General features: G+C 65.0%; 113 protein-coding genes (1 of these 113 only partly in view). 29 read left to right on the top strand and 84 right to left on the bottom strand.

From position 1 onward, the window contains the following. Positions 1-184 precede the first annotated feature (184 nt). Complete coding sequence (locus tag N5A93_RS06565) at positions 185-703, top strand: HNH endonuclease (RefSeq protein ID WP_268954282.1); 519 nt, start codon at positions 185-187, stop codon at positions 701-703. A 5-nt stretch (positions 704-708) separates the two neighbouring features. Here the strand turns inward: N5A93_RS06565 and N5A93_RS06570 are convergent, their stop codons facing one another. Beyond that, complete coding sequence (locus N5A93_RS06570) at positions 709-954, bottom strand: hypothetical protein (protein WP_268954283.1); 246 nt, start codon at positions 952-954, stop codon at positions 709-711. On the opposite strand from N5A93_RS06570, the gene N5A93_RS06575 reads away from it, so the two are divergent. The 3 genes from N5A93_RS06575 to N5A93_RS06585 all read left to right on the top strand — a co-directional run bounded on the left by N5A93_RS06575 (position 941) and on the right by N5A93_RS06585 (position 2823). Continuing rightward, positions 941-1399, top strand: coding sequence for a DUF2852 domain-containing protein (locus tag N5A93_RS06575; RefSeq protein WP_268954284.1), 459 nt, complete (start codon positions 941-943; stop codon positions 1397-1399). The genes N5A93_RS06570 and N5A93_RS06575 overlap by 14 nt on opposite strands. 63 nt (positions 1400-1462) lie before the next feature. Next, positions 1463-1912 carry an RDD family protein gene (locus N5A93_RS06580; RefSeq protein WP_268954285.1) on the top strand — a complete coding sequence of 150 codons (450 nt, stop codon included), beginning with the start codon at positions 1463-1465 and terminating at the stop codon, positions 1910-1912. Positions 1913-1992: 80 nt separating this feature from the next. After that, the gene (locus tag N5A93_RS06585) at positions 1993-2823 is read left to right on the top strand and encodes an arginyltransferase (protein ID WP_268954286.1); all 831 of its coding nucleotides are present in this window, start codon (positions 1993-1995) and stop codon (positions 2821-2823) included. A gap of 18 nt (positions 2824-2841) precedes the next feature. On the opposite strand, the gene N5A93_RS06590 is transcribed toward N5A93_RS06585, so the two are convergent. From N5A93_RS06590 to N5A93_RS06600, 3 genes are all read right to left on the bottom strand, one after another. Next, on the bottom strand, positions 2842-4215 hold the full coding sequence (locus N5A93_RS06590; protein ID WP_268954287.1) for an SLC5/6 family protein: 1374 nt from the start codon (positions 4213-4215) through the stop codon (positions 2842-2844). A gap of 146 nt (positions 4216-4361) precedes the next feature. After that, positions 4362-4988: a LysE family translocator gene (locus N5A93_RS06595; RefSeq protein ID WP_268954288.1), complete on the bottom strand. Its 627-nt coding sequence runs from the start codon at positions 4986-4988 to the stop codon at positions 4362-4364. A gap of 98 nt (positions 4989-5086) precedes the next feature. Beyond that, positions 5087-5866: an SDR family oxidoreductase gene (locus N5A93_RS06600; protein ID WP_268954289.1), complete on the bottom strand. Its 780-nt coding sequence runs from the start codon at positions 5864-5866 to the stop codon at positions 5087-5089. Positions 5867-6055: 189 nt separating this feature from the next. Between N5A93_RS06600 and N5A93_RS06605 the strand changes: the two genes are divergently transcribed. From N5A93_RS06605 to N5A93_RS06625, 5 genes are all read left to right on the top strand, one after another. Then, the gene (locus tag N5A93_RS06605) at positions 6056-7069 is read left to right on the top strand and encodes a Hint domain-containing protein (RefSeq protein ID WP_268954290.1); all 1014 of its coding nucleotides are present in this window, start codon (positions 6056-6058) and stop codon (positions 7067-7069) included. Positions 7070-7521: 452 nt separating this feature from the next. After that, positions 7522-9129: a peptide chain release factor 3 gene (locus N5A93_RS06610; RefSeq protein ID WP_268954291.1), complete on the top strand. Its 1608-nt coding sequence runs from the start codon at positions 7522-7524 to the stop codon at positions 9127-9129. A gap of 139 nt (positions 9130-9268) precedes the next feature. Further along, complete coding sequence (locus tag N5A93_RS06615; protein WP_268954292.1) at positions 9269-10228, top strand: glycosyltransferase family 2 protein; 960 nt, start codon at positions 9269-9271, stop codon at positions 10226-10228. Positions 10229-10421: 193 nt separating this feature from the next. Beyond that, positions 10422-11993 carry a DEAD/DEAH box helicase gene (locus N5A93_RS06620; RefSeq protein WP_268954293.1) on the top strand — a complete coding sequence of 524 codons (1572 nt, stop codon included), beginning with the start codon at positions 10422-10424 and terminating at the stop codon, positions 11991-11993. A gap of 139 nt (positions 11994-12132) precedes the next feature. Beyond that, positions 12133-12699, top strand: a complete 567-nt coding sequence (locus N5A93_RS06625) for an HD domain-containing protein (RefSeq protein WP_268954294.1) — start codon at positions 12133-12135, stop codon at positions 12697-12699. Between the two features lie 94 nt (positions 12700-12793). On the opposite strand, the gene N5A93_RS06630 is transcribed toward N5A93_RS06625, so the two are convergent. The 31 genes from N5A93_RS06630 to N5A93_RS06780 form a co-directional block, all read right to left on the bottom strand. Continuing rightward, positions 12794-14464, bottom strand: a complete 1671-nt coding sequence (locus N5A93_RS06630; RefSeq protein WP_268954295.1) for a ribonuclease J — start codon at positions 14462-14464, stop codon at positions 12794-12796. After that, positions 14461-15240, bottom strand: a complete 780-nt coding sequence (locus tag N5A93_RS06635; RefSeq protein ID WP_268954296.1) for a type III pantothenate kinase — start codon at positions 15238-15240, stop codon at positions 14461-14463. The genes N5A93_RS06630 and N5A93_RS06635 overlap by 4 nt, the downstream gene beginning before the upstream one ends. Before the next feature lie 11 nt (positions 15241-15251). Then, the gene (locus tag N5A93_RS06640; protein WP_268954297.1) at positions 15252-16001 is read right to left on the bottom strand and encodes a biotin--[acetyl-CoA-carboxylase] ligase; all 750 of its coding nucleotides are present in this window, start codon (positions 15999-16001) and stop codon (positions 15252-15254) included. Between the two features lie 99 nt (positions 16002-16100). Further along, positions 16101-17534 (bottom strand): NADH-quinone oxidoreductase subunit NuoN, encoded by a 1434-nt coding sequence (nuoN, locus tag N5A93_RS06645; protein ID WP_268954298.1) that lies wholly within the window; start codon positions 17532-17534, stop codon positions 16101-16103. 15 nt (positions 17535-17549) lie between these two features. Next, positions 17550-19097, bottom strand: coding sequence for an NADH-quinone oxidoreductase subunit M (locus N5A93_RS06650; protein WP_268954299.1), 1548 nt, complete (start codon positions 19095-19097; stop codon positions 17550-17552). After that, complete coding sequence (gene nuoL, locus N5A93_RS06655) at positions 19097-21175, bottom strand: NADH-quinone oxidoreductase subunit L (RefSeq protein ID WP_268954494.1); 2079 nt, start codon at positions 21173-21175, stop codon at positions 19097-19099. Before nuoL ends, N5A93_RS06650 begins: the two co-directional genes overlap by 1 nt. A gap of 7 nt (positions 21176-21182) precedes the next feature. Next, positions 21183-21488 carry an NADH-quinone oxidoreductase subunit NuoK gene (gene nuoK / locus N5A93_RS06660; RefSeq protein WP_268954300.1) on the bottom strand — a complete coding sequence of 102 codons (306 nt, stop codon included), beginning with the start codon at positions 21486-21488 and terminating at the stop codon, positions 21183-21185. Positions 21489-21587: 99 nt separating this feature from the next. Continuing rightward, on the bottom strand, positions 21588-22196 hold the full coding sequence (locus tag N5A93_RS06665; RefSeq protein WP_268954301.1) for an NADH-quinone oxidoreductase subunit J: 609 nt from the start codon (positions 22194-22196) through the stop codon (positions 21588-21590). Beyond that, positions 22193-22606: a carboxymuconolactone decarboxylase family protein gene (locus N5A93_RS06670; protein ID WP_268954302.1), complete on the bottom strand. Its 414-nt coding sequence runs from the start codon at positions 22604-22606 to the stop codon at positions 22193-22195. The genes N5A93_RS06665 and N5A93_RS06670 overlap by 4 nt, the downstream gene beginning before the upstream one ends. After that, positions 22603-23097, bottom strand: coding sequence for an NADH-quinone oxidoreductase subunit NuoI (gene nuoI / locus N5A93_RS06675; protein ID WP_268954303.1), 495 nt, complete (start codon positions 23095-23097; stop codon positions 22603-22605). Before nuoI ends, N5A93_RS06670 begins: the two co-directional genes overlap by 4 nt. 3 nt (positions 23098-23100) lie before the next feature. Beyond that, positions 23101-24138, bottom strand: coding sequence for an NADH-quinone oxidoreductase subunit NuoH (gene nuoH, locus N5A93_RS06680; protein WP_268954304.1), 1038 nt, complete (start codon positions 24136-24138; stop codon positions 23101-23103). Positions 24139-24145: 7 nt separating this feature from the next. Further along, the gene (locus tag N5A93_RS06685) at positions 24146-24547 is read right to left on the bottom strand and encodes a YNQ4 family lipoprotein (RefSeq protein WP_268954305.1); all 402 of its coding nucleotides are present in this window, start codon (positions 24545-24547) and stop codon (positions 24146-24148) included. Further along, positions 24547-26535 (bottom strand): NADH-quinone oxidoreductase subunit NuoG, encoded by a 1989-nt coding sequence (gene nuoG, locus N5A93_RS06690; protein WP_268954306.1) that lies wholly within the window; start codon positions 26533-26535, stop codon positions 24547-24549. Before nuoG ends, N5A93_RS06685 begins: the two co-directional genes overlap by 1 nt. A 6-nt stretch (positions 26536-26541) precedes the next feature. Beyond that, on the bottom strand, positions 26542-26958 hold the full coding sequence (locus tag N5A93_RS06695) for a DUF5333 domain-containing protein (protein ID WP_268954307.1): 417 nt from the start codon (positions 26956-26958) through the stop codon (positions 26542-26544). A gap of 127 nt (positions 26959-27085) precedes the next feature. Then, on the bottom strand, positions 27086-27415 hold the full coding sequence (locus N5A93_RS06700) for a hypothetical protein (protein WP_268954308.1): 330 nt from the start codon (positions 27413-27415) through the stop codon (positions 27086-27088). 4 nt (positions 27416-27419) lie between these two features. Further along, on the bottom strand, positions 27420-28715 hold the full coding sequence (gene nuoF, locus N5A93_RS06705) for an NADH-quinone oxidoreductase subunit NuoF (protein ID WP_268954309.1): 1296 nt from the start codon (positions 28713-28715) through the stop codon (positions 27420-27422). 6 nt (positions 28716-28721) lie between these two features. Continuing rightward, positions 28722-28952, bottom strand: a complete 231-nt coding sequence (locus N5A93_RS06710; RefSeq protein WP_268954310.1) for a DUF5337 domain-containing protein — start codon at positions 28950-28952, stop codon at positions 28722-28724. A 13-nt stretch (positions 28953-28965) separates the two neighbouring features. Beyond that, positions 28966-29832 (bottom strand): helix-hairpin-helix domain-containing protein, encoded by an 867-nt coding sequence (locus N5A93_RS06715; protein WP_268954311.1) that lies wholly within the window; start codon positions 29830-29832, stop codon positions 28966-28968. A gap of 36 nt (positions 29833-29868) precedes the next feature. Then, positions 29869-31092: an NADH-quinone oxidoreductase subunit E gene (locus N5A93_RS06720; protein ID WP_268954312.1), complete on the bottom strand. Its 1224-nt coding sequence runs from the start codon at positions 31090-31092 to the stop codon at positions 29869-29871. Position 31093: 1 nt separating this feature from the next. Further along, a complete protein-coding gene (locus N5A93_RS06725; RefSeq protein ID WP_268954313.1) occupies positions 31094-31378 on the bottom strand; it encodes a hypothetical protein in 285 nt (94 codons plus the stop codon). Beyond that, positions 31378-32595: an NADH-quinone oxidoreductase subunit D gene (locus tag N5A93_RS06730; RefSeq protein ID WP_268954495.1), complete on the bottom strand. Its 1218-nt coding sequence runs from the start codon at positions 32593-32595 to the stop codon at positions 31378-31380. The genes N5A93_RS06725 and N5A93_RS06730 overlap by 1 nt, the downstream gene beginning before the upstream one ends. Then, positions 32595-32780, bottom strand: a complete 186-nt coding sequence (locus tag N5A93_RS06735; RefSeq protein WP_268954314.1) for a hypothetical protein — start codon at positions 32778-32780, stop codon at positions 32595-32597. The genes N5A93_RS06730 and N5A93_RS06735 overlap by 1 nt, the downstream gene beginning before the upstream one ends. After that, positions 32780-33388, bottom strand: coding sequence for an NADH-quinone oxidoreductase subunit C (locus N5A93_RS06740; RefSeq protein WP_268954315.1), 609 nt, complete (start codon positions 33386-33388; stop codon positions 32780-32782). Before N5A93_RS06740 ends, N5A93_RS06735 begins: the two co-directional genes overlap by 1 nt. Before the next feature lie 54 nt (positions 33389-33442). Then, positions 33443-33976 carry a NuoB/complex I 20 kDa subunit family protein gene (locus N5A93_RS06745; protein ID WP_268954316.1) on the bottom strand — a complete coding sequence of 178 codons (534 nt, stop codon included), beginning with the start codon at positions 33974-33976 and terminating at the stop codon, positions 33443-33445. Further along, a complete protein-coding gene (locus N5A93_RS06750) occupies positions 33967-34332 on the bottom strand; it encodes an NADH-quinone oxidoreductase subunit A (RefSeq protein ID WP_268954317.1) in 366 nt (121 codons plus the stop codon). The genes N5A93_RS06745 and N5A93_RS06750 overlap by 10 nt, the downstream gene beginning before the upstream one ends. Before the next feature lie 280 nt (positions 34333-34612). Beyond that, on the bottom strand, positions 34613-35395 hold the full coding sequence (locus N5A93_RS06755; RefSeq protein ID WP_268954318.1) for a crotonase/enoyl-CoA hydratase family protein: 783 nt from the start codon (positions 35393-35395) through the stop codon (positions 34613-34615). A gap of 35 nt (positions 35396-35430) precedes the next feature. Further along, on the bottom strand, positions 35431-36285 hold the full coding sequence (locus tag N5A93_RS06760; RefSeq protein WP_268954319.1) for a hydroxymethylglutaryl-CoA lyase: 855 nt from the start codon (positions 36283-36285) through the stop codon (positions 35431-35433). A 39-nt stretch (positions 36286-36324) separates the two neighbouring features. Next, positions 36325-36993: a glutathione S-transferase family protein gene (locus tag N5A93_RS06765; RefSeq protein WP_268954320.1), complete on the bottom strand. Its 669-nt coding sequence runs from the start codon at positions 36991-36993 to the stop codon at positions 36325-36327. Continuing rightward, a complete protein-coding gene (locus N5A93_RS06770) occupies positions 36990-38942 on the bottom strand; it encodes an acetyl/propionyl/methylcrotonyl-CoA carboxylase subunit alpha (protein ID WP_268954321.1) in 1953 nt (650 codons plus the stop codon). Before N5A93_RS06770 ends, N5A93_RS06765 begins: the two co-directional genes overlap by 4 nt. Positions 38943-39054: 112 nt before the next feature. After that, positions 39055-40020, bottom strand: coding sequence for an NAD(P)H-dependent flavin oxidoreductase (locus N5A93_RS06775; RefSeq protein WP_268954322.1), 966 nt, complete (start codon positions 40018-40020; stop codon positions 39055-39057). A gap of 27 nt (positions 40021-40047) precedes the next feature. Beyond that, complete coding sequence (locus N5A93_RS06780) at positions 40048-41652, bottom strand: carboxyl transferase domain-containing protein (RefSeq protein WP_268954323.1); 1605 nt, start codon at positions 41650-41652, stop codon at positions 40048-40050. Between the two features lie 158 nt (positions 41653-41810). Between N5A93_RS06780 and N5A93_RS06785 the strand changes: the two genes are divergently transcribed. After that, on the top strand, positions 41811-42422 hold the full coding sequence (locus tag N5A93_RS06785) for an OmpW/AlkL family protein (RefSeq protein ID WP_268954324.1): 612 nt from the start codon (positions 41811-41813) through the stop codon (positions 42420-42422). Between the two features lie 71 nt (positions 42423-42493). Here the strand turns inward: N5A93_RS06785 and N5A93_RS06790 are convergent, their stop codons facing one another. The 5 genes from N5A93_RS06790 to N5A93_RS06810 all read right to left on the bottom strand — a co-directional run bounded on the left by N5A93_RS06790 (position 42494) and on the right by N5A93_RS06810 (position 47973). Then, positions 42494-44077: an AMP-binding protein gene (locus tag N5A93_RS06790; protein ID WP_268954325.1), complete on the bottom strand. Its 1584-nt coding sequence runs from the start codon at positions 44075-44077 to the stop codon at positions 42494-42496. After that, positions 44074-44547 carry a lysozyme inhibitor LprI family protein gene (locus N5A93_RS06795; RefSeq protein WP_268954326.1) on the bottom strand — a complete coding sequence of 158 codons (474 nt, stop codon included), beginning with the start codon at positions 44545-44547 and terminating at the stop codon, positions 44074-44076. Before N5A93_RS06795 ends, N5A93_RS06790 begins: the two co-directional genes overlap by 4 nt. Further along, a complete protein-coding gene (locus N5A93_RS06800) occupies positions 44544-45707 on the bottom strand; it encodes an acyl-CoA dehydrogenase family protein (protein WP_268954327.1) in 1164 nt (387 codons plus the stop codon). The genes N5A93_RS06795 and N5A93_RS06800 overlap by 4 nt, the downstream gene beginning before the upstream one ends. Before the next feature lie 283 nt (positions 45708-45990). Beyond that, entirely contained in the window at positions 45991-47193 is a 1203-nt protein-coding gene (locus N5A93_RS06805) for a DegT/DnrJ/EryC1/StrS family aminotransferase (RefSeq protein ID WP_268954328.1), read from the bottom strand. A 114-nt stretch (positions 47194-47307) separates the two neighbouring features. Next, positions 47308-47973: an HAD-IIIA family hydrolase gene (locus tag N5A93_RS06810; protein ID WP_268954329.1), complete on the bottom strand. Its 666-nt coding sequence runs from the start codon at positions 47971-47973 to the stop codon at positions 47308-47310. 141 nt (positions 47974-48114) lie between these two features. Here N5A93_RS06810 and glmU point away from each other — a divergent pair, with 141 nt between their 5' ends. Further along, positions 48115-49470 carry a bifunctional UDP-N-acetylglucosamine diphosphorylase/glucosamine-1-phosphate N-acetyltransferase GlmU gene (glmU, locus tag N5A93_RS06815; RefSeq protein WP_268954330.1) on the top strand — a complete coding sequence of 452 codons (1356 nt, stop codon included), beginning with the start codon at positions 48115-48117 and terminating at the stop codon, positions 49468-49470. After that, positions 49470-51293, top strand: a complete 1824-nt coding sequence (gene glmS / locus N5A93_RS06820; protein WP_268954331.1) for a glutamine--fructose-6-phosphate transaminase (isomerizing) — start codon at positions 49470-49472, stop codon at positions 51291-51293. The genes glmU and glmS overlap by 1 nt, the downstream gene beginning before the upstream one ends. A gap of 90 nt (positions 51294-51383) precedes the next feature. Here glmS and N5A93_RS06825 read toward each other — a convergent pair whose 3' ends face one another. Beyond that, a complete protein-coding gene (locus N5A93_RS06825; RefSeq protein ID WP_268954332.1) occupies positions 51384-51893 on the bottom strand; it encodes a hypothetical protein in 510 nt (169 codons plus the stop codon). Between the two features lie 85 nt (positions 51894-51978). Between N5A93_RS06825 and moaA the strand changes: the two genes are divergently transcribed. The 3 genes from moaA to N5A93_RS06840 are packed head-to-tail and all read left to right on the top strand — an operon-like array spanning position 51979 to position 55356. Next, positions 51979-52986 carry a GTP 3',8-cyclase MoaA gene (moaA, locus tag N5A93_RS06830; protein ID WP_268954333.1) on the top strand — a complete coding sequence of 336 codons (1008 nt, stop codon included), beginning with the start codon at positions 51979-51981 and terminating at the stop codon, positions 52984-52986. A gap of 7 nt (positions 52987-52993) precedes the next feature. Beyond that, entirely contained in the window at positions 52994-54274 is a 1281-nt protein-coding gene (locus N5A93_RS06835) for a 3-deoxy-D-manno-octulosonic acid transferase (protein ID WP_268954334.1), read from the top strand. Positions 54275-54309: 35 nt separating this feature from the next. Continuing rightward, the gene (locus tag N5A93_RS06840) at positions 54310-55356 is read left to right on the top strand and encodes a glycosyltransferase family 4 protein (RefSeq protein WP_268954335.1); all 1047 of its coding nucleotides are present in this window, start codon (positions 54310-54312) and stop codon (positions 55354-55356) included. Between the two features lie 69 nt (positions 55357-55425). Here the strand turns inward: N5A93_RS06840 and N5A93_RS06845 are convergent, their stop codons facing one another. Together N5A93_RS06845 and N5A93_RS06850 are read right to left on the bottom strand one after the other, a co-directional pair. Then, on the bottom strand, positions 55426-56589 hold the full coding sequence (locus N5A93_RS06845; RefSeq protein WP_268954336.1) for a M20 aminoacylase family protein: 1164 nt from the start codon (positions 56587-56589) through the stop codon (positions 55426-55428). 28 nt (positions 56590-56617) lie between these two features. Further along, positions 56618-57871, bottom strand: a complete 1254-nt coding sequence (locus N5A93_RS06850) for an aminotransferase class V-fold PLP-dependent enzyme (protein WP_268954337.1) — start codon at positions 57869-57871, stop codon at positions 56618-56620. Positions 57872-58173: 302 nt separating this feature from the next. On the opposite strand from N5A93_RS06850, the gene N5A93_RS06855 reads away from it, so the two are divergent. The 3 genes from N5A93_RS06855 to N5A93_RS06865 all read left to right on the top strand — a co-directional run bounded on the left by N5A93_RS06855 (position 58174) and on the right by N5A93_RS06865 (position 60705). Then, positions 58174-59217, top strand: coding sequence for a YeeE/YedE family protein (locus N5A93_RS06855; protein ID WP_268954338.1), 1044 nt, complete (start codon positions 58174-58176; stop codon positions 59215-59217). A gap of 125 nt (positions 59218-59342) precedes the next feature. Next, positions 59343-59747: a DUF4177 domain-containing protein gene (locus N5A93_RS06860; RefSeq protein WP_268954339.1), complete on the top strand. Its 405-nt coding sequence runs from the start codon at positions 59343-59345 to the stop codon at positions 59745-59747. Positions 59748-60081: 334 nt separating this feature from the next. Then, positions 60082-60705, top strand: coding sequence for a J domain-containing protein (locus N5A93_RS06865; protein WP_268954340.1), 624 nt, complete (start codon positions 60082-60084; stop codon positions 60703-60705). Between the two features lie 55 nt (positions 60706-60760). Here N5A93_RS06865 and msrB read toward each other — a convergent pair whose 3' ends face one another. The 4 genes from msrB to N5A93_RS06885 all read right to left on the bottom strand — a co-directional run bounded on the left by msrB (position 60761) and on the right by N5A93_RS06885 (position 63254). Further along, the gene (gene msrB, locus N5A93_RS06870; protein ID WP_268954341.1) at positions 60761-61234 is read right to left on the bottom strand and encodes a peptide-methionine (R)-S-oxide reductase MsrB; all 474 of its coding nucleotides are present in this window, start codon (positions 61232-61234) and stop codon (positions 60761-60763) included. Positions 61235-61330: 96 nt separating this feature from the next. Beyond that, the gene (locus tag N5A93_RS06875) at positions 61331-61900 is read right to left on the bottom strand and encodes a fasciclin domain-containing protein (RefSeq protein ID WP_268954342.1); all 570 of its coding nucleotides are present in this window, start codon (positions 61898-61900) and stop codon (positions 61331-61333) included. A gap of 89 nt (positions 61901-61989) precedes the next feature. Further along, the gene (locus N5A93_RS06880; protein ID WP_268954343.1) at positions 61990-62703 is read right to left on the bottom strand and encodes an anti-sigma factor; all 714 of its coding nucleotides are present in this window, start codon (positions 62701-62703) and stop codon (positions 61990-61992) included. Next, a complete protein-coding gene (locus N5A93_RS06885; protein WP_268954344.1) occupies positions 62700-63254 on the bottom strand; it encodes a sigma-70 family RNA polymerase sigma factor in 555 nt (184 codons plus the stop codon). The genes N5A93_RS06880 and N5A93_RS06885 overlap by 4 nt, the downstream gene beginning before the upstream one ends. Before the next feature lie 145 nt (positions 63255-63399). On the opposite strand from N5A93_RS06885, the gene cobS reads away from it, so the two are divergent. From cobS to N5A93_RS06910, 5 genes are all read left to right on the top strand, one after another. After that, entirely contained in the window at positions 63400-64386 is a 987-nt protein-coding gene (cobS, locus tag N5A93_RS06890) for a cobaltochelatase subunit CobS (RefSeq protein WP_268954345.1), read from the top strand. Between the two features lie 136 nt (positions 64387-64522). Next, positions 64523-66400, top strand: coding sequence for a cobaltochelatase subunit CobT (gene cobT, locus N5A93_RS06895; protein ID WP_268954346.1), 1878 nt, complete (start codon positions 64523-64525; stop codon positions 66398-66400). Positions 66401-66517: 117 nt separating this feature from the next. Continuing rightward, positions 66518-68329, top strand: coding sequence for an aminopeptidase P family protein (locus N5A93_RS06900; RefSeq protein ID WP_268954347.1), 1812 nt, complete (start codon positions 66518-66520; stop codon positions 68327-68329). Between the two features lie 63 nt (positions 68330-68392). Then, the gene (locus N5A93_RS06905) at positions 68393-68734 is read left to right on the top strand and encodes a DUF427 domain-containing protein (RefSeq protein ID WP_268954348.1); all 342 of its coding nucleotides are present in this window, start codon (positions 68393-68395) and stop codon (positions 68732-68734) included. Positions 68735-68893: 159 nt separating this feature from the next. After that, positions 68894-70279 carry a hypothetical protein gene (locus tag N5A93_RS06910; protein WP_268954349.1) on the top strand — a complete coding sequence of 462 codons (1386 nt, stop codon included), beginning with the start codon at positions 68894-68896 and terminating at the stop codon, positions 70277-70279. A 21-nt stretch (positions 70280-70300) separates the two neighbouring features. Here N5A93_RS06910 and N5A93_RS06915 read toward each other — a convergent pair whose 3' ends face one another. After that, a complete protein-coding gene (locus tag N5A93_RS06915) occupies positions 70301-71989 on the bottom strand; it encodes a chloride channel protein (RefSeq protein WP_268954350.1) in 1689 nt (562 codons plus the stop codon). 86 nt (positions 71990-72075) lie between these two features. Between N5A93_RS06915 and N5A93_RS06920 the strand changes: the two genes are divergently transcribed. Further along, the gene (locus tag N5A93_RS06920; protein WP_268954351.1) at positions 72076-73458 is read left to right on the top strand and encodes an FAD-binding oxidoreductase; all 1383 of its coding nucleotides are present in this window, start codon (positions 72076-72078) and stop codon (positions 73456-73458) included. 99 nt (positions 73459-73557) lie between these two features. On the opposite strand, the gene recN is transcribed toward N5A93_RS06920, so the two are convergent. The 14 genes from recN to ftsW form a co-directional block, all read right to left on the bottom strand. After that, positions 73558-75207, bottom strand: a complete 1650-nt coding sequence (gene recN / locus N5A93_RS06925; protein WP_268954352.1) for a DNA repair protein RecN — start codon at positions 75205-75207, stop codon at positions 73558-73560. A gap of 39 nt (positions 75208-75246) precedes the next feature. Then, positions 75247-76095, bottom strand: a complete 849-nt coding sequence (locus N5A93_RS06930; protein WP_268954353.1) for an outer membrane protein assembly factor BamD — start codon at positions 76093-76095, stop codon at positions 75247-75249. A gap of 111 nt (positions 76096-76206) precedes the next feature. Continuing rightward, entirely contained in the window at positions 76207-77127 is a 921-nt protein-coding gene (lpxC, locus tag N5A93_RS06935; protein WP_268954496.1) for a UDP-3-O-acyl-N-acetylglucosamine deacetylase, read from the bottom strand. Positions 77128-77350: 223 nt separating this feature from the next. Continuing rightward, positions 77351-78973 (bottom strand): cell division protein FtsZ, encoded by a 1623-nt coding sequence (gene ftsZ / locus N5A93_RS06940; RefSeq protein WP_268954354.1) that lies wholly within the window; start codon positions 78971-78973, stop codon positions 77351-77353. 180 nt (positions 78974-79153) lie between these two features. Continuing rightward, positions 79154-80488, bottom strand: a complete 1335-nt coding sequence (ftsA, locus tag N5A93_RS06945) for a cell division protein FtsA (RefSeq protein WP_268954355.1) — start codon at positions 80486-80488, stop codon at positions 79154-79156. A 4-nt stretch (positions 80489-80492) separates the two neighbouring features. Further along, positions 80493-81359, bottom strand: a complete 867-nt coding sequence (locus N5A93_RS06950) for a cell division protein FtsQ/DivIB (RefSeq protein ID WP_268954356.1) — start codon at positions 81357-81359, stop codon at positions 80493-80495. Continuing rightward, positions 81347-82225, bottom strand: a complete 879-nt coding sequence (locus tag N5A93_RS06955) for a D-alanine--D-alanine ligase (protein ID WP_268954357.1) — start codon at positions 82223-82225, stop codon at positions 81347-81349. Before N5A93_RS06955 ends, N5A93_RS06950 begins: the two co-directional genes overlap by 13 nt. A 106-nt stretch (positions 82226-82331) precedes the next feature. Beyond that, positions 82332-83252: a UDP-N-acetylmuramate dehydrogenase gene (gene murB, locus N5A93_RS06960; protein ID WP_268954358.1), complete on the bottom strand. Its 921-nt coding sequence runs from the start codon at positions 83250-83252 to the stop codon at positions 82332-82334. Between the two features lie 9 nt (positions 83253-83261). Continuing rightward, entirely contained in the window at positions 83262-83504 is a 243-nt protein-coding gene (locus N5A93_RS06965) for a DUF2484 family protein (protein ID WP_268954359.1), read from the bottom strand. Next, positions 83501-84688, bottom strand: a complete 1188-nt coding sequence (locus tag N5A93_RS06970; protein WP_268954360.1) for an APC family permease — start codon at positions 84686-84688, stop codon at positions 83501-83503. The genes N5A93_RS06965 and N5A93_RS06970 overlap by 4 nt, the downstream gene beginning before the upstream one ends. Positions 84689-84812: 124 nt before the next feature. Then, the gene (locus N5A93_RS06975; protein ID WP_268954361.1) at positions 84813-85334 is read right to left on the bottom strand and encodes a hypothetical protein; all 522 of its coding nucleotides are present in this window, start codon (positions 85332-85334) and stop codon (positions 84813-84815) included. 4 nt (positions 85335-85338) lie between these two features. Continuing rightward, entirely contained in the window at positions 85339-86736 is a 1398-nt protein-coding gene (murC, locus tag N5A93_RS06980) for a UDP-N-acetylmuramate--L-alanine ligase (protein ID WP_268954362.1), read from the bottom strand. Positions 86737-86765: 29 nt separating this feature from the next. Beyond that, complete coding sequence (murG, locus tag N5A93_RS06985) at positions 86766-87884, bottom strand: undecaprenyldiphospho-muramoylpentapeptide beta-N-acetylglucosaminyltransferase (protein WP_268954363.1); 1119 nt, start codon at positions 87882-87884, stop codon at positions 86766-86768. A gap of 31 nt (positions 87885-87915) precedes the next feature. Continuing rightward, positions 87916-89082, bottom strand: a complete 1167-nt coding sequence (ftsW, locus tag N5A93_RS06990; RefSeq protein WP_268954364.1) for a putative lipid II flippase FtsW — start codon at positions 89080-89082, stop codon at positions 87916-87918. A 153-nt stretch (positions 89083-89235) separates the two neighbouring features. On the opposite strand from ftsW, the gene N5A93_RS06995 reads away from it, so the two are divergent. Beyond that, complete coding sequence (locus N5A93_RS06995) at positions 89236-90420, top strand: BaiN/RdsA family NAD(P)/FAD-dependent oxidoreductase (protein WP_268954497.1); 1185 nt, start codon at positions 89236-89238, stop codon at positions 90418-90420. A 96-nt stretch (positions 90421-90516) separates the two neighbouring features. Here the strand turns inward: N5A93_RS06995 and murD are convergent, their stop codons facing one another. From murD to N5A93_RS07065, 15 genes are all read right to left on the bottom strand, one after another. Continuing rightward, the gene (gene murD, locus N5A93_RS07000; RefSeq protein ID WP_268954365.1) at positions 90517-91914 is read right to left on the bottom strand and encodes a UDP-N-acetylmuramoyl-L-alanine--D-glutamate ligase; all 1398 of its coding nucleotides are present in this window, start codon (positions 91912-91914) and stop codon (positions 90517-90519) included. Positions 91915-92136: 222 nt separating this feature from the next. Continuing rightward, complete coding sequence (mraY, locus tag N5A93_RS07005; RefSeq protein ID WP_268954366.1) at positions 92137-93219, bottom strand: phospho-N-acetylmuramoyl-pentapeptide-transferase; 1083 nt, start codon at positions 93217-93219, stop codon at positions 92137-92139. Between the two features lies 1 nt (position 93220). Beyond that, complete coding sequence (locus N5A93_RS07010; protein ID WP_268954367.1) at positions 93221-94666, bottom strand: UDP-N-acetylmuramoyl-tripeptide--D-alanyl-D-alanine ligase; 1446 nt, start codon at positions 94664-94666, stop codon at positions 93221-93223. Continuing rightward, on the bottom strand, positions 94663-96168 hold the full coding sequence (locus N5A93_RS07015; RefSeq protein WP_268954368.1) for a UDP-N-acetylmuramoyl-L-alanyl-D-glutamate--2,6-diaminopimelate ligase: 1506 nt from the start codon (positions 96166-96168) through the stop codon (positions 94663-94665). Before N5A93_RS07015 ends, N5A93_RS07010 begins: the two co-directional genes overlap by 4 nt. 17 nt (positions 96169-96185) lie before the next feature. Next, positions 96186-97970, bottom strand: a complete 1785-nt coding sequence (locus tag N5A93_RS07020; protein WP_268954369.1) for a peptidoglycan D,D-transpeptidase FtsI family protein — start codon at positions 97968-97970, stop codon at positions 96186-96188. Further along, on the bottom strand, positions 97967-98317 hold the full coding sequence (ftsL, locus tag N5A93_RS07025; protein ID WP_268954370.1) for a cell division protein FtsL: 351 nt from the start codon (positions 98315-98317) through the stop codon (positions 97967-97969). The genes N5A93_RS07020 and ftsL overlap by 4 nt, the downstream gene beginning before the upstream one ends. Further along, entirely contained in the window at positions 98317-99309 is a 993-nt protein-coding gene (gene rsmH / locus N5A93_RS07030) for a 16S rRNA (cytosine(1402)-N(4))-methyltransferase RsmH (RefSeq protein ID WP_268954371.1), read from the bottom strand. Before rsmH ends, ftsL begins: the two co-directional genes overlap by 1 nt. Positions 99310-99312: 3 nt before the next feature. After that, positions 99313-99816 carry a division/cell wall cluster transcriptional repressor MraZ gene (gene mraZ / locus N5A93_RS07035; protein ID WP_268954372.1) on the bottom strand — a complete coding sequence of 168 codons (504 nt, stop codon included), beginning with the start codon at positions 99814-99816 and terminating at the stop codon, positions 99313-99315. Positions 99817-100473: 657 nt separating this feature from the next. Next, positions 100474-100992, bottom strand: a complete 519-nt coding sequence (locus N5A93_RS07040; RefSeq protein WP_268954373.1) for a GNAT family N-acetyltransferase — start codon at positions 100990-100992, stop codon at positions 100474-100476. Between the two features lie 132 nt (positions 100993-101124). After that, on the bottom strand, positions 101125-101541 hold the full coding sequence (locus N5A93_RS07045) for a universal stress protein (protein WP_268954374.1): 417 nt from the start codon (positions 101539-101541) through the stop codon (positions 101125-101127). 198 nt (positions 101542-101739) lie between these two features. Further along, on the bottom strand, positions 101740-102735 hold the full coding sequence (acuI, locus tag N5A93_RS07050) for an acryloyl-CoA reductase (protein ID WP_268954375.1): 996 nt from the start codon (positions 102733-102735) through the stop codon (positions 101740-101742). 100 nt (positions 102736-102835) lie between these two features. Next, positions 102836-103174 (bottom strand): DinB family protein, encoded by a 339-nt coding sequence (locus N5A93_RS07055; protein WP_328405634.1) that lies wholly within the window; start codon positions 103172-103174, stop codon positions 102836-102838. Next, positions 103171-103347, bottom strand: a complete 177-nt coding sequence (locus N5A93_RS19505; RefSeq protein ID WP_328405636.1) for a DinB family protein — start codon at positions 103345-103347, stop codon at positions 103171-103173. The genes N5A93_RS07055 and N5A93_RS19505 overlap by 4 nt, the downstream gene beginning before the upstream one ends. Beyond that, positions 103347-103976, bottom strand: a complete 630-nt coding sequence (locus N5A93_RS07060; RefSeq protein WP_268954376.1) for a DUF1326 domain-containing protein — start codon at positions 103974-103976, stop codon at positions 103347-103349. The genes N5A93_RS19505 and N5A93_RS07060 overlap by 1 nt, the downstream gene beginning before the upstream one ends. Before the next feature lie 28 nt (positions 103977-104004). After that, positions 104005-104739, bottom strand: a complete 735-nt coding sequence (locus tag N5A93_RS07065; RefSeq protein ID WP_372921646.1) for a DUF2182 domain-containing protein — start codon at positions 104737-104739, stop codon at positions 104005-104007. A gap of 84 nt (positions 104740-104823) precedes the next feature. On the opposite strand from N5A93_RS07065, the gene N5A93_RS07070 reads away from it, so the two are divergent. After that, a complete protein-coding gene (locus N5A93_RS07070; RefSeq protein ID WP_268954377.1) occupies positions 104824-105582 on the top strand; it encodes a FadR/GntR family transcriptional regulator in 759 nt (252 codons plus the stop codon). A 60-nt stretch (positions 105583-105642) separates the two neighbouring features. Here the strand turns inward: N5A93_RS07070 and N5A93_RS07075 are convergent, their stop codons facing one another. The 5 genes from N5A93_RS07075 to N5A93_RS07095 form a co-directional block, all read right to left on the bottom strand. Further along, the gene (locus tag N5A93_RS07075; RefSeq protein WP_268954378.1) at positions 105643-105831 is read right to left on the bottom strand and encodes a Trm112 family protein; all 189 of its coding nucleotides are present in this window, start codon (positions 105829-105831) and stop codon (positions 105643-105645) included. Beyond that, positions 105828-106472, bottom strand: coding sequence for an LON peptidase substrate-binding domain-containing protein (locus N5A93_RS07080; RefSeq protein ID WP_268954379.1), 645 nt, complete (start codon positions 106470-106472; stop codon positions 105828-105830). Before N5A93_RS07080 ends, N5A93_RS07075 begins: the two co-directional genes overlap by 4 nt. A gap of 26 nt (positions 106473-106498) precedes the next feature. Further along, on the bottom strand, positions 106499-107416 hold the full coding sequence (gene trxA / locus N5A93_RS07085; RefSeq protein WP_268954499.1) for a thioredoxin: 918 nt from the start codon (positions 107414-107416) through the stop codon (positions 106499-106501). A gap of 306 nt (positions 107417-107722) precedes the next feature. Further along, entirely contained in the window at positions 107723-108511 is a 789-nt protein-coding gene (locus tag N5A93_RS07090) for an exodeoxyribonuclease III (RefSeq protein WP_268954380.1), read from the bottom strand. Positions 108512-108812: 301 nt separating this feature from the next. Next, positions 108813-109499: a response regulator transcription factor gene (locus N5A93_RS07095; protein WP_268954381.1), complete on the bottom strand. Its 687-nt coding sequence runs from the start codon at positions 109497-109499 to the stop codon at positions 108813-108815. A 159-nt stretch (positions 109500-109658) separates the two neighbouring features. Here N5A93_RS07095 and ribA point away from each other — a divergent pair, with 159 nt between their 5' ends. Beyond that, the gene (ribA, locus tag N5A93_RS07100; RefSeq protein ID WP_268954382.1) at positions 109659-110750 is read left to right on the top strand and encodes a GTP cyclohydrolase II; all 1092 of its coding nucleotides are present in this window, start codon (positions 109659-109661) and stop codon (positions 110748-110750) included. 70 nt (positions 110751-110820) lie between these two features. Here the strand turns inward: ribA and N5A93_RS07105 are convergent, their stop codons facing one another. Beyond that, positions 110821-111057 (bottom strand): DUF2842 domain-containing protein, encoded by a 237-nt coding sequence (locus N5A93_RS07105; protein WP_268954383.1) that lies wholly within the window; start codon positions 111055-111057, stop codon positions 110821-110823. A gap of 13 nt (positions 111058-111070) precedes the next feature. Beyond that, entirely contained in the window at positions 111071-112366 is a 1296-nt protein-coding gene (locus N5A93_RS07110; RefSeq protein WP_268954384.1) for an adenylosuccinate synthase, read from the bottom strand. Between the two features lie 207 nt (positions 112367-112573). Between N5A93_RS07110 and secG the strand changes: the two genes are divergently transcribed. Next, positions 112574-112942, top strand: coding sequence for a preprotein translocase subunit SecG (gene secG / locus N5A93_RS07115; RefSeq protein ID WP_268954385.1), 369 nt, complete (start codon positions 112574-112576; stop codon positions 112940-112942). 171 nt (positions 112943-113113) lie between these two features. Beyond that, positions 113114-113967 carry the 5' portion of a CTP synthase gene (gene pyrG / locus N5A93_RS07120; protein WP_268954386.1) on the top strand. Its footprint extends 790 nt past the window's final position, so 854 of the gene's 1644 nt are visible here — the first part of the coding sequence; it begins with the start codon at positions 113114-113116; the stop codon falls past the right edge of the window.

Consider the following 113967-nt stretch of genomic DNA (forward strand, 5'->3'; position numbering starts at 1 on the left):
TGCGCCACGAAACTGAAACCGCATAATCTCAATCAAGGATGGGCCAGAGCCTCCAATCCGAAAACCGCTCAAGCGTCCCAAATTATCTGACGACGTACAATATATTCAGATACACCTCCTGCGCCAGGGTTCGCCTGAATATGAAAAACTCAACAACCAGATCGGAACATCAAGATGGGGTCCGGTGGATCCTGAAAATCCCCCTGTATCACTGACTCAGATAGAAGACGCGGAGCGCTATCTGAACGCAACTGCAGATGAGCCGCCCACTGTTTTCGGAGGACCGCGCCCTACATCAGAGACGCGAACAGTCCGGAAAGCCCGCGACAGAGCGTTCCGCAACAAAGTGCTGGCGCAATATCAGTTCCGTTGTGCGTTCACAGGCCGCAGGTTTGTGTCTCCATTATCCTGCAAGACCGTTGGCCTCGATGCAGCACATGTGATTCCGGTGCATGCAAATGGCTCGGATCACCCTGCAAACGGTCTTCCACTTACCAAAGAGTTGCACTGGGCTTTTGACAGAGGGTTACTCGGAGTAAATACTGATCGGACCATTCTGGTGCCTGAGAGTGTCGCCGCTCTGGGTGGGAACGAGTTTTTGAAGAACCTGAATGGTGTTGCCATTCGTGAGGCTGACAATCCTTCACTGAGAGTCCATGAGGAAGCTTTCAACTGGCACAGGCTGAACGTGCTTGTGAATTAACAACATCAAAGACCCCCACAGCCATCCGCACCGACGCGATACCGATATGATACCAACGCGGTGCAGATCGCGTTTTTCATTTCTTGCCAGATACTTGCAAGCTCGGTGGCGGGATTTTCGCCGCCGTGATGTAAAAACTTTTCACATTCCCCCTTGCGAAACCGCCCGGCAATCCCGATCTTGGCAATGTGAAAGGCATTCACATCAACACAACCGCAACCGAAAGGGACATCCTCAATGAGTACCGCCACCTCTACCTCCTGCACCGCCGGGCGTGGCCCGCTCGGGTGGCTCGCCAGTGCCGAGGCCTGGCTTGACGACAAGGGGAAAGCCGCCTGGATCACCGTCATGGTGCTGGGTTTCATCTTCGTCTGGCCGGTTGGCCTGGCCCTTCTCGCATTCATGATCTGGAGTGGAAAATTGGCCTGCAAAGACAAGCACCTGAAACGCGGCCGCAGCGCGATGCGCGCCGGGCGCGGCACCGGCAATTCCGCCTTTGACGCCTATCGCGCCGACACGATCGCGCGGCTCGAACAGGAACAGGCGGATTTCGAATCCTTCCTTCAGCGCCTGCGCGATGCCCGTGACAAGGCCGAGTTCGACGAGTTCATGCAAGACCGCGCCCGCGCCGCCGCGCAGACCGGCGACAGCCCTGAAGCGGACGCAGACCCCGCCAGCCCCCGTGCCGGCGCCTGATCGTCACAATGCGCCCGGACCGGGGGTTTCCCGGACCGGGCACCGCCCTTATATGCAAAGCGCATGAGCGAATATAACTGGCATATCCCCGACCCGGTCACGCAGCCCGAATTCTACCGTGACATTCCCTCCAAGCGGCTTTTCGCATGGCTGGTGGATACGGTGCTGATCGTGCTGATCTGCCTGTTGATTCTGCCCTTCACGGCCTTTACCGGGCTGCTCTTCTTTCCGTTCCTCATGCTCGTCGTGGGCTTTGCCTACCGCGTCGTCACCATCGCGCGCGGCTCGGCCACCTGGGGGATGCGGCTGGTGGCGATCGAGTTCCGCCGCCTCGACGGCCAGCGCTTCGACCTCTCCCTGGCCTTTCTGCACACGCTCGCCTTCACCATATCCGTCGCGCTGCCCGTGCTTCAGGTGATCTCGATCGTGCTGATGCTGACCACCGGGCGCGCCCAGGGGCTTGGCGATCACGTCCTCGGCACCGTCGCCCTGAACCGCCGCGCCATGACCTGACGGCGCAGGCATTGAGCACTTGGCGCGCCCGCCCAAGATTGCTACGCTGGGCGCAACAAAGACAAGACGGTCCTTCCCTCATGCGCCACACGCTGCCCATCGCGCCCCAATTCTACGTGACGGCCCCGCAGAGCTGTCCCTATCTCGACGGCAGAAAAGAGCGCAAGCTGTTCACCGCCCTTCAGGGCGAAGGCGCGCAGCGGCTCAATGACAGCCTCTCCAAACAGGGCTTCCGCCGCTCGCAGAATGTGCTCTACCGTCCGGCCTGCGCGGAATGCTCGGCCTGTCTCTCGGCGCGCATAAATATCGACGATTTCACGATGACCCGCAGCCAGCGCAAGACGCTCAAGCGCAATGCCGGGCTTGAACGGCGCGCCACCTCGCCCTGGGCGACCGAGGAACAATACGCGCTGTTTCGCCGCTATCTCGAACATCGCCACGCCGATGGCGGCATGGCCGACATGGACACGTTCGAATTCGCCGCCATGATCGAGGAAACCCCGATCCGCACCCGCGTCGTCGAATATACCGATTGCGAGACCGGCGATCTGGTGGCGGTGTGCCTGACGGACGTGCTCGATGACGGGGTCAGCATGGTCTATTCCTTCTACGACCCCGACCGGCCGCGCGATTCCCTTGGCACCTATATCATTCTCGACCATATCGAGATCGCCCGCGAAAACCGCCTGCCCCATGTTTACCTGGGCTATTGGGTGCCCGGCAGCGCCAAGATGGGCTACAAGGCCGCCTTTTCGGGGCTTGAGGTCTATGTGAACGGCGGCTGGGAAAAGAAGCGCGACAGCAGCGCATACAGCGCGCAGCTTCATCCCCTGTCGAACGATCCCATTTCCGAACAGGTCGCCAATATCGCCCTGCCCGATGGCCGCCCGCTCAGCCCCCGCAAACCCTGACGCCTCGGCCTGACGCGGCTATCTTTCCCGCCGCGCCATGCCCGCCAGAACGACCGCGAATCCCACCGCCAGAACCACGACGCAGATGATCAGAAGCTGCTCGTATTTGTGCCCGTCGGGCAGGATCGCGCGCATCACAGCGCTTTCGCGTGCGAAATAGCCAAGCGCCCCCAGCATCGCCACGCCGAAACTTGCGCCATAGGCCCAGCGCGCCACCGGCCGCCCCATGAACAGCCCGACCACCAGAACCGGCGTCAGGAACATGCTGGCGGTGCCGCTCACCGCCACCGCATCGAACAGCGTCTGGTTGCCCCAAAGCGTCAGCACCGCGCCCAGCGCCATGAACACCACCATCGCCAGCCGTCCCCCGGCCAGGCTGCGCGGCGCCAGACGCAGCTCGTCCACCACCAGCCGCGCCGCCGAGGCCAGCGCCGAATCAAGCGTGCTGAGCGCGCTGATCAGCAGCGACACCATCAGCGCCCCGAACAGCCAGGGCGGAAACATCCCCGCCCATGTGCCCAAGAGCTCGCCCTCATATTCCGCCCCCAGCAGCCCCGCCTGGACCCCGAAAAGGCCGAAGGCGATGATGCACAGGGTCGAAATCCAGAACGCATGGCGAAACGCCGCCCGTGTCACCGACCGCTCGGCGATGAACCCGCGATCCATCATCACCGGGTCATGCACCGGGTACGAGAACACCTGCAGGAACGCCACCAGCAGCAACACCTGCCCGTTCCAGGCGCCGCTGGTGCCCGGCGCGCTCAGCACCGCGCCAAACTCGAAACCGGGGCTGGCCAGCAGGGCGACAAAGGCGGCGGCGAAAACCGCAAGGAAGATCAGCATCTGCAACACATCCGTGCGCAGCGATGCGCTGAGCCCGCCCCAGGCGCTGTAGGCCAGCCCCAAAAGCGCGACCACCAGGATCGCAGCACCACCCGCCGCCGGCATACCCGGCAGCACCGCGCCGAATATCAGCCCCACCACCAGCAGGTTGGCGAAAACCTCCGATAGCAGCCGCAGTGCGACGACAAGGTTGTAACACCCCACCCCCGCCGCGCCGAACCGCGCCACCAGCCAATCCTGCACCGATCCCGCGCCGCTGGCGCGCAGCCGGTCCACGATCAGCCCCCCGGTCAGGAACGAGCCGTAATAACCCGCATAGGCCAGCACACCCCAGATCCCATAGAAATATCCAAGGATCGCCGCATTCATCAGGGAACGTGCGAAAATCCATGTGGTCACCTGGCTCAGCACCAGCACCCAAAACCCCGGCGCACGCCCATGCGCATCGGCGCCGCCAAAGAACCCCGCGACACTGGCGCGACGCGGCGCCACCGCAAGACTGGCAAGGATCACAAGGCCGAACACGGCCATCAGCGTCACGGGATGCATGGGAATTTCCTTTGCAATGCGGGATCACACAAGCCCAGCCATAGCCCGCCGCCAACTTCCCGCACCAGCCCGCCGCGCCCCTCTCCACGCGAACGTGATCCGGCGCGAGCGTCCGGCGCTCAGGCCGCAGGCCGCAGGCCGCAGGCTCAGGAGCGCCGGATCGCAGCGGTCGCAACACCCATCGCCACAAGGGCACCGCCGCCAAGCCGGGTCAGGAATGGCAGCACCTGGGGGCGCGCAATCTTCTGGCGCAGCTTGTCCGCCAGAATCGCATAGCCAAGCGCGTTGATCGCCGCGAAGCCGACGAAGGTCGCGACAAGCACCCCGAATTGCGGTGCCAGGGCCGCATTCGTGTTGATGAACTGCGGCACGAAGGCGATGAAGAATACGATAGACTTGGGATTGAGCGCCGTTACCGCGGCGGAATGCGCAAAGACTGTCCCGGGCATCGCTGCCGGGGCATCATCCAGAACGCCCAGCGAAGCGGCAGGAGCGCTGCGAAACAGCTTGATGCCAAGGTAGACAAGGTAGATTGCTCCAACCCATTTTAGCACAAGGAAAAGCTTGGCCGACGCCAGAACCAGGGCTCCCAGCCCCGCCAGGGATGCCGACATGGCAATCAGATCGCCCAGTGCGACACCCGCGACCGTCGCCAGCGCGACCCGCCGCCCCTGGCTGATGGCATAGCTCAGGACCAGAAGAACGGTCGGCCCCGGAATGAGAAGAAGGGCAATCGAAGCCGACGCGAATGCAAGCCAGACATGAAGTTCCATCAAATGAGCCTCCCGGTCAGTGATCTTGCGCCGGTCCAGTGACGGTTTGCCCGACTTGCAAAGCCCCTCCGGCCCCGATCGTTCCGCCGGATGCCCCCCTAAAGCGTGGCGTTCACCGCGCCGCCATCCAGCAGGATGTTCTGCCCGATGATGAAGCCGGAATGCTGGCTGCACAGGAATGCGCAGGCGGCGCCGAATTCCTCCTTGGTGCCATAGCGCCCCGCCGGGATGGTGGCGCAGCGCTTCGCCTTGGCCTCCGCCATCGACACGCCCTCCTTGTCGGCGACACCCTTGTCCAGCGCCTCGGCGCGGTCGGTGGCGTGGATGCCGGGCAACAGGTTGTTGATCGTCACCCCCTTGCCCGCCACCTGGCGCGACGTGCCCGCCACATAGCCGGTCAGCCCCGCGCGCGCCGAATTCGACAGGCCCAGCACCGCGATCGGCGCCTTCACCGATTGCGAGGTGATATTCACCACCCGGCCCCAGCCGCGCTCCATCATGCCCGGCACCAGCGCCTTGATCAGCGCGATCGGGGTCAGCATGTTGGCATCGAGCGCCTTGATGAAATCGTCGCGCTCCCAGTCCGTCCACATGCCCGGCGGCGGCCCGCCGGCATTGTTGACAAGGATATCAACCTCGCCCGCCGCCTTCAGCAGCTCGGCCTGTCCCTCGGCGCTGGTCACGTCGCAGGCGACCGTCGTGACATTCACGCCGAAATCGTCGCGGATCGCCTGTGCCGACGCCTCCAGCGCCTCGGCGCCGCGCGCGTTCATCACCAGATCGACGCCCGCCTCGGCCAGTGCCCGTGCACAGCCCAGCCCCAGCCCCTTCGAGGATGCGCAGACCAATGCGCGCTTGCCCTTGATACCCAGATCCATGTTCGGCCTCCCTTTGATGCCTGTTCGCCAATTGCCCCTGCATATCACCCGGTCGCCCGAAGATGCCAGAGCAACGCGCCGCCGTTGACCACGCCCCCTCGCGCGCCTAGTGTGACGCGATTAACCATGCATGCGCTCTTTGGTGATCCGGTCTGGCACCTGCGCGGCTTGACGAGTATGACTTTTACGATGACCCAGGACGCCGCGAAACCCGCACAATCGATTCCCGTATTCCGGGCCACCGACTTCAGGGTGGTCAATGGCGCGAATCTGGGCGACCCCATCTCTTTCGCGGGCGATCTTGAACTCGACGACACCTACGAGCTTGGCAAATCGGCCGCCCGGCACCGGATTTCCGTCCATGCCGACGAATCCGGGCGCTTCACCATCGCGCCCGACACCTCGATCGGCAGCCCCGGCGCGGCGCTGCATCTCGATTGCGTTGCGACATTCATGTCCACCTCCGGTCAGACCACCGAAATCCTCGTGCTGGTCGAAACCGACGCTCAGGGCAACGCCGCCGATGTCTATGCCCTGCCGCTGGCGCCGCTCGAGCCGCGCATCGGCTACGCGCTTGTGGGCGTCGACACCGAGAACCCCGACCGCAAATTCGCCGAAGTCGCCTGCGTCGCCTTTTCGCGCGGAACGCATATCACCATGGCCTCGGGCGCGCAGACCCCGATCGAGCAGCTTCGCGTCGGCGACATGATCCTGACGCGCGACGAAGGCCCCCAGCAGGTGCGCTGGATCGGCCAGTCGACAGTGCGCGCCGTGGGCGAATTCGCACCGATCCGCATCAAGGCGGGCACGCTGCACAATGAAAACGATCTGCTGGTCAGTCCCGACCACCGGCTGTTCATCTATCAGCGCTCGGATGCGCTTGGCGCGGGGCGGGCCGAATTGCTGGTGCGCGCGCGTTACCTCGTCAACGGCGACAGCGTGCAGCGCCAGGATGGCGGCTTCGTCGATTACTTCCAGCTTCTCTTCGACAGCCACCAGATCATCTATGCCGAAGGCATCGCCGCCGAGACCCTGCTGGTCGACACCCGCACCCGCCCCGCACTCCCCGAAGAGCTGCGCGAGGCGCTGGCCCAGTCACTCTCGGGCCATGGCAACAGCGCGCATCTGGATTTCGAGGTCAGCGAGAAACTTCTCGATCATCCCGACGCCGCCGCGATCCTGCGCCGCGCCTCGACCCGCTAGTCTTCACCACTTGGCAAAAGGTTCGCGGTTTGCCCTGCAATCGCCACCGGTTGCATGGAGGAAAGCCTGAGCGTCGGCAATGCGGACGAAGCGGAAATTGCAATAGACGCGCGTCGGCGGGCCGCGGTGCGGCGATCCAACGATTGGTCAATGGCCCTTTATCCCTGCCAAATCCGCAAAATCTTTGACTGCGGCACCCAGCTTTGCCAAATCGCCGTGCCGGGGGCGGCCCGGCGATGCGCGGCGGCCTTCGGCCTTGAGTCCGCGCAGGACCTTCGGGATCTAATGTCACAAGAGGGCTCCAAGCCGGCATCTTTCCGTTTCGCTCAAGGATGGTGGAAAATGTCCGCTACTCTGCATCCATCGGGTATCTTATGTCAGGTGCCAAACACCAGGATGCGGGCCGCACAGGCATGTTGCACCGCCCCGCGCGCGCCTCTATATGCGCCATCATGCTGGATGTGACCCCCAACCGCCCCGATCTGCCGCCCGAAATCGCGCGGCGCCGTACATTCGCGATCATTTCGCACCCCGACGCGGGCAAGACCACACTGACGGAAAAGTTCCTGCTTTACGGCGGCGCCATCCAGATGGCCGGACAGGTGCGCGCCAAGGGCGAGGCGCGCCGCACGCGCTCGGATTTCATGCAGATGGAAAAGGATCGCGGCATCTCGGTCTCGGCCTCGGCCATGTCCTTCGATTTCGGCAAGTTCCGCTTCAACCTCGTGGACACGCCCGGCCACTCGGATTTCTCCGAAGACACCTACCGCACATTGACCGCGGTCGATGCGGCGGTGATGGTGATCGACGGCGCCAAGGGCGTGGAATCCCAGACCCGCAAACTGTTCGAGGTCTGCCGCCTGCGCGACCTGCCGATCCTGACCTTCTGCAACAAGATGGACCGCGAAAGCCGCGACACCTTCGACATCATCGACGAAATTCAGGAAAACCTGGCCATCGACGTGACCCCGGCCAGCTGGCCCATCGGCAAGGGGCGCGATTTCATCGGCTGCTATGACATGCTCAATGACCGGCTGGAACTGATGGACCGCGCGGACCGCAACAAGGTGGCCGAGTCGATCCAGATCAACGGGCTCGACGATCCCGCGCTGGCCGAACATGTCCCCGCCGAACTGGTCGAACAATTGCGCGAAGAACTTGAAATGGCGCGCGAATTGCTGCCCGAACTCAACCCGAAATCGGTTCTGGAAGGGCACATGACCCCGATCTGGTTCGGCTCGGCGATCAACTCCTTCGGGGTGCGCGAGCTGATGGAGGGGATCGGCACCTACGGCCCCGAACCCCAGCCCCAATCCGCCCTGCCCCGCCAGATCGCCCCCGACGAGGACAAGGTCACCGGCTTCGTCTTCAAGGTGCAGGCCAATATGGACCCCAAGCACCGCGACCGCGTGGCGTTCCTTCGCATGGCCTCGGGCCATTTCCGGCGCGGCATGAAACTCACGCATGTGCGCTCCAAAAAGCCGATGACCATTTCGGCCCCGGTGCTGTTCCTGGCCTCGGATCGCGAACTGGCCGAAGAGGCATGGGCCGGCGACATCATCGGCATTCCCAATCACGGCCAGCTGCGCATCGGCGACACCCTGACCGAGGGCGAGGCCCTGCGCGTCACCGGCATCCCCTCCTTCGCACCCGAATTGCTGCAATCATGCCGCGCGGGCGACCCGATGAAGGCCAAGCACCTTGAAAAGGCGCTGATGCAATTCGCCGAGGAAGGCGCCGCCAAGGTGTTCAAGCCCGCCTTCGGCTCGGGCTTCATCGTCGGCGTCGTGGGGGCGCTGCAATTCGAGGTGCTGGGCAGCCGGATCGAACTGGAATACGGCCTGCCGGTGCGCTTTGAGGCGTCGCAGTTCACCTCGGCCCGCTGGGTCACGGGACCGCGCGACAAGGTCGACGCTTTCGCCGCGGCCAACAAGGCGCATATCGCCCATGACCACGACGGCGACATCGTGTATCTCACGCGGATGCAATGGGATATCGACCGCGTCGAGCGCGACTACCCCGATGTGACGCTCAGCGCGATCAAGGAAATGATGGTCTGATCCGCGCTGGCGGTCAGGGGGCGCTGCCCCCGCCGCGCCAGAGGCGCGACTCCCCCGGAGTATTGCCGGCAAGATGAAGCAGGCGGGCCCGCGGCACTTGGCGCTTGCACAAGAGCGCGCCACTTCGCATTCTGCGTGCATGAGCCAGCCCAGATGGGGCCTTGTCGCCACGATCAAGGCCGAGACCGCCGATATCCTGAATTTCGCCGCCCATCACCTGGAGCTGGGCGCGCATCGCCTGCATATCTATCTCGATGCCGACAACCCCGGTGCCTTCGCCGCATTGAAGGCGCATCCCAAATGCCGCGTCACGCTATGTGACGACGCCTATTGGAAACGCCGCGGCAAGCGCCCCGACACCCACCAGCCGCGCCAGTCGGTCAACGCAACCCATTGCCTGCAGCGCCGCCCGCAGGTCGACTGGCTGGCGCATATCGACGTGGACGAATTCCTCTGGCCAGGCGCGCCCCTGGAACGTCAGCTCGCCGCCCTGCCCGACACGACCCTGAGCGCGCGCATCCGCCCCATCGAGGCGATGGCCCCCGACCCGGCCGCCCCGCCGCCGCCGGGGATCACCTGGTTCAAGGCCTGTTCGCGCTTTCCCGGCACACGGCGCAAGCAGACCGCGCGCATCTATCCCACTTACGGCGCGCATCTCAATGGCGGGTTCCTCAGCCACGTGGCGGGCAAGGTCTTTGTGCGCACCGGCCTGCCCGATACCGGGCTGCGCATCCACAACGCCTTTCGCGGCAAGGAAAAAGACCCCGACCCCGCGCATCTTGACGCGGTCGAGCTTTGCCATCTTCACGCACCCGACTGGCCAAGCTGGCAGCGCGCCTATCGCTTCCGGCTGGCGCAGGGCTCTTACCGCGAGGGGCTCAGGCCCCCGCCGGGCGCGATGGGCGAGGCGCTGCCGATGCATGACCTCTTTTCGATGCTCGAATCCGAGCGCGGCGAAGCGGCGCTCGCGGCGTTCTTTCACGAGGTCTGCACCGCCACGCCCGAGCTGCGCGCGCGCCTTGCCGCCGAAGGACTCTTGCGCGAAATCGCGCTTGATCTGGATGCCAAGCGCGCCCGGCATTTCCCCGATCACGCGTGATTGTTGCCATATCGGCAACATTCCCCCGGTCAGCCACCATATTGACCAAGAACCCACCCGATCCATTGACCCGCCCCCCCTTCATCCGGTAAACGAAGCCCAGGGTCAGAAACGTGACGATCCACGGGGCCGGACGGGCCCGACCCTGATATGACGTGCGGGCCAGGCAAGTGTCCGCAAACCACGGACACACATGACAAAATTCTCCGAACTCAACCTGAACCCCAAGGTCCTCAAAGCTGTAGAAGAGGCCGGTTACACCGAGCCAACACCGATCCAGGCCGGCGCGATTCCCCCTGCCCTTGCCGGGCGCGATATCCTCGGGATCGCCCAGACCGGCACCGGCAAGACCGCCAGCTTCACGCTGCCGATGCTCTCGCTGCTGGCGCGCGGCCGCGCGCGCGCCCGGATGCCGCGCAGCCTCGTGCTCTGCCCGACGCGTGAACTGGCCGCCCAGGTGGCTGAAAACTTCGACACCTATTCCAAGCACCTGAAACTGACCAAGGCGCTGCTGATCGGCGGTGTCAGCTTCAAGGAGCAGGACAAGCTGATCGACAAGGGCGTCGACGTTCTGATCGCGACCCCGGGCCGCCTTCTGGACCATTTCGAGCGCGGCAAGCTGTTGCTGACCGGCGTTCAGATCATGGTCGTCGACGAGGCCGACCGGATGCTCGACATGGGCTTCATCCCCGATATCGAACGCATCTTCAGCCTGACGCCCTTCACCCGCCAGACATTCTTTTTCTCGGCCACCATGGCGCCCGAGATCGAACGCATCACCAACACCTTCCTGCAGAACCCCGAACGTATCGAAGTCGCCCGCCAGGCCACCGCCTCGGAGACCATCGAACAGGGCGTGGTGATGTTCAAACCCTCGCGCCGCGACCGCGCCGACAGCGAAAAGCGCAACCTCCTGCGCGCGCTGATCGACGCCGAAGGCGAGACATGCACCAATGCCATCGTGTTCTGCAATCGCAAGGTCGATGTGGACGTGGTCGCCAAGTCGCTCAAGAAATACGGCTATGACGCCGCGCCCATTCACGGCGACCTCGACCAGAGCCAGCGCACCCGCACGCTTGACGGCTTCCGCGCCGGGGATCTCAAGATTCTCGTCGCCTCGGATGTGGCCGCGCGCGGACTCGACGTGCCCTCGGTCAGCCATGTGCTGAACTACGACGTGCCCAGCCATGCCGAGGATTACATCCACCGCATCGGGCGCACCGGCCGGGCGGGCCGCGCAGGCAAGACGATGATGATCTGCGCCCCGCGCGACGAAAAGAACCTCGAGGATATCGAGCGCCTGATCCAGAAACCCGTGCCGCGCATTCCCGATCCCACCGCACGCGGCGGCGCCACGGCCGAGGCACAGCCCGCGCCCGAGACCGCGCCAGAGACCCCGGCCGAAGCCAAACCCGGGCCCAAATCCGACGACAAGCCCGCAAGCCGCTCGCGCAGCCGCAGCCGCTCGTCGGAAAAGCCCCGGAACGCAGCGGCCAAAGAGGCAGGCGAACCCGCCACCCGGGCAGACGCCCCCGCAGCCGATAAACCTGCTGCCGACAAAACCGGAGACGAAAAACCCGCAGCCGACAAAATCGCGGGCGATACGGACAAGGACAAGTCCGAAACGCAACCGCGTGGCCGTCAAAGCGGCAGTCGCGGTGGTGGCAACCAAAGCAACAACCGCGGCGGCAAACCCGTTGTCGGCATGGGCGATCACATGCCCAGCTTCATCGCCCTCAGCTTCGAGGATCGGCGCACCGGCTGAACGCCAGCGCCATGACGCCGCGCCTTGCGCGGCGTGACGTTCCCCCGATCAAATTCCCCGTAAACACCGGTCATGGCTTTGCTATGGCCGCTGGAGGGGCGGGCCGTTTTTCGTTCTTGCAACATAAAGGAGCATTCACATGCTGACACCGCGTTTCGACGGTGCGCTGCGCCACGCCGCGCGACTTCACCGCAGCCAGACACGCAAGGGCACGACCACGCCCTATATCTCGCATCTGATGGCGGTCTCGGCGCTCGTGCTGGAACATGGCGGCGACGAGGAACAGGCGATCGCCGGACTTCTTCATGACGCGATCGAGGATGCCGGCGAAACCACCGGCTCGCTGCAACAGGTTTACGGCACGCGCGTTGCGCAGATCGTGACCGAGTGTTCGGATTTCGACGGCAGCAACCCGCGCCCCGACTGGACCACCCGCAAGCGCGGCTATATCGACGCGCTCCCCGGAAAGTCCGATGACGCGATCCTCGTGACCAGCTGCGACAAGCTCCACAACGCCGAGTCGATCCTCGAGGATCTTCACGCCATCGGCCCCGCCGTGTTCGATCGCTTCACCGCCGGGCGCGACGGCACGCTCTGGTATTACGACACGCTCGCCACCGCTCTCGCGCAGCGCGCACCGACGATTCTTGGCGCGCGGCTGCGGCGCATCGTCAGCGCCCTTCTCGACGCCGCCGGAACCGCCTGAGCGGGCTTTTTGTACGAACCTGCGCGCAAGGCGCCGGAATTCGGTACGAAACCGGCGTACAAAACGGACGTTTCGTACGCATGGTCGCGCGGCTCTAGTCGCTCAAGCGGCTGATGATCACGGTCACTTCCGGGCGCTTGCCGATCTCGTTTTGCGCCGATTGCCGGGTCAGCTTGCGCAACCCGTCCTCCAGCTTGTCGTCATCGGCCAGGGTCTTGCGTCCGGCACGGCCCATGAACTGGCTCAGATCCTCCTCCAGCACCTCGACAAGCGGCGCGCGGCTGTTGCCTTCTTCTGGCAAGCCCTTGATTTCACACCAGGGTTCGCCAAGCGCCTCGTCGGCTTCGTCCAGGATCACATTGACCGTGACATGCCCGTTCAGGGCCATGCGGATACGGTCGCGCACGATCCCGTCCAGCGCACCGATCTTGACGCTGCCATCCAGATAGGTGCGCCCGGTCTCGACATATTCGCAGACCTGCGCGCGCGGGCCGGTCAGGTCGATCATCGTGCCATTCACCGCAAGAACCCCCTGTATCTTCTTGGAATTGGCCAGTTTTACATGTTCACGCAGATGCCGGTGCTCGCCATGCATGGGCACCAGAACCTCGGGTTTAAGCAGGCTGTGCAGCTCTTCCAGGTCAGGCCGGTTGGCATGACCCGATACATGGTAAAGCCCGCCGGAATCATCCACGACTTCGACGCCCAACTCGCTGAATTGGTTCATGATTTTGATGACACCGCGTTCGTTTCCGGGGATCGTCTTGGACGAGAACAGGAACGTATCCCCCTCCTTCATCTTCAGCCCCAGATAGCTGCCCTGCGCCAGTTGCGCGCTCGCCGCGCGGCGTTCGCCCTGACTGCCGGTGACGATCAGCATCAGGTTCTCGCGCGGAATTTCCTTTGCTTCTTCGGGGCTTACGGTTTTCGGAAAGGATGTCAGAACACCCGTTTCCACTGCTGCCTCGATCATCCGCCGCATCGCCCGCCCCAGCAGGCAGACCGACCGCCCCGCGCCATGCGCAGCCTCGGCCAGTGTCTTGACCCGTGCGACATTGCTGGCAAAGGTCGTCGAGACGACCATGCCCTTGGCCCCCTTGATCAGCGCGCCGATTTCGGGCGCAAGGGTACTTTCAGAACGCCCCGCATGTGTATTGAAAACATTGGTTGAATCGCACATCAGCGCCTTGACGCCCGGCTCCGCCAGACTGGCCCAGAGATCGGGTTCGAAGGGTTCCCCGACCACCGGGTCGACGTCGATCTTGAAGTCACCCGAATGCACGATGCGCCCGGCGGGTGTGTCGATGACAAGCCCGGAACTCTCTGGAATCGAATGGGAAATCGGCACGAACCCGACCTTGAACGGCCCCGCCTCGGTGATCTCGGGCCAGGGCGACACCGTGCGCACCGATTTTTCGGAATAGCCGAACTCCTCCATCTTGCGGCGCGCGATATTGGCGGTGAAGGCCCGCGCATAGATCGGCGCGCCCAGCTGCTCATGGTAATGCGCGACGGCGCCCACATGATCCTCGTGGGCATGGGTGATAAAGATCGCCTCCAGCTGGTCACGACGCTCTGCAAGCCATTGAATATCCGGGAAAATAAGGTTCACACCGGGGGATGTGTCCATGTCGGGAAAGGTCACGCCGAGGTCGACCAGGATCAGCCGCTCCTTGCCCGGCTTGCCATAGCCGTAGACATAGGCGTTCATGCCGATTTCCCCCGCGCCCCCGAGGGGCAGGTAGATCAATCTTTCGCTGCTCATACGTTCTCTGCTTTCTTGTTGTAGTCATGAATCACGGCCAGACCGTGCATTGTCAGATCATCTTCTATGCTGTCGAACAGCATCTCGCCCTGCGCGAAGAGCGGCGCAAGCCCGCCCGTCCCGATGATGCGCATGGGCCGTTCATATTCGGCGCGGATGCGATTGCAGATACCGGTCACAAGCCCCACATAGCCCCAGAAAACGCCCGACTGCATACAGTCTACCGTGTTGGTTCCAATGACTTTTTGCGGCATGGTCACATCCACATGCGGCAGCGCCGCCGCCGCCGTGTGCAGCGCCTCGAGGCTCAGGTTGACCCCCGGCGCGATCACGCCCCCGACATAGGCGCCGTCATGGGCCACCACGTCGAATGTGGTCGCCGTGCCGAAATCCACCACGATAAGGTCGCCGCCATTCCGGTCATAGGCACCCGCCGTATTGACCAGCCGGTCCGGCCCCACCTGCGTTCCCGGATCGACACGTGGCGCCTGGGGCAGCAGGCATTCGGGCTTGCCCACCACCATCGGGCGGCAGCCAAAAAACCTGTCGGCAAATACCCTGAGGTTGAACACCACCCGCGGCACCGTCGACGAGATGATGACATCGGTGATGTCGGTTTCGATCCCGTAATGTTTCACCAGCGTCGAGAACCATGTAAAATAGGCATCTGCCGTGCGTGCATGATGGGTCGACGTGCGCAGCGTGCAAAGGAATGTCGTGCCGTCCCAGATCGAGAAGACGGTATTTGTATTGCCACAGTCGATCGCCAGAAGCATCATCCGCCCCCTCAGAAAAAGACCTCGGCCGCCGGAATGGCGTGCCGGGATTTCGCTGTTGTTAGAACAAGATTGCCCGCCTCGTCCACCGTCTCGAAGGTTCCGGTCATCTCGTTGCGGGTGGTGCGCGCGGTGATGACCTCGCCCAGTTTCGCAGCCCGGTCCAGCCATGCCGCCCTGATGGGTGCGAAACCATATGTGATGAACTGCGCCTCATGGCGCGCATAGGCAGGCGCCAGAAGGTCAAGGAATTCCTCGGGCGTGACCCTTACGCCGGTCTCCGACAACAGCGAGACCGGGCGCAATGCGCCGGGCTCGACCTGCTCTGCGGTCGGGGCGGAAACAAGGTTCACGCCGATCCCGATGGCGAAATAGGACATACCCCCGCCGCTGCCCGCGCTTTCCAGCAGGATTCCGGCCAGCTTGCCACCGTTCAACAGCACGTCATTGGGCCATTTGAGCGTAAACCCCTCGCTGCGTCCTGTCGCGCCCACGAAGGCATCGAACAGCGCCAGCGAGGCCACGAAGGAGCGCAGCGCGACCTTGTCCGGACTCTCGGTGGGGCGCATCGCAAGCGTGGCGGCGAAATTGCCATCAGGGTTCGCCCAGGGCCGCCCGCGCCGCCCGCGCGCTGCGTTCTGGCGCAACGCAAGAATCCATTCGGGGCCGCTCAGCGTGCCCGCGATGCGCGCGGCCTCGGCATTGGTGCTGTCGACCTCCTCGAGCACCCGGCGCCCGACGCCCTCGGGCCAGCCGGTCATCGCACCACCCGCGTCGCAACCCCGGCGCAAGCACATTCCGAAACGAAGCGGCGCGCCCGCGGCGCGCCACCTTTCGCTGCGATATGATGCGTCAGCCGTTCAGTTGACAAGGGTCGCCGCCGCGGCCTGTGCCAGCGTCTCGACACCGAACATGTTGATGATCCCCACCACCATCAGCGCAGCGGATACCATCAGGAATCCCCATTGCACCGGCGAGCGCGCGGTTTCGAGCGGCTCGCGCTCTTCGCCGAAATACATGTAATAGACGATGCGCAGATAATAGAATGCCCCGATGACCGAGGCCACCACGCCCGCAACCGCCAGCCATGCCAGCCCGCCATCATAGGCGGCGCGCAGCACGTAGAGCTTACCGAAAAAACCCAGAAGCGGCGGCACGCCGGCCAGGCTGAACAGCAGGATCATCATCGCCAGCGCCCGGCCCGGATGCGCGCGCGAATACATGTTGAGGCTCTCAATCTCGGTGATCGGCTGCCCGTCACGCTCCATCGACAGGATAAAGGCGAATGTGCCGATATTCATCGTGACGTAGATCGCCATGTAGATCAGCATCGCCTGCACGCCAAAGGCATTGCCCGCCGCCAGACCCATCAGCGCATAGCCCATATGCGCGATCGAGGAATAGGCCATCAGCCGCTTGATGTCGGTCTGCCCGATCGCCGCGATCGCACCGAGGAACATGGACAGCAGGCTCAAGACCGCGATCACCTGTTGCCAGTCGCCCACGACGCCGCCAAAGGCGTCATGCACGACGCGCGCCAGAAGCGCCATCGCGGCGACCTTGGGCGCGGTGGCGAAGAAGGCGGTTATCGGGGTCGGCGATCCCTCGTAGACATCGGGGGTCCACATGTGGAAGGGCACTGCCGACACCTTGAAGGCCAGCCCCGCAAGAACGAAGACCAGGCCGATCAGCAACCCCACGGGCGCCTGCCCGTCAGCCGCCGCGATGATGCCCGAGAACAGTGTCGTCCCCGCATAGCCATAGGTCAGCGAGGCCCCGTAAAGCAGCAAACCCGAGCTGAGCGCGCCAAGCACGAAATACTTGAGCCCGGCCTCGGTCGATTTGGCGCTGTCACGGCGAAGCGCGGCCACCACGTAAAGCGCCAGCGATTGCAGCTCGAGCCCCATGTAAAGCGCCATCAAATCCCCGGCACTGACCATCAGCATCATGCCAACGGCAGCCAGCGCGATCAGTACAGGATATTCAAAGCGCAGGATCTTGCGCCGCATCATGTATTCCTGCCCCATCACCATGACGGCGGCGGCGCTCAGCAGGATCGTGACCTTGGCGAAGCGGGCGAAGGCGTCATCGTTGAACATGCCGTCGAACGCGGTGCGCGTGCCCTGCCCGGTCGTGCCGATCCACAGCGCCATCACCGTGAACAGCGCCGCCGTCAGCCAAAGCAGCATGCCCGCCATCCGGTCGCGCCCGGTATAGGCCGTGAACAGAAGCGCCGCGATCGCATAGACCGAGATCACGATCTCGGGCAGAATGACATTCAGATCAGCCTGCATTTCTCAGGGCCTCCGTTAATGCTGCGCCGCGGCCAGCTGATTGGCGGAATGCGCCTCAGCCAGGGCCGTGTCGTAGTTTGAAATCAGGGCTTCGACCGCGGGGCCGGTGATATCGGTCACGAGGCTGGGATAGACGCCCAGCAGAAGGGTCATCACCACCAGCGGCGCAAAGATCGCGCGCTCGCGCCCGGTCATGTCGGTGATCGACTTGAGGCTTTCCTTGATCAGGTCGCCCAGGACCACCCGGCGATAGAGCCAGAGCGCATAGGCCGCGCTCAGGATCACACCCACCGTGGCCACCGCCGCGACCCAGGTGTTGACCTGGAAGACCCCGACCAGCGTCAGGAACTCGCCGATGAAGCCGCTGGTGCCCGGCAGACCAACATTGGCCATGGTGAACAGCATGAAGATCAGCGCATAGGCCGGCATCCGGTTGACCAGCCCGCCATAGGCGTCGATCTCGCGCGTGTGCATCCGGTCATAGATCACCCCAACGCAGAGGAACAGCGCCCCCGAGATGAAGCCGTGGCTGATCATCTGGAAGATCGCACCGTCGATCCCCTGCTGGTTGGCGGCGAAAATCCCCATGGTGACATAACCCATATGCGCCACCGAGGAATAGGCGATCAGCTTCTTCATGTCCTCCTGCGCCAGCGCCACCAGCGAGGTATAGACGATAGCGATGGCCGACATCCACAGGATCAGCGGCGTCAGCACCTCGGCCCCCACCGGGAACATCGGCAGGCTGAAGCGCAGGAAACCGTAACCGCCCATCTTCAGCAGGATCGCCGCCAGCACCACCGATCCGGCGGTCGGCGCCTGAACGTGCGCATCCGGCAGCCAGGTATGCACCGGCCACATCGGCATCTTGACCGCGAAACTGGCGAAGAAAGCGATGAACATCAGCGTCTGCATCCCGCCGACAATGTGAATCCCGAGGATGCTGAAGCTTTCCGATCCGAACTGGTGATTGAGGAGCGTCACGATATCCGTGGTGCCCGCATCCGAGAACATGGCCACCATCGCCACCAGCATCAGCACCGAGCCAAGGAAGGTATAGAGGAAGAACTTGAAGCTCGCGTAGATCCGCTCTTTGCCGCCCCAGATGCCGATGATCAGGAACATCGGGATGAGACCGGCCTCGAAGAACAGGTAGAACAGCACGAGGTCCAGCGCCATGAACACGCCCAGCATGAGCGTTTCAAGGACCAGGAAAGCGATCATGTATTCCTTGACCCGCTTGGTCACACCCCAGGACGCGGCGATGGTCAGCGGCATGATGAAGGTCGTCAGCATCACGAAGAGCACGCTGATCCCGTCCACGCCCATCTTGTATTTCAAGCCCAGAAGCCACTGGCGCTCCTCGACGAACTGAAAGCCCGTGTCGTTGGGATCAAAGCCCACGAGGATGAAGATCGAGACGACGAAGGTCAGCGAGGTCGCGATCAGCGCCACCCACTTGGCGCTGCGCTGCGCCGCCGCATCCTCGCCGCGCAGGAAGATCGCCAGGATCGCCGCCGCGATCGCGGGGATGAACGTGGTGATGGAAAGCAGGTTATCCATTATTCAGCCCCCCCGATGAAGGTCATCCATGTCACGAGGACCGCGATCCCGATCACCATCGCAAAGGCATAGGTGAAGATGTAGCCCGATTGCGCCCGCCCCGCGAGCCGTGTGAAGAAGGGCACGATCCCCATCGCCACGCCGTTGATCGACCCGTCGATCACATCGCCGTCGCCGCGCCGCCAAAGCAGCCTGCCCAGCGATTTGGCGGGCTGCACGATGAGGAAGTCGTAGATCTCGTCGAAATACCACTTGTTGAGCAGGAAAAGGTAAAGCGGCCGCTGGTTCTCGGCCAGGCGTCGCGGCATGGCCGGATCCCAGACATAGAACCACAGCGCGACGACCAGACCGATCAGCATGGCCACGAAGGGGCTGACCTTGACCCATGCGGGCACGTCATGCGCCGCGTCAAGAACGGTGTTCTCGGGACCGACATGGATGGCGCCTTCACCCGGCTGACCGGAAAAGACATAGTGATGATAGTCCGCTGATGAGGCCCCGTCACTCTCGCCGCCCTCTGCGGCCTCGCCATGTTCCGACGCCTCGGCATAGGGCACGCCGAAGAACTTCGCGACCTGGTCGGTATGGCCGAAAAAGCTGCTATACCACAGCATCCCCGAGAAAACCGCCCCGAGCGCCAGCACCCCGAGCGGCACCAGCATGACAGTCGGACTTTCATGCGCGTGCTCATGGGTGTGCTTGTCGCCGCGTGGCTTGCCCCAGAAAGTCATGAACATCAGCCGCCAGCTGTAGAAACTGGTAAACAGCGCCGCGACCACCAGCATCCAGAAGGCATAGCCCCCCATTGAGCCGGCATAGGCCACCTCGATCACCGCGTCCTTGCTGAGGAACCCGGCAAAACCGATATGGGTCAGCGGAATGCCAACGCCGGTGATCGCCAGCGTGCCGATCAGCATCGCCCAGAACGTATAGGGCAGCTTCTTGCGCAGGCCGCCATAGTTGCGCATGTCCTGCTCGTGATGCATCCCGTGGATGACCGAGCCTGCCCCCAGGAACAGCATCGCCTTGAAGAAGGCATGGGTCAGCAGGTGGAACATCGCCACGCTGTAGACACCCAGACCCGCGGCCACGAACATGTAGCCAAGCTGCGAACAGGTCGAATAGGCGATCACGCGCTTGATATCGTTCTGCACCAGGCCCACGGTCGCCGCGAAGAACGCGGTTGATGCGCCGATGAAGGTGACGAAGGCCATCGCCTCGGGGGCGTATTCCATGATCGGCGACATCCGGCAGACCAGGAAAACACCCGCCGTCACCATCGTCGCGGCGTGGATCAGCGCCGACACCGGGGTCGGGCCTTCCATCGCGTCGGGCAGCCATGTGTGCAGGAAGAGTTGCGCCGATTTGCCCATGGCCCCGACGAACAGAAGGAATGCGATCAGGTTGGCCGCGTTCCATTCGGTCCACAGGAAGGTCAGTTGCGTTTCGGCCAGTTCCGGCCCGGCGGCGAAGATATCCTCGAAGCGGATCGAATCGGTCAGGAAATAGATCGCCATGATGCCAAGCGCGAAGCCGAAATCGCCGACCCGGTTCACCACGAAGGCCTTGATCGACGCCGCATTGGCGCTTGGCTTGCGGAAGTAAAAGCCGATCAGCAGATACGAGGCGAGGCCCACGCCCTCCCAGCCAAAGAACATCTGCGCCAGGTTGTCCGCGGTGACCAGCATCAGCATGGCGAAGGTGAAGAAGGACAGATACGCGAAGAAACGCGGGCGATAGCTTTCGTTTTCGCTGAAATTCTCGTCATGGGCCATGTAACCCATCGAATAGAGATGCACGAGCGCCGACACCGTCGTCACCACGATCAGCATGATCGCCGTCAGACGATCGAGCCGGATCGACCACTCGCTGCTCAGCGTGCCCGACTGGATCCAGTCGAGAATATGGATGATATGCGTCTCGCCGTCATGACCCAGGAACACGACCCAGGACAGGATGCAGGACAGGAACAGAAGGCCCGTGGTCAGCCATTGCGCGCCCATGTCCCCGATGACGCGCCAGCCGAAGCCCGCGATGATCGCCCCGATGAGAGGCGCGAAGAGGATCGTTTGCTCAATCATCGGATCAGCCTTTCATCACGTTGACATCTTCCACGGCAATTGTGCCGCGATTGCGGAAGAAGCAGACGAGGATGGCCAGCCCGATCGCCGCCTCGGCCGCCGCGACCGTCAGCACGAAGAGGGTAAAGACCTGCCCCACCAGATCGCCCAGATGGGCGGAAAAGGCCACGAGGTTGATATTGACCGACAGCAGCATCAGTTCGATCGACATCAAGAGGATGATGACGTTCTTCCGGTTGAGGAAGAGGCCGAAGATCCCGATGACGAACAGCGCCGCCGCGACCGTCAGGTAATGTTCAAGTCCAATCATTCGTGTCCCTCCGGGCCGCGCCCGTCCGTCTTTGTCTTTGCGTTGGTTCGCGCCTTTGCTTGCGGCCCGAACCGGTCGTCCTGTCCGGCGTGCCCGCGCCTAGAGGCCCTGCCCCGGCTTCACGTCCTTCAGTTCCATCGCCTTGGCCGGATCGCGATACATCTGCGCCAGAACGTCCTGGCGCTTGATGTCGGTGCGGTGGCGCAAGGTCAGCACGATCGCCCCGATCATTGCGACCAGCAGGATCAGGCCCGAGGTCTGGAACAGAAGGAAATACTTGTCATAGATCAGCAGGCCCAGGGCGGCGGTGTTCTCGACCCCCTCGGGCGTCACCGCCGCGCGCGCTGCCTCGGCACCCTCGGCCATCTGCCAGCTGCCATAGGCCAGGCCGAACTGCATCAGCAGGATCACCCCGATCAGCAGCGCCAGCGGCATGTATTTCGCCATCTCCGCCTTCAACTCGGCGAAATCCACATCCAGCATCATCACCACGAACAGGAACAGCACCGCGACCGCGCCGACATAGACGATGATCAGAAGCATCGCCACGAACTCGGCCCCCAGCAGAACGAAAAACCCCGCCGCGCTGATGAAGGCCAGGATAAGCCAGAGCACCGAATGCACCGGGTTTCGGCTGATCACGGTGAACAACCCTCCCACCAGCGCCGATACCGCGAAAAGATAGAATGACAGCACCGCGATGCTCATGTCTCGTTATCCTTTTCCTCGTTCTCGTCCAGAACCTCGCGGGCAAAATCCATCGCCCGGTTCATCGACGGGATGCCGGCAAAGACCGCCATCTGGGCGATCGTCTCGGCGATTTCGTCCGCGGTGGCGCCCGCAGCCAGAGCGTGGCGCACGGTCATGCGGATCTGCGTGTCGTTCTGCGCGCCCAGCATCGTCAGCCCCGCCAGCGTCAGCAAAAGCCGCGTTTTCGCGTCCAGCCCGTCACTGCTGATGCCCTTGCCGAACGTCACCTCCATAAGCTCCTTGGGCATCGTCGGCCAGAGCTTCTCCATCCCCTTGGGCGTGAAGGACTCGAGCGCGGGATTCATGGCTTTCGCCATCTCCTGCGCCTGCGCCATCATCGCTTCGAAGGGATTCTTGGGATCACTCATCTGTAAGGCGCGTCCAGTTCGAGGTTGCGGGCGATCTCGGCTTCCCAGCGGTCGCCGTTGTCCAGCAGCTTCTGCTTGTCGTAAAACAGCTCTTCCCGGGTCTCGGTGGCGAATTCGAAATTCGGCCCCTCGACGATGGCATCCACCGGGCAGGCCTCCTGGCAAAAGCCGCAATAGATGCATTTCGTCATATCGATGTCATACCGCGTGGTGCGCCGGCTGCCATCGTCACGCGGCTCGGCGTCGATGGTGATCGCCTGCGCCGGGCAGATCGCCTCGCACAGCTTGCAGGCGATGCAGCGCTCCTCGCCGTTGGGATAACGGCGCAAGGCATGCTCGCCGCGAAACCGCGGGCTGAGCGGGCCTTTTTCATGCGGATAGTTCAGCGTCGCCTTGGGCGCGAAAAAATATTTCAGGCCCAGCCGGAAACCGTTGAAGAAATCCTTGAGCAGGAAATAGCCCGCCGCGCGTCCGTAATCTATGTTCGCCATGGCTCAGCCTCCAATCGCCCAGCGGGCCCACATGCCGCCAAGCACTTCGAATTTTGCAAGAAACGCCACGATCACCACCCATCCCAGCGACAGCGGCAGGAACACCTTCCAGCCGATCCGCATGAGCTGATCATAGCGGTAACGCGGGGTGATCGCCTTGACCATCGCGAAGATGAAGAAGAAGAACGCCATCTTTCCGATCATCCACAGCGCGCCATCCGGCAGGCCCGGAATGGGCGACAGCCAGCCGCCGAAGAACAACAGCGACGTCAGCGCGCACATCAGGAAGATCGCGATATATTCCCCCGCCATGAACAACAGGAAGGGCGTTGCCGAATATTCCACCTGATAGCCCGCGACCAGTTCGGACTCCGCCTCGGGCAGGTCAAAGGGCGGCCGGTTGGTCTCGGCCAGCGCCGAGATGAAGAACAGGAACACCATCGGCAGATGCGGTAGCCAGTACCAGCCGAAAAAGCCGTATGCCGTGTCCTGCGCCGCGACGATCGAACCGAAATTCATCGACCCGGTCGAAATGATCACCCCGATGATGATCAACCCGATACTGACTTCGTAGGAAATCATCTGCGCCGCCGAGCGCAGCGAGCCAAGGAACGGGTATTTCGAGTTCGACGCCCAACCGCCCATGATCACGCCGTAAACCTCCAGCGAGGACACCGCGAAAACGAACAGGATGGCGACATTGATGTCGCTCAGAACCCAACCCTCGTTGAACGGGATCACCGCCCAGGCCAGGATCGCCAGCACGAAACTGGTCATCGGCGCCAGCATGAACACCGCCTTGTCGGCGCCCGCCGGAACGACCACCTCCTTGACCACGTATTTCAACGCGTCCGCAACCGATTGCAGGATCCCGAAGACACCCACCACGTTCGGCCCCCGGCGCATCTGGACGGCGGCCCAGATCTTGCGGTCCCCGTAAACCAGGAACAACAGCGAGATCATCACGAAACCCACCACGGCAAGACATTGCGCCACGATGATCACCGCGATCCCGAACGGGGTTGTAAAGAAGTCAGCCATCAGGTCCTCACACCATCGGTATTCCGTTTTCCGCGCAATCGGCGGCGACGACTTCCGCGTCCATCGTCTTCAATCCCCGGGGCAGCGCAGACGAGATCGTATAAACCGCATCGCCGTGCCAGATACCACCCGCTTCATCGATATTCGTGCGCAAATGCCGGGCAAATCCATAACCCCGGATCAGCGTGTACTGCGCCGCGGCGCAATCTGCATAGCGGCTCACATCCCCGCGATCGCGCGCGCCGGTCATGGTCACCTTGAAACTGACCAGATCGTCGCCCAGCAGACGGGTCTCGACGCCCCGGTAATCGGGGCTGAAATCCACGCGCGACGCATCCACCGTCTCGCATCCCGAGACGGCCCCGGCGCATAGCAGCCAGAACGCGGATATGAGCGCCGCGCGCGCCATCACTCGGCAGCCACCGGCGCCTGGTGGCGGGCCTTGGCATTGGCGCTCAGCTCGGCCATCAGTTCACTGGCGCGGGCAATCGGGTTGGTCAGATAGAAATCCCGGATGACAGGGCGGAAATCGGCCTTGCCCAGCTTGCCCTTGGGCAGCGGCTGCCATTCATTTTCCACGACCTGATCGACCTTCGCCAGATGCGGCACCTCGGCCACCAGCCCCTTGCGCAGCTGGATCAGCGAATCATAGGGCAGCGCCTGCCCCATCTCGCCCGAGAGCGCGCGCAGGATCGCCCAGTTCTCCTTGGCCTCGCCCGGCGGGAAACTGGCGCGCAACGCCAGTTGCGGGCGACCCTCGGTATTGACGAACAGGCCCTGTTCCTCGGGATAGGCGGCGCCAGGCAGGATCACATCGGCCCGATGCGCCCCGCGGTCACCATGGCTCCCCTGATAGATGACAAAGGGACCATCCTGAATGTCGATCTCGTCGGCCCCGAGGTTGTAGATCACGTCCGCCCCGTCGATGGCGGCCTCCATGCCGCCCTCGGTCGTGCAGCCGGCATCCATCGCACCGACCCGCCCGGCGGCGCTGTGCAGCACCAGAACCCGGCCCGAAATCGCCTGTGCGGCGGCCAGAACGGCCGCGCCATCGGCCTCGTTCAGGGCACCCTGCCCGACGATCACGATGGCATCCTCGCCCGCCTTGACCTTCGAGAGCGCGTCGCGCCCGGTCCCTGCATGGCTGTGCTCATAGGTCAGGTCAGCCGCCTGACCGATCAGCGTGACATTCGCACCGTTGATCCAGGCCTTGCGAATACGCGCGTTCAGCACCGGGGCCTCGATCGCCGGATTGGTGCCGATCAGAACGAATTCCTTTGCAGTATCAAGCTCTTCGATGGCGACATTGCCCACGTAACCCGAACGGTTGCCCGCCGGAAGGCGCGCGCCATCGGTGCGGCATTCCACGTTGCCGCCCTGCCCCTCGACTAGTTGCTTGAGGGCAAAGGCCGCCTCGACCGGGGCCAGATCGCCCACCAGACCGGCCAGCTTGTCCGCGCCCTTGATCTTCTGCGCCGCCTTTTCCAGCGCCTCGCCCCATGTGGCGGCGCGCAGCTTGCCGTTCTCGCGGATATAGGGGCGGTCAAGCCGCTGGCGGCGCAGCCCGTCCCAGACAAAGCGCGTCTTGTCGGAAATCCATTCCTCGTTCACGCCGTCATGGTTGCGCGGCAGGATGCGCATGACTTCGCGCCCCTTGGTGTCCACCCGGATGCTGGAACCAAGCGCGTCCATCACGTCGATGGTCTCGGTCTTGCTCAGCTCCCAGGGCCGTGCCGTGAAGGCATAGGGTTTCGAGACCAGCGCCCCCACCGGACAGAGGTCGATGATGTTGCCCTGCAGATTGCTGTCCAGCGTCTCGCCCAGATACGAGGTGATCTCGGCATCCTCGCCCCGGCCGGTCTGCCCCATCTGGGCGATCCCGGCCACCTCGGTGGTGAAACGCACGCAGCGCGTGCAGGAAATGCAGCGCGTCATATGGGTTTCGACCAGCGGGCCGAGGTCCAGATCATCCACCGCGCGCTTGGGCTCGCGATAGCGGCTGAAATCCACGCCATAGGCCATCGCCTGATCCTGCAGGTCGCATTCGCCGCCCTGATCGCAGATCGGGCAATCCAGCGGATGGTTGATCAACAGGAATTCCATCACCCCCTCGCGGGCCTTCTTGACCATGGGCGAGTTGGTCTTGACCACCGGCGGCTGGCCTTCCGGGCCGGGGCGCAGGTCGCGCACCTGCATTGCGCAGGAGGCAGCGGGCTTGGGCGGCCCGCCGACCACTTCGACCAGGCACATGCGGCAATTGCCCGCGATCGACAGGCGCTCGTGATAGCAGAAGCGCGGGATCTCGATGCCGGCCTGCTCACAGGCCTGGATCAGCGTCATCGCGCCTTCCGCTTCCACTTCCTGATCGTCGATGATGATCTTGCGCAGGTCAGACATGGTTTCTCACTTCGCTCTCAGCAGCAGGCCGATCTGGCTCTGCTTTTGTATTTCGGCGCGACCAAGGTCACAGAGGCTGGCCGGGTCGTAATTGCTGGCGCCGCGCGCCTTGAAATATTCGTTGCGCTTCTCGCGCATCCGCGCCTTTTCGATGTCGTCATTGATATACGCGTCGATCTCGGCTTCGCTGTAGCCCCGCTCGACCGCCATCTCCTTGAGCGAACTGACATAGGAACGCGCGGTAAAGAACCTGGCCGAGATATCGCCACAGGCGCGGCGGATCTTGTCGGCCACGGCGACCGTCAACAATCCGGCATTGATATCCGCCTCTCCGGGCAAACCCGTCTGCTGGGTCGAAGCCTGCCCCATGGCGGCGGTGGCGCTCATGGCGGCGATCAGGACATATGGTTTGAGGTTGATCATGCGGTGTCTCCTTTCGTTAGCAGGGCAGGACGCACTGATTGCGCCGCCCCATCTGCACCGCAGATGGGTGTGAAGCCGCGCGCTATGCAATAACACGCGAGCCATCCCCCCGATATGAAAGCGGTCTTCACCATATGACGCAGCGTCCCGCCACCACCAGATTGCCGTTCGCCAGCTGCAAACGCCCGTCTTCGGCATCCGGGCTCTGGCTCCATTCGATGCCGGACGTGCCGAAATTCGTCAGGCAATAGCGAGTCGCCTCATAGCGCCCGGCCTCGCGCGCGCCGGTCAGACCCTGATCGGTGCGCCGCACGGTCACGACGAAGTCCTGCCTGTCATCGGACGCCTTGGTCGCCTTGGTCGGGTAATAGTTCCCGTTGAAATAGACCCGCTTGGCGCGATCGCCGCAGGCCGCCAGTGCCACGCACGCCGTCAGGATCAGGATAAGTCCGCGCATCTGCCTACTCCGCTGCGACCGCGCTCACGCGGCCTGTTTTCTGTGCCTTGATGCGATCCTCGATCTCATCGCGAAAGTTACGGATCAAGCCCTGTATCGGCCAGGCCGCCGCGTCGCCGAGGGCACAGATCGTGTGGCCCTCGACCTGTTTGGTCACGTCGAACAGCATGTCGATCTCCTCGACATCCGCCTCGCCGCGCACCAGCCGGTCCATCACCCGCATCATCCAGCCCGTGCCCTCGCGGCAGGGCGTACATTGCCCGCAGCTTTCGTGCTTGTAGAATTTGGACAGCCGCCAGATCGCCTTGATGATGTCGGTGGACTGGTCCATCACGATCACCGCCGCCGTGCCCAGCGACGAGCCCTTTTCCTTCAGCGCGTCGAAATCCATCACCGCGTCGCGCATGTTCTCGCCGCGCACGCAGGGCACCGACGAGCCGCCGGGGATCACCGCCTTGAGATTGTCCCAGCCGCCCCGGATGCCGCCGCAATGGCGCTCGATCAGCTCCTCGAACGAGATCGACATGGAGTCCTCGACCACGCAGGGCGTGTTCACATGGCCCGAGACCGCGAAAATCTTGGTGCCCGCGTTGTTGGCACGCCCGAAACCGGCGAACCATTCGGGGCCGCGGCGCAGGATCGTGGGCGCGACGGCGATGGATTCCACGTTGTTCACCGTGGTCGGGCAGCCATAGACCCCCGCCATCGCCGGGAATGGGGGCTTCATGCGCGGCATGCCCTTCTTGCCCTCGAGGCTTTCCAGCAACGCGGTTTCCTCGCCACAGATATAGGCACCGGCCCCGTGATGCAGGTAAAGGTCGAAATCGTAACCCGACTTGCAGGCGTTGCGCCCGATCAAACCGGCCTCGTAAGCCTCGTCGATGGCCGCCTGCAGCGCCTCGCGCTCGCGGATATATTCGCCACGAATATAGATGTAACACACATGCGCCTGCATCGCGTAGGACGCGATCAGACAGCCCTCGATCAGCGTATGCGGATCATGGCGCATGATCTCGCGGTCCTTGCAGGTGCCGGGCTCGGACTCATCGGCATTGACCACCAGATACGAGGGCCGCCCGTCGCTCTCCTTGGGCATGAAGGACCATTTGAGGCCGGTCGGGAAACCCGCGCCGCCCCGGCCACGCAACCCGCTGGCTTTCATCTGGGCGATGATCCAGTCGCGGCCGTTCTGCAGGATTCTCGCCGTGCCGTCCCAATGCCCGCGCGCGATCGCCCCCTTCAGGGAACGGTCATGCATCCCGTAGAGATTGGTAAAGATACGGTCTTCGTCCTTGAGCATCCGATATCACCCTCGGTTGTCCCGGCGCGCGCGCCAGATTTGATAGGTCACCACCAGCGCCCAGATCAGGGCGGCGATGGCGGCGAAGTCGAACAGAAAAGCATAGCGCGACGACCAGCCCATCTGCCCTCCCAGCCATTGAGCCCCCATCCACAAGAGCATCGTGACCGCAATGACCACACCCACGGTGCGGCCCTTGCGTGCCAGTTGCATCTCTTGGGAACGGTCGCTCGTCATGTGTCGTTATCCCTCAGTACACGTCGCCGTCGTCTACGCGCTTTGAGAATTCCGTCTCGCCGCCCGAGGCCAGGACCTTGGCCTGTTCGACCCAGTTGTCACGGCTCACACGGCCCTTGAAGCCCTTGATATTGCCATCCACCCAGGCCACCTCATCCGGTCCCCAGCTGGCGATCTGGTCGAAATGGTAAAAGCCCATCTCGTTCAGCAGAGTTTCCAGTTTCGGGCCGACGCCCTTGATTTCCTTGAGGTTGTCAGCCTTTCCGCCCTTCGGGGCCGACAGCGCCTCGGGGCGGGTTCCGCCACCCTCTGTGGCTTCGGCGGGTTTGGCAGCGGGTTCCGCAGTCGGCTTCGCCGCCGCTGTCGCGGCTTTCTCACCGGCGTCGTCCTCAGCCTTGGCAGCAGTCTCGCCATCAGCACCGGCTCCGGCCTTGGCCGCTACATCATCCGCCGTCTCCTTGGCCTTGGCGCCCGTATCCTCGGCAGTCTCCTTGGCCTTGGCACCCGCCTCCGCGGCGGTCTCCTTGGCCTTGGCACCTGCATCGGCAGCCACCTCCTTGGCCTTGGCGCCCGCCTCCGCGGCGGTCTCCTTGGCCTTGGCACCCGCATCCGCGGCCGCCCGGCTTGTCGCCTGCGCCGCATCGGCCGCGCTTTCCTTGGCAGCTTCCGCAGTCGGGACCATTGCAGCACCCGCGCCCTGCTTCATGCAGAACAGCCGTGTCAGCACCAATCCGATAAACACCGCCAGCGCGGCGCCGGCCATCACCGCCGCGATGAACCCGACGGACCCGATAATACCCCTGATCACCAGGATACCCACCACGGCGGCAAGCACCCAGCTTATGATCCGGCACATGTTCCAGCCTTCACGTTGCGACATCACCCATACTCCCTTTCGTTAACAGAACCGACGCCTCTAGTAGACGTCACCTTTCCCGACCTTGGAAGAGAACTCCGTCTCCATGCCCTCGGCCAGCAGTTTCGCCTGTTCAACCCAGTCGTCACGCGTAACGCGCCCCTTGAAGCCCTCTAGGTTCTGATCGACCCACTGCACTTCATCTTCGCTCCAATTCGCCACCTGGTCGAAATGGAAGACCCCGAGCCGGTGAAGCAGCTGCTCCAGTTTCGGCCCGACACCCTTGATCTTCTTCAGATCATCCGCGCCCGTATCGCGCGGCGCATCCATCATCTGCGGCTTGCTGCCCTCGCCCTGCTCCTCGCCGGGCGCGACCTTGGCCGGTTTCTGCGTGGGCTTGGCGGCCGGTTTCACCTTGGGCTTCGCCCTGGTCTTGGCCTGTGCCTCACGCTTGGAAATCCCGGTCTCGTCGGCCTTGGCATTCGCGCCGGGGGCCGGCTTGTTGGCCTTGGCGCCGACCTCCTGCGGGGTCTCGTTCAATTTGACGGCCGGATCGGCGGGCTGGTGATTGGCACCATGATCGCGCCAGGGCGTCAGCAGCGGCACTTCGGTGCCGTCGATCCGCTTGATCGTGTCGCCCATATCGACCGCCCGCTGCACACTGGCATTGTATTGCGTCTGGCCGCTGTCGAACGCCTCAAGGCTGGTCAGCCCCGAAGCCGGTTCGCTGGCATAACGTCCGTTCTGCGGCCCCGGCACCGGCACCTTGCCCGCCGCCATGTCGTCGATCAGCTTTGCAAAGCTCTCGGCGGTCAGGTCCTCGTAGTAATCCTTGCCGATCTGCGCCATCGGCGCATTGGCACAGGCCCCGAGGCACTCGACCTCCTCCCAGCTGAACTTGCCATCGGCGCTCAGTTCATGGGGGTTGGGCGCGACCTTCTCGCGGCAGACCCCGATCAGGTCCTCGGCCCCGCAGATCATGCAGGACGTGGTGCCGCAGATCTGGAAATGCGCCACCTTGCCCACCGGCTGCAGCTGATACATGAAATAAAAGGTTGCGACCTCCAGCGCACGGATGAAATCCATGTCCAGCATCCCGGCCACATGTTCAATGGCCGGGCGGCTCAGCCAGCCTTCCTGCTCCTGGGCGCGCCACAGCAGCGGGATCACCGCGCTGGCCTGGCGGCCCTCGGGATACTTGGTGATCTGCGCTTCCGCCCAGGCCTGGTTCTCGGGCGTGAAGGCAAAGCTCTCGGGCTGCTCGTGGTGCAGACGTCTCAGCATCTTAGGAACAGGCTCCTGTCGTCAGTTTAACCCCGCCACCGGGCAGGCGCTCGGCCTCGCCCTTGGACAGAAGATAAGAGGTGATCCCGGTGGCTTGCTCGCGCGTCAGCCCCGCCTGAAGCTCCACCGGCTGGAAATCGGCCTCGGTGGCCATTTCGCATCCGATCGACGCGGCGGCCAGATTGTAATCGGCGACATCCTCGGGGCTCACGCCCTCGGGCGGTGCGATACAGCCCGCCAGCGTCAGCACAAGACCGGCGGGTGCCGTTGCAACCAAGCGTTTCATCACCTGTCGATCTCCCCGAACACAACATCCATCGTCCCGATGATCGCCGCGACATCGGCCAGTTGATGACCTACGGCAACATGGTCCATCGCTTGCAAATGCAGGAAACCCGGCGCGCGCAGCTTGGCGCGGTATGGCCGGTTGGTTCCATCCGCCACCAGATAGACGCCGAATTCGCCCTTGGGGGCCTCGACGGCGGCATATACCTCGCCCTCGGGCACGCGGAACCCTTCGGTGTATAGCTTGAAGTGATGGATCAACGCCTCCATCGAGGTCTTCATCTCGGCCCGCTTGGGCGGCGTGATCTTGCCGCGCGACAGGATATCACCCCGCCCTTCGGGCGCGCGCAGCTTCTCGATGCATTGGTGAATGATGCTCAGCGACTGGCGCATCTCTTCCATGCGCACCAGGTAGCGGTCATAACAATCGCCATGCTTGCCCACCGGGATCTGGAAATCGAACTCGTCGTAGCATTCATAAGGCTGCGCGCGGCGCAGATCCCACGCCAGGCCCGACCCGCGCACCATCACACCCGAAAAACCCCAGTTCTGGATGTCTTCCTCGGTCACAATGCCGATATCGGCATTGCGCTGCTTGAAGATGCGGTTTTCGGTCAGGAGGCCGTCGATATCGTCCACCACCTTGGGAAAGGCTTTGGCCCAGGTCTCGATATCGTCGATCAGCGCGTCGGGCAGGTCCTGATGCACACCGCCAGGGCGGAAATAGGCTGCATGCAGACGCGCCCCGCAGGCGCGCTCGTAGAATTCCATCAGCTTCTCGCGCTCTTCGAACCCCCAGAGCGGCGGCGTGAGCGCGCCGACATCCATTGCCTGCGTGGTCACGTTCAGCAGGTGGTTCAGGATGCGGCCGATCTCCGAGAACATCACCCGGATCAGGCTGGCGCGGCGCGGCACCTCGACCCCGGTCAGCTTCTCGATGGCCAGGCACCAGGCATGCTCCTGGTTCATCGGCGCCACGTAATCCAGCCTGTCCAGATACGGCAGGTTCTGCAGATAGGTGCGGCTTTCCATCAGCTTCTCGGTGCCGCGATGCAACAGGCCGATATGCGGATCGCAACGCTCGACGATCTCGCCGTCCAGTTCCAGCACCAGCCGCAACACCCCATGCGCCGCCGGGTGCTGAGGGCCGAAATTCAGGTTGAAATTCCGGATCTTCTGCTCGCCCGTCAGGGCGTCTTCGAATTTGGAGCCATCCATCATGCGTGCCCTCCGCCGATCTTGTCACGAAACGCCATGACCCACAAAAGGACCAGCGCTCCGAGCGGGATGATCGCGACCAGCGCGACCCAGCTCGGGATGCCGAACTTCGGCAGCAGGCGCCAGAAGGGAATCACGACCAGAACGGCCATGACAAGGAAGAAGATCATTCCGCCACCGCCCATCACTTGGCCTCCTCTTTCTTCTCGTCGCCGGGCAGGATGTATTCCGCACCCTCCCATGGCGACATGAAGTCGAATTGCCGGTATTCCTGCACCAGGTTGACCGGTTCGTAGACGACGCGCTTCTGCACCTCGTCATAGCGCACCTCGGTATAGCCGGTGGTCGGGAAATCCTTGCGCAGCGGATGCCCGCGAAACCCGTAATCCGTCAGGATGCGGCGCAGGTCGGGATGCCCCGAAAACAGGATGCCGAACATGTCGAACACCTCGCGCTCGAACCAGTTGGCCGAGGCATGCAGATCGGTGATCGACGGCACCATGTCCTCTTCGCGCACGGCCACCCGCAGCCGGATGCGCTGGTTCTGGTACATGCTCAGGACATGGTAGACCACATCGAACCGCTTGGCCCGCTCGGGGTAATCGACGGCGGTGATGTCCACCAGCGTCGTGAACCGGCAGGTCCGGTCGGTCTTGAGGAACTCCACCAGCCCGACAATGCTGGCCAGCGCCACATCCACATTCAGTTCATCAAGGGTGACAGCCCAGCCAAGCACGCAGTCGGGGCGTTTCGCCTCGATATGGGCGCCCAGTTCGTTCAGCGCGTTGCTCATCGTCTTCGTCCTTTCGCGCGCGACCGCTTGCGCGCCTGTCAGTGATGCGCCGGCTCAGCGCACGATGGTCCCGGTCCTGCGAATCTTGCGCTGCAACTGCATGATCCCGTAAACCAGCGCCTCGGCGGTCGGCGGGCAGCCCGGAACATAGATATCCACCGGCACGATCCGGTCACAGCCGCGCACCACCGAATAGCTGTAATGGTAATAGCCCCCGCCATTGGCGCAGGACCCCATCGAGATCACATAACGCGGCTCGGGCATCTGGTCGTAGACCTTGCGCAGCGCCGGCGCCATCTTGTTGGTCAGCGTGCCCGCCACGATCATCAGGTCCGACTGGCGCGGACTGGCGCGCGGCGCGGTGCCGAAACGTTCCAGATCATAGCGCGGCATCGAGGAATGCATCATCTCGACGGCACAGCAGGCCAGTCCGAAGGTCATCCAGTGCAGGCTGCCGGTGCGCGCCCAGTTGATGATGTCCTCGGTCGAGGTGACAAGAAATCCCTTGTCCTGCAATTCGCGGTTCAGATCCTGCGTGGCCACCTCCCGGTCAGGCCCCGCGGTATTGACTCCGGTGGCTACTCCCATTCCATCGCCCCTTTCTTCCATTCATAGGCGAACCCGGCCGTCAGCACGGCAAGGAACACCATCATCGACCAGAAACCCGCCATCGAGATATCCTGGAACGCCACCGCCCACGGGAACAGCATGGCGATCTCCAGATCGAAGATGATGAACAGGATCGAGACAAGGTAAAACCGGACATCGAACTTCATCCGGGCATCATCGAAGGCGTTGAAGCCGCATTCATAGGCACTCAGCTTCTCGGGGTCGGGGTGGCGCACCGCCGCGACCACCGCCGCCAGAATGAGAACAAGACCAAGACCGATGGCAATGGCCATGAGGACCAGAATGGGAAGATATTCCCTCAGCATCTCATCCACGGGGTGGCTCCTTTCATGCGCAACCGGGGCGCATTCAAATGGCTGCACTGACTATTGCAGGGTTTACCGTCGCCCCATGTCGGGGTCAACCAAGCGCGAACATATTCCGATACCTGCACCCAAACATGACAATCGAAGGTATGCCTACGTATACAAACAAGGAATGGCCCTTGTCCTTTGAACTATGTCAGACGCCGTTGCAGGCACGCGCCACCCTTGCTCTCACGAACGATTTAGGGCGCGTCCTGCGCCCGTCACCCCCCGGAATGAGGCGAATCCCTCAGCCCGCCCAGGGCGGCTTGCGCTTGTCGAAAAACGCGCCGATCCCCTCACGCGCCTCGTCGCCCTCCCAACAGGCGATCAATTCACCGACGCTGTGGTCGATCACGCCCTGATCGATGCGTGGCCCGAAACCGCGCAGCAGTGCCTTGGCACGCGCCACGGCCTCCGGCGCGCAGGACAGGTAAGGCGCCACCTCCGCCCCGACCGCCGCGTCCAGATCCGCCGCTGGCACCGCCCTTGCCAGCAGATCCAGCGCCACCGCCTCGCCCGCATCGAAACGCCGGCCCGACATGAACACGCGGCGCGCCTTGCCCTCGCCCATGCGCGCGCAGACATAAGGCCCGATCGTCGCCGGAATGAGGCCAAGCCGGGTCTCGGTCAGCGCCATCAGGATATGATCCGCCCCGATCGCCACATCACAGACGCTCACCAGCCCGACACCACCACCGAACGCATTGCCCTGAAGCCGCCCGATCAGCGGCTTGGGCAGCGTATTGAGCGCCTGAAGCATCTGCGCCAGCTTGCCCGCCTCTTTGGCGCGCGTCCCGGGGTCCGCCTCGAACTGATCGCGCATCCAGCCCAGATCGCCCCCGGCGCAGAATGTCTTGCCCTTCGCCGCCAGAACCACGGCGCGCACTGTGGCATCCGCGCCCAGATCGCCCGCCGCCTGCGTCAGCTCGGCAATCATCCGCGCCGACATCGCGTTGTGCTTCTCGGCCCGGTCCAGCCACAGCGTCGCCACCCCGCGCCCGTCGCGCTCGATCGTGATCGTCTCGAACATGCTGTCTCTCCTCGGGTCTGCGCCCGTCCGTTCCATCATTCGGCGCGCATATCGCGCACCATCGCGGCAGCCTTGTCCAAAACCGCGCGGTCCAGCCCGGTCTCGTATCCAAGCGCCACCAGCCGGTCATGCACCGCTTCGCTGGCCACATTGCCCGCCGCCCCCGGCGCATAAGGGCAACCGCCAAGCCCGCCGACCGCCGCATCGAACACCCGCAGACCGCGCCCCAGCGACGCCTCGATATTCTCAAGCGCGCGCGCCCCGGTATCGTGGTAATGCCCCGCCAGCCGGTCGGCGGGCAGCTCCTCGCAGACCGCCGCCAGCATCGAATCGACCGCCTCGGGCGTGGCCCGCCCGATCGTGTCGCCAAGGCTGATCTCATAGCAGCCCATCGACCACAGCCGCGCCGCCACCTGCGCCACCTGCTCAGGGGCGACCGGCCCGTCATAGGGGCACTCGACCACGCATGAGATATAGCCGCGCACCCGCACGCCCTCGGCATTGGCGGCCTCCATCACCGGGGCGAAACGTGCAAGGCTCTCCTCGATGGTGGCGTTGATATTGGCCTTCGAGAACCCTTCCGAGGCCGAGCCGAAAATCGCCACCTCATCCGCGCCCGCCTCCATCGCATCCTCGAACCCGCGCAGATTCGGCGTCAGCGCCGCATAGCTCACGCCGGGCGCGCGCCGGATGCGGCGCAGCACCTCGCCCGAGTCCGCCATTTGGGGCACCCATTTGGGACTGACGAAACTGGCCATCTCGATACGCCTGAACCCGGCACCGCTCAGGCAATCGACCAGTGCGATCTTCTGCGCCGTCGGGATGCGCCGCTTCTCGTTCTGCAACCCGTCGCGCGGGCCGACCTCGAAAATCTCGACCTGTTCGGTCATCTCCTGTCTCCTTGCAACGCGCTCCCTTCGCGGAAGGGCTCATTCCTCCCAGGGCGCGTAGAAATCCCTCTGATAGATCCGCCCGCCATCCGGGCCGGGGCTGGATGCGCCGAACCCTTCGCGCGCGGTGATCCGTTCATACCATTTTTCCGTTTCCGGGAAGCCGTCAATCCGCGCGAAATGGCGCGCCATGTAAACCGCCTGCCCGACGCAGATATCGCAGGCCGAAAAGCCGCTGGTCAGCAGGTAGTCGCGGTTCTCGACCGGGGTTGAGAGCCGCGCCTCGATCGCCTCGTAGCATTTGCGGATCCGCGCCGCTTCCAGCTTCATCACGATGGGGCTGCGCATATGGTCCTCGTAAAGCATCACATGCTGTTGCGTCAGCGCCGCCACATGCTGGCTCAGCGTCTCGGCGACATGGACCCAGACCAGCCATGCCATGCGGTCCATGTCCCCCGGCATCCGTCCCAATCCGGGCTCGGGGAAACGCTCGCACAGATATTCGACCATCGCGCCCGATTCGAACATCCGCTCGCCCTCGATCTCCAGCGCCGGCACCCTCCCGGCGGGCGAGAGCGACAGGAACGCGGGCTCGCGCAACGACTTGTCGAACGCATGCTCGACGACCTGGAACGCAACCCCCAGCTCGTGCAACAGCCACAATACCCGCATCGAGCGGCTCTGGCCGACGTGATGCAGCGTGATCATGCCTCTTCCCCCTCGTCCTGCGCCGCCAGCCTGACCAGCGCCGAGCCCGCCTCGACCTGCGCGCCGGTCTCGGCCAGCACCTCGGCGACCACGCCGTCGCGCGCCGCCAGCAAGGCATGTTCCATTTTCATCGCCTCCAGCACCGCCAGCCGGTCGCCCTCAGCCACCGCCTGCCCCGGCTTCGCCAGCATCGCCTTGACCAGGCCAGGCATCGGCGCTTCGATCACATCCTGATCGCCCCCCTTCACCGCCGCCTTGTCCAGCGGATCGACGATCTCGAATCCCAGCCCGTAATTGGCGAACACCGTGACCAGCGCGCCATTCACGGCAACCTGAGGCGCCGCCTCGCCATCCAGCTGCCAGCGCCCGCCGACCTTGCGCGCGGCAATGACCTGCCCGTCGACGACAACATCATGCGCCCATGCGGAAAGGCAGCACAGCGCCACCGCGATCTCCTGACCCTCGCGCGCCAGAAGCACCCGCCGCTCCAGCGGCGCCCAAAGCGTGAAACCGGTCTCGCCGCCCTCGGCCTCCAGCAGATCAAGCGCCGCCAGCGCCGCCAGCGCCACATCGCGCGGAGCCACCTGCGGCGCGGCGGCCAGCGTATCAAGATCGCGCGCGATCAGCCCGGTATCCACCTCTCCTGCCGCAAAGCCCCGATGCGCCGCCAGCGCGCCCAGAAACGCGAGGTTGGTGACGGTCCCGGCCACCTCGCAATCGCGCAACGCCGCCGACAAGCGCCTGAGCGCCCCCGCCCGCGTCGCCCCGTGGGTGATAACCTTGGCGATCATCGGATCGTAATGCGGGGAAATCTCGTCGCCCGCCCGCACCCCGGTATCGGCGCGCGCCCCTTCAGGAAAGCGCAGATGCGCCAGCCGCCCGGTGGCGGGCAGGAATCCCCTCGGCACATCCTCGGCATAAAGGCGCGCCTCGAAGGCATGGCCGCTGATCGCCAGCTCATCCTGCGCCCTGGGCAAACCTTCGCCGCTTGCCACGCGCAATTGCCACTCCACCAGATCGACCCCGGTGATCGCCTCGGTCACCGGATGCTCGACCTGCAGGCGCGTGTTCATCTCCATGAACCAGAATCCGTCGGGGCGCAGACCATGACTGCCATCGACGATGAACTCCACCGTGCCCGCCCCGGCATAGCCGATCGCGCGCGCCGCGCGCACCGCCGCCTGACCCATCGCCGCGCGCATCTCTTCGGTCATGCCCGGCGCCGGGGCCTCCTCGATCACCTTCTGATGACGCCGCTGAAGCGAGCAGTCCCGCTCATAAAGATGCACCGCATCCGTGCCGTCGCCAAAGACCTGCAATTCGATATGGCGCGGCTTCTGGATGTATTTCTCGATCAAGACCGCCGCATTGCCGAAAGCGGTCTCGGCCTCACCCTTCGCGCTCTCCAGCGCATCAGCGAAATCCGCCGCCCGTTCGACCAGGCGCATCCCCTTGCCGCCACCCCCGGCGACCGCCTTGATCAACACCGGATAACCGATCGCATCCGCCGCGCCCGCCAGATGCTCGGGGTCCTGGTTCTCGCCGTGATAGCCCGGCACCACGGGCACGCCCGCCTCTTCCATCAGCGCCTTGGCCGCATCCTTGAGCCCCATCGCCCGGATCGCCTCAGCCGAGGGGCCGATAAACACCAGCCCCGCGGCCTCGACCGCCTCGACGAAATCGGGGTTCTCCGACAGGAAACCATAGCCGGGATGAATCGCCTGCGCGCCGGTCTCCAGCGCCGCCTTGATGATCGCCTCACCGCGCAGATAACTCTGCGACGGGGCCGGGCCACCGATATGCACCGCCCGGTCCGCCATCGCCACATGGCGCGCCGCACGGTCGGCATCGGAATACACCGCCACACTGCGCACCCCCATCCTGCGCGCGGTCTCTATGACGCGACAGGCGATCTCGCCCCGGTTGGCGATCAGGATCGTCTCGAACATCAGCCTACTCCCCATGGCGCCCGTCGCGCCGCATTCATCTTGCCCAAAATACTCCCGCCGGAGGCATCCGCCCGCGCGGCCCCGCGCAACGCCGGGGGATATGTCACCACCCTCACCACCGCCCAAGCGCCTCTTGCGCCTCGCGCATCATCCGCGCGACGATATCGGCGGCAGGCTCGACCCGGCCGATCAGCCCCACCGCCTCGCCCGCAATGGCAGGCGCGCCCCCGGCGTCACCCTCTGCGACCGCCTTGCCATAGGCCGCGCGCGCCTCCGCGTCGCGCGGTCCGCCCGGCACATCGCGCCAGTAATCCGTCCAGTCATTGCTGAGCGTGCGGATCGTATAGGGGCGCGGCCAGTCCAGCCCGCGCGCGATATCGGGCAAGGATGACCGCACCGTCGCATCCCCGTCCGCCGCCAGCGCCGCCGCCTGGAACCCCTCGGGCACAAGCGCCTCCTCGCTGGCCCAGAACCGCGTGCCCACAACCACGCCCTCGGCCCCCAGCATCAAGGCCGCCGCCAATCCGCGCCCGTCGCCGATCCCGCCGGCCGCCAGCACGATGGCGCGCCCGCCCACCAGGTCCACCACCTCGGGCACCAGCGTCATGGTCCCGCGCGCCGCGCCGTGGCCGCCCGCCTCGCTGCCCTGCGCGACGATCACCTCGGCGCCCGCCGCCAGGGCCGCGCGCGCGCCCTCTACGCTTTGCACCTGTGCAAAAACCGGCACGCCGGCCGCCTGCGCCGCTTCGGCAAAGCCGGACAAATCGCCGAAAGACAGGAACATCGCCGCCGGTCTGCGCTGAAGAACCGCATCATATAACCCCGGCGCCCGCGCCTCGCGCTCCGCCAGCGCCCAGGTGATGAACCCGCAGCCGACCGCCACATTGCCCGCGGCAGCGAATTGCGCATCGATCCATTCAGCGTCCGCGCCATAGCCGCCACCGATGAACCCAAGGCCCCCCGCGCCGCTGACCGCCGCCGCCAACCGCCCGCCCGAGGCCATCGCCATCGGCGCCGAGACAATGGGCGCGGTCAGCCCGAACCGCCGGCAAAGCCGCGTGTCCAGTGATGCCGTCATGACGCCCCCTCTGCGGGTTTGCCGCCCTTACATGCGGAACAGGCCAAAGCGCGTCTCCTCGATCGGGGCACAAAGCGCCGCACTCAGCGACAGCGCCAGCACGTCGCGCGATTTGCGCGGATCGACAATGCCATCGTCCCACAGCCGCGCCGAGGCATAAAGCGGATGCGACTGGCGCTCGAACATCTCGATCGTGGGGCGCTTGAATGCGGCTTCTTCCTCGGGCGACCAGCTGCCGCCCTTGCGCTCGATCGCATCGCGCCGGACCGTGGCCAGAACCCCGGCCGCCTGCTCGCCGCCCATGACGCTGATCCGGCTGCTTGGCCAGGACCACATGAAGCGCGGCTGATAGGCCCGCCCCGCCATGCCGTAATTCCCCGCCCCGAAGGAGCCGCCCACGACCATCGTCACCTTGGGCACCGAAGTGGTGGCAACAGCCGTCACCATCTTCGCGCCGTGACGCGCGATGCCCTCGTTCTCGTATCGCCGCCCGACCATGAATCCGGTGATGTTTTGCAGGAAGATCAGCGGGATACGGCGTTGGCTGCACAGTTCGACGAAATGCGCGCCCTTCTGCGCGGCTTCCGAAAAGAGGACGCCGTTATTGGCGACGATCCCCACCGGACAGCCCTTGAGATGGGCAAAACCGCAAACCAGCGTCTCGCCGAACCGCGCCTTGAACTCGTCAAAGCGCGACCCGTCGACCAGCCGCGCGATCACCTCGCGTATATCATAAGGCGTGCGCAGATCGGCGGGCACCACGCCCAAGAGCTCCTCGGGGTCATAGGCGGGCGGCTCGGGGCTGGCCCAATCCACCGTGGCGGGCTTCGTGCGATTGAGATGGGCGACCGCGCGGCGCGCCAGCGCCAAAGCATGCGCGTCATCCTCGGCCAGGTAATCGGCCACGCCCGACAGGCGCGTATGCACATCGCCCCCGCCAAGGTCCTCGGCGGTCACGACCTCGCCGGTCGCCGCCTTGACCAGCGGCGGCCCCGCCAGAAAGATCGTCCCCTGATCGCGCACGATGATGGTGACATCCGACATGGCGGGCACATAGGCGCCCCCGGCCGTGCAGGAGCCCATGACAACGGCGATCTGCGGGATGCCCTTGGCGGACATGCGCGCCTGATTGTAGAAGATGCGCCCGAAATGGTCCCGGTCGGGAAAGACCTCGTCCTGGTTGGGCAGGTTCGCCCCGCCACTGTCGACCAGGTAGATGCAGGGCAGGTTGCATTCCTCAGCGATCTCCTGGGCGCGCAGATGCTTCTTGACGCTCATCGGGTAATAGGTGCCGCCCTTCACCGTGGCGTCGTTGCACACCACCATGCATTCCTGCCCCTGCACGCGCCCCACCCCGGCGATCACACCCGCGCAGGGCGCAGCGCCGTCGTAAAGGCCATGCGCCGCCGTCGCGCCGATCTCGAGGAACGGCGCCCCGGGATCCAGCAGGTTCGCCACCCGTTCACGCGGCGGCATCTTGCCCCGCGCCAGGTGGCGCTCGCGCGCCGCCTCGCCGCCCCCCGCGGCGGCCTCGGCGGCGGCGCGTTCCACGACCCCGAGCGCCGCCAGATGGCCCTCCCGGTTGGCCTTGAACGCTTCCGATGACGGAATTGCCTTTGAGTCCAGTTTCATGCCGCGGCCTCCTGATTTCTCATGCGCCGCGCTGGTCCACGCCGCGATGTTGCATTTTTGCCGCCCCTGCGGCCCTTCACGAGAACTTGACCCAAATCAAGGTGATCCCCGGGGGCCGGGCGCATGGTCCGGCCCACTCGGATAGGAATGGAAAGACAATGAAGACTCTTACAGCACTCACGCTCGCAACCGCCCTCGCCGGGGCAGCCGCTCCGGCGCTGGCTCAGGAACAAGGCAGCATGACCCTCGGCGTCGGTATCGCCGGTGTACTGCCCGATGGCTCCAGCAACACGGCCGCCGGCCAGATCTCCGTGGGCGACAATGCCCGCCCGACCCTGACGTTCGAATATTTCTTCGCCGACAATATCGGTGTCGAGGTTCTGGCCGCATGGCCCTTCGAACATGACATCAAGCTCGCAGGCGCCGGCAAGGTCGGCAAGACCAAGCACCTGCCGCCGACGATCTCGCTGCAGTATCACTTCACCAACAAGTCCAGCCTGACGCCCTTCCTCGGTGTCGGTATCAACTACACCACCTTCTGGGACGACAAGGGCACCGGCCCGCTGGCCGGCGTTCCGATCAGCCTCGATGATTCCTGGGGCCTCGCCCTGCATGCCGGCATCGATTACGCGCTCAGCGAAAAATCCGCCCTGCGCGCCGATGTCCGCTGGATCAACATCGAAACCGACGCCACCGTCGGCGGCGCCCCGATCGGCAAGGTCGCGATCGACCCCTGGGTCGTCGGCATGTCCTACGTGATGAAGTTCTGATCGCTCAACGTCACATCGCTTCAAGGGGCCGGTCATCGCGCCGGCCCTTTTCGTTTCTTCCCGCTCGAGTCTCATGACGCCGCCCCTTCCGCCGCCGCGCGCGCCCTCAGCTCGCGCCGGATCACCTTGCCGGTCACCGTCATCGGCAGCGCGGGCAGGAAATCCACCTCGCGCGGATAGGAATAGCCGGCCAGCCGCGCCTTGACGTAATCCTGCAATTCCCGCGACAGCGCCGCACCCGGCGCATGGCCCTCCTTCAGCACCACATAGGCCTTGACGATCTCGGTGCGCAGCGGGTCGGGCTTGCCCACCACGCCCACCGTTGCCACCGCCGGATGTGTCAGCAGGCAATCCTCGATCTCGGCGGGGCCGATCCGGTAGCCCGCGCTGGTGATCACGTCATCCTCGCGCCCCGCAAAGCGCAGGAAATCGCCCTCCCACATGCCCCGGTCGCCCGTCACCATCCAGTCACCGCGAAACTTCGCGGCCGTGGCTTCGGGCCGGTTCCAGTATTCCAGCATCATGCTGCCTGCACCCCGGCGTATCGCGATATCGCCCTCGCCCTCGATCTCGCGCCCCTCGCCGTCGATCACGCCGATCCCGAACCCCGGCGCAGGCTTGCCGATACATCCCGGCCGCGGCGCGAACAGCGCCGAACAGGAACTGGCCACCATGTTGCATTCGGTCTGGCCGTAGAATTCGTTGATCGTCACGCCAAAGGCCCGCCGCCCCCAATCCAGCATCTCCGCGCCGAGGGGCTCGCCCCCGCTGGCGACGCTGCGCAGGCCCCCGATCGCGCAATCGGCGGCCTTCAGCATCCTGAGAGCGGTGGGCGGAAAGAACACGTTGCGCACCGCGCCCTCGCGCAACACCCGCAGACATTCATCGGGCGTGAACTTCATCAGCCGCGCCGCCACCACCGGCACGCCCAGTGCCAGCCCCGGCATCATCAGGTCGAACAGCCCCCCGATCCAGGCCCAGTCCGCCGGCGTCCACAGGCAATCGCCCTCCTGTCCCAGGAAATCATGGCTCATCTCGACGCCCGGCAAATGGCCCAGCAACATGCGATGCCCATGCAGCGCCCCCTTGGGGCTGCCCGTCGTGCCGCTGGTATAGATCAGGACCGCCGGGGTCTCCGGCCCGGTCTCGACCGCCTCGAACACCCCCTCGGGCAAACCGCCCGCCTCGGGCACCAATGCCCCAACCCCCTCAAGCGGCGCCAGAAGATCGACCCCGCCGGGATCTGTCACCACCAGCCGCGCCCCCGCATCGCCAACGCGCGAGGCCAGCGCATCGCGCTGAAACAGCTTGAACAGCGGGATCGACACCGCGCCCAGCTTCCAGATGGCGATATGCGCCGCCGCGCACCAGGCATCCTGACTGCGCAAGACCCCCACCCTGTCGCCACGCGCCACACCCCGCGCCGCCAGCTCCAGCGCCAGCCCGTCCGCCATGCGCCGCAACGCGCCATAACTTGTCTCGCGCCGCGCGCCGGTAAGGTCGATGATCGCCACACGGTCAGGTTCGCGCGCCGCCCAGTCGTCACAGACCTGCGCCGCCATGTTCAGGCGCTCGGGAATATCCCAGCGAAAGCCGTCGCACATCTGCGCATAGGTCTCGGGCAACGGGCGCAGCAAGGGAGGGCGAATGCTCATTCCATGCTCCCCAGGTGATGCAGCTCCAGCGCCCGCGCGGCAGTCTTTTGCAGATGACAATCGCCCGCGATGATCATGCGGATCGAACCAGCGATCCAGATCGCGTAGCGCAAACCGCATTCGGCGTCCTTGTAGGCCGCCCAATGGCGCTGCGTCTCATGCAGTTGCCCGGCCAGCGCGCCGTCACCCTCGCGGCCAAGCGCCCCGGCCTGACGCTCCAGCGCCTCGGCCATCAACGCCTCCCAGGCACGCGTTTCGGCCATCAGGCACTCGGTGATCCCCAAGGTCGTCTGCCCCCCGGGCAACGCCTGACAGGCCCTGGCCGCATCGCCCGCGCAACCGGGCGCGCCCTCGCCCCGCGGGGCCGCCTCAAGACATGCCCGCACCTGCGCCGCATCCACCCGTGCCTCCTGCGCGATGGCAGGCGCGCCAGGCGCGGCCAGCAACAACAGGATCGCAGCCCGCCTCACCCCATCGCACCCATCAATTCGCGTCCCACCAGCATCCGGCGGATTTCCGAGGTGCCCGCGCCGATCTCCATCAGCTTGGCATCCCGGAACAGCCGCGCCACCGGCGCATCCGCCAGAAAACCCGCGCCGCCCATCGCCTGCACCGCCTGATGCGCCTGCACCATGGCCTGTTCGCTGGCATAAAGACAGCAGGCGGCGGCGTCTTGGCGCGTCACGTCGCCCCGGTCACATGCCTTGGCCACCTCATAGACATAGGCCCGCGCCGAATTCATCGCCGTGTACATGTCCGCGATCTTGCCCTGCATCAGCTGGAACGACCCGATCGGCTGGCCGAATTGCTTACGCTCGGCCATGTAGGGCATGATTTCGTCCAGGCATGCCGCCATGATCCCGGTGCCGATCCCCGCCAGCACCACGCGCTCGTAATCGAGGCCCGACATCAACACCCGCACGCCCTTGCCCTCTTCGCCAAGGACATTCTCGAAGGGCACTTCCACATCGTCGAAAATCAGCTCGGCGGTATTGCTGCCGCGCATCCCCAGCTTGTCGAAATGCGGGCTGGTCGTGAACCCCTTCATGCTCTTCTCGATCACGAAGGCGGTGATCCCCTTGGCGCCCGCCTCCGGGTCGGTTTTGGCATAAACCACCAGCGTATCGGCATCCGGGCCGTTGGTGATCCAGTATTTGTTGCCATTGAGCTTGTAGTGATCGTTGCGCTTTTCGGCCCGCAGCTTCATGCTCACCACGTCGCTGCCCGCGCCCGCCTCGGACATGGCCAGCGCGCCCACATTCTCGCCGCTGATCAGCCCCGGCAGGTATTTCGCTTTCTGCGCATCCGTGCCGTTCAGCTTGATCTGGTTGACGCAGAGATTGGAATGCGCGCCATAGCTCAACGAGACACTGGCCGAGGCCCGCGCGATCTCCTCGATGGCGATCACATGGGCGATATAGGGCATGCCCGCGCCGCCATGTTCCTCGGGCACCGTGATACCCAGGAGGCCCAGATCGCCCATCTCACGCCATAGCGCCGACGGAAACACATTCGACGCGTCGACCTCGCCCGCCATGGGCTTCACGCGCTCCTGCGCCCATCGGTGAACCATCTCGCGCAGGGCGTTCACATCTTCGCCCAGATCAAACTGCATGACCGCGTTGAACATGCGACCCTCCTCCCGTCGGTGACATTTATTGAACACTTGTTCATTTATAGCCATAACTTTCCGCGCCGGTCAATCCCGCGTTAACGCCCGCGACATGGGGCCTGCCAACGCGGCGCGCACCGGTGCCCTTTTCGGATATGATACCGACGCAATGCCGACGTGATACCGACGCGTCACCGATTGGCGGAAATTGGCGGATTTGCCTTGTTAACAAACGATTCGGACGCCGCGCGCGACCCTCGCCGCACGCCGCCCTTTACGGTTTCTTAACCTTGCTGAACGCTCAGGCGGCGCCTTCACCCTGCCAGACCGCGCCCACCTCGGCCCGGATGATCCGGGCGATCAGCGCGCAATCCTCAAGGCTGAAGGTCAGCGGCAGGCGCATATCGAGAATGCTGCGCAGCACCCTGTCCGATGCCGGCATCCGCTCATGGGGCGCATAGCGCCAGCTGTCATAGCGGCTGGTAAAGCCCACGGGTTCGGCACCCCCGAACCACTTGAGTTCAACACCGCGCTTGAGGCAGCGTGCGATCACCTCGCCAATCGCGCCATCCCCCCAATCCAGCAGCAGAAACTGGATCGACGAGCCCACATAACTCTCCTCCTCGGGGCGCTCCACCACGGTCAGACCCGGCGTGCCGCGCAAGCCCTCCTCGACCACCCGGTAACGCGCGTTCCAGGCGGCGCATTGCGCGTCCAGCCGCGCCAGCTGCGGGCGCAGGATGGCCGCGCGCAAATGATCCATCCGACCGGAAACATTGGGGGTTTCGTATTTGACCCGCTCAAAGACCGCCTCGGGCGGCACCGTGCCATTGCGCCCGTAAAGCATGTAAGAGCCCGACAGTATCGTGGCCCGCGCGGCGATCTCGTCATCATCCGTGACCAGCAGACCGCCCTCGCCCGAATTCATGTGCTTGTAGGTCTGCGTCGAATAGCACCCGACCTTGCCCCACCTGCCCGAGGCCCGCCCCTTCCAGGCCGCGCCCATCGTATGCGCGCAATCCTCGATCACGGTGATCCCGGCGGCCTCGCAGATCGCCATCAGCCGCTCCATGTCGCACAGATGCCCGCGCATATGGCTCAGCATCAGCACATCCGCACGATCCGCCTTGGCCTCCAGATCGTCAAGATCGATGGTCAGCGCCTCGTTCACCCCGACGAATACCGGCACCGCGCCCACGCTCGCAATCGCACCGGGCACCGGCGCCAGCGTAAAGGCATTGGTCAGCACGCGATCGCCCGCCCGCACCCCCACGGCGCGCAGCGCACAGGCCAGCGCATAGCCCCCCGAGGCCACCGCCAGCGCATAACCCGCACCCGTATAGGCCGCGAATTCCCGCTCCAGCAAAGCCGTCTCGCCAACCTCTCCGGGGCCAAGGTTATAACGGTGCAGCCGGCCGCTGCGCATGACTTCGAGCGCCGCCGCGATCCCCTCTTCGGGGATCGGCTCCTGCTGGGTGAAACTGCCTTTGAAGATTTCCGTCATGCCGTTCTTTTTGAGCCGCTTCGCCCAGCCGGTCAATGGGCTTGCGCCCCCGGCGCGGCTTCTTTCGCAAAAACCGCAAAGCCGATCCGCGCACCCCGAAAACCGCCGCGCCCCTCAGCCGATCAACCGGCGCACCACACCCGACAGTTCGCCGTAATGCCCGATCAGCGCCTCGGGCGACAGCGCCGCCACCCCATCGCCATCCGGCCCGAAGGTCACCAGCACCGAAGGCACCCCCGCCGCGCGCGATGTCTCACGGTCGGTCACCGTATCGCCCACCAGCAGGCAGCGCGCCGGATCGCCCCCGGCCCGGCGCACGGCCTCGCGCAGGGTCTCGGGATCGGGCTTGCGCACCGGCAGCGTATCCGCCCCGATGAGCGCACCAAAGGCATCGAGCGCCCCCAGCCGCGTCATCAACAGCCGTGCCAGCGCCTCGGGCTTGTTGGTGCAGATCGCCACCTTGTAGCCCGCCTCCCGCAGTGCCTCGACCGCCTCCAGCGCGCCGGGGTAAAGCGTGGTATGCGTGTCGATGGCAGCCTCGTAGGCCTGCAACAACAACGGGTATTGCCGCTCGATCTCGGCCTCGTCCTCGGCCAGCCCCATGCGCATGAACCCCAGCTTGAGCATCGCGCGCCCGCCTCGGAACGCCGTGCCCGCATCATGCAAGGGGTCCAGCAGATCGCCCGCGCCCATCGTCCTGAAACAGGCATTGGCCGCGGCGATGAGATCGGCGCTGGTATCCGCCAATGTCCCGTCCAGATCGAATACAACTGTGCGCACGTCAAACCCCTTTCCCGCCGCCCATGCGCATCAATCCGCGCATGGCTGACACAAACCGCAATCTTCTTTGATGCTCTGCGACCTTGCACAGCACGGGCAACCCGATAAAACGGTCGCCACCGGAATACAAAGAGAAACCGCATGAGCACAGCCCTGATCCTCCTTGCCGCCGGCCAGGGAACACGCATGAATTCGGACCTGCCCAAGGTGCTGCACGAGGTTGCGGGCGCCCCCCTGCTGGTGCATGCGATGAAGGCTGGCGCGGCGCTTTCGCCCGAACGGGTCGTGATCGTGGCCGGGCATGGCGCCAAGGCCGTCGAGGCCGCCGCGCGCGCCCATGACGACAGCGTGTCCATCGCCCTTCAATCCGAGCAGAAGGGCACCGCCCATGCGGTCGCTCAGGCCGCGCCCCTGCTCGCGGATTTCGACGGCGACGCCTTCGTGCTCTATGGCGACACACCCTTCATCCGCCCCGAGACGCTTGAACGCATGGCCGCGGCGCGCGCCAGCCATGACCTTGTGGTCCTCGGATTCGAGGCGGCCGATCCCGGTCGCTATGGCCGCTTGAAGATGAGCGGAGAAACCCTTGACGCGATTGTGGAATTCAAGGACGCGACCGAATCCGAACGCGCCATCACCTTCTGCAACTCCGGGGTCATCGCCGCCCCCGCCCGCCTGCTGTTCGACCTCATCGGCGAGGTCGGCAACGACAATGCCAGCGGCGAATACTACCTCACCGACATCGCCGCGCTGGCCCGTGCCCATGGCCTCTCGGCCACCGCCATCGCCTGCGACGAAGCCGAAACCCTGGGCGTCAATTCACGCGCGGAACTGGCCGCGGCGGAAGCCGCCTTTCAGGCCCGCGTCCGCGCCGCCGCGCTGGAGGATGGCGTCACGCTCATCGCCCCCGACACGGTGCATTTCGCCCATGACACGGTGATCGGGCGCGACACACTGATCGAACAGAACGTGGTGTTCGCCCCCGGCGTCACCGTCGAATCGGGTGCCCGCATCCGGGCGTTCTCCCATCTCGAAGGCTGCCATGTCTCGCGCGGCGCGGTTGTCGGCCCCTATGCCCGCCTGCGCCCCGGCGCGGAACTGGCCGAGGACACCCGCATAGGAAATTTCGTCGAGATCAAGAATGCCGTCATCGATGCCGGCGCCAAGGTGAACCACCTCAGCTATATCGGCGATGCCCATCTGGGCAGCGGCACCAATATCGGCGCGGGCACCATCACCTGCAACTATGATGGCGTGATGAAACACCATACCGAGATCGGGCAGAATGTCTTTGTCGGCTCGAATACCATGCTGATCGCGCCGGTCACCATCGGCAACGATGCGATGACCGGCTCGGGCTCGGTTATCACCCGCGACGTGCCGGAAGGCGCGCTGGCGATCGCCCGCGCCGCGCAAGCGGTCAAACCCGGACTCGCGCTTAAATTGTTCGAAATGCTAAAGGCCACCAAGGCTAAACGCGACAAAGGGTCAACGTAATGTGCGGAATTGTAGGTATCCTCGGGCTTCACGAAGTCGCCCCCACCCTGGTCGAGGCGCTCAGGCGGCTGGAATATCGCGGTTATGACAGCGCCGGGATCGCCACGCTGAACGACGGTCGGCTGGATCGGCGTCGCGCCGTCGGCAAGCTCGTGAACCTTTCGGATCTGCTGGTCCATGAGCCACTGGCGGGCAAGGCCGGGATCGGCCACACCCGCTGGGCCACACATGGCGCGCCGACGCTGTCCAACACCCACCCTCATCGCGCCGGGCCGGTGGCCGTCGTGCATAATGGTATCATCGAAAACTACCGCGAACTGCGCGCCGAACTTGCGCAAAACGGCTTCGCCCACGAGACAGACACCGACACCGAAACGGTTGCGCTGCTGACCCGCCATCACCTCGAACAAGGGCTTGCCCCCGTGGATGCCGCGCGCCGCACGATCGAACGGCTCGAAGGCGCCTATGCGCTGCTCTTTCTGTTCGACGGCGAACCCGACCTCATGATCGCCGCCCGCAAGGGCAGCCCGCTGGCCGTCGGCCATGGCACGGGCGAGATGTTCGTGGGCTCGGATGCCATAGCGCTGGCCCCGATGACCGACCGCATCACCTATCTCGAGGAAGGCGACATCGCCGTCGTGACGCGTGACAGCCTGACCATCACCGATATGGATGGCGCCGTCGTGGAGCGCCCGGTCAAGACCATCCGACTCAGCAATGCGCGCGTCGACAAGGCCGGTCACAAGCACTTCATGTCCAAGGAAGTCGCCGAACAGCCCGCCGTGATCGGCGATGCGCTTGGCCATTACCTCTCGGCTGACGGGCGCGACGTGGTCCTGCCCGGCACGGCCCTGGATTTCACCCGGATCGAACGGCTGACAATGGTCGCCTGCGGCACCGCCTATTACGCCTGCCTCACCGCGAAATACTGGTTCGAGCAGCTGGCGGGCCTGCCGGTCGATGTCGATATCGCCTCGGAATTCCGCTACCGCGAACCGCCCGTCACCCCCGGCACCGCCGCGCTTTTTGTCAGCCAGTCGGGCGAAACCGCCGACACGCTCGCGGCGCTGCGCTATTGCCGCGACAAGGCCGACACGATCCTCTCGGTGGTCAATGTCGACGAAAGCTCGATCGCCCGCGAAAGTGACCTCGCCTTGCCGATCCTCGCGGGTCCCGAGATCGGCGTCGCCTCGACCAAGGGCTTCACCTGCCAGCTGACCGTGCTTTTGCTGCTGGCGATCAAGGCCGCGCGCGTGCGCGGCACGATGGACGAAGAGGCGGTCGCCGACCTTCTGTCGCATCTGCGCGGCCTGCCTGCCGCGATCAGTCAGGCGCTCGAGATGGACGGGGAACTGCAACGCGCCGCACGGCATCTGTCGGAACATGATCACGCACTTTTCCTGGGCCGCGGCCTGATGTTTCCTATGGCCCTTGAGGGCGCTCTTAAATTAAAAGAAATCAGCTATATACATGCCGAAGCTTATGCATCAGGCGAACTCAAGCACGGCCCGATCGCACTGATCGACAAGAAGATGCCGGTGGTCATCATGGCCCCGCGCGATGCGCTTTTCGACAAGACCGTCTCCAATATGCAGGAGGTCATGGCGCGCGGCGGCAAGGTCATGCTGATCACCGACCGCGCCGGCGCCGCCGTCGCCGACGAGGGTATCTGGCAATTGCTGGTGATGCCCGAGGTCGACCCGGTCCTGACCCCGCTTCTCTATGCCATCCCCGCGCAGCTCTTGGCCTATCACACCGCGGTCGCCAAGGGGACGGATGTGGATCAGCCGCGCAATCTGGCGAAATCGGTGACGGTGGAATAGCCCCGCGCGGCATCGGCGCGCAGACCGACCTGATACCGACGCGATACCGATGTGAAACAGCGCGGCTTTCTGCCGGTCTTCAGCCGGCTTTCACTCGCTCAGGCGATACACCCTGAGTTCCGGCAATCCGGTCAGATCGGCCTCGATCAGGCGCATGGCCGACAGCGACATCTGGCTGCCCGCGCCGCGCGCCGCGTCCAATGGAATAAGGTCCACCGACGCCGACGTGCCGCCCGCCGGGTACTCCACCCGCCCCTTGGCGGGCGCATCGACCAGCGGCGTCTTGAGCCAGAACCCCGGCTCTCCCGGCGCCCCGAGCGACGCGATGGTCACCCCCAGATCGACCGCCCCACGCCCGGCCTGCGCACCCGACCTGGCGGCCGAACGCTGTTCTTCCGAGGCGGTATCGAAATCCTCGGCCCTCTTCGCTTCATTTGAGGGCGCGGCCGCGTCGGGGCGGGCCCTGGGATGGGCCTGGCCAGGTTCTGGCGCAGCGGATTCAACTCCGCCTGTTCCGCCTGAACGGCCCATAAGCCCTTCGACCTGCGCGCAGCCCGAAAGGGCGATGACCACGATGAAACTGGAAAGGATCGGTCTCATGCCCATAGCTTAGCTGTGCCCGCGCCCGCCTTCAATCCGCAAGATCGGGGTTGCCCAACCCTGCGCCAGCACCTAGTTTCCGAGGATGACCGCACCATTGATCGACCCCTTTCAGCGCGCGATTTCATACCTGCGCGTCTCCGTGACGGACCGCTGCGATTTCCGCTGCGTCTATTGCATGTCCGAGAACATGACCTTCCTGCCCAAGAAAGAGCTGCTGACGCTCGAGGAGCTGGACAGGATGTGCTCGACCTTCATTCGCCTCGGCGTCGAGAAGCTGCGCATCACCGGCGGCGAACCACTGGTGCGCAAGGGGATCATGACCTTCTTCCAGTCGATGACGCGCCATCTTGAATCGGGCGATCTGCGCGAATTGACCCTGACCACCAATGGCAGCCAGCTTGAACGCTTCGCCGACGATCTGTTCGCCGCCGGGGTGCGGCGGGTCAATATCTCGCTCGATACGCTGGACGAACAGAAATTCGCCGACATCACCCGCTGGGGCCGCCTGCCCCAGGTCATCAAGGGAATCGATGCCGCACAGCGCGCCGGAATGCGGGTGAAGATCAACACCGTCGCACTCAAGGGCTTCAACGAGGACGAACTTTTCACCCTTGTCGAATGGTGCAGGAGCCGCGACATGGACCTCACCTTCATCGAGGTGATGCCGATGGGCGATATCGGCAACGAGGACCGCCTTGGCCAATACTGGAAACTGAGCGATCTGCGCGCCCAGCTGGCGCAGCACTACACGCTGAACGACCTCAGCGAGCGCAGCGGCGGCCCCGCGCGCTATGTGCGGCTCGAAGAGACCGGCCAGAAGATCGGCTTCATCACCCCGCTGACCCATAATTTCTGCGAAAGCTGCAACCGCGTGCGCCTGACCTGCACGGGCGAGCTTTACATGTGCCTCGGCCAGGAAGACATGGCCGACCTGCGCGCGCCGCTGCGCAACAACCCCGCCAGCGACGCCCCCCTTGAAGAGGCCATTCGCGACGCCATCGCGCGCAAGCCGAAGGGCCATGATTTCGACTATTCGCGCCAGACGGTGGACGGGCGCGTGACCCGCCACATGAGCCATACCGGCGGCTGACGCACGGATGGGCTGGCGGCCGCTTCCCCTTCGAATCTACACGCTTGCCGCCGACCTGCTGGCCCCCATCGCCTATCGGCGGGTACGCGCCAAACTTCTGGCGCATGGCACCGGACGCTCGCGTTTGCGCGAACGCATCGGCCATGCCACCGCCGCACGCCCCGACGGGCGGCTGATCTGGTTTCACGCGGCCAGCGTCGGCGAAAGCCTTTCGGTTCTGCGCCTGATCGCGCATTTGGGGCAGACCGACGCCAACTGGCATTTCCTGATCACCTCGGGCACAGCCACATCCGGCAAGGTGCTGGCCGACCGCCTGCCGCCACGCTGCCAGCACCAGTTTGCGCCGCTCGACAGCCGCGCCGCAGTGGGCCGCTTTCTGGCCCATTGGCGCCCCGATCTGGCGATCTTCGTCGAAAGCGAATTCTGGCCCCAGATGCTGGGCATGACCCACGCAGCCGGGGTGCCGATGGCGCTGTTGAACGCGCGGATTTCTGATCGCTCGATGCGCGGCTGGAAACGCTTTGGCCGGACCGCGCGACACCTTTTGGGGATGTTCTCGCTCATCCATTGCCAGGACCGCCGCACAGAGGCCAATCTGCACGATCTGGGGTTGGTCCATGCCCGTGCGGGGCGCAACCTCAAGTCGCTTTCGGGGCCATTGCCCCATGACGCGGAGGCGCTGGCACGGATGCGGGCGGCACTGGGCACACGCCCCGTCTGGCTTGCCAGTTCCACGCATCCCGGCGAGGACGAAATCGTGCTTGCCGCACATGCCAACCTGATCGAGCGCTGGCCCGAGCTGCTGCTGATACTCGTGCCGCGCCACCCCGAACGCGCCCCGGACATCGAAGCGCTGATCGCCAAGGCCGGGCTATGCGCGATGCGCCGGGCTTCGGGCGCGCTGCCCGAGGCGCGGACACAAGTCTACCTGGCCGACACGCTTGGAGAGACTGGGCTCTGGTATCGCCTGTCGCCCATCACCTGTCTTTGCGGCTCCTTCGTGCCGGTGGGCGGGCACAACCCCTATGAACCCGCCCATGCGGGATCGGCGCTCATTCATGGCCCGTTTCACGCCAATTTCGCCGACACCTATGACGAGCTGCACGCCGCTGGCGCGAGCACCGAGGTCACCGATGAATCGACCCTCGCAAAGGCCGTCGCTGAATTGCTGGCCGATCCCGGCGCGCAGGACGGGGCGCGGGGGCGGATCGAGGCCTTTGCCCACGCGCAGGAAGATGCGCTCGATGCGCTGGCGCTGGACCTTTCGGCGCTCATGGATCCGGTGTAAGAGCCGCAAAAGGATCATCAGCCAAGGCCCGCGCCATGTCTCACCCCGCCGACGCCATCGACGTGATCGCCCCGAACTTCAAGGCGCGCATGTCGGGCGTGACATCGACCGTGTTCCGCCTTGTCCCGATCCAGGCGGAAATGATGCGCATCGCAACGGCGGGGCCGAATATCCCGCCCGAAATCCCGCAGATCCCCAGTGCCAGCCTGCCCGGCATGAGCCGCCGCCGCCGGGTCTGGCACGCGCGGCGCAACAACGAGATGCTGGCGGGAATCGCGCTCAAACGCCTGCTGCGCAAGGATCTGAAACTGGTCTTCACCTCGGCCGCGCAGCGCGATCACAAGAAGCTGACCAAGTGGATGATCCGGCAGATGGATCACGTGGTGGCGACCTCAGCGCGCTCGGCCTCGTTTCTGGAGGTCGAAGCGCAGGTGATCCACCACGGCATCGACGTGGCGCGGTTCGCCCCGGTTGCCGACAAACCGGCGCTGCGCGCCGAACTGGGCCTGCCGCAGGACAAGTTGCTGGTGGGCTGTTTCGGGCGCATCCGCCCGCAGAAGGGCAACGACCTTTTCACCGACATGATGCTGCGCCTGCTGCCCGAGCGCCCCGATGCGGTGGCGGTGATAATGGGCGGCGTGACCGATCAGTTCCGCGATTTCCACGCCGGGCTGGTGGACAAGGTCAAGGCCGCAGGGCTGAAGGATCGCTTCCTCTTCCTGCCCGAGGATCCGCATTGGGACGTGTCGCGCTGGTTCAAGGCGCTGGACCTTTATATCGCGCCGCAACGCTGGGAGGGTTTCGGCCTCACACCGCTCGAGGCGATGGCCTGCGGCGTGCCGGTGGTGGCGACGCGGGCCGGCGCATTCGAGGAGCTGGTGCAGGATGGCGAGACCGGCACGCTGGTCGATATCGAGGATATCGGGGCCATGAGCACCGCCACCGCGCGCCTGCTGGACGATGCGGAACTGCGCGCGACCTGGTCGGCCAATGCCCGCACCCATGCCGAGACCCATTGCCGGATCGAACAGGAAGCCGAGGCGCTCTGCGCGATCTACCGCGCGCTTCTGGACGAAGCCTAGGCAAGGCCGGGGGCGCTGCCCCCGGACCCCCGAGGTATTTTCAGCCAGATGAAAGGGGCGCAGCGCGCCTCAGCCAATGGGCATGCGCTGTTCGATGATCCCGGCCCACCAGCTGCAGCCCGAGGGGATCACCGCGTCGTTGAAATTGTAGTCGGGGTTGTGAACCATCGCCGTGTCGCCATTGCCCACAAGGATATAGGCGCCGGGGCGTTCTTCGAGCATGAAGGCGAAATCCTCGCCGCCCATGACCAGCGGGGCTTCGTCGCATTGCCCCGATACCGAGCGCGCCACCTCGGCGGCGAAATCGGTCTGGGCGTCATGGTTCACCATCACCGGGTAGTTGCGTTCGTAATCAAGTGTCGCGCGCCCGCCGAACCCCGCCGGGATCGTGTCGCAAAGTGCCTGCATCCGGGCCTCGACCAGGTCGCGCATCCCGGCGTCGAGCGTGCGGGCGGTGCCGATCATATGGACGCGTGCGGGGATCACGTTGAAGGCGTCCGAACTGGTCTTGAGGGCGGTGACCGACACGACCGCCTGTTGGGTCGGATCGACATTGCGGCTGACGATGGTCTGAAGCGCCAGCACCAAGTGACTTGCGATCACCGTCGGGTCGATCGTGTCATGCGGCTTGGCGGCATGGCCGCCCTGCCCTTCGATCACGATTTCGAATTTGTCGGTGGCGGCAAAGAACGGACCCGGACGGATGGCGAACCGGCCCTCGGGGATGCCGGGCCAGTTATGCATGCCGTAGACCTCGTCGATGGCGAAGCGCTCCATCAGCCCGTCGGCACACATCTCGCGCCCGCCACCGCCGCCCTCTTCGGCGGGCTGGAAGATCACCACGCAGGTGCCGTCGAAATTGCGCGTTTCGGCCAGGTAGCGCGCCGCACCAAGCAGCATCGAGGTATGCCCGTCATGGCCGCAGGCATGCATCTTGCCCGGCTCGCTCGAGGCATAATCCAGACCCGTCGTCTCGTGGATCGGCAGCGCGTCCATGTCGGCGCGCAGCCCCACCACCTTGCCCGAACCGGTCTGGCGCCCCTTGATCACACCGACCACCCCGGTGCGCCCCAGCCCCGTCACCACCTCGTCGCAGCCGAATGCGCGCAGCCTTTCCGCGACCAGATCAGCGGTGCGGTGGGTGTCGAACAGCAATTCGGGATGCTGGTGCAGATCGCGCCGCCATGCGGTGATCTCGTCATGGAGTTCGGCGAAACGGTTCTTCACGGGCATGGGTCTGTCCTTTGTCCGGGCACGGCCTTCAGGCCGCCACCTGCTGCATGGCCGAGAGGAAGCGGCGCACCTCGTCCTCGGTATTGTAATGGCTCATCGACACGCGCACGCATTCATCGAACCCCAGCGGGCCGAGCACATTGCCGCAATAATGGTCGTTCTTGCGGATATGCACCCGGATGCCGTTCTCGCGCAGATGCGTCACCAGATCCGCCGCACCGATGGAGCGGCAGCGCAGTGACACGACGCCTTCGCGCCCCTCGATGGCCGCGCCGCCGATGATCTCGACCCCGGGCATGTCCACAAGCCCCGGCAAGTTTCCCGCGCCCTGCATCATGGCGCGCGTCAGGTCCTGCTCATGGGCGCGGATCGCGCGCGCCGCGGCCTCCAGCCTGACGCGGCGGTCGGCACTGTCGCTGAACGCCCCGCCCAGCCATTCCAGATAGGCCACCACATCCGAGAATGCCGCATAGGCGCCGGTGTCGCGCGTGCCCATCTCCCAGTTCGCCGCCGGGCCGTTGCGGATCTGCTCCTTGGGGCAATCGGTCAGCCGCTCCGAGGCCCAACCCACACCGTAACCATGGCGCGAGAACATCTTGTAGGGCGAGACGGCATAGCCATCCGCGCCGATCGCATCCACATCGACCGCTCCGTGGCTGGCATGCTGGATGCCGTCGACGATGATGAAACAGTCCGGCGCGACTTCGCGAATCGCGGCGGCGATCGCCTCGACATCCACCGCCATGCCGGTGACCGGCGAAGTATGCACGATGCTGGCAACGCGGGTCTCGGGCGTCAGCGCCGCGCGATACGCGGCGACATCCACGGTGCCGCTGGCATTGTCATGGGCCACGCTGACCAGTGGGCGGCCCGTCACTTCGGCCCAACGGGCCATGGCGCTGGCGGATGCCGGGTGCTCCAGCGTCGAACCCAGCATCATCCCGCCCGGCTGCGCCCCGAGCGCTGCGGTGCGGATCAGACGAAACAACACCTCGGTGCCGCTTTCGCCGACAAAGACCTGACCGCCGGGCGCATTGAAAAACAGCGCCATGTCGGCCTTGCCGCGCGCGATGGCCGCCATCAGGGCCGCCGAGGCCGGGTTGTCGCGCCCCTGATTGTCGGGGTAGCCCGCATAGGCGGCGGATGTCTCGATCACCGATTTCAGGCGCAGCGCGCCGCCGGCATTCTCGAAAAAGATGCGCGGCCCCTCGAAGGGGCACGTCTCCACATGGGCGAAACGGGCGCGCACGGCCTCCATCAGGCCGGGGGTCTGGGCGATCATGGGTCTGCCTTCCTGTCGGACGGGTCGTCTCTCGGGGGCCGACAATCCGCCAGCGCCGGACGGAATTCAAGCCCCAAGGCCGCCGGCACCCGCCCGCAGCGAAAAAGAACCGGGATCGCCGCCACCCGGCAAGAGCCGAACAGCTGGGCCCCGCCGGCACGCGCGGCAAGACAGGCGTTCTGCCGATCCGGCCGCACCGGAACAGCGTCCCGCTCACGCCCGATGCAACATATGGAGACATGCTTGATCGTGCATGGATTTGGCCTCATCTGGGACAAAATTCCTGTTCTGGGGGAAAGCTCATGTTTGAAACTTTGGGGTTCGAGACCCTGACCGCGCCGCAGGCGGCGATCTGGTTCGCAATTTTACTGGGCGTGGCCTTTGGCGCGCTGGCTCAGCTGACGCGGTTCTGCCTGCGTCGCGCGCTGGTCGGCGAGGACCGCCGGCAGGCCGCCGGGATCTGGCTGACGGCGCTGGCCGTCGCGGTTCTGGGGACGCAGGGTGCGGTGGCATTGGGGTGGATCGGCTTTGGCGATCACCGTTTCATGGCCAGCGAATTGCCGGTTCTGGCGATTGTCGCGGGCGGGCTGATGTTCGGCGCGGGCATGGTGCTGACGCGCGGTTGCGTGTCGCGTCTGACAGTGCTGAGCGGCTCGGGCAACCTGCGCGCGCTGCTTGTGCTGCTGGTCTTCGCCGTAACCGCCCATGCGGCGCTCAAGGGCGTGCTGGCGCCGCTGCGCACGTCGCTGGGATCGCACACCCTGAGTCTGGACAGCGCGGCGCTGCCGGGCAACCCGCTGGTCTGGTCGGCGCTGATCGCGATTGGCGCGCTGACCTTCGCGCTGCGCTCGGGCAACCGGCCCGTCATGCTGGCGCTGGCCGCGCTGATCGGTCTTCTGGCGCCCCTCGCATGGGTCGGCACGGGCTATGTGCTTTACGATGATTTTGACCCGATCGCGATGGAATCGCTGTCCTTCACCTCGCCCGCGGCCGATTCGCTGTTCTACGCCGTCGCCGCATCGGCGATCCCGGCGGGCTTTGGCACCGGGCTTGTCGGCGGCGTGCTGATCGGCGCGCTGGCGGCGGCCCTGCTGAGCGGCAGCTTTGCCTGGCAGAGCTTTGAAAGCCCCCGCCAGACCGGCCGCTACATGGCGGGCGCGGTGCTGATGGGGCTGGGTGGCGTGCTGGCCGGTGGCTGCACCGTAGGCGCGGGCCTCTCGGGCGTGCCGACCCTGTCGGTGGCCGCGGTGCTGGCGATCCTGTCGATCGTCGCGGGCGGTCTGATCACCGACCGCGCGCTGCGTGGCGCGCCTGTCCGGCTGGCGCATCCCCACCCCGCCGAATAAGACAGGCCCAAGGATCAAGGCGGCCCCGGTGCATTGCGCCGGGGCCGTTTGCATTCGTGCCCTTGTGCCCCCGGTGCGGAACGCTAGGATGCGCCGCATCTTGAATCCGAACCGGTTTGAATGAAATGTATGAATACAAGGTCCTTCCCGCACCGACCAAGGGAATCAAGGCGGCTGGCGTCAAGGGCCCCGCGCAGCGCTTTGCTCATGCGCTTGAGGCGGCGATGAACGAGGTGGCCGCCGATGGCTGGGAATATCACCGCTCGGATATCCTGCCCTCCGAGGAACGCCAGGGGCTCACATCGAGCCAGACAATCTATCGAAGCGTGCTGGTGTTTCGCCGCCCACTGACCGCCCCGCTTGCCGATCTTGCGCCGGTCGCGGAGGACGACAGCGCCAGCGACCATAGCGAAGCACCAGCACCCCCGCCCGACCCTCATGAGGATACAACCGAAAGCAGCGCTAGCGCCCCGGAAACAGCCACCGAAATACCCTCCGAAACAGACGCCGACGACACGTCGCGCACCTGATCTTCCCGCGCGCACCCGCGCCCCTGCGCAACTCTGACCTTTGGATTGCGGCCCATAAGCGCGGCGCGCCTTGCAAATGCTCTTGACCCGTGTCATCTGCGCCGGTCCCGCGCATGTCACGGAAAGGCGAAAACCGGCAAAGCCGCACCCGCGAACATCCCGTCAGGCCCCACCGGGCCTGGCCTCCTGTCTGCTTTTGGTGCCCGTCGCCCGCAGACCCCTTGACCAAGACTTCGCGGAATTCCGCTGCAATATTGATTTTTTTCTGTCCAGCCCCCTTCAATTCACCCCCGTTTGGAATAAACTCCTCGCTCCGAGTCGCAAAGGTAGAGCCATGTCCAAGACAGACCCATTCGGTTTCGACATGTCGGTTTCGTCCGCGAAGAAGAAAAATCCGCGCGGACGCCGTGGCATGTCGGGCGCCTCAGAAACCTCGACTCGCGTCTGCGAGAAAGAGGGCTGCAACGAACCCGGCAAGTATCGTGCGCCCAAGGCGCCGGACGTGCTGGATGATTTCTATTGGTTCTGCAAGGATCATGTGCGCGAATACAACCAGCACTGGAATTTCTTCCACGGCACCACCGAGGCCGAGATGAACGCCCAGATGTCCAAGGACAAGGTCTGGGAGCGCGAGACGAAATCCTTTGTCGATCCCGAACAGCGGGCCTGGTCAAGGCTGGGAATCGAGGACCCGCATCAGGTTCTTGGCGGCAACGCCACGCAGAACCCCGGCCGTGCCAAGGCCGGCGGGCGCAAGCTGCCCCCGACCGAACGCCGCGCCATCGAGATTCTGGAAGCCAGGGATGACTGGACCAAGACCGAGATCCGCAAGGCCTACAAGGCGCTGATCAAAGTGCTGCATCCCGACATCAACGGCGGCGACCGCAGCCAGGAAGAACAGCTGCAACAGGTGGTCTGGGCCTGGGACCAGATCAAGCAGAGCCGAAATTTCAAATAGACAACAGGTCGGCAGGACCGCAATGACGGTCCTGCAAATGCGGTCCTGACCGGACTCAGGCTGCCTTGAACTTCAGGCTCACGCCGTTGATGCAATGGCGTTTGCCGGTGGGTTCGGGACCGTCGTCGAAGATATGCCCCAGATGGCTGCCACAACGGCTGCAATGGCATTCGGTGCGCGGGATCACCATCTTCCAGTCCCGCTTGGTGGCAATCGCATCCGCGTCGATCGCCTGCCAGAAACTCGGCCAGCCGGTCTTGCTGTCGTATTTATGCGCGCTGGAATAAAGCGGCAGATCGCAGCCCCGGCACAGATAGGTGCCCTCGGTCTTCTGATCGTGCAGAGGCGATGAATAGGCCCTTTCGGTGCCTTCCTCGCGCATCACGGCATATTCGGCATCGCTCAGCATGGCCTTCCATTCAGCCTCGCTGCGGGTGATTTCAAAACTCTCGTCAGCCCCGCTCCGCCCGGCCAGCGACAGGCCGGTCCCGGCAATGAGGGTCGTGGCGATAAAGCTGCGTCGGTTCATGACGGACCTCCCAGGGTCGTTTCCCATGTCTTGTGCAAGATGTGCAATGCGGGGCCGTGGCGCAATGCTCGGCCCCGCACAATCAGGTGATCGCCCTTACGATTGCGGCGGCAGGATCACCCGGTCGACCACATGGATGACGCCATTCGACTGGTCGACATCGGCGATCGTCACATTGATGATGCGGCCACGCTCGTCCTCGAGCATGATCTTGTCGCCCTCATAGGTGGCCTGCAGCGTGCATGTGCCCAGCGTCGGCACGGGATGCACGCCGCCATCGTCATCCACCATGCCCTTGATCGCCATCGACATCGCCTCGGCGCCGACAACGTGGCATTTCAGGATATTGGCCAGCTGCTCCTTGGCCGCCGGTTCCAGCAGCGCCTCGACGGTGCCGTCCTTGAGCATGCCGAATGCGTCGTCCGTGGGCGCGAAGACGGTGAACGGCCCCTCGGAATTCAGCACATCGACCAGCCCGGCCGCCTTGACGGCGGCGACCAGCGTCTCGTGATCCTTCGAATTGACCGCATTCTCGACAATCGTCTTGTCGGCAAACATCGCCGCACCACCCACCATCGGGTTCTCGGCGCTGGCGATACCGGCACTCAGGCCCAGAACGGCTGTGGTTGCGGCAAAGGTCGTGGCGAAAAATGTCTTGTTGAACATGTTGTTCCTCCTTGGTTGGCTGCCCGGCGCGATTGCCCGCAGACGCCCGAAGCCACGCGGCCCCGCTCAGGAAGTTTCACATTGTCCGGTCACGTGTTCGTGATCGCGCCCACGGCCAGCACCTCGCCGGTGGGGGCGCCCGTGGGCGATCCGCCCTCGGGCTCGTCCGAGACCGCCAGCGCTGCACCATCCAGCCGCGCGCGCAGCGATTCCGGCACCGGCACGCTGGCGCTGCGCGCCTCGGGCAGAACCCCCAGCGACACCGGCGCATCATCGCCCGCGATCAGCCACAGCTCCAGCGCGCGCCCGCCGGGCGCCGCGCCGCGCGCGCGCTCAAGATGAAAGCGCCCCGCCTCTTCGTCATAGGCGGCGGAAATGAGAAGGCTTCGATCCTCGGCGGCCAGTTCCGCCACATAGGAAGGCGCGACGGGCGGCTGCGATCCGCGCTCGGGCAGGCCCATGGCGAAGATCAGCACCAGCGCCAGCGCCGTGGCGGTCAGGCTGCCCAGTACCCAGCGAATCCACTGCGCGCCCCGCCCATGCGTTGCAGCCACCGGATCGCCCGCACGCCCGAAAAGCCGCACCATCAGCGCGCCATGCAGATGCACGGGCGGCGCGACCGGCACAATCGGATCGGTCAGCGCGGCCAGATCCTCGGCCCATTGCGCATAAAGCGCGCGCAATTCGGGTTCCTGCGCCAGACGCGACTCGAAGGCCGCCGCCTCGTCGGGCGGCAGCAGGCCCAGGGCATATTCCCCGGCCAGCGCCTTGTCGGCATCGCGTTCGGGCATCTCATCGCTCATCGCGACAGGCACTCCCTCAGTTTCAACAGGCTGCGGCGCAGCCATGTGCGCATCGTGTTCAGCGGCACCCCGAAACGATCCGCGAGATCACCATAAGTCTCACCGTCAAGATAGGCGCCCCGCACCGCCGCCGCATGGCCCGATTCGAGCTCGTCAAAGCAGGCGTCGAGCCGCGCGCTCTCTGAGGCCGCGATCGCGCGGGCCTCGGGGCCGGGCGCGGGATCGGCCTGCGCCTCGGCCATGTCGGTGCCCGCGCTGTCGCCCGCCCCTGCCGCGCGACGGCGGCGAAGGCGGTCGATGGCGGCGTTGCGGGCGATGGTGATCAGCCATGTCATCGGGCTGAGCCCATTCACCTGGTAGCGTCCGGCATGGTTCCAGACCCTGACATAGATATCCTGCAATACCTCTTCTGATTCCGCCCGGTTATCCAACACACGCAGGCAGATGCCGAAAAGTTTCGCCGAGGTCGCCATGTAAAGCGCGTCAAACGCTGCCCGGTCCCCCAGGGCAGCCTTTGCAAGCCAGTTCTCGATCTCGTCGCGCGTCGCCATCGCGACCCGTTTAACCCAAAGCCGCGCGCGACGACAGCACCGGCTTTAAGCGGGAATGGGATTTCCCCCCTTCCCCTTGCCCTTTCGCGCGATATGTTGCACGACGGAGCCCGATTGAGATCACCGATACTGAAGGACCGCGCGCATGGCCGACGGCAACATTGACATCAACGCCAAACCCACCGAGGAAATCTCCGTTCGCGAGGTGTTCGGCATCGACTCGGACATGACCGTCAAGGGATTCCCCGAACGCAGCGAACGCGTGCCCGAGCATGACAGCACCTACAAGTTCGACCCCGACACCACGCTGGCGATCCTTGCAGGCTTCAGCCATAACCGCCGGGTGATGATCCAGGGCTATCACGGCACCGGCAAATCAACCCATATCGAACAGGTGGCCAGCCGACTGAACTGGCCCTGCGTGCGGGTGAACCTCGACAGCCATATCAGCCGCATCGACCTGATCGGCAAGGACGCGATCAAGCTGCGCGACGGCAAGCAGGTGACCGAATTCCACGAAGGTATCCTGCCCTGGGCGCTGCGCAACCCGACCGCGATCGTGTTCGACGAATACGACGCCGGGCGCGCCGACGTGATGTTCGTGATCCAGCGGGTGCTGGAGGCCGACGGCAAGCTCACGCTGCTGGATCAGAACGAGGTGATCTCGCCCAACCCGTATTTCCGCCTGTTCGCCACCGCCAACACGGTCGGCCTCGGCGACACGACGGGGCTGTATCACGGCACCCAGCAGATCAACCAGGGCCAGATGGACCGCTGGAGTCTGGTGGCGACGCTGAACTATCTCAGCCATGACGCCGAAACCAATATCGTGCTGGCCAAGAACCCGGTCTACAACACCGCCGCCGGGCGTCAGACCGTCAGCCAGATGGTCACCGTCGCCGACCTGAGCCGCACCGCCTTCATGAATGGCGAGCTCAGCACGGTGATGAGCCCGCGCACGGTGATCGCATGGGCGCAGAACGCGACGATCTTCCGCGATGTGGGCTATGCGTTCCGGCTGACCTTCCTCAACAAATGCGACGAGCTCGAACGCCAGACCGTGGCCGAGTTCTACCAGCGCTGCTTTGACGAGGAACTGCCCGAAAGTGCGGCCAGCATGAGCCTGGGGTGAGCCGTCAGGCACAAGAACACCGCGGCGCCAAGGCCCGCGGAAGAGGGGGGCGCAGCCCCCGCCGCGCCTTTGGCGCGACTCCCCCGAGGTATTTTTCGCCAGATGAAGACCATCGGGGCTGAGGGAAAGGGCGAAGATGGCGCAGAACAGTGACAACCCGGCCGACCCGTTCAAGAAGGCGCTGGCCGAAGCGACCAAGGTGCTGGCCGACGACCCAGAGTTGAATGTCAGCTATTCGGTCGATCCGGCGGGCCTGAGCGGCGATGCCATGCGCCTGCCCCAGATCAGCCGGCGCATGACCCGCGACGAGGTGCTTCAGGCGCGCGGCACCGCCGATGCGCTGGCGCTGCGCCACCGCTATCACGACGCTAGGACCCATGCGCGCTACAACCCCGCCGGGGACATGGCGCGCGACCTTTACGAGGCGATGGAAACCGCCCGCTGCGAGGCGATCGGCGCGCGCGAAATGCCCGGCACCGCGGGCAATATCGACGCCAAGATCGGCGCCGAGGCCGACCGTCTGGGCTATGGCGAGATCAATGACCGCGCCGATGCGCCGCTGGCCACTGCCGCGGGCTATCTCGTGCGGCATCTGGCGACCGGGCGCGAGCTGCCTTCGGGGGCGCACAACGTCATGGACCTCTGGCGCGATTTCATCGAAAGCCAGGCGGGCGACACGCTTGACAACCTTCAGGACATCTTGGCCGATCAGGCCGAATTCGCCCGCTTCGCGCGCAAGGTGATCCGGGATCTCGGCTATGGCGACCAGTTGGGCGACGACCCGGACGCGCCCGACGACGATCAGGACGAAGACGCCGAGCAATCCCCCGACGAGGAGGAACAGCCCGACAGCTCGGGCCAGGATGACAGCGAAGAGAGCGACGCCGAGGCCAACCCCGAGCAAAGCCAGGAAGAACAGCAGGACGAGGCGCAGGCCCAGGTCTCGATGGACGATCTGGCCGACGAGGAGATGAGCGAGGAGGCCGAACTCCCCGAGGGTGAGGCCCCGATGGAGCCGCCCGATGCCCAGCCGGTTTCGGATGCCGATCCCGGCTACACCGTCTATTCCACCGAATATGACGAGGAAATCCGCGCCGAGGACCTGGCCGAGCCGGTCGAACTGGAACGCCTGCGCGCCTATCTCGACCAGCAGCTCGAGCCGCTCAAGGGCGCGGTCAGCCGCCTGGCCAACAAGCTGCAACGCCGCCTTCAGGCGCAGCAAAGCCGCAGCTGGGAGTTCGACCGCGAGGAAGGCATCCTCGATGCCGGGCGCCTTGCGCGCGTGGTCGCGAACCCGACGACTCCGCTGAGCTTCAAGGTCGAGAAGGACATGGAATTCCGCGATACGGTGGTGACGCTGCTGCTGGACAATTCCGGCTCCATGCGCGGCCGCCCCATCTCGATCGCGGCGATCTGCGCGGATGTGCTGGCGCGCACGCTGGAGCGGTGCAGCGTCAAGGTGGAGATCCTGGGCTTCACCACGCGCGCCTGGAAAGGTGGCCAAAGCCGCGAGGCGTGGCTCAACGAAGGGCGCGCGCAACTGCCCGGCCGGCTGAACGATCTGCGCCACATCATCTACAAATCCGCCGACGCGCCGATGCGGCGCACCCGCGACAATCTCGGGCTGATGATGAAAGAGGGCCTGTTGAAGGAAAACATCGACGGCGAGGCGCTGGAATGGGCGCATCGCAGGCTGGCCCCGCGCAAGGAGGCGCGCAAGATCCTGATGGTGATCTCGGATGGCGCGCCGGTGGATGACAGCACCCTGTCGGTCAATCCCGCGAATTACCTTGAAAAGCACCTGCGCGACGTGATCGCCATGGTCGAGCGGCGCAAGGCGGTCGAATTGCTGGCCATCGGCATCGGCCATGACGTGACGCGCTATTACGAGCGCGCGGTCACCATTACCGATGTCGATCAGCTGGCCGGGGCGATGACCGAACAGCTGGCCGCGCTGTTCGATCCTGATCCGCGCGCCAGGGCGCGGGTGATGGGCATGCGCAAGGCAGGCTGAGCCGGGCGCACGCCTGCACGCGCCCACCTGCCACCGCGTCGCTGCGCATGAACGCGATTGATCTTCGCGCATCGCTTCTCTAGCACGTCATGGTCAGCGCAGCAGGCAGGAGGCCCCATGTTCCAAAGTTTCGACGAGACCGCCCGCCCCGAACAAGGCCCGCCGCGCCTGGCGCAGCTGCGCGCGGTGATGGCGGCCGAGGGGCTATCGGGCTATCTCGTGCCGCGCGCCGATGCTTTTCAGGGCGAATATGTGGCGCCCTGTGATGACCGGCTGGCCTGGCTTACCGGGTTCACGGGCTCGGCCGGGTTCTGCGCCGTGCTGATGGAGCGGGCCGGGGTCTTTGTTGACGGACGCTATCGCACACAAGTCAAGACGCAGGTCGACACCGGGCATTTCACCCCGGTCGACTGGCCCGAGATCCGGCTGGCAGACTGGCTTGGCCAGCATCTTGGCGAAGGTGCCATCGTCGGCTTCGACCCCTGGCTTTACACCCCGGCGCAAATCGACACGATCAAGACGGGCCTCGCGGGCACCGGCATCATCCTCAGGCCCTGCAAGAACCTGATCGACCATATCTGGGCCGGGCGCCCCGCCGCCCCGGTGGGCGCGATCCGCGTCTATCCCGAGGAACTGGCCGGCGAATCCCAGGGCGACAAGCGCCGCCGGCTGGCCGCTGCGCTGCGCAATGCGGGCCACGCGGCGGCGGTCATCACCTTGCCGGATTCGATCGCCTGGCTGCTCAATATCCGCGGCAGCGACATCCCGCGCAACCCGGTGCCCCATGCCTTTGCGGTGCTGCATGGCGACGCGCATCTCACACTTTATGTCGAGGCCGAAAAGCTGGACCAGACCGTACGCGACCATCTGGGCGAGGAGGTCACGATCCGCCCGCCCAATGCGTTCGGCCCCGGCCTGCGCAGCCTCGGCGGGCCGGTGCGGCTCGACAAGGCCAGCGTGCCGCTCTGGGTGGTGGCACAGCTTGACGAATCCAATACCGGCCACGTCTGGGGCGACGATCCCTGCCTGCTGCCCAAGGCCTGCAAGACCGGCGCCGAGATCGCCGCCACAAGGAACGCCCATCTGCGCGACGGGGCGGCCGTTTGCGAGTTCCTCGCATGGTTCGATGCCCAGGCCCCCGGCACGATCACCGAGATCGACGTGGTGACACGGCTCGAGCAATGCCGCCGAGATACCGGACAGCTTCTGGATATCAGCTTTGACACCATCGCCGGGTCCGGCCCGCATGGCGCACTGGCCCATTACCGGGTGACCCAGGCCAGCAACCGGGTGCTGCGGGCGGGCGACCTTCTGGTGCTCGATGGCGGCGGGCAATATCTTGACGGCACCACCGACATCACCCGCACCCTGCCCGTGGGCGAGGTGGGCGACGACGAATCCGCCGCCTTCACCCGGGTGCTGCAGGGCATGATCGCCATGAGCCGCGCCCGCTGGCCGCGCGGCCTCGCGGGGCGCGATCTGGACGCGATCGCGCGCTATCCCCTGTGGCTGGCGGATCAGGATTACGCCCATGGCACCGGGCATGGCGTCGGCGTGCATCTGTGCGTCCATGAAGGGCCGCAGCGCCTCTCGCGGATGAGCGACGTGGCGCTGGAGCCGGGCATGATCGTCTCGAACGAACCCGGCTACTACCGCGAAGGCGCCTTCGGCATCCGCATCGAGAACCTTCTCGTCGTGACCGATGCCGACACCCTGCCCGGCGGCGATATGGCGGCAAAGCTCTGTTTCGAAACGCTGAATTTCGTGCCGATCGACCGGCGGCTGATCCGCACCGACATGCTGAGCGCCGCCGAGCGCGAATGGCTCGATGCCTATCACGCGACATGCCGTGACAAAATCGACCCTCGGCTATCGCAGACCGCGCGTCTATGGTTGCGCGACGCGACAGCCCCCCTGCCCGAGCGATGACATAATGATGTAACACTCACACGGCAAAGCAGAACGCAATAACAATAGAGAAAAGGGATGGAGATGGCCGATATCACGATACGCAAGGCAGAAGGCACATGGACCGTGCGCGCGGGCGGCGCGGTGCTTGCCGAAAGCAAGAACGCGCTGGAACTGAGCGAGCCGGGCTATCCCGATGTGATCTATTTCCCGCGCGGCGATATCGCCATGGCGTTTCTGGATGAGACCGATCACCGCACCACCTGCCCCCACAAGGGCGAGGCGCGCTATTACTCCATCGTGACGAAAAGCCAGACACTCGAAAACGCCGCCTGGAGCTATGACGACCCCAAGCCCGACGTGGCGCGCATCAAGGACCATCTGGCCTTTTACTCCAGCGACACGGTGACAGTCGAGCGGGTCTGACGCTGCGGGCGGGCGGCGCCGGATCGCCCACCACATCAGGCGCGTGTAGCGGCCTCTAGGCCGCCGCGCATCGCCGGGCCTCCTTCCGGCACACCCAAGGGTTGCATCGACAACATTCAATCGCCTAACCTCTTGGATGTAGCTTGAAGGAATGTGTCAATGCACCGTCCCGATTACCTCGTCCAAGGAGAAGCCGCACGGCTCTTTCCTGTCCTGGCCACCACGTCGAAAGAAGGCCGTACCACCTCGATTGTATTGGCGTGCATCTCGAAAATTGAGGAATTCGGCGCCGACCTGATGGAAAGCATCGGCAAGCGCACCGGCAAGCGAACAAGGATCGAGACCTACACCGAGATCGTTTTCAGAAACGAAAAGGTGAGGGTAAAAGACAGGCCCGACGGCCTGATCGTTCTGCGCAGCGGGTCAAATGAGTGGCGCGCGCTTGTCGAGGCAAAGGTGGGCAACGTTGAGATACATGCCGAGCAAGTCGAGAAATATCGCGAAATCGCCAAAGAGCAGAATATCGACTGCGTCATCACGATATCAAACCAGTTCGCCACTCAGCCCCATCATCACCCCATCGAAGAGGTGCGAAAAAGCAGGTCACGGATACCGGTTTTCCACTGGTCATGGATGTCGATTCTGACCGTGACGGATTTGCTATTGAATCAGGACAGCGTGGCGGATGAGGATCAAAGACTCTTGTTGAACGAGTTGAGGCGCTTCCTGGCCCATGAAAGCGCCGGAGTGAAAGGGTTCGACAGAATGCCGCCGGAATGGACGGAATTGAACCGCCTGATTTCCGCAGGCGGCAAGATTCCGGCGAAATCCGACGATGCCGTAATCGTGCTGGATGCCTGGCATCAGGAAACCCGCGATCTGTCGCTCATCTTGAGTCGCCAAACCGAAACGACAGTTCAGGAAAAACTCCCTAGAAAACACCTCGCCGATCCGGTTGCGCGTCGCAAAGACGCTTTGAACCTGCTGAAGGAAGCGGGACAACTGCAAACCACGTTAGAGATACCCGACGCCGCCGCACCCATTGAATTGATCGCCGACATTGCCCGCAGAACCATCAATATCGGCATGACCCTGCGCGCGCCCGAAGACAAGGTTTCCTCCAAGGCGCGCGTGAACTGGCTGTTGCGACAAATCAAGAGTGATCAGATCGAAGACGTGTTCATCCGAATGACCTGGCCGGGCAGAAGCGAAGATACACAGTTTCCGCTGAGCGAACTGATCGCAAATCCAGCCGCCTGCGAGACAGACAAGACTGGCCTTCAGGTCATAAAGTTCCATATCTTCATCGCCCGCCGCTTGGGCGCGAGATTCACCCAGCAAACCAATTTCATCAAGGAGTTGGAAGAACTGGTGCCGTTCTTCTATCGCGAAATCGGTCAGAACCTTCAGAGATGGCGCAAGGCCGCGCCAAAAATCAAAGCAGATCGCGAGTCACCTGTTGATGTCGATGTCGTAGCTTTGCAAGACGACGCCAACATTGACGCCGAAGAAAAAGCTGAAAGGTCGCGTCCAACACGTCCATAAGCCGAACTGCATCCCGCTCCCTCAGCTATGTTCTTCCTCCGACACGGCGGCCAAGGCGCGGTTATAGGCCTTGAGCGCATCCACATGAAAAAGCGCTCCCATGAGTTCGGGCGGGCGGCCCGCGCCCTTGAGCGTGACCACCGGGATGAAGGGCACGCCGCTGCGCTCGAATACCGGCATCGCGGCTTCCAGCGTGGCGCTGCCATCCAGGTAGAGTCCCTCCTCGATCAGCGCCCAGCACCGGTCCGTGTTGGCGGCGCGCTCATGATCGGTGCCGCGCATCAGCCGGTCGGCGCGGAACATCGCCAGAAGATAGGTCTGCGGCCCCGCCGCCAGCCGCCGCCCGCGCCGTTCAAGCTGCGTCAGAAAGAACGACCGCCGCACCAGCTTGGCGCCAAGCGCGGTGGACATCGACACCGCCACCATCACCGCCAGCCCGGTCTGCCAGTCGCCGGTCAGTTCGAACACGATCAGCGTGGTCGAGATCGGCGCGCCCAGCACCGCCGCCGCGACCGCCCCCATCCCCGCCAGCGCATAGAGCGTGGCCGAACCCGACACGTCGGGGAAAAGCCCCGTGGCGATCAGCCCGAAGGCCAGCCCGGTCAGCGCTCCCACCATCAGCGAGGGCGAAAACACACCGCCCCCCATGCGACCGCCAAAGGTGATCGCCACCGCAACCACCTTTAGGACGGCGAAGACCACCGCCTCATGCAGCAAAAGCTGCCCGGTCAGCGCCGCCGACGTGGTCTCGTAACCGACCCCGATGATATGCGGGAACCAGATCGCCAGCCCCCCCAGCATCGCCCCCGACACCGCCGGGCGCAACCAGCGCGGCAGGCGGGTGCGCACCTGGACATAGCCCGCCATGTCCTCGGCAAAGAAGATCGCATGCATCAGCGCCGTCGCCACCACCCCGCAGACCAGCCCCAGCAGCAGGAAGGCCGGCAGTTCCACATAGAATTCCAGCACGCTCGTCACCGGCAGCGAGAATTCGGTGATATCGCCGAATTCCAGCCGGTTGATGATCGTGCCCGCCACGCTGGCGATGACGATCGGCGCGAAGGCATGGACCGCGAAATGACGCAGCACCACCTCGAGCGCGAAAAGCGCCCCCGCGATCGGCGCGTTGAACGAGGCCGACACCGCCGCCGCCACCGCGCAGCCCAAGAGGTCGCGCCCGGTGATCCCGTTGGCATGGATCCGGTCGCTGACCCAGCTGGAAATGACCCCCGCCATATGCACCACCGGCCCCTCGCGCCCCGACGAACCGCCCGTCCCCAGCGTGATCAGCGAGGCCAGCGCCGAGGCGATGCCTTCGCGGGTCTCGACCCGGCCATCCTTGAGCGCCGCGCCCTCGATCACGTCCGAAACCGAGCGCACCCGCGCGTCATCCGTGAAGTGATGCAGGATCAGCCCCACCACCAGCCCGCCGCAGATCGGCACGATCAACAGCCAGTACCAGGGCAGCGTTTCGGCCAGCGAATGCAGGCGGCCCGGATCTTCGGAACCATAGGCCAGGGTCTGAAGCGCGCTGATTCCCTTGCGAAAGAACAGCGCCGCGAAACCGGCCGCGATCCCGATCAGCAGGGCGATCAGCCAGAACTGGAACTGGCTTGGCCCGCGCTTGCGCATCACCGCCCAACCCGTGCGGATCGCGTCCTGCGCCGCGGTCGCCTTCTGTCTGAGTATCGAGGGTTCGCCGTCCGTCATCGCCTGTCACTTATCGGGCCCGGCGGCCTTTCCCCTGCTCCCTGCTTGCCCTACCCTGCGCGAAACGCAAGACCGAAGGGGCCGATATGGGTGTTCAGGACGCAATCGCCGAGATTTCCACATTTCTAGGGCAACGGATCACCCGGTCCAAGTCCGATCTGGACATTCATGGCCGCAGCGAAAGCCATTTCCCCCAATCGCCCCCCGATGCCGTCGCCTATCCCGAGACCACCGACGAGGTCGCACGCCTCGTGCGGGTCTGCGCCGCGCATGGCTGTCCGGTGATCGGCTGGGGCACGGGCACCTCGCTCGAAGGGCAGGCGCAGGCCTTCGATGGCGGTATCGTGGTGGACTTCACTCGGATGAACCGGATACTGGACATCCGCGCCGAGGACATGGACGTGACTTTGCAACCCGGCGTCACACGCGAGGCGCTCAACCAGGAACTGCGCGCCACGGGGCTGTTCTTTCCGGTCGATCCCGGCGCCAATGCCTCGCTCGGAGGCATGGCCTCGACCCGCGCCAGCGGCACCACGGCGGTGCGCTACGGCACCATGCGCGACAACGTGCTGGGGCTCGAGATCGTGACCCCCGCGGGCGAGGTGATCCGCACCGGCAGCCGCGCGCGCAAATCCTCCAGCGGGTATGATCTGACGGCGCTGTTCGTGGGGGCCGAGGGCACATTGGGGCTGATCACCGAACTCACGCTGCGCCTGCATGGCCAGCCCGAGGCCGTTTCCAGCGCGGTTTGCGGCTTCGCCAGCGTGGGCGACGCGGTCGCGGCGGTGATCGAAACCATCCAGATGGGCCTGCCGATGGCCCGGATCGAACTGATGGACAGCGCCAGTGTCGCCGCCGTCAACGCCTATGCGGGGATGGAGCTGCCGGAAACACCGCATCTGCTGCTGGAATTTCACGGCTCGGAAACCGGCGTCGCCGAACAGGCCGAAACCTTCGGCATGATCGCCACCGAACATGACGGCACCGGCTTTGACTGGGCCACCCGGCCCGAGGAGCGCAACGCGCTCTGGACCATGCGTCACAACGCCTATCACGCGATCCTCGGCGCGCGCCCGGGCGCGCGGGCGCTCGTGACCGACCTCTGCGTGCCGATCTCGCGCCTTGCCGAGGCGATCGAGGCCACCCAGGCGGACCTCGCGCAAACCGGCATCGAGGGGCCGATCCTCGGGCATGTGGGCGACGGTAATTTCCACGCCATCCTGTTGTTTGACGAAACCGACCACAAGGCCGCCGCCGCCGCCAGCGCGCTGTCGGAACGCATGGTGCTGCGCGCGCTGGACCTTGGCGGGACCGCCACCGGCGAACACGGGATCGGGCGCGGGAAACTGGGTTACATGGCGCGCGAACATGGCGGCGGATGGGCGATGATGGGTGCGCTGAAACAGGCGCTCGATCCCGGCAATATCATGAATCCCGGCAAGCTGGTGCCACCGCACGATCCAACCTGACGCGGGATCACGCATGGCGCGGACGGTCGGGGGCGCTGCCCCCGCCGCGGCCCGGGGCCGCGACTCCCCCGAGGTATTTTTCGCCAGATGAAGCCGCGATCAGCCCGCCATCAGGGCCTCGGCGGCGGCGCGGGCCTCGTCGGTGATCCGGTCCCCCGACAGCATCCGGGCGATCTCGTCGATCCGCGCATCCTGCGCGAGCGGCACCACACTCGAGAGCGTCGCACCATCCGCCACCGTCTTTTCCACCCGCCAGTGATGCGCGCCGCGCGCCGCCACCTGCGGTGAATGGGTCACCACCAGCACCTGCCCGCCATCGGCAAGCTGCGCAAGGCGGCGCCCCACCGCATCCGCCGTCGCACCGCCGACGCCACGGTCGATCTCGTCGAAGATCATGGTGAGCCCGCTTTCGGCCCCGGTCAGGCAAACCTTGAGCGCCAGGAGGAAGCGGCTGAGCTCGCCCCCCGATGCGATCTTGTTGAGCGGCCCCGCCGGGGCGCCAGGATTTGTGGCCACGGTGAAAGTGACAGCGTCGCGCCCCTCGGGGCCGGGATCGGCGGCGGTGATGGCGGTGGTGAAGGCCGCGCGCTCCATCTTGAGCGGGGCGAGCTCGTCGCGCATCGCGCCGTCAAGCGCCGCCGCGGCCTCGGCGCGCGCGGCGCTGAGCGCGGTTGCGGCCGCGTCATAAGTCTGTTCCGCGGCGCGCAGCGACTGGCGCAACGCCTCGAGATCGGAATCCCCCTGTTCGAGCGAGGCAAGGCGCGCGCGCAAATCACCGGCGAAATCGCCCAGATCATCCGCCCCGACACCATGTTTGCGCGCCAGCGCCCGGATCGCGAACAGGCGCTCCTCGGTTTCTTCCAGCTCGATCGGGTTGAAGGTCAGCGCCTCGAGGCAGCGCGCCACGCCCTGCGCGGCCTCGTCGAGTTCAACCATCGCCCGGCCAAGCGCCGCGATCGGCGCATCAAGCTGCGCCTCGGCGCGCGGCGCCACCCCTTCGAGCCAGCGCAGCGCATCGCCCGCCGCCCCTTCGGCCCCCTCCTGGCCAAGCGCGGCCTGCGCGCGGTTGATATCCTCGCAGATCCGTTCGGCTTGCTGCATCAGGCGGCGGCGCGCATCAAGCGCCTCATCCTCGCCGGGCTGCGGATCGAGCGCATCGAGCTCGGCCACCGCATGGCGCAGGAAATCTTCCTCGGCGCGCACCGATTCCAACGCCGCTTCGGCGGCCCCGAGCGCCTTTTGCGCCGCCGCCACGCCGCGCCATGCGCTGCGCGTATCCGATTTCAGCCCCTCGAGCCGGCCATAAGCGTCGAGAAGCACCCGGTGCCCGCGCGGATCGAGCAGACCCCGGTCGTCCTGCTGGCCGTGCAGTTCCACCAGCGTATCCGAAAGCCGGCGCAGCACCTCGCCCGAGCAGCGCCGGTCATTGACCCAGGCGGTCTTGCGCCCGTCGCGCGTGTTGACCCGGCGCAGGATCAGCTCGTCACCCAGGGGCAGCCCCGCCTCTTCGAGCACGTCGCGCGCGCCGTGGCCCTCGGGCAGATCGAATACCGCCGTCACCTCGCCCTGATCCGCGCCCTGGCGCACCAGTTCGGCGCGCCCGCGCCAGCCCAACACGAAGCCCAGCGAATCCAGCAGGATCGACTTGCCCGCGCCGGTCTCGCCGGTCAGCACGTTGAGCCCGGGCTGAAAGGCCAGGTCGAGATGGTCGATAATCAGGATATTGCGGATATCAAGCGCGCGCAGCATCGGAGGTTTCCCGGTTGCGGGGCAGGCCCCGCAACCCCTTTACAACCAACGGCCCTGGATCATCTGGCGATAGACCTGGCGCAGCCAGTTGTCGCCCGCCGCCTCCAGCGTGAGCCCCTGCCCCGTCAACAGCTTGTAGCTGTCCTCATACCATTTGGTGCCCCGGAAATTATATCCCAGGATCGCACCGGCGGTGCGGGCCTCGTCGGTGAGACCCAGCGACAGATACGCCTCCACAAGACGATGCAACGCCTCGGGCGTGTGGCTGGTGGTCTGGAAATCCTCGACCACGACGCGGAATCGATTGACCGCCGCGGCGAAATGATCGCGCTTGAGGTAATAGCGCCCGATTTCCATTTCCTTCGAGGCCAGATGATCGAAGGCCAGATCGAATTTCAGGATCGCCGAGCGGGCATATTCGCTGTCGGGATAGCGCTCGATGACCTCGCGCAGGGCTTGCAGCGCCTGGAAGGTCAGGCCCTGATCGCGCCCCACCTCGTCGATCTGGTCGTAATAGCTGAGCGCCAGCAGGTATTGCGCATAGCCGGCATCCTCATCGGTGGGATAGAAATCGATATAGCGCTGCGCGGCGGCGCGGCTGTTCTCGTAATCCTTGTCCTTGTGATAGGAGAAGGCCTGCATGATCAGCGCCCGCTTGGCCCATTCCGAATAGGGGTAAAGCCGCTCGACCTGGCCGAACACATCGGCGGCCTGGCCGGGATTGTTGCGCGCCAGATCGTATTCGGCGCGCTCGAATATCTGCTGGGCTGTGTATTGTTCGAAATCGACATCGCCGCGATCAATGCGTGCTCTGTCACCACAGGCCGCGAGGCTCAGGCCCACGACGATTGCACCGACCAGCTTTGCCCGGGACTTGCCGATTGTCATGCTCGAACTCACCTATCTTGCGCGATGCCGGGGTCGAACCCCACGTTTCACGTCTGGTCCTAGCACATAAATTTCCGGTGCAAAACGTCTTTGGCGGTTTTATTCCCCCGCTCAGGCGACTTCCGGAATCTCGCCCCAATGAACACCGGCGCCGGGAAGATGTCCCGCCATCACGCTGTCGCACAGAACGGTTTCATGGCTATCGGGGCGCGAAAACAGCTCGCGCAGAAGATCGTTGGTCACGGCGTGACCCGCGCGGATGCCCTGGTAATGGCCCAGTATGGGCAGCCCGGCGAGACCCAGATCGCCCACCGCATCCAGCATCTTGTGGCGCACGGCCTCGTCCGCATGACGCAGACCGCCGGGGCTCAGAACCTGCTCGCCATCGACGACCACGGCATTTTCCAGCGTCCCGCCAAGCGCCAGCCCGTTGGCGCGCATCATGTCCACATCCGCCTTGCGGCAGAAAGTGCGGCTGTTGGAAAGCTCACGCACGAAGCTGCCATTGGACATGTTGAGAACCTTGCGCTGGCTGCCGATCGCGGCATCCTCGAAATCAATGGCGAATTCGATCGTCAGGTTGTCATGCGGCAACAACCGCGCCATCGCGGCGCCCCGGCGCACCTCGACCGGTTCAAGAATGCGCAGCGCCCGCACCTGGGCGTTCATGCGCCGCACACCGTGACGCAGGATACCGCGCACGAAAGCGGCCGAACTGCCATCGAGAATCGGAATCTCGGGACCGTCGATCTCGATCGTGGCATTGTGAATGCCACAGCCCACCAGCGCCGCCATGACATGTTCCACCGTCGAGACCGTCACCCCGTGACGGTTCGTGAGACGGGTGCAGAGCGGTGTTTGCTGGACGTGATCCCACAGGCCCGGAATACGCCCGTGGCCCGTGGCCACATCGCTGCGGCGAAACACGATTCCCTGATCGGCCGCGGCGGGCAGGATCGTCGCACAGGCCGGTTCGCCGGAATGCAAACCTACCCCATGAAACGAGACCGGTGTCTGGATCGTTGTCTGCAAGACTGTCCTCATCCGTGCTTGAAGTGCACTGCTTGAAATCTTTCCAAATGGTTTAGATGCGTCGACGGCAAGGCTCAATTCAATCTTTGCAACGTAATGAAACATCGCCGCGCCCAGGCGGGCGGATTTTTGCCGATCATAGGCAGATTGGCGCCAAACCCCTGTTCATGAACGAAAAAAGGGCCGCCCGAAGGCGGCCCGTTCTTACCATTCGATCCCAGGATCAGTTCGCCTGTCGGCGCAGAAATGCCGGAATCTCGATCTGATCGTCGGTTTCTTCCTCCGGCTCGGGCGCGGGCTGGCGCGCCTGCGGCGCTTCCATGGTCGGCTGCTGGCGGGCCGGACGCTGGGGTTCCTGCTCCGCATGGCCGGTCATCCGGTTGATCAGCGAGTTGATACCGAAGCGCTGGCGCGGCTCGCCCTGCGGATCGCGCGCGGCGCTTTCCTGGGGCTGCTGCTGATCGCGGCGGCGTGCCTCGGGGGCCTTGCTGACAGCGGCCTGCAAACGGGCCATCGCCTCGGGCGACGGCGCGCCCGCCGCGCGCGGCGCGACATAGGCTTCCAGCTCGGCATCGTCCTGATGGTCGTGATGCGCGGCGGACTCGAAGGTCTCGTTGCGCGGCTGGTAGGCCGGCGGCGGCAGGTCGTCATCCTGCATGCTGTCGGCGCGCTCCTCGAAGATATCCTCGTGCTGCTCTTCGGCAGCGGCGCGCTGCGTATCGAACTCGGGCTCGTTGAACAGGCCCGGTTCTGCGCTGGCGGCCACCGGCATCGGATCGTGGGCAGGCTCTTCGGCCGGCGCTTCGGCGGCAACGGGGCGCAGCGGTTCGGCCATGGAACGGTGCGGCACCGGCATGTCGCGCCCACTTGCGCTGGCGTCGATCCCGGTTGCCACGACACTGACGCGCATCGCGCCTTCCATGCTGGTATCCAGCGTCGAGCCAACGATGATATTGGCGTCGGGATCGACTTCCTCGCGGATGCGGTTGGCCGCCTCGTCAAGCTCGAACAGCGTCAGGTCATGACCGCCGGTGATGTTGATCAGCACGCCCTTGGCGCCCTTCAGGCTGATCTCGTCCAGCAGCGGGTTCGCGATGGCTTTCTCGGCCGCCTGGATGGCGCGATCCTCGCCGGAATCCTCGCCGGTGCCCATCATCGCCTTGCCCATCTCGTCCATCACGGCGCGCACATCGGCAAAGTCCAGATTGATGAGGCCGGGGCGCACCATCAGGTCGGTCACGCCCTTGACGCCCTGATACAGCACGTCATCCGCCATCGAGAACGCCTCGGTGAAGGTCGTCTTCTCATTGGCCAGACGGAACAGGTTCTGGTTGGGAATGATGATCAGCGTATCGACCATCTTTTGCAGCGCCTCGACGCCCTCCTCGGCCTGGCGCATCCGCTTGGCGCCCTCGAACTGGAACGGCTTGGTGACGACACCCACCGTCAGCACGCCCAGTTCACGCGCCGCCTGGGCGATGATGGGCGCAGCACCGGTGCCAGTCCCTCCGCCCATGCCCGCGGTGATGAAGCACATATGCGCGCCCGCCAGATGATCGACGATCTGTTCGATATTCTCTTCGGCAGCGGCAGCGCCGATCGTGGCCTTGGCGCCCGCGCCCAGCCCTTCGGTCACTTTCACGCCCAGCTGGACGCGGTGTTCTGCCTGGCTTTGCTGAAGCGCCTGCGCATCCGTGTTGGCAACGACAAAGTCAACACCGTCGAGTTGCTTGTCGATCATGTTGTTGACCGCGTTGCCCCCCGCGCCGCCAACACCGAAAACGGTGATCCTCGGCTTCAGTTCGTTCTCCGGGTCCTGACCTGGCATCGTGAGATTCAATGTCATTGCTCTATCCGCCTGCTGTTGCGCCTGCCTCTGCCCGACAGACCGTTTTTCCGCCTAATCACCAGTATTCTTACCGATGCTTAACCCTTGCGTCACCCCAAAATCACCGAAATGACACAAAATATGGCCACATTTTTGCGCTAACACGCGGGATTTCGCCGATGTGACCATATCTAGCGATCACCAATTATCCTTGAACCATTTCACAGCCCGCTTCAGCGAACGCGCCGGGTAGCGATCCACGGGAATCTCGAAGTCCCACCACTCGTCCTGGGGATTCGCCGCAAACAGGCACATCCCGACCGCACTCGAAAAGCCCGGACCGGTCGCCGCCTGCGGCAATCCATGCACTCTCAGCGGGCGCCCCAGCCGCACCTGGTGGCCCAGGATCTTGCTGGCCAGCCCGTCAAGCCCGGGGATCTGGCTGCCACCACCGGTCAGCACGATCTGCTGGCTTGGCAGGTGGTCGAAACCCGCAGCATCGAGCCGCGCGCGCACCTCTTCCAGTATTTCCTCGACGCGCGGACGCATGATCCCGATCAGTTCGGCGCGACTGACCGTGCGCCGGTCATGTTCCCAATCGCCGGTTTCGCCGCCGATCTCGATCATGTCGCGGTCGTCCTGCCCGGTGGCGACAACACCGCCGTAAAACGTCTTGATGCGCTCGGCGGTGGCCTGTGGCACCTGCAATCCCATCGAGATATCGCCCGTCACATGATCGCCGCCCATGCGCACGCTGTCGGCATAGATCATGTGCTTCTTGATGAAGATCGACACGCCCGCCGTGCCACCGCCAAGGTCGATACAGGCTGCACCCAGCTCCTGCTCGTCCTCCACCAGCGCCGAAATCCCGCTCACATAAGCCGAGCTGGCAATCCCCGCCAGCTCCAGATCGCAGCGCTTGACGCAATGGGCGATATTCTGGATCGCGGCGCCATCCACCGTCAGCATATGCATGTCCGTGGACAGGGTCTGCCCCATCTGCCCGCGCGGATCGGCCAGCCCGCTGCGATGGTCCAGCGCGAAATTCACCGGCTGCGCGTGCAGCACCTCGCGCCCCTCGCCGTAATCAGGCACGTCGCAGGCGCTCAGCACCCGGCTGATATCCTGCTCGCTGACATTGCGCCCCTCCAGATCGACCGCGCCGGCCAGCCCGTAGGAACGCGGCGCGGCCCCGGCGAAACAGGCGATCACATGATCGACCCGGATACCGGCCATCTTCTGCGCGGCCTGCAAGGCCGTGCGGATCGCGCGTTCGGTCTCGGCCATGGCGTTGACCTCGCCAAAGCGCACCCCGCGCGAGCGCGTCGTCGCCGCGCCGATCACCCGGAACCCCGCCTGCCCGGCCATCGCGCCGATCCCGTCGGAATCCACCAGCCGCGCGGTGCCGTCGAACCGCAGCACCAGGCAGGCGATCTTCGAGGTCCCCACGTCCAGCACCGCCACGACGCCGCGTTGCATCGCCGCCTTGCGCATGTTGCGCATCGCCCGTTGGGTTTCGTAGAGCTCGATCATCGTTTCATTCCGCCCCGACTGTCATCTTCGTTACCCGCAACCAGTCTTCGACCGCGCGGGGGTTCATTCTTATGGTGGGCCGTGCGGCCAGCCGCATATCAACTGCCACCAGGTCACGCGCCAGCATGTCCTGCGCCTCGTCCAGCGCCAGAACCCGTTCCAGCGCCCGCACCGGGTTACGCTCGGGCAGCAGGATGCGCTGATCGCGGTCCAGAACCACGTCCCAGCGCCGCTCGCCAATCCTGACCAGCCCGCGCAGGCGCGGCTCGATCGGGGCGGCGGCGCGGATGATCTCCAGCGCCTCGGGCACCGCCCTGTCCGCGCCTTCGCCCACCACCAGCGGCAGGTCGGCGCGATCCTGTCGCGCCAGCAAGTCAGCGACCACGACGCCGTCCATATCGACCGCGCCCAGCCCGTCGCGCGTGCGCCACAGCGCCACCGGCTCGCGCTCGGTGACCCGCGCCGCCAGGATACCACCCCGCCGCACCCGCAGGCTGGCCGAGGCCACCGCCGGCAGCCCCTCGATCATCTCGCGTACATGCTCGAGATCCAGATCGAACGAGCTCGCCGGCAGATCGAAGGGAAATATCTCGCGGATATCCTCCTCGACGCGGGTGCTCGCGCCCTCGACGCTCAGCAGTTCCACCATGAATTCGGGCCGTGTCTCGAAATCCCGGCGCAGATCCGCAACCGTGGCCGTCACCGCCTCGCGCCGCGCCTCGTCGGCGAAATAACCCAGCCCCAGCGCCGCGATCACCCCCAGCGGCACGCCAAAGCGCAACGCCTTGCGAAACATGGGCGTCAGCATCAGCCGCTGAAACCGGTAGGACCAGCGCGACGGCGCGGGATCGGGGCGCGTCACCTGTTGCATGACGCATCCTCCACCATCCAGCGGCACAGATCGGGGAACGGAATGCCCATCACCTGCGCCTGCTCGGGCGACAGCGATGTCGGCGTCATCCCCGGCTGGGTATTGGTCTCAAGCAGCACCAGCCCCTCCAGCCCGCGCGCCTCGTCCCAGCGAAAATCGGTCCGGCTCAGCCCGCGACAGCCCAGCACTTCATGGGCGCGCAGCGCATAGTCGAGACAGGCTTCGGAAATTTCGGCCGGGATATCGGCGGGCACGACATGGCGCGATCCACCCGCCTTGTATTTGGCATCATAGTCATACCAGCCATCGGTCAGGATATCGGTCACCGTCAGCGCCCGGTCGCCCATGACCGTCACCGTCAGCTCGCGCCCCGGCACGAAGGCCTCGACCATCACGATCTCGGGCATGTCCGCCGACAGCGCGGGCGGCCCGTTGGCCACCTCGTTCACCAGGTAGACCCCGACCGACGAGCCCTCGTTATTGGGCTTCACCACATAGGGCGGGTCCATCACATGCGCGCCGCAAACATCGTCGCGCGCCGCCAGGCGGCTTTCGACCACCGGCAGCCCCTCGGCCATATAGGCCGCCTTGGATTTCTGCTTGTCCATTGCCAGCGCCGAGGCCAGCACGCCCGAATGGGTATAGGGCAGGCCCATCCATTCCAGCAGGCCCTGCACGCAGCCATCTTCGCCCCAGCGGCCATGCAGCGCGTTGAAAACGGTATCGGGCGCGATCTCGCTCAGGCGCTGACACAGGTCAGGCCCGGCATCGACCCCGACCACCGTGTATCCTGCTTCCCGCAATGCGGCGGCGCATTCATGTCCTGACGAGAGCGACACTTCGCGTTCGGCCGAAGGTCCGCCCATGATCACCGCCACAATCGGGGATTTTCCGCTCGAAAGTCCCAATATGTGCCTCAAAGTCCCGGGCCGTTTTGCCGACCCTATCTTATTGTCTTCGCCTGCCTTGGCGTCACGGGGCCGTTTCGCCGACCCTCATGATTTCCCAATGTAACTCTATTCCGCTGCTTTGGAAAACCCTTTTTCGCACCTCCTCGCCCAATCCTTCCAGATCGGCGGCGCTGGCATCCCCGGTGTTGATCAGAAAGTTGGAATGCATCTCGCTCATCTGCGCCCCGCCCCGGCGCGCGCCGCGCATCCCGGCCTCGTCGATCACCTTCCAGGCCTTCAGATCATGCACGTCATCCGCGCGCCCGGTGCTAGAAAATCCGGCCGGATTGCGAAAGGTGCTGCCCGCGCTGCGCTCCTTGGTGGGCTGGGTCTCGTCGCGCTTGCGCAGCTGCGCCGCCATGCGCGCCTCAAGCGCCTCGGGATCGCCTTCGGGCGCCTCGAACGTCGCCTCGACGATCACCCAGCCCTCGGGCAGCGCGCTCTGGCGATAGCGCAGATCAAGGTCATCCGCGCTCAGCGTCACGACTTCGCCCTCGCGCGTGACCGCGCGCGCAGCGACCAGACGGTCGGCGGTATAGACACCGTAACAGCCCGCATTCATCCGCACCGCACCCCCGATCGCACCGGGAATGGTGCGCAGGAAGGTCAGATCCAACCCGGCCTCGGCGGCCTTGCGCGCCACATGCGCATCAAGCGCCGCCGCGCCCGCGATCACCCGCCTGCCCTCAATGGCGATCCCGTTGAACCCCCGCCCAAGCCGGATCACCACCGCGCGCAACCCGCCATCGCGCACGATCAGATTGCTGCCGACCCCCATCGGAAACACTGCGATGTCCCTGTCAAGGGCGGCAAGGAACCCCGCCAGATCGTCGATATCCGCAGGCTGGAACAGCCAGTCCGCCGGGCCGCCCACCCTGAGCCAGGTCAGATCGCTCAAGGGGCGCTTCTCGGTCAGCTTGCCGCGCGTTTCGGGCATCCGCATCGCTCGTCCTCACCTCTTTTGCACAAGCCAGCGGCCCAGATAGACGACCGGCCAGCGCAGGATACTCATGCCGGCGATCAGAACCGCCAGCCCCCACCAGGGGCCATTCTGATAAGTGACATAGCCCAGAATGGGAACCCCGACGACGATCAGCACATAGGCGCGCCGCCAGTGATTGTCGCGGCTCGGGATCATCGCAAGCAGATTGGCGACGATGGCCCAGACACAGGCAAGGATCAGCGAAAGACTCATGACACGGCTCCGAAACTGATGGCCAGCGCGCCAAGCGATCCCAGAAGCCCCAGCACCGGCACCGCCATCGGCACGCGAAAGGACGCCTCCGGTTCGGCGCGCTTCATGGCGATCAGCGCGGCATTGACCAGCACGAAGACCGACAGCAGGATCGCCGATGTCGCCTCCGCCAGGTCCGCCACCGGCAGCACCACCGCCATGAAGATCACCAGCACCCCGATCAGCGCCGTCGCCAGAACCGGCGTGCCCAGACGCGGATGCGCATGGTGAAAGACGGCCAGCGCCGGGCTGCGCTTGCCGACGCCGAACAGCACCCGGCTCGCCATCACGATCTGCGCCAGGATGCCGTTCATCGCCGCCGCCACGGCGATAAGCGAAAGAAATGTGGCACCGCCGCCCCGCGCATGGCTCCAGACCAGCGCAAGCGGCTGCTCGGACGCGCCAAGCAGCTCAAGCGGCACGGCGCGCACCGCGGCCCAGCTCACCAGCGCATAAAGCAGGCTGGTGATCACCAGCGCCAGCAGGATGGCGCGCGGCAGCGTGTGGGTCGGGTCGCGCACCTCTTCGGCCATGTTCACGATATCCTCGAAACCGATGAAGGCGAAGAACGCCAGCACCGCCGCCGAGGCCACCCCCGACCAGACAATCCCGGCGGGCGCCTGCCAGTCTGTCACCGGCTCCGCGCTGGCACCCGCCCAGACGACCAGCGCCAGGCCCAGAACCTCGATCACGGTAAAGACCGCCGCCACTGTCAGGCTTTCCAGCACCCCGGCAATCGCCACGCCAACCAGGAACAGACCCAAAACGATGGCGGTCGGCGCAAAAGGCAGATCCACTACCGACACCAGGTAGCCCGTGCCCCCCCGCAGCACCGCCGCCGCCGAAATGGTCCCGGCAGCCACCACCGCCAGCCCCACGACCAGCGCCAGCCATGGCCGCCCCAGCCCCTTGGCCACGAAAATCGCCTCGCCCGCCGCCTCCGGCAGACGGGTCGAGAACTCCGCATAGCTCAGCGCCGATGGCGCCGCGATCAGACCGGCCAGAAGAAAGGACAGCGGCGCCCAGATGCCCGCCTCGGCGGCCACCGCGCCCACCAGCACATAGATGCCGGCACCCACCATCACGCCGACGCCATAAGCGGTCAGCAGGCCCAGGCCGATCCGCCGCTTTAACGCCTCCGCCATGATCCCGGCTCCCCTTGCGGCCACCCGGTGAACCGGGCCACGGCCCGGATCCTCTCCTGCGCAAGGGCAAGGCGAAGAACCGGCACCACCCGGCCACGTTCTGCCATCCTGCGCATCGGCACGCTCATTTCTTCCACCTCATGCTCATGTGACATCCCGGCTTCCACTCTTCTTCGCAGACAAGCACACTGCCCCCATCCGCGTCATCCCGGACATATCTCCACCGCCAACCCTGGCTGGCAGAGTCACGGGTCATGGACTGAAACGCCGCGAATGTGGTCTCCGCCTCCGGGAATGTCAGATCATCAATTTCGTGCTCCGGCATATAGACAAAGAAATAGACGAAATCGAAGTCAACGCCCCAATCGGCCACAAGATCAGCATCGGTGCGGCGAAGCACCTCTCTGGCGATGGCGTCATCCATCGGCGTCAGCGCCTGATAGGCGCGCACCAGCACGGCTTCATCAAGCCCGATTTCGGCCTTTTCCCCCAGCAGGCGCAGCGTGTCCGCCGATGCGCCCGCCGGCACGCCCGCGGATAGCAGCGCCACCGCGCCGGCCATGGCGATCCGGCGCGGCCCGATCGCATCCACGCAAACTGCCAGACGCGCCCGAATTTCCGACATCGCGGGGCGCCTGGTCGTCATGGCGTTACCCTTTCAGCTTTTCCGGCAGGGCATTCGCCCAGCCGCTGATCGTGCCCGCGCCCAGGCAGACCACCATATCGCCTTCGCGCGCTTCCTCGCGCACCAGCGCGACAAGATCGTCAAGCGTGCTGACCGCCCGCGCGTTGCGATGACCCGCACGCACCAGCCCCGCGATCAGATCGTCGCGGCTCGCACCCGCGATCGGCTCCTCGCCCGCGGCGTAGACCTCGGCAATGGCGACCACGTCGGCCTCGTTGAAACAGGCGCAGAACGCGTCGAAATGGTGATGCAGGCGGGTATAGCGGTGCGGCTGGTGCACCGCGATCACGCGCCCTTCGCAGGCCTGGCGCGCGGCTTTGAGAACGGCGGCGATCTCGGTCGGGTGATGACCGTAATCGTCGATGATGGTGACGCCATTCACCTCGCCCACGCGGGTGAAGCGCCGGTTGACGCCGCCGAACGCGGCCAGCGCGGCGCGGATCTCGTCGCGCTTCATGCCCAGATGGCGCGCCACAGCCACCGCGCTCAGCGCGTTCGAAACGTTGTGATCGCCCGGCATCGGCAGGGTGCAGCCCTCGATCATCATGCCCTCGGCCTGCAAGGCCACGTCGAAATGCGCCACGCCCTTTTCGTATCGCAAGTTCACCGCGCGGATATCGGCCTGGGTGTTGAACCCGTAGGTCACGACCCGCCGGTCGGTCAGCTTGGCAACCAGCGCCTGCACATCCGCATCATCGGTGCAGCACACCGCCAGCCCGTAGAACGGGATGTTGCTCACGAATTCGTAAAAGCCCCGGTGCAGGTTCTCTTCGGTGCCCCAATGCTCCATGTGTTCAGGGTCGATATTGGTGACGATGGCGATCGTCGCGGGCAGGCGGTTGAAGGTGCCGTCGCTCTCGTCGGCCTCCACCACCATCCATTCGCCCTGGCCGACGCGGGCATTGCTGCCATAGGCATGGATGACCCCGCCATTGACGACGGTCGGGTCGAAATCCCCGTGATCCAGCAGTGCTGCGACCATCGTGGTCGTGGTCGTCTTGCCATGGGTGCCCGCCACCGCGACGTTGGATTTGAGCCGCATCAGTTCAGCCAGCATCTCGGCGCGCCGCACCACCGGAAGGCCGCGCCTGCGCGCCTCGTCGAGTTCCGGGTTGCCCGGCTTGATCGCGCTCGAGATCACCACCACGGCGGCGCCTTCCACATTGCCGGGGCTCTGCCCCTCGAAGACGGTGGCGCCCATACCCTCAAGCCGCCCGGTGATCGGCGTGCGCCTGAGGTCCGACCCCTGCACGCGATAGCCATGGTCGATCAGCACCTCGGCGATGCCCGACATCCCGATCCCCCCGATTCCGACGAAATGGATCGGACCCACGTCCTGGGGCAGCTTGGTCGCCGCGTTCATCATGCTCTCTCCTTCGGCCCGGCCATGCGTCAGCCCTGCCCTTGATCTTGCTCTTGCCGCCCGGCCAGCGCCTCGACCATGTCGGCCAGTTGCTGCGGCGCATCAGGCTGGGCCACGCCAAGGGCGGCGCGCGCCATCTGCTCGGCGCCTTCCGGGTTGGTCAACACGCTGGCGATCTGCTCGGCAAGCGTATCGGCGGCAAGTTTCGATTCCGGGATCACGATCGCGGCGCCCGCGCGCGACAGCCCCCTGGCATTGGCGCTCTGATGATCGCCTGCCGCGGCGGCGTAAGGGATCAGGATCGCGGGCCGCCCGATCACGCTGATATCGGCGACACTGCTCGCGCCCGCGCGGCTGATCACCAGCTGCGCCTCGCTCATCCGGCGCGGCACGTCGCGAAAGAACGCCGCCACATCCGCATCTATCCCCTGTTCACCGTAAAACGCCGCCACCCTTGCGCCATCCTCCTCGCGCGCCTGATGCGAGACCCGGACATTGCGCTTCAGTTCCTCGGGCAGGGCCGCGATCGCCTCGGGCACCACCTCGCTCAGGATGCGCGCACCCTGGCTGCCGCCGATCACCAGGACCGACATCGGGTAATCGCCCGGCGGGATATAGCCCGCGCCCTGCCGCTCCAGCACCGCCGCGCGCACCGGGTTGCCCACATGCACGCCCTCGACCCCCTCGGGCAGGTCGGTGGGCCAGATACCGCAGGCCACGCGATCCACCTTTTTGGCGAACACCCGGTTCACCCGGCCCAGAATGCCATTCTGCTCATGCACCATGCGCGGCAAGCGCAACAGCCACGCCGCCGCCAGCGCCGGGATCGTCGGATAACCGCCGAACCCCACCACCACCGCCGGACGGTCGCGCAGCATGCGCACCGATGCCCCCAGCACACCGCCCAGAATGTGGAACGGCGCCAACAGCTTGTTCACCAGGCCGCCGCGCGCGAATGTGGCGCTGGCGACCTGCTCGATCTCGACCGAATGGGGAAAGCCGCCGGTATAGCGCGCACCGCGCGCATCGGTGCTCAGCCGCACCCGCCAGCCGCGCCGCAACATCACCTCGGCCAGCGCCTGGGCGGGAAACATGTGCCCGCCCGTGCCCCCGGCCGCGATCACCAGCAATGGCTCCTTGTCACTCACCGCTTCACCTCTTTGGTCTCTGCGCGCCGGTTCAGCGTCCCCGCCCGCGCAGAATGTCTCCGATCTCGCCCTGCGGACGCGTGCGCGTGAATGCCAGCAGCATCCCCACCAGGATTCCCCCCGCAATCAGCGAAGAGCCCCCGTAGCTGACGAACGGCAAGGTCATCCCCTTGGCCGGCAGCAGCCGCACCGCGACGCCCATGTTGATCATCGCCTGCACCCCGAAGATCGCCACAAGGCCCGTGCCCGCCAGCCGGATAAAGGGATCACGCTCGCGCATCAGGCGCAACAGCGAGCGCACCACCACCCCGGCATAAAGCGCGATGATGCACAGCACCAGAACCAGCCCGTATTCCTCGGCGGCAACGGCGATGATGAAATCCGTATGCGCATCGGGCAAGGACCACTTCACCTCGCCCTCGCCCACCCCGACGCCAAAGAACCCGCCCTCGCGGATCGCATTGGTCGCAAAGCCAAGCTGCGTCGTGGGGTCCACATCCGGGCTCAGAAACCCGTCGATGCGGCGCGCGAAATGCTCCGAACCCGAATAGGCCAGGCTCCCCGCCAGCACCGCGCACCCCGCCATGCCCAGCAAAAGCACGATCGGCGCCCCGGCCACGAAATACATGACACCCCAGCCGAACAGCACCAGACACGCCTGCCCGAAATCAGGCTGCATCGCCAGAAACACCGCGATCACCAGCGTCAGCATGAATGACCACGTCAGGCCGGGCGGGCCGTTGATCTCCTGGCTGGCGGCCATCATCCAGGCCGCCACAACCACGAAACCGGGCTTGAGGAATTCCGAAGGCTGAATGCTGGCAAACCCCATGGAATACCAGCGCACCGCGCCCTTGCCGAAATCCGTGCCGAAGACCGGCAACAGCACCAGCGCCACGAAGGCCACCAGAAAGCCCAGCACCGCAAGCCGGCGCACCAGCTGCGGACTCATCATCGAGGTCAGCACCATCGCCACCAGCGCAAGGAAGCCGAAGGCCAACTGCCGCTGCACATAATGGAAGGGCTGGAAACCGTTCGATTCCGCCAGCGGCGGCGAGGCCGCCAGCCCCAGCAGGATACCGATGCCGAACAGGATGAGAACGCAGGATATCGACCAATGGTCGATGGTGCGCCACCATTTGGGAAGAATGGGCTCCGAATCCCGCACTGGGATCGTGCCATAGACCATCTCTGTCATATGAACCGCCGACTACTGCCTCATGTCCCGCCCCGTTTTCGGGGTCTCACCAACCAGTTTAGCACCAGAACCGCGCCGTGGGAAGCACTCATGCCCCAGCTACCGGGCCGAAACCCGTTGACCCCGCCCGCGCCATGCGCCAATGGCAATCCGATGCAGGTCAACACGCTGATCCTCGGCGCCGGTGCCGCCGGCATGATGTGCGCCGCCCATGCCGGGCCGGGCGTCCTCGTGCTGGATCATGCCAAGGCGCCGGGCGAGAAGGTCCGCATTTCCGGCGGCGGGCGCTGCAATTTCACCAATCTTTACGCCGGGCCGGAGAACTTCCTCTCCGAAAACCCGCATTTCTGCAAATCCGCGCTCAGCCGTTACACGCAGTGGGATTTCATCGACCTTCTCGCCCGCCACGACATCGCCTGGCACGAAAAGACCCTGGGTCAGCTTTTCTGCGACGGGCGCTCGGGGCAGATCATCGCCCTCTTGCGCGAAGAGATGGCCCGCGCGGGCGCCGAACTCTGGCTTCAGGCATCATTGGCGGGGCTCTCCCATGACGATCAGCGCTTTTGCGCCGAGATCGACCACCACGGCGCGCGCCGAACGGTGCGCGCGCGCAATCTGGTGGTCGCCACCGGCGGCAGGTCGATCCCCAAGATGGGCGCTACCGGGCTTGCCTATGACATCGCCCGCCAATTCGGCCACGACCTCACCGAAACCCGCCCCGCGCTGGTGCCCCTCACCTTTCCCGACGGGCGCTTTTCTGACCTCTCCGGCATCGCGGCCCCGGCCCGCGTTGCGAATGAGCGCACCAGTTTCGACGAGGCGGTGCTCTTCACCCATCGCGGCCTTTCCGGCCCGGCGATCCTTCAGATCTCCTCCTACTGGCGCGAGGGCGAAGAGATCATCCTCGACCTCGACCCGACCGGCGGCTTGCTGGCGGCCCTGCGCGATCAGCGCCAATCCGCCGGGCGGCGCAACCTCACCACCGAACTGGCGCGCCATCTGCCCGCCCGCCTCGTCGATCATCTCGCTCCCGGCCTGCCGCCCGGCAATCTCGCCGACCAGTCCGATGCGGCGCTGGCCGACATGGTCGCGGGGCTGCGTGCCTGGCATCTGCGCCCCGGCGGATCGGAAGGCTACCGCACCGCCGAAGTCACCCTCGGCGGCGTCTCGACCGACGGGCTCTCGTCGCGCAGCATGATGTCGCGCCATCTGCCGGGGCTCTATTTCATCGGCGAGGGGGTGGACGTGACCGGCTGGCTGGGGGGCTACAACTTCCAGTGGGCGTGGTCCTCGGGCTGGGCCGCAGGACAGGCGATCGCGCGCGGCGAAACGGGCTGATCGGGGGGCTGTCGGCGGGTTTGTACAACTTTCTCCGGCGCGAGCCTCTCGTCGGTACAAAACGGGCGTACAAACCGGACGTTTCGTACCGAAAAATCACAGCCGGTTGCGGACCTCCCGGATGAAGTCATCGCCGCGTTTTTCAAAGTTGTCATACTGGTCGAAACTGGCCGCCGCCGGGGCCAAAAGCACCGTTTCGCCGGGCTGCGCCTCCTTCATGGCGGCCTCCACGGCGCGCGCCATCGTAGTGCAGATTTCGGCTTCAACCCCTTCAAGTTGCAGGGAAAATTCCGCCGCCTCGCGCCCGATGACATAGGCTTTCGTGACATTCTCAAGCGCAGGCGCCAGCGCCGACAGCCCGCCCTCCTTTTCCAATCCGCCGCAAATCCAGCGGATTTTTCCAAATGCTTTCAGTGCCTTGAAGGCCGAATCCACATTGGTGGCCTTACTGTCATTGACGAATTTCACCCCGTCCTTCTCGGCAATCAGCTGGCTGCGATGGGGCAACCCCGCGAAGCTGTGAAAGGCCCGCTCGATCACCTTGGGCGACAGGCCCAGCGTGCGGCAGGCGGCATAGGCGGCGCAGGCGTTCTGGTGGTTGTGCTCACCGGGCAAGCCCTTGATATTCCTCATATCTATCGCGCCAGCCTGACGGCCCTTGCGGTATTCCGAAAGGAACCCCTTGCGCGCGAAAACCGACCATCCCGGCCCCGCCAGCTTGCGGCTGACCGACACCCGGATCACCCGGTCGTCGCCCGGCGCCTCGGCCAGCTGACCCGCCAGGAACAGCCCCTCCGGCTCGTCCACCCCGATCACCGCCCGGTCCGGCCCGCCCTCGGCGAACAGCCGCCGCTTGGCCGCGAAATAGCCGCCCAGCCCGGCGTGACGATCCAGGTGATCGGCAGATAAGTTAGTGAAAACAGCAACATCCGGGGTCAGGGCGCGGGCCAGCTCGGTCTGGTAGCTGCTCAGCTCCAGCACCACCACACCGCCATCGCCCGGCGGGTCGATATCCAACACCCCCCGCCCGATATTCCCGGCCAGCTGCACATCCTTGCCGGCCTCTTGCAGCACATGGTGAATGAGCGCGGAAGTCGTTGATTTTCCATTACTTCCCGTGACCGCAACCACCCGGGGCGGCACGTCATGCGCGGCCCATCCCGCCGCCGCGAAAGAGCGAAAGAACAGCCCGATGTCATTGTCGACGGCGACCCCTTCGCACAGGGCATTGGCAACCACCTTGTTCGGCTGCGGGTAAAGATGCGGAATACCGGGGCTGACGATCAGCATGGCGATACCGTCAAAGGCGCCATCGCGGGTCAAGTCATTGATTTTTATTCCTTCTTCCAGCGCCTTTTCACGCGCCTCGGGCGAGTCGTCCCAGGCCAGAACCTGCGCGCCCCCCGCCCGCAGGGCACGTGCCGCGCTAAGGCCCGAACGCCCGAGGCCCAACACCGCCACGCGCTGCCCGGCCACGCCCTGCACCTCGATCATGCCTCACCTCTTCGTTCATTCGCCGCGCCAAACTGCCCCCGGAACGCCGCGCGCGCAAGCGGTTAACGAAACCTTAACCGGCGAGGCGACCATCCGGGCCGCGGCCCGCATCGCGCCTTGTTAACAAGGGCATCCGGTCATCCCTGGCCAATCTGCATCGCGTCGGTCTCATGTCGGTATCGCGTCGGCATCGCATCCGCGCCGACGCGACCGGAACGCCGATTAACGAATTTTCAGCGTCGCCAGACCGATCATGGCGAGGATCAGCGCGATGATCCAGAAGCGGATCACGATCTGGGGCTCGGCCCAGCCCTTCTTCTCGTAATGGTGATGGATCGGCGCCATCAGGAACACCCGCTTGCCGGTGCGCTTGAAGTAGAACACCTGGATGATGACGCTCAGCGCCTCGACCACGAACAACCCGCCGACAATGGCCAGCACGATCTCGTGCTTGGTGGCGACCGCAATGGCCCCGAGCGCGCCGCCAAGCGCCAGTGACCCGGTATCGCCCATGAACACCGCCGCAGGCGGCGCATTGTACCAGAGAAATCCCAGGCCGCCGCCGAACAGACCAGCGGTGAAAATCAGGATCTCGCCGGTGCCCGGCACGTAATGCACATCAAGATATTCGGTGAAGTCGACCCGCCCCACCGCATAGGCGATGACCCCGAGCGCGCCGCCCGCGATCATCACCGGCATGATCGCCAACCCATCCAGCCCGTCTGTCAGGTTCACCGCATTGGCCGCCCCGACGATCACGATCATCGCAAAGGGCACGAAAAGCCAGCCCATGTTGATCAGCGTGTCCTTGAACACCGGCAGTGCCAGCTGGTATTGCAGCTCGCCCGGATGATACATGGCCGCCCAGGCCGCAGCGATGGCGGCAATGAGAAAGCCAAGCCCGAGGCGCAGCTTGCTGGGCACGCCCTTGACGTTCTGTTTGCTGACCTTGGCGTAATCGTCCCAGAAGCCGATCAGCCCGAAGGACAGCGTGACGAACAGCACCATCCAGACATAGGGATTGTCGAGCCGCGCCCAAAGCAGGGTCGAGGTCATCAAGGCCCCGACAATCAGAAGGCCGCCCATGGTCGGCGTGCCGGATTTCGCGATATGCGTTTCCGGCCCGTCAGCGCGGATCGGCTGACCTTTGCCCTGGCGCTTGCGCAGAACGTTGATCAACGGTGGCCCGAACATGAAGCCGAAGAACAGCGCCGTCATGAAGGCGCCTCCGGCCCGGAAGGTGATATAGCGGAAGAGGTTGAAAAAATCCCCGCCATCGGACAACCCTGTCAACCAATACAACATCTCAGCGTCTCTCCATCTGATGTCCGGCGGCGCGCCCGATCCGGCGCAGCGCGTCGACGACAAGGCTGACCCGGCTCCCCTTGGAGCCCTTGACCAGCACGACATCGCCGGCATCTATCACACGATGGGCCTGCTCTGCCAGTTCCTCGGCACGGGCGACCCAGCGACCGCGTTTGGGCTCGGGCAATGCCTCCCAGAGCGCCCGCATCCGCGGCCCGACGCAATGCACGGTATCCAGCGCCGCGATCTGCTCGAGCCCCGCCAGCGCCCGATGCATGGCGGTCTCCTCGGGGCCAAGTTCCAGCATGTCGCCCAGGATGGCGATGCGCCGCCCCTTGGAAACCCGCCCGACGCTGTCTTCAGGTGTGGTCGCGACCAGCACCTCGAGAGCGGCCTCGATCGAGGTGGGATTGGCGTTGAATGCGTCGTCGACCAGGGTAACGAAATGATCGTCGACCGGGTCCAGCATGATCTGTTCGCGCGTGCCGCGCCCCGCCGGGGGCTGCCAGTTGGACAGGTCACGCGCCGCCAGCGTCGCATCGGCCCCGAGCGCCTCGGCCACCGCCAACACGCCAAGCGCATTGGCCGCGAAATGGCGCCCCGGCACCGAAAGCTTGACTAGTTGGCGCCCCGAGGGCAGATCGGCGCGGATCACGGTGGACCCCGCCACAAGATCAACCGAGGCCAGCCGGTAATCACAGCCATCGCCCGCGCCAAAGCGCAGCATCGGCGCACCGGCCGCGCGGACCGCTTCGGCGATCACGCGGCTCAGGCTTTCGGGCAGATCGCCGTTGCAGATCGCGATCCCCCCCGGCTCGAGCCCCTGGAAGATCGCGGCTTTCTCGGCGGCGATACCTTCGATACTGTCGAACGCCTCGAGATGGGCAGCGGCCACGGTGGTGATCAGCGCCACATGCGGGCGCGCCATGCGGCTCAGGGGCGCAATCTCGCCGGGGTGGTTCATGCCGATCTCGATCACCGCGAATTCGGTGTCGGCGGGCATGCGCGCCAGTGTCAGCGGCACGCCCCAATGATTATTGTAGCTGGCCTCGGCGCTATGGGTGCGCCCCTGCGCGCAGAGCACCGCATGCAGCATTTCCTTGGTCGAGGTCTTGCCGACCGAACCGGTCACAGCCACCACGCGCGCATCGCTGCGCGCCCGCGCGGCGCGGCCCAGATCCTCGAGCGCGCCCTGCACATCATCGACGATCAGAAGCGGAGCGGTGTCATCCAGCCCGTCGGGAATACGGCTGACCAGCGCGGCGGCGGCGCCATTGGCCAGTGCCTGCGCCACGAAATCATGACCGTCGCGCGCCGCTTTCAGCGCCACGAACAGATCGCCCGCCTGCAAGCTGCGGCTGTCGATCGAGACGCCATCGGCCTCCCAGTCGACCGTGGCGCGCCCGCCGGTGGCGCGCGCGGCCTCGTCTGCGCGCCACAATGTCATGCCAGCCCACCGTCAAGCGCCGCCACCGCGACGCTGGCCTGTTCGCTGTCATCGAAGGGAAAGACATCGTCGCCGACGATCTGGCCGGTTTCGTGACCCTTGCCGCAGATCAGCAGCGCATCGCCCGGCCCCAGCATGTCGACGCCGCGCAGGATGGCTTCGGCGCGGTCGCCCACCTCGCGGGCAAGTTCGGCCCCGCCCGCCTTGGCGATGCCCGCCATCACCGCCGCGCGGATCGCGGCGGGGTCTTCGCGGCGCGGATTGTCATCGGTGACGATCACCAGATCGGCATTCTCCACCGCCGCCTGCCCCATCAGGGGCCGCTTGGCCGTGTCGCGATCGCCCCCCGCGCCGACGATGGCCACAAGGCGGCCCATCACATGCGGACGCAGCGCCTTCAACGCGGTGGCGACGGCATCAGGCGTATGGGCGTAATCGACAAACACCGTCGCCCCGTTGGCCCGCGTCGCAGCGAGCTCCATGCGCCCGCGCACGGTTTTCATATGCCCCAGCGTCTCGAACACCCGCTCGGGATCGGCCCCGGCGGCGATGGTCAGACCCGCTGCCAGCAGCACGTTTTCGGCCTGGAACCCCCCGATCAGATCCAGCGACACCTGATGCGGGCGTCCCTTCCAGTCGAAACGCAGATCCTGGCCGGTGGGGCCGAAACGCTGTGCGTGAAGCTGTATGTCGCTGCCCGCCGCGCGGCCCACCGTGATCAGGTCCTGCCCGCGCGCGCAGGCGATCTCGGCCATGGCGGGGCCTTTGTCGTCGTCGACATTGATCACCGCGATCCCGTCCTCGGGGAGGACGCGGGCGAAAAGCCCCGCCTTGGCGGCGAAATATTCGTCGAACCCGGCGTGGTAATCCAGGTGATCCTGGCTGAAGTTCGTAAAGCCCGCCGCCATCAGGCGCACCCCGTCCAGCCGCCGCTGTTCGAGGCCGTGCGAAGAGGCCTCCATCGCGGCGTGGGTGACGCCCGCAGCCTCGCATTCCGACAGGATCCGGTGCAGGGTTATGGGTTCGGGGGTGGTATGGGCCAGCGGCGCATCATGGGCGCCCTCGACCCCGTTGGTGCCGATATTCACCGCCGCCAGGCCAAGTTCGGTCCATATCTGGCGACAGAAATTGGCGACCGAAGTCTTGCCGTTGGTGCCGGTCACGGCAACCATCACCTCGGGCTGCGCGCCGAACCAGAGCGCCGCGGCATAGGCCAGCGTCTGGCGCGGGTCCTCGGCAAGGATCAGCGCGGCGTCGCTGGTCGAAAGTTCGTCCGCCGCCAGCCGCGCGCCGTGCGCATCCGTCAGGATCGCGCCCGCCCCCATGCGCAACGCATACTGGATGAAATCGCCGCCATGCACGCGGGTACCGGGGAGGGCCGCGAAAAGATGGCCCTCGCGCACCTCGCGGCTGTCCACCGACAGGCCCGTGATATCGGCCCGGCGCCCGCCCTGAGCGGTCAGGCCCAGTTCCGCCAGTGATTTGGTCTGCCCCGCCGCCATATTACCCTGCCCGTCGGCTAGTTCGATGTGAGCGTTATACCAGCCAGTTCGCCGGGTTCAATCTGCGGTCTCAATCCCAAGAGGGGCGCCACGCGGCGGATGATCTCTGCAGCGACGGGCACCGCTGTCCAGCCGGCGGTGCGGGCCGGCTCCTCGCCCGAGGTCTCGACCGGCTCATCGAGGGTCACCACCAGCACATATTGCGGGTCATGCGCGGGAAAGGCGCTGGCGAAGGTTGCGATCACCTTGTCCTCGTAATAGCCGCCGCCACGTTCCTTGGGCTTATCGGCTGTTCCTGTCTTGCCCGCCACTGCATAGCCCTCCACCTCGCCAAAGCTGGCGGTGCCCTCGGACACCACCTGGCGCAGCATGGTCATGGACGCACGTGCGGTCTGTTCGGACATCACCCGCGGGCCAAGCTGCGCCGCGGGCTGGCGCAACAGGCTGGGCGTGACCTTGCGCCCGCCATTGGCCAGTGTCGCATAGGCCGCCGCCAGATGCATCGGAGTGGCCGAAAGGCCATGACCATAGGAAATGGTCATCGTCGAGAGTTCCGACCAGCGCGACGGCAACAGCGGCTGCCCGCCCTGCCCCTCGACCATCTCGACCGGGGTCGGCTCGAAGAAACCCAGCTTCTTCAGGAAATCCTGCTGGCGTTCAGCACCGATCATCTGTGCGATGCGCGCGGTGCCGATATTCGAGGATTTGACGATCACCTTGGTCGCGGTCATTTCCGAGCCGTAATCGCGGAAATCGCGGATCCGGTGCTTGCCCCAACGCAACGGTCCCTTGGTGTCGATCATGGTCGAAGGTTTGATCAGCCCCAGTTCCAGCGCCTGCGCCACCGCAAAGATCTTGAAGGTCGAGCCAAGCTCGTAAACCCCCTGCACCGCGCGGTTGAACAGCGGGCTGTCGCTGGGATTGCCCTCGACGGCCGGGCGCGGGCGGTCATTGGGGTCGAAATCGGGCAGCGAGGCGATCGCGAGGATCTCGCCAGTCTTCACTTCCATCAGGATCGCGGTCGCGCCCTTGGCGTTCATCAGCTTCATGCCACCGTGCAGAACGCGCTCGGTCGCCGCCTGCACCGACAGATCCAGCGACAGGCGCAGCGGCTCATGCCCATGCGCGGGGTCGCGCAACCGTTCATCGAATGTCTTTTCCACCCCCGCGACGCCGATCACCTCGGCGGCATGCACGCCTTCGCGCCCGAAACTGGCGCCCCCCATCACATGCGCCGCAAGCCGACCGTTGGGATAAAGGCGCATCTCGCGCGGGCCGAACAGCAAGCCCGGCTCGCCGATATCATGCACAGCCTGCTTCTGTTCGGGGCTGAGTTTCTTCTTGACCCACAGGAACTTGCGCTTACCCGTCAGGTCCCTGGTCAGTCGCTCTCGGTCAAGATCCGGAAAGATCCGCATCAGCTCGTTTACCGCGCGCTCGGGGTCGATCATCTGGGGCGGCTGCGCATAAAGGCTGTGGGTTTCGAAATTGGTGGCCAGAATGCGGCCCTTGCGATCGACGATATCGGCGCGCTGCGCCAGGATCTGCGCCCCGGCGACCGAACTGCGCGGCTCGGAGGGTTCGGTGCTGGCCAGCACGCCCATTCGCCCGCCGATCAGCGCAAAGGCGCAAAAGAACATCACCCCCAGCACCAGAAGTCGCCCTTCGGCACGCATCCGGGCGCGGTCGCGCATCTGTTCATGGCGAATACGGATATTCTCGCGTTCAATGGCGTCGGGGTTCTCGCCCTTGGCGCGGGCATCGAGAATGCGGGCAAGCGGGCGCAGGGGGGTGCGGATCATGGCTGTTCTGCCTCCATGCCGGACACGTCGATCGGATTGAGGATCGGCAACAGGTCATCCTCCGGCGGATAGGCCACCTGGTCGATCCTGCCGAACTGGTAGGGTTGCAGCGGCAACAGCCCCAGCTTGTCGAAATTCAGTTCGGCCAGTTCCATCAGCCGCTCGGGCCGGTTGAGATAGGCCCATTCGGCATTGAGCACCCGCAGGCGCTGCCGGTTGCGGGCGATCTCGTGCTGAAGCTGCCCGGCCTTCGTCAGTGCCGCCTGCGTGCGATAATTCTCGCGGTAGGCCCAAAAGGCCAGGCCAATCACCGCCAGGGCGGTCAATACATAGAACAGGCTGCGCATTATCTGTCCCCCTTGAGCAAAGGCATACCGATCGCCTTGCGGTCGGCGGGCGTGGCGGGCGCATCGGTGCGGATGGCCACACGCAGCTTGGCGCTGCGGGCGCGCGGATTCTCGGCCAGTTCCTGCTCGTCCGGGCCGATGGCCTTGCGGTTCTTGAGTTCCCATTCAGCCGGGGACGGAACGATGCGGGGTGCATGGCGGCTGCCACCGCCACCGCCGCCCGACTTGGCCTGAAGAAAGCGTTTCACCATCCGGTCCTCGATGGAATGAAAGGTGACGACAGCCAGCCTGCCCCCCGGTGCAAGCGCGCGCCCGGCCGCCTCAAGCCCCGCGACAAGTTCGCCGAATTCGTCATTCACCGCGATGCGCAGCGCCTGAAAGCTGCGGGTCGCGGGATGGATCTGGCCGGGCTTGGGGCGCGGAAGGCATTTTTCGACGATCCCCGCCAGGCGCAGCGTGGTTTCGATGGGTTCAAGCGCGCGTTCGCGCAGGATCGCGCGGGCGATGCGCCGGCTCGCACGCTCTTCACCGTAAAGAAACAGGATATCGGCCAGCTCACCCTCGTCGGCGCTGTTCACAAGATCGGCCGCCGTCGGCCCGTGCTGGCTCATGCGCATGTCCAGAGGTCCGTCGCGGTGAAAGGAAAACCCCCGCTCGGCGCGGTCAAGCTGCATCGAGGAGACACCAAGATCCAGCACCACCCCCGCAACGCCCCCGGCATGCGCATCGAGGTTGGAAAACCGGTCCTCCACCAATTCAAGGCGCGTGCCATATTCAGCGCCCCAATCGCGTGCCATCTCAAGCGCCAGCGGGTCGCGATCCACGCCGATGACCTTCTGCGCCCCGGCCTCGAGCAATCCGCGCGCATAGCCCCCCGCACCCAGCGTCCCATCGACCCAGATGCCCTCGACAGGCGCGACCGCCGCCAATAGCGGACGCAGAAGAACAGGGATATGCGGGGCGGATTCTGATGCGAGGGCAGCGGCAGCCATGCGTCACTCGCCTTTCGCGTCATCCAGGAAGACCAGCGGATCGAAATCCTCGGGCAATTCGTCCAGCCATTCTTCGGTCTTGGACAGCTCTTCCTCTTCATAGGTCTCGGGCTTCCAGATCTGGAACGTGTCACCCGCCGCGATGAAAAAGGCCTCGCCCTCAAGGTCGATCTTCTGGCGCAGCTTGGCCGGCAGCACCAGGCGGCCGGTCTCGTCGACATTGGTGGGGTAGGATTGCCCGTGAAACAGACGCTGAAGCATCTTGCGCTGCATCGAGCCGCGCGGCAGGGCGTCGATCTTGGAGTCGACCTCTGCGATGGCTTCCATCGTGTAGCATTCAAGGTAATTGCGGCGATGATCGCCATAGACGATGACAAGTTCGGGGTTCAGCCCGTCGGTCCAGTTCGGGTCAGACGCTTCGAGCACACGGCGAAACGAGGCCGGGATCGACACCCTGCCCTTGCTGTCCACCTTGTGCTGGCTTTCGCCTCTGAACCTGCGAACCACTGTCTTGTCCGCCTCTCTTCATGCGCCCGAAAACCGGACCCTTGAAACGAAACGGCGGATTGAGCTGCTGCCACTGCCCAATCCGCCGCCCTCGTCCCGCCTTGCGGGGTGTCCGACTGCGCGCGCCACCTGGGGGGATGTCTGCTCGCCCGCGCGCCGGATCTCTTGTTTCGATGAAAGCGGGTGCCTGTATGAAACCTGACTTGGGAGTTTTTGTTCGGGGTCTTTTGTGCGCCCCTTTGTTCCCGTCCTCATCGTGTTACAAGGGATGACATGGGAATTCATGGAAATCAATAAGTTTTTGCGGGACGAAGCCACATCATCTTGTTTCAGCACCCCTTTCAGAACAAGATAATGTGGCCATTTGGACAGATTAAACGCATTACTTAGCGTCTTCAAAATAATATAACACTAAATATGGTGTTCTGGCTTGCACTCAAATTCTTCCCATGAATTCCCGAAGTTTTCGACACAAGTCATCCGTAATGCATCGAATCCATCGGGAACAGGTCGAAAACCCCGCCCCGATCCGGGCTCACGCTCGCGTGATTCGGCTGTGAATGCATGAGACGGCCCGCCCGTGCGCAGCATAGTCCCACGATTTCCCGTGGGCCGTCCCGCCCGGCACCGCCCGGTCCCGTCAATGTCGTGAAAAGATCAGCCCGCCGGGGCCTCGCCCAGCCATTTATACATGACCAGGGCGTCAACCAGCCCCTTGTCGGGATGATCGAAGGCGCATGGCAGGCGGCCCACGGTCTCGAAACCGAGACTGGTCCAGAGCCGGATCGCGCCTTCATTGGTGCAGACCACGAGGTTGAACTGCATCGCGCGATACCCCAGCTTGACCGCCTCGATCTGCGAATGCAGGCACATGGCGCGTGCGATGCCCTGCCCGCGCGCCTGGGGTGCGGTCATGTATCCGCAATTGCAGACATGCGCGCCGCCCCCGGCCTGATTGGATTTGATGTAATAGGTGCCGATGATCTCGCCGCCGCGTTCGGCCACGAAACAGGCGCGTGCCTTCACCGTCCACAGATCCAGCATCCGGTCGCGATTGAGGCCCGGGTCGATGGCATATGTGTCGCCCGGCCGGATCACCTCGCGCAGGATGGGCCATAACGCTTCGCCATCCGCGTCCCGGAACGGACGAATCACAACCTCACCTTCTGCGCTCACCGGCTGCTCCCCGTGTCACTTGTATCGCATGCATCATAGCTGTCTTGCCGAAAACGGCAACCATGGCCGGCGACGGGCCGTGGCGCGCTCCGCACCGTCCGCAAAAGGCGATGCGCACCGCGCCACACTCGCCTAGCCGCGCACCACGAAGACCGAGCACTTGGCGTGTTCGGCGATCTTGCCTCCATTCGAGGGCCAGACATAATCCATGATGTCGGGCATATGGCTTTGCATCACCACGATATCAGCGCCAGTATCGCGCACCGCCTTGAGCAGCACATCGTCGATATCGGTGGTGGGGTCATGGGCAATGACCACATCGGCCGTGGCCTCGAACCCGTTTTCACTACCCTGCTCGGATGCGAAATCAAGAAGCTTCTTCTTGTATTCCTCAGGGGTGTGGGCGACCGAGCTGGGGGTCGAACTGGTCGCCCCGACAAACACCACCTTGGCTCCGTAATGCTTGGCCAGGTCGGCGGTGACGGCCAGCGCCTTCTTCAGGTCGCCCCGATGCGCCAGATCAACCGGCGTCATGATCTTCTTGAACATCCGAATTCCTCCTTTTGCACGACGAACCGGCACCGGCGACCTGATCGCGCCCGTTCCGATTGCCATGCCGCGTGGGGGCCTGCGGCGCCTCCGCAGGATGCCCCTTGTGCTGACGGTAACGCGGCGGGGGGCAGAAAATCAATCAGCCACGCCACTTCCGGGGCCGGGCGCGACATCGCTCCCCGCCCCGGACCCCCGTCAGGCATTCACATCGACCACGACGCGCCCTTTGACCTGACCCTTCAGGATGTCGCGTCCCAGGGCGGGCAGATCCGACAGGGTGGCTGGCTGGATCATCGCCTCGAGCTTCTCCATCGGCAGATCGCCGGCGATCCGTTTCCAGGCGCGCAACCGGTTCTCATAAGGCTGCATCACGCTGTCGATGCCCAACAGGTTGACGCCGCGCAGGATGAAAGGCGTGATCAGCGCGCCTTCGATGGCCGCGCCCCCCGCAAGACCCACGGCGGCGACCGAGCTGGCGTATTTCATCTGCTTCAGGACACGCCCCAGCATGGCACCGGCCACCGCATCGATGCAGCCCGCCCAAAGCTCGGTTTCCAGCGGCTTGCGGGTCACCTCGCTCAACTCCTCGCGTTCCACGATCTGGCTGGCGCCCAGATCCCTGAGGTAGTCGCCGGTTTCGGGCCGCCCCGTCACTGCGGCGACCTCATGCCCGAGATGCGCCAGAATCGCGGTCGCCACCGAGCCGACACCGCCCGCGGCCCCGGTGACCAGCACCGGCCCGTGACCGGGCTCCAGCCCATGATCCTCAAGCGCCATCACCGACAGCATCGCGGTGAAGCCGGCCGTGCCCACGGCCATCGCCGCGCGCGTATCCAGCCCCTCGGGCAGCGGCACCAGCCAATCCGCCAGCACCCGCGCCTTCTGGGCATAGCCGCCCCAATGCGCCTCGCCCACGCGCCAGCCGGTCAGAACCACCCGGTCGCCGGGCTTGTAGCGCGCATCCGCACTTTCCTCGACGACGCCCGCGAAATCGATTCCCGGCACATGCGGATATTTCCGCACGAGGCCGCCCCCCGGCCCGATGCACAGCCCGTCCTTGTAATTGACCGTGGAATACTCCACCGCCACCAGCACCTCGCCATGGGGCAGATCATCGACCCCGATCTGCTTCACGGCGGCGGCGATCTTGCCGCTGTCCTCGTCCTTTTCGACCATCAATGCGTTGAACATCCCAATCTCCCTTCTTTCATGCAGGCCCGTGACCCGCTTCACCGTTGCAAATATACTCCGGGTAACGCGAGCGGCCGGCCCCTCGCTCCCGTCCATGGCCTCACGCGCCCTCCGGCATGGCGAACAGATCGCTCACCGGCGCCTTCAGCCCCTCTTTCGTCAGCATCGCGTGAACCTGCCCGCGATGATGGGTCTGGTGGTTGAACATATGCGTCACACAAAGCGCCAAGGGCTTGCTGACCTCGCGGCCCAAGGCCCCCGAATACCAGCCGAGGGTGCCCGCCAGTTCGCCCTCGTCAAGCCCCGCGGCCCAGTCCGCGATCTCGCCGTCGAGCGAACGCCGCGCCGCGCACCAATCCGCATACGCCTCGCACAGCCCCGGACTGTCGGCAATGCCCTTGTCCGGACGCTCCACCCGTTCGGGCGCAAAGCGGCTCATCCACATGAGATCCCCCAGAGCAAATGATTGAGCGTCCCCAGGATCGAGCCGAAAAACGCGCCCTGATCGGCGCGCAACACCGCGTCGGGCACGCCATCCAGCGCCACCTCCAGCTGGCGATTCTGCCAGTCATTGTAGCGCGCCATCGTCACGCCATAGCCGGGCAGGATCATCAGCGCGGGCCTTTCCAGTCGATCTGGCAGATCTCGGCGCTGCGCCCGTCGAAATCCCAGACCCGGCCAAAGGCGCGCACGCGGCCCTTGGTGGCAGTGGCGACGGTAATATCCGGCCCCATCCAGTATTGCGTGTTGGTCACCACGATATCCTCGCCGCCATGGCCCTCCACCGGCACCACTTCGCCCTGGATCGTCTTGCCCACCATCAGGCGGCGCGCCCTGCCCTCGGTCTCGAACACCACCGGCGCGCGCTCGGCGCCAAGGAACTCGCTGACCAGCACGCTGAACAGGCCCGTCGTGCCGCGCGCCTTGCCGCTGAAGATATTGACCAGCCCCTCGTAGGCGTCCTCGCTGGCGCGCTCGTCGATATAGGCGGCGGCCTTCCAGTTGCCCCGCGCCATCATGCCCGGGATCTCCAGCATCAGCCCGACATTGAGCCCCGACAAATCCGCGTCCCCATACTGGCCCTCGTCTATGCGCACCCCGGCCCAGGCCTGGCAATGGCCTTCCGTGGGCGGATGCTGGCCCAGCGACACGACACAGGGGCAGAACACCGTGCAGTTGCAATTGAGGATCAACTCCCCCTTGATGGTCCAGGGCACCGTCCCCGGTTGGTCGAATGGCATGTGTCTTCCTCCTCCAGATCAAGTCAATTCAGATCGCCGCAAGGCTCCACCAAAGCCCGCCCATCATGAGCAGACCACCCAGCGGCCGCGTCAGCCAGCGCCCGAGATCGGGCAGTTTCTCGATCACCATGATCGCCGTCGCCAACCCCATGAAGGCAAGGTTCATCACGCCGCCCACAAAGGCCAGCGCCATCAGCGCCCAGCAACATCCCAGGCACACGAGCCCCAATCGTAACCCGTTACGCCAGGCGCCCTCCTCCCAATGCTGCATGAAAAACGTGAGCGGCGCGCGGCATTTGGCAAGGCAGGCAGCCTTGAGCGGGCTGAACTGATACGCCCCCGCCAGCAACAAAAGCCCCCCCGACATCGCGCCCGACAGGCTGTCGCCGAAGGCGCTGACCAGCCCGGCCCGAAACAGCGCCATCTGCACCGCCGCCGCCAGCAGTGAAAACCCCAGCCACACGGCCATGTAACCGGCCAGCAACAGCCCGAACCTGGTCTGCGTGCTATGCGACAGCTCGTCATAGGTGGCCAGCGCGGGCAGTGCCGTCGGCGCCATCATCGCTGCCGACATCAGCGCCCACATGGCGGCGATCCGGGCGAACCCGGCCGCATCCGGCGTCACGACGCACAGGCTCGCCAGGAAATCCACGCCATATATCCGCCCCGCCGCGCGCATCCCCTCGGGCAGCGCCATGGCGTAAAGCACGATCCAGGCCAGCCCGATCAACCCGAACAGGACCAGCCAATGCATGCCCGTCATTCGCCTGATCCGCGCTGAAATCATGTCGCCCTCGCCCGACTCGATGGTTGCGTTCAAATTGTCAGACATTTAAATGTAAGACAAATGAAAATGGACCCCGCCAACAAGGCCGGCCTCCCGGCCCAGATCGCAGAGGCGATCCGCGACGCCATCGTCTCGGGGCGCATGATCGTCGATCAGCGCCTGCCTTCCGAGGCCGAACTCGCCGAACAATTCGCCGTCTCTCGCCCCACCGTGCGCGAGGCGCTCAAACGCCTGGCCGCGCAATCGCTGATCCGCACACAGCGCGGCGCCTTTGGCGGTGCCTTCGTCAACCGGCTCAGCTACGCCGAGGCCTATGGCCAGCATATCACCACATCGACCCTGCTCCTGTCGATGAACGCGGTCAGCTTCGAAACCGCCTGCGAGGCGCGCTACGCGCTCGAACGCGCCTGCGCGCCGCTGGCCTGCGCGCGCCGCGGCGAAAACGACCTCGCCGCCATGCGCGCCGAGATCCGCCGCCAGTCCAAACCGGAGCTGAGCGACGAATCCTTCTGCGCCTCGGACGTGGCCTTTCACCGCGCCTTCGTCGATGCCGCCGCCAACCCGGTGCTCAGCTACCAGCTTGCTGGCGCGGTCGAGGCCATGCAACCTCTGATGAACATGATCACCTTCACCGCCCGCTCGCGTGAAACCATCGAATCCCTGCATGCGCGCCTCGCCGATGCCGTCGCCGCGCGCGACCCCGCCCGGGCCGATTGCGCGCTTCAGGAACTTTCGGCCTATACGCTGACATTGGGACGCGACGTGATGGAATCGCGCGCCGTCAAAGCCGACAACTCGCGCGCACCTTCATCTGGCTGAAAATACCTCAGGGGGTCCGGGGGGACAGCGTCCCTCGGCCATGCCGCCGGGCGCCGCGCCCTAAAGCTTCCGCGCCTCGTCCAGCAACATCACCGGGATGCCGTCGCGGATCGGATATGCCAGCCCGGCGGCGCGGCTGATCAGCTCCTGCGCCTCGGCGTCATATTCCAGCGTGGCCTGGCTTTGCGGGCAGATCAGCGCCTCCAGCATGCGCCGGTCGAAGGCCGGCCGGTCCTTGGGCTTGCTCATTGCATGATCTCCTCGTCATCGCCCCCGCGCAGAGCATATTCGATCAACGTCACCAATGTCTCGCGCCGCGTGCTCAGCGAGGGCGCCTCCAGCAGCGCCTGCTTGTCCTCGGGCTCAAATCCCAGAAGCATCGACAGCGAATTGATCAGCAGCTCGTCATCCGCCTGGGTCAGCGTATCCCAATCGGTCTGCAACTCGCGCGACTGGAAATACCTGTCCAGCAGCGACAAGAACGCGTTCCGGTCGAACCGGCGATCGGCATCTGGCGGGCCGATATCGGGCTCGAATCCCTGCCATGAGACGCGTGCGCGCCGATAGGGGGTGAAACCCTCGACCTCATCCTTGATGCGAAAGCGCGAAATTCCTGTCAGCGTGATCATGTAACGCCGGTCCTCGGTTTCCGAGAACTGCGAGACCCGCCCCGCGCAGCCGATCGCGTGCAGCCCCTGCGCCGAGCCGCCCGGGCCGGGATTGGGCTGTATCATACCGATCAGCCGCCCCGGCGTCTTGAGCGCATCGTCCAGCATCGCCAGATAGCGCGGCTCGAACAGGTGCAGCGGCAGTCGCGAGCGCGGCAAAAGCAGCGCGCCCGAGAGCGGGAAGATCGGTATGACATCGGGCAGATCGGCCGTATTGAACATGGCAATGAACTAGCCCATGCCCGCCATCAGGCAAATATCATCGAACTCAATTTCCGCCGCCCGCTCTGAACGATGGGATCATTCGGCTTGAGCGCGTCGAAAATCGTGAAAAGCTGCGTCTTGGCGGCTTCGTCGTTCCACTCCCGGTCGCGGCGGAACAGCTCCAGCAGCTCATCCACCGCCGCCTGGGTCTCGCCGCCCGCATAAAGCGCCTTCGCCAGGTCGAACCGTGCCTGATGATCATCGGGGGCGGCATCGACTTTGGCACGCAGCTCGCTCACCGGGCCGGCATTCTCGACCTGACGCGCCAGTTCCAGCTGCGCATGCGCGGCTTCAAGCTCGGGCGCCTTCGATATCTCGGCCGGCGCCCCGTTCAGGATCGCCTCGCCCTGATCCAGTTCGCCCAGCGCGATATGCGCGCGCACCAGCCCGCCATAGGCGGCGGCATTCTGCGGGTCTTCCTGAAGAATCGCGGCAAAGGTCTGCGCCGCATCGGCCACCGCGCCCTGTTCCAGCATCTCCTCGGCGGCGGTCACGGCCTCGGCCAGGCCACCGTCGCCCCCCGCTTCACCGCCCGCGGCCTCGATCACGCGGGCCACGAAGGAATCGATCTCTGAAGGCGGCACCGCACCTTGAAAGCCGTCAACCGGCTGACCCTTCCAGAAGGCGTAGACCGTCGGAATCGACTGCACCCTGAGCTGGCCGGCGATGGCCTGGTTCTCATCGACATTGACCTTGGCCATCCGGACCGCACCCTTGGCCTTGGTCACCGCCGCCTCGAGCGCAGGACCAAGCGTCTTGCACGGGCCGCACCAAGGCGCCCAGAAATCCACGATGACGGGAACCTGCTGGCTGGCCTCGATGACCTCGGCCATGAAGTCCGCCTCGGATACGTCCCTGATCAGATCGGTTTGAGGGGGGGTCTGTCCGCCAAGTTCAAGCATGTCACGGGCTCCGGCTTCTTTGCGTGTCACTGGCGACTAAATGGAGCAGCGCGCGAGGTCTTGCAAGGGGGGGGCCGATTTATCCTGCCGCACCGCAAGAAGGCCCGCGGACCGGCATGCCGCGAAGGTCAAGGTGGGCGACGGCCGCTCCGGAGACCGGACACGCCGCCCTGAAGACAAGACCCTGACAATCGGTAACCATTCACTCGCGACGGCCCGCCTTCATGGTAGGCTTTTCGCAGGTATCGGCGAAATGAGAAGTAAGGAAAACCATACCTCGACGAAATGAAATTGCGAACCAGCCCCTCAGAGATCGAAACTGGCGAAGACCGGTGCGTGATCGCTGGGTTTCTCCCAGCCCCGCGCCTCGCGCAGGATACGGCTGGAATGGACCGCACTCCTGATATCATCCGAGACCCAGACGTGATCGAGCCGCCGGCCCTTGTCGGCGGCGTCCCAGTCACGGGCGCGATAGGACCACCAGCTGTAAAGCTGCCCATCGGGTATGTCGGCGCGCGTCGCGTCCGACCAGCCCCCCGCCTCCATCACCGTGCCCAGGTGATCGACTTCGACCGGCGTGTGGCTGACCACCTTCAGAAGCTGCTTGTGCGACCAGACATCATCCTCGCGCGGGGCGATGTTGAGATCCCCCACCAGAATCGCGCGCTCGGGACGCGAGTCGCGAAACCAATCGCGCATCCCGGTCAGGTAATCGAGCTTCTGGCCGAACTTCTCGTTCTTGTGGCGGTCCGGAATGTCGCCACCCGCGGGCACATAGAAATTGTGAATGAGCGTGCCGTCCTCCAGCCGCGCGGCGACGTGGCGGGCATGGCCGAGGGCGGCGAAATCCATGTCGCCCGCATCCTCGAGCGGCAGGCGCGACAGGATCGCGACCCCGTTATAACCCTTCTGCCCGCGCGCCACCATGTAGCGATAGCCGAGTCCGGCAAAGCCCTCGGTCGGGATCTTCTCGACAGGGCTCTTGCACTCCTGAAGGCACAGGATATCGGGCGCCTCGTCCTTCAGCAGCCGGGCGACCAGTGCCTCGCGCAGCCGCACCGAGTTGATGTTCCATGTGGCCAGCGTGAATGTCATGACGCCCCCCTTGATCCTCGCGTTGCAATCGCCCCGTTCTATACCGCGCCGCCCGCCTGATACCACCCGGATATGACCCCACCGGACCGGTTGCGCCATATTCCCGCACTTTCGCCAGCGGTCGCAGAAAAAAGGCCCCGGCACGAAGCCGGGGCCAGTCCAACAGGGAGGTGCATGCGATCACCCGCACATGCAACGGGATTCCTATCAGGGCGAACCGGGTGCCATATACGTAAGTATAGTGACACATGCATTGAACAATCTCAATCCTGTTCAACCACGAGTAACTTTAGATCGTGCCTCAAGTCAGCAGGCGATAGCCGCCCGATTCCGTCACCAGCAGGCGCGCATTCGACGGATCGGGCTCGATTTTCTGGCGCAGGCGATAGATATGGGTCTCCAGCGTATGGGTGGTGACCCCCGCATTGTAGCCCCAGACCTCGTGCAGCAGCACATCGCGCGCCACCACCCCTTCGGGCGAGCGGTAAAGGAACTTCAGGATATTGGTTTCCTTCTCCGTCAGGCGGATCTTGCGCTCGGATTCGTCGATCAGCATCTTCATCGAGGGCTTGAACGTATAAGGCCCAAGCTGAAACACCGCGTCTTCAGATTGCTCGTGCTGACGCAGCTGCGCGCGGATACGCGCCAGAAGCACCGGGAACTTGAAGGGCTTTGAGACGTAGTCATTCGCGCCCGCATCCAGCCCCAGGATCGTGTCGGCGTCTCCGTCATGCCCGGTCAGCATCATGATCGGCGCCTTGACGCCCTGCTTTCGCATCAGCCGGCAAAGCTCGCGCCCGTCGGTATCCGGCAGCCCGACATCGAGGATGACGAGATCATAAATCCCGTCACGCGCCCGCGCCATCGCCTCGCTGCCGTTGCCGGCTTCGAACACGTCGAAATCCTCGGTCATCACCAGCTGCTCGCTCAGCGCCTCGCGCAGGTCCTCATCATCGTCGACCAGAAGGATTTTCTTGAGCTGTCCCATGGCAATATTCCCTGTGCTGTTTCTCAACACATGCGCCACAGCGGTTCATTCGGCAAGATTTGCAACACGCGCTTCACGTGCACGTGTTACGTTGCGAGCGAATATTTCAATTCGTTTCAAAAGACGCTACATGTTACAAAATAACAAACGGACCCCGGAATGACCCTCGCACCCGACCTCACAGAAACGCTTGCCCGCGCCCGCGCCGATCTGCGCATGGGGGTGCCGGTGGTGCTGGAAACCGCGCGGGGCGCGGCACTGGTGCTGGCGGCAGAGACGCTGGATCTGCAGCGCCTAGCCGATCTGCGCGCGCTTGGCGGGCAGCCGGTTCTGGCGATCAGCGCGCGCCGCGCCGCGACGCTGAAGGCGCGCGCCTATGACGGCGATATCGCCCGTGTCGCGCTGCCTCCGGATGCCACGCTGGCCTGGGTGCTTGGCGTGGCGGACCCCGCGGATGATCTCAGGACGCCTATGAAAGGCCCGCTTGTGACGCAGCGCGACGGCTCGGCCGATCCCCACCGTCTGGCGCTGGAACTGGTCAAATCGGCGCGCCTCCTGCCCGCCGCGCTGCTGCTCGAACTCGATGCGCCCGAAACCTTCGCCGCGCGCCACCGCCTGACGGCCTTGCCCGCCACCAAGGCCCGCGCACTGATCGCCCAGACCAGCCCGCTGCATCCGGTGGTCAGCGCCCGCCTGCCGCTCGAGGTGTCCGAGGCCGGGCGGCTGCACATCTTTCGCCCCGAGGATGGCGGCGAGGAACATTACGCGATCGAGATCGGCCAGCCCAGGCGCGACGTGCCGGTGCTGGCGCGGCTGCATTCGGCCTGTTTCACCGGCGACCTGATGGGCAGCCTCAAATGCGATTGCGGCCCGCAACTGCGCGGCGCGCTGGCGCAGATGGGCGCGGCGGGCGCGGGCGTGCTGCTCTATCTCAACCAGGAGGGGCGCGGCATCGGGCTGGCCAACAAGATGCGCGCCTACAGCCTTCAGGACCAGGGATTCGACACGGTCGAGGCCAATCACCGGCTGGGATTCGAGGATGACGAGCGCGATTTCCGCATCGGCGCCGAGATCCTCAAGCGGATGGGGTTTTCATCGGTGCGCCTGCTGACCAACAATCCCGGCAAGATCGCGATGATGGAAGATTGCGGGATCACCGTTGCCGAACGCGTGCCGCTGAAAGTGGGCGAGAACCCGCATAACCGCGACTACCTTGCGACCAAGGCGGCAAAGTCGGGGCATCTGCTCTGAGGGCAGGCCCCGGTGGCCGGCGGAGCGATTGAGTATTTTGGGAACAATGAAAGCCCGGGGCGGGCGCGGCTCAGCGCGGCGTGTCGTCATCATCCGCGTCGGGATCGGCCTGCCCCACCCCGAGGAAGATGAATCTGAACGGCAGGATCCAGACCACACCCAGCGCCACGTAGATCAGGAATTCCAGCCAGACCGGCGGGCGTTCGAAGAGATCGACCAGGTTGACCGCCAGCACGATATAGAGCGGCAGGCCGATCAGCAGGATCACCAGCGCCCAGCGGCGGCGCGCCTTGTAACTCAGTGCCATGCGCGCGCCTCCATCAATCGGCGAAGGGGTCGGTGACGAGGATCGTGTCCTCGCGCTCGGGCGAGGTCGAGAGAAGCGCCACCGGACAGTCGATCAGCTCCTCGACGCGGCGCACGTATTTGATCGCATTGGCGGGCAGATCGGCCCAGCTGCGCGCGCCTTCGGTCGATTCGCTCCAACCCGGCATCTCTTCGTAGATGGGCGTGCAGCGCGCCTGCTGGTCGCCGGCGGTGGGCAGGTAATCCAGGCGCGTGCCGTCGAGTTCGTAACCGACGCAGATCTTCAGTGTCTCGAACCCGTCCAGCACGTCGAGCTTGGTCAGCGAGATGCCATTCATCCCGCTGGTGGCGCAGGTCTGGCGTACCAGCGCCGCATCGAACCAGCCACAGCGCCGCTTGCGCCCTGTGACGGTGCCGAACTCGCGCCCGCGCGTGCCCAGCCGGTGGCCGTCCGCGTCATCGAGTTCGGTCGGGAACGGCCCCTCGCCGACGCGCGTCGTATAAGCCTTGACGATGCCCAGCACATAATCGATCGAGCCCGGCCCCATGCCCACACCCGTCGCCGCCTGACCGGCGATGACATTCGAGGACGTGACGAAGGGATAGGTCCCGAAATCGATATCCAGAAGCGCGCCCTGCGCGCCCTCGAACAGGATGCGCTGACCCGATTTGCGCCGCTCGCCCAGCACCTTCCAGACGGGGGCCGCGAAGGGCAGGATCTGCGGCGCGATCTCGCGCAGCTGCGCAATCAGCCCGTCCCGGTCCACCGGCGCGATACCGAGCCCCCGGCGCAGCGGGTCGTGATGCTGCAGCGCGCGGTCGACCCGCGCCTCGAGCGTGGCGTCGTCCGAGAGGTCCGCCACCCGCACCGAGCGCCGCCCGACCTTGTCCTCATAGGCCGGGCCGATGCCCCGCCCGGTGGTGCCGATCTTGGTGCCCTTGGAGGCGGCCTCCTCGCGGGCGCGATCGAGTTCGCCATGGATCGGCAGAATGAGCGGCGTGTTCTCGGCGATCATCAGCGTCCCGGGCGAGATATCGACGCCCTGCTGCCGGATCGAGGCGATCTCGTTGACCAGGTGCCAGGGGTCCAGCACCACGCCATTGCCAATCACGCTGAGCTTGCCGCCCCGCACCACACCCGAAGGCAGCGCGTTGAGCTTGTAGACCTTGCCGTCGATCACCAGCGTATGCCCGGCATTATGCCCGCCCTGAAAGCGCGCGATCACATCGGCGCGCTCGCTCAGCCAATCAACGATCTTGCCTTTTCCCTCGTCGCCCCACTGGGCGCCAACGACGACGACATTTGCCATGATGATCCTTTCGCAGGAATACTGGTCGTTTCAATGGCGCGCCGCAGCGGCCCGCGCCCGTATACCGGCCCGCGCCGCGACGTGAAACCGCTAATTCGCCGCAAGCGCGGGCGCGCCGCCCGGTTTGGAATGCCGGGTTGCGGGGACCGCCGGAATTGCATAGATACCCCGCGAGACGCCACACGCATCCGAAAAAGGCCGCCCAACATGGAAAACGTCGTTCTCATCATCCATCTTCTTCTCGCCCTCACCCTGATCGGCGTCGTGCTTTTGCAGCGTTCGGAAGGCGGTGGCCTGGGCATGGGCGGCGGTGGCGGCGGCGGCGCCATGAGCGGACGCGCGGCGGCCACGGCGCTCGGCAAGCTGACCTGGATCCTGGCGGCGGCCTTCATCGCGACCTCTCTGACGCTGACCATCCTGGCGGCGCAAAAGGGCGCCGGGTCCTCGGTGCTTGACCGGATCATGGACGCGCCCGCACGCGAGGAAGCGCCCGAACCCACCCTGCCCGGCACCGGCGAGGATCTGCTGCCGCCCTCGGCGGATGACACCGCACCGCTGACACCGACCGCGGACTGACACTAGCGATTGAGGGTGCAAACGCGGCCGCAACAGCATCTTGCGGTCGCCTTGCGCATGTTGCGCGAATCCTTTATGTCTTGAGTCCCGTGATGCCGCGGTCGAATCGGGCCGGACTGGGCTTGGAAACGGCCTGACATCAGGCTTCAAATCACGGGAGATCGCCAGCGCATGGCACGGTATATTTTCATCACGGGCGGCGTCGTTTCTTCGCTGGGCAAAGGCCTTGCTTCGGCGGCGCTCGGTGCGCTGTTGCAGGCACGCGGGTTTTCTGTGCGGCTGCGCAAGCTCGATCCCTATCTCAACGTCGATCCCGGCACCATGTCGCCTTTCGAGCATGGCGAGGTCTTCGTCACCGATGACGGCGCCGAAACCGACCTCGATCTTGGCCATTACGAACGCTTCACCGGCGTTCCCGCCCGGATGAGCGACTCGGTCAGTTCGGGGCGAATCTATTCCAACGTTCTCGAAAAGGAACGCCGCGGCGATTACCTGGGCAAGACGATCCAGGTGGTTCCCCATGTCACCAACGAGATCAAGGAATGGCTCGCCATCGGCGATGACGAGGTCGATTTCATGCTCTGCGAGATCGGCGGCACCGTCGGCGATATCGAGGGGCTGCCCTTTTTCGAGGCGATCCGCCAATTCGGTCATGACCGTCCGCGCGGCAATTGCATCTTCATGCATCTCACGCTGCTGCCTTACCTGGCGGCGAGCGGCGAGCTCAAGACCAAGCCGACGCAGCACTCAGTCAAGGAACTGCAATCCATCGGCATCGCGCCCGACATACTCGTGTGCCGCTCCGAACAGCCCATCCCCGAGAAGGAACGCGAGAAGATCGCGCTGTTCTGTAACGTGCGCAAGGAAGACGTGGTCGCCGCCTATGATCTGGGTTCGATCTACGATGCGCCGCTGGCCTATCACCGCGAGGGGCTCGATCAGGCGGTGCTTGATGCCTTTGATATCTCGCCCGCGCCCAAGCCCGACCTGCGCACCTGGCAGGATGTCTCGGATCGGATCCACAA

It is taken from the genome of Roseovarius salincola, assembly GCF_026891095.1.
Classification (GTDB): domain Bacteria; phylum Pseudomonadota; class Alphaproteobacteria; order Rhodobacterales; family Rhodobacteraceae; genus Roseovarius; species Roseovarius salincola.

Bases quoted from the DNA above. Each gene is read 5' to 3' on its own strand.
- N5A93_RS06575 (WP_268954284.1), top strand. From the start codon at position 941: ATGAGTACCGCCACCTCTACCTCCTGCACCGCCGGGCGTGGCCCGCTC.
- N5A93_RS06580 (WP_268954285.1), top strand. From the start codon at position 1,463: ATGAGCGAATATAACTGGCATATCCCCGACCCGGTCACGCAGCCCGAA.
- N5A93_RS06585 (WP_268954286.1), top strand. From the start codon at position 1,993: ATGCGCCACACGCTGCCCATCGCGCCCCAATTCTACGTGACGGCCCCG.
- N5A93_RS06590 (WP_268954287.1), bottom strand. From the start codon at position 4,215: ATGCATCCCGTGACGCTGATGGCCGTGTTCGGCCTTGTGATCCTTGCC.
- N5A93_RS06595 (WP_268954288.1), bottom strand. From the start codon at position 4,988: ATGGAACTTCATGTCTGGCTTGCATTCGCGTCGGCTTCGATTGCCCTT.
- N5A93_RS06600 (WP_268954289.1), bottom strand. From the start codon at position 5,866: ATGGATCTGGGTATCAAGGGCAAGCGCGCATTGGTCTGCGCATCCTCG.
- N5A93_RS06605 (WP_268954290.1), top strand. From the start codon at position 6,056: ATGACCCAGGACGCCGCGAAACCCGCACAATCGATTCCCGTATTCCGG.
- N5A93_RS06610 (WP_268954291.1), top strand. From the start codon at position 7,522: ATGCTGGATGTGACCCCCAACCGCCCCGATCTGCCGCCCGAAATCGCG.
- N5A93_RS06615 (WP_268954292.1), top strand. From the start codon at position 9,269: ATGAGCCAGCCCAGATGGGGCCTTGTCGCCACGATCAAGGCCGAGACC.
- N5A93_RS06620 (WP_268954293.1), top strand. From the start codon at position 10,422: ATGACAAAATTCTCCGAACTCAACCTGAACCCCAAGGTCCTCAAAGCT.
- N5A93_RS06625 (WP_268954294.1), top strand. From the start codon at position 12,133: ATGCTGACACCGCGTTTCGACGGTGCGCTGCGCCACGCCGCGCGACTT.
- N5A93_RS06630 (WP_268954295.1), bottom strand. From the start codon at position 14,464: ATGAGCAGCGAAAGATTGATCTACCTGCCCCTCGGGGGCGCGGGGGAA.
- N5A93_RS06635 (WP_268954296.1), bottom strand. From the start codon at position 15,240: ATGCTTCTGGCGATCGACTGTGGCAATACAAATACCGTCTTCTCGATC.
- N5A93_RS06640 (WP_268954297.1), bottom strand. From the start codon at position 16,001: ATGACCGGCTGGCCCGAGGGCGTCGGGCGCCGGGTGCTCGAGGAGGTC.
- nuoN (WP_268954298.1), bottom strand. From the start codon at position 17,534: ATGCAGGCTGATCTGAATGTCATTCTGCCCGAGATCGTGATCTCGGTC.
- N5A93_RS06650 (WP_268954299.1), bottom strand. From the start codon at position 19,097: ATGGATAACCTGCTTTCCATCACCACGTTCATCCCCGCGATCGCGGCG.
- nuoK (WP_268954300.1), bottom strand. From the start codon at position 21,488: ATGATTGGACTTGAACATTACCTGACGGTCGCGGCGGCGCTGTTCGTC.
- N5A93_RS06665 (WP_268954301.1), bottom strand. From the start codon at position 22,196: ATGAGCATCGCGGTGCTGTCATTCTATCTTTTCGCGGTATCGGCGCTG.
- N5A93_RS06670 (WP_268954302.1), bottom strand. From the start codon at position 22,606: ATGAGTGATCCCAAGAATCCCTTCGAAGCGATGATGGCGCAGGCGCAG.
- nuoI (WP_268954303.1), bottom strand. From the start codon at position 23,097: ATGGCGAACATAGATTACGGACGCGCGGCGGGCTATTTCCTGCTCAAG.
- nuoH (WP_268954304.1), bottom strand. From the start codon at position 24,138: ATGGCTGACTTCTTTACAACCCCGTTCGGGATCGCGGTGATCATCGTG.
- N5A93_RS06685 (WP_268954305.1), bottom strand. From the start codon at position 24,547: ATGGCGCGCGCGGCGCTCATATCCGCGTTCTGGCTGCTATGCGCCGGG.
- nuoG (WP_268954306.1), bottom strand. From the start codon at position 26,535: ATGTCTGACCTGCGCAAGATCATCATCGACGATCAGGAAGTGGAAGCG.
- N5A93_RS06695 (WP_268954307.1), bottom strand. From the start codon at position 26,958: ATGATCAACCTCAAACCATATGTCCTGATCGCCGCCATGAGCGCCACC.
- N5A93_RS06700 (WP_268954308.1), bottom strand. From the start codon at position 27,415: ATGCGCGGACTTATCCTGATCCTGACGGCGTGCGTGGCACTGGCGGCC.
- nuoF (WP_268954309.1), bottom strand. From the start codon at position 28,715: ATGCTCAAGGACGAAGACCGTATCTTTACCAATCTCTACGGGATGCAT.
- N5A93_RS06710 (WP_268954310.1), bottom strand. From the start codon at position 28,952: ATGACGAGCGACCGTTCCCAAGAGATGCAACTGGCACGCAAGGGCCGC.
- N5A93_RS06715 (WP_268954311.1), bottom strand. From the start codon at position 29,832: ATGTCGCAACGTGAAGGCTGGAACATGTGCCGGATCATAAGCTGGGTG.
- N5A93_RS06720 (WP_268954312.1), bottom strand. From the start codon at position 31,092: ATGCTGAGACGTCTGCACCACGAGCAGCCCGAGAGCTTTGCCTTCACG.
- N5A93_RS06725 (WP_268954313.1), bottom strand. From the start codon at position 31,378: ATGAAACGCTTGGTTGCAACGGCACCCGCCGGTCTTGTGCTGACGCTG.
- N5A93_RS06730 (WP_268954495.1), bottom strand. From the start codon at position 32,595: ATGGATGGCTCCAAATTCGAAGACGCCCTGACGGGCGAGCAGAAGATC.
- N5A93_RS06735 (WP_268954314.1), bottom strand. From the start codon at position 32,780: ATGGGCGGTGGCGGAATGATCTTCTTCCTTGTCATGGCCGTTCTGGTC.
- N5A93_RS06740 (WP_268954315.1), bottom strand. From the start codon at position 33,388: ATGAGCAACGCGCTGAACGAACTGGGCGCCCATATCGAGGCGAAACGC.
- N5A93_RS06745 (WP_268954316.1), bottom strand. From the start codon at position 33,976: ATGGGAGTAGCCACCGGAGTCAATACCGCGGGGCCTGACCGGGAGGTG.
- N5A93_RS06755 (WP_268954318.1), bottom strand. From the start codon at position 35,395: ATGTTCGAGACGATCACGATCGAGCGCGACGGGCGCGGGGTGGCGACG.
- N5A93_RS06760 (WP_268954319.1), bottom strand. From the start codon at position 36,285: ATGACCGAACAGGTCGAGATTTTCGAGGTCGGCCCGCGCGACGGGTTG.
- N5A93_RS06765 (WP_268954320.1), bottom strand. From the start codon at position 36,993: ATGATCACGCTGCATCACGTCGGCCAGAGCCGCTCGATGCGGGTATTG.
- N5A93_RS06770 (WP_268954321.1), bottom strand. From the start codon at position 38,942: ATGTTCGAGACGATCCTGATCGCCAACCGGGGCGAGATCGCCTGTCGC.
- N5A93_RS06775 (WP_268954322.1), bottom strand. From the start codon at position 40,020: ATGACGGCATCACTGGACACGCGGCTTTGCCGGCGGTTCGGGCTGACC.
- N5A93_RS06780 (WP_268954323.1), bottom strand. From the start codon at position 41,652: ATGAAACTGGACTCAAAGGCAATTCCGTCATCGGAAGCGTTCAAGGCC.
- N5A93_RS06785 (WP_268954324.1), top strand. From the start codon at position 41,811: ATGAAGACTCTTACAGCACTCACGCTCGCAACCGCCCTCGCCGGGGCA.
- N5A93_RS06790 (WP_268954325.1), bottom strand. From the start codon at position 44,077: ATGAGCATTCGCCCTCCCTTGCTGCGCCCGTTGCCCGAGACCTATGCG.
- N5A93_RS06800 (WP_268954327.1), bottom strand. From the start codon at position 45,707: ATGTTCAACGCGGTCATGCAGTTTGATCTGGGCGAAGATGTGAACGCC.
- N5A93_RS06805 (WP_268954328.1), bottom strand. From the start codon at position 47,193: ATGACGGAAATCTTCAAAGGCAGTTTCACCCAGCAGGAGCCGATCCCC.
- glmU (WP_268954330.1), top strand. From the start codon at position 48,115: ATGAGCACAGCCCTGATCCTCCTTGCCGCCGGCCAGGGAACACGCATG.
- glmS (WP_268954331.1), top strand. From the start codon at position 49,470: ATGTGCGGAATTGTAGGTATCCTCGGGCTTCACGAAGTCGCCCCCACC.
- N5A93_RS06825 (WP_268954332.1), bottom strand. From the start codon at position 51,893: ATGAGACCGATCCTTTCCAGTTTCATCGTGGTCATCGCCCTTTCGGGC.
- moaA (WP_268954333.1), top strand. From the start codon at position 51,979: ATGACCGCACCATTGATCGACCCCTTTCAGCGCGCGATTTCATACCTG.
- N5A93_RS06835 (WP_268954334.1), top strand. From the start codon at position 52,994: ATGGGCTGGCGGCCGCTTCCCCTTCGAATCTACACGCTTGCCGCCGAC.
- N5A93_RS06840 (WP_268954335.1), top strand. From the start codon at position 54,310: ATGTCTCACCCCGCCGACGCCATCGACGTGATCGCCCCGAACTTCAAG.
- N5A93_RS06845 (WP_268954336.1), bottom strand. From the start codon at position 56,589: ATGCCCGTGAAGAACCGTTTCGCCGAACTCCATGACGAGATCACCGCA.
- N5A93_RS06850 (WP_268954337.1), bottom strand. From the start codon at position 57,871: ATGATCGCCCAGACCCCCGGCCTGATGGAGGCCGTGCGCGCCCGTTTC.
- N5A93_RS06855 (WP_268954338.1), top strand. From the start codon at position 58,174: ATGTTTGAAACTTTGGGGTTCGAGACCCTGACCGCGCCGCAGGCGGCG.
- N5A93_RS06860 (WP_268954339.1), top strand. From the start codon at position 59,343: ATGTATGAATACAAGGTCCTTCCCGCACCGACCAAGGGAATCAAGGCG.
- N5A93_RS06865 (WP_268954340.1), top strand. From the start codon at position 60,082: ATGTCCAAGACAGACCCATTCGGTTTCGACATGTCGGTTTCGTCCGCG.
- msrB (WP_268954341.1), bottom strand. From the start codon at position 61,234: ATGAACCGACGCAGCTTTATCGCCACGACCCTCATTGCCGGGACCGGC.
- N5A93_RS06875 (WP_268954342.1), bottom strand. From the start codon at position 61,900: ATGTTCAACAAGACATTTTTCGCCACGACCTTTGCCGCAACCACAGCC.
- N5A93_RS06880 (WP_268954343.1), bottom strand. From the start codon at position 62,703: ATGAGCGATGAGATGCCCGAACGCGATGCCGACAAGGCGCTGGCCGGG.
- N5A93_RS06885 (WP_268954344.1), bottom strand. From the start codon at position 63,254: ATGGCGACGCGCGACGAGATCGAGAACTGGCTTGCAAAGGCTGCCCTG.
- cobS (WP_268954345.1), top strand. From the start codon at position 63,400: ATGGCCGACGGCAACATTGACATCAACGCCAAACCCACCGAGGAAATC.
- cobT (WP_268954346.1), top strand. From the start codon at position 64,523: ATGGCGCAGAACAGTGACAACCCGGCCGACCCGTTCAAGAAGGCGCTG.
- N5A93_RS06900 (WP_268954347.1), top strand. From the start codon at position 66,518: ATGTTCCAAAGTTTCGACGAGACCGCCCGCCCCGAACAAGGCCCGCCG.
- N5A93_RS06905 (WP_268954348.1), top strand. From the start codon at position 68,393: ATGGCCGATATCACGATACGCAAGGCAGAAGGCACATGGACCGTGCGC.
- N5A93_RS06910 (WP_268954349.1), top strand. From the start codon at position 68,894: ATGCACCGTCCCGATTACCTCGTCCAAGGAGAAGCCGCACGGCTCTTT.
- N5A93_RS06915 (WP_268954350.1), bottom strand. From the start codon at position 71,989: ATGACGGACGGCGAACCCTCGATACTCAGACAGAAGGCGACCGCGGCG.
- N5A93_RS06920 (WP_268954351.1), top strand. From the start codon at position 72,076: ATGGGTGTTCAGGACGCAATCGCCGAGATTTCCACATTTCTAGGGCAA.
- recN (WP_268954352.1), bottom strand. From the start codon at position 75,207: ATGCTGCGCGCGCTTGATATCCGCAATATCCTGATTATCGACCATCTC.
- N5A93_RS06930 (WP_268954353.1), bottom strand. From the start codon at position 76,095: ATGACAATCGGCAAGTCCCGGGCAAAGCTGGTCGGTGCAATCGTCGTG.
- ftsZ (WP_268954354.1), bottom strand. From the start codon at position 78,973: ATGACATTGAATCTCACGATGCCAGGTCAGGACCCGGAGAACGAACTG.
- ftsA (WP_268954355.1), bottom strand. From the start codon at position 80,488: ATGATCGAGCTCTACGAAACCCAACGGGCGATGCGCAACATGCGCAAG.
- N5A93_RS06950 (WP_268954356.1), bottom strand. From the start codon at position 81,359: ATGCAACAGGTGACGCGCCCCGATCCCGCGCCGTCGCGCTGGTCCTAC.
- N5A93_RS06955 (WP_268954357.1), bottom strand. From the start codon at position 82,225: ATGGGCGGACCTTCGGCCGAACGCGAAGTGTCGCTCTCGTCAGGACAT.
- murB (WP_268954358.1), bottom strand. From the start codon at position 83,252: ATGCGGATGCCCGAAACGCGCGGCAAGCTGACCGAGAAGCGCCCCTTG.
- N5A93_RS06965 (WP_268954359.1), bottom strand. From the start codon at position 83,504: ATGAGTCTTTCGCTGATCCTTGCCTGTGTCTGGGCCATCGTCGCCAAT.
- N5A93_RS06970 (WP_268954360.1), bottom strand. From the start codon at position 84,688: ATGGCGGAGGCGTTAAAGCGGCGGATCGGCCTGGGCCTGCTGACCGCT.
- N5A93_RS06975 (WP_268954361.1), bottom strand. From the start codon at position 85,334: ATGACGACCAGGCGCCCCGCGATGTCGGAAATTCGGGCGCGTCTGGCA.
- murC (WP_268954362.1), bottom strand. From the start codon at position 86,736: ATGAACGCGGCGACCAAGCTGCCCCAGGACGTGGGTCCGATCCATTTC.
- ftsW (WP_268954364.1), bottom strand. From the start codon at position 89,082: ATGACAGAGATGGTCTATGGCACGATCCCAGTGCGGGATTCGGAGCCC.
- N5A93_RS06995 (WP_268954497.1), top strand. From the start codon at position 89,236: ATGCAGGTCAACACGCTGATCCTCGGCGCCGGTGCCGCCGGCATGATG.
- murD (WP_268954365.1), bottom strand. From the start codon at position 91,914: ATGATCGAGGTGCAGGGCGTGGCCGGGCAGCGCGTGGCGGTGTTGGGC.
- mraY (WP_268954366.1), bottom strand. From the start codon at position 93,219: ATGTTGTATTGGTTGACAGGGTTGTCCGATGGCGGGGATTTTTTCAAC.
- N5A93_RS07010 (WP_268954367.1), bottom strand. From the start codon at position 94,666: ATGACATTGTGGCGCGCAGACGAGGCCGCGCGCGCCACCGGCGGGCGC.
- N5A93_RS07015 (WP_268954368.1), bottom strand. From the start codon at position 96,168: ATGGCGGCGGGGCAGACCAAATCACTGGCGGAACTGGGCCTGACCGCT.
- N5A93_RS07020 (WP_268954369.1), bottom strand. From the start codon at position 97,970: ATGATCCGCACCCCCCTGCGCCCGCTTGCCCGCATTCTCGATGCCCGC.
- ftsL (WP_268954370.1), bottom strand. From the start codon at position 98,317: ATGCGCAGCCTGTTCTATGTATTGACCGCCCTGGCGGTGATTGGCCTG.
- rsmH (WP_268954371.1), bottom strand. From the start codon at position 99,309: ATGGCTGCCGCTGCCCTCGCATCAGAATCCGCCCCGCATATCCCTGTT.
- N5A93_RS07045 (WP_268954374.1), bottom strand. From the start codon at position 101,541: ATGTTCAAGAAGATCATGACGCCGGTTGATCTGGCGCATCGGGGCGAC.
- acuI (WP_268954375.1), bottom strand. From the start codon at position 102,735: ATGTTCAACGCATTGATGGTCGAAAAGGACGAGGACAGCGGCAAGATC.
- N5A93_RS07055 (WP_328405634.1), bottom strand. From the start codon at position 103,174: ATGAGCCGCTTTGCGCCCGAACGGGTGGAGCGTCCGGACAAGGGCATT.
- N5A93_RS19505 (WP_328405636.1), bottom strand. From the start codon at position 103,347: ATGATCCTGCCCGGCTATGGCGTGACGATGGCGCGCTACAATGACTGG.
- N5A93_RS07060 (WP_268954376.1), bottom strand. From the start codon at position 103,976: ATGCCATTCGACCAACCGGGGACGGTGCCCTGGACCATCAAGGGGGAG.
- N5A93_RS07065 (WP_372921646.1), bottom strand. From the start codon at position 104,739: ATGACGGGCATGCATTGGCTGGTCCTGTTCGGGTTGATCGGGCTGGCC.
- N5A93_RS07070 (WP_268954377.1), top strand. From the start codon at position 104,824: ATGAAAATGGACCCCGCCAACAAGGCCGGCCTCCCGGCCCAGATCGCA.
- N5A93_RS07075 (WP_268954378.1), bottom strand. From the start codon at position 105,831: ATGAGCAAGCCCAAGGACCGGCCGGCCTTCGACCGGCGCATGCTGGAG.
- N5A93_RS07080 (WP_268954379.1), bottom strand. From the start codon at position 106,472: ATGTTCAATACGGCCGATCTGCCCGATGTCATACCGATCTTCCCGCTC.
- trxA (WP_268954499.1), bottom strand. From the start codon at position 107,416: ATGCTTGAACTTGGCGGACAGACCCCCCCTCAAACCGATCTGATCAGG.
- N5A93_RS07090 (WP_268954380.1), bottom strand. From the start codon at position 108,511: ATGACATTCACGCTGGCCACATGGAACATCAACTCGGTGCGGCTGCGC.
- N5A93_RS07095 (WP_268954381.1), bottom strand. From the start codon at position 109,499: ATGGGACAGCTCAAGAAAATCCTTCTGGTCGACGATGATGAGGACCTG.
- ribA (WP_268954382.1), top strand. From the start codon at position 109,659: ATGACCCTCGCACCCGACCTCACAGAAACGCTTGCCCGCGCCCGCGCC.
- N5A93_RS07105 (WP_268954383.1), bottom strand. From the start codon at position 111,057: ATGGCACTGAGTTACAAGGCGCGCCGCCGCTGGGCGCTGGTGATCCTG.
- N5A93_RS07110 (WP_268954384.1), bottom strand. From the start codon at position 112,366: ATGGCAAATGTCGTCGTCGTTGGCGCCCAGTGGGGCGACGAGGGAAAA.
- secG (WP_268954385.1), top strand. From the start codon at position 112,574: ATGGAAAACGTCGTTCTCATCATCCATCTTCTTCTCGCCCTCACCCTG.